Genomic DNA, 115343 nt, shown 5'->3' on the forward strand with positions numbered 1-115343 from the left:
TGTTCAAACACATGTATTGGAAACGCCCCAGCTCGGGCCCTAGGCTTCGGCTTGCAACGGCTGTTGCGAGGCGTTGATCGATGCCGCATGGGCTTCAAGAATGGCGGCCGCTATGACCTTCTGGAGCTCATACACCAGCGAACGCGAGCGCTTGCGGTCCAAATCCTGCGCCGCCTTTGCAAGATTCAATCCCTCATTGAGGACAATATGGTTAGCCCGCGTCAGCGCCCAGCTTTCAATATCGAGACCTGCCATCTGAAATCTCCGCCAAATCATTCAGCATCAACGATTTTCACGAATCACGCTACGCACCGCATTCATGCAGCAAGAAGAATCACAGTCGCAATAATTTGAAAACAGGTTTCTTGGAAGAATACCCGCTTTGAATGAAATTTATTCAAGGTGAGTCTTGCGGGATACGATGGTGTCTCCCGCAACTAGACATCGGCTGGATTAAACCCATGCTTCGCAACGAAACATCCAAGGCGATATACCGCTTGCCTAGCCGACTATTGATGGTCGCGCGGTTAGAATACCCTTTGTATCGTCGCGCCAAAAAAATGTGTGCGCCACGACATCTCAGGCCTTGGTCGACGGCGCCTTGTTCCGCTCAAGCAATGCCCTTACTGTGTGGTCGTTGATCTTGCCACTCGGGTCCTGACCGATCGATTTCTGGAAGCTCTTGATTGCTGCAACGGTCTTTGCTCCCAGTTCACCATCCGGCTGACCTGCGTCGAAGCCGTTGTTGTTGAGAATCGCCTGAATGTTACGGATCGCCTTTTTCATGTCGATGGTGGAGGTCTTGGTGGCACTGCCGTTCCATTCGTCCGGCACATCGGCACCATTCACCTTGCTGTCGAGTGGCGAGGCTTTCCACATATCGGCTTTCGCGCGCGCCTTTTCGAGCTGATCCGGCTTCATGGCGTTTGCAACTTCATCGCGCTTCTGAGAAGCATCCTTGTCGCCGCCCTTGGCCGCGATCGCAAACCACTTGTAGGATTCAGTCAGGTCCAGGGTCACGCCGTTGCCGCGGGCCCACAGGATAGCCAGGTTGAACTGGCTGTCGGTGACGCCGAGGTTCGCCGCCTGCGTGAACCACTTGGCAGCTGCCGAGTAGTCCTGCTGGCCGAGAGCGCCCGATGCGTAGAGGACGGCGAGATTGTGCATGGCACTGGCGTTGCCCTGGTTGGCGGCCCGCTCGTAATACTGTCTGGCCTTGACTATGTCGCGGTCGACGCCCGTGCCCTTCTCGTAGATGCTGCCGAGGCGATATTCGGCGGGCGCGAAGCCCTTGTCTGCGGATAGCTGATACCAGCCGACCGCCTGCTTCGGGTCGGCAGCGATCCCAGCTCGACCGTCGCTGTAACGGGCTCCGATTTCGAACAACGCCAGCGGATCTCCGGCCTTGGCGGCGTCGGCAAGCGACACTGGCTGAACGAGATCGGGAACGGTGATCGTCGGCGCGGCCACGGTCGATGCCATGCCGGCAATTGCTGGGGCACTGTCCTTCGCCACGAAGTTGGAGGAATCCTGCGGTGCGCCGGAAGGCGCCAGTGTCGATGCGCCCTCGCCGTCAAGCGGCATCGCGGTGGTGAGACGATCCGGCGCGGGGGATTCGACTGCGGCAGGAGCTTCCACAATTGGCGGCGGAGCTTGTGTCTCAGCGACTGGAGCTGCGGCTATCGCCGCAGCGACATCCCTCGGCTCGCCTACCGTCTCGCTGTCCTGCGGCAGCGGACTGCTGGCAGAATCCGTCATCGTCGCGACTTCAACCTTGGGGGCTGGCTCGCCGCTGGTCAGCGTCCGGGCGAGCGGGAAAGCCATGACAGCAAGCAACACCGCTCCGACAGCGAGGAGGATTGGACGGCGGAAGCGGGAAAAGGCGCCACCCGGCGACACGTCCCTGCTTGTCGCTTTTTTCTCGCCCTTGGCAGCCGTCGACTTGGCGCTCACTTCGGTCTCGAGCGCGGCCGCCTGAGCAGCGCGGCGGGCGGCAGCGATGTAGTCAGCGCGCTCGTTTTCCGTCGCCGCCTTCGGGTTTGCCCGGGCGGCATTCTGGCTGGCGCGGACTCGCTCCAGGATCTTCTTGACGTCAGGCGCACCTGAGCCTGGTTCGAGCGGTTCATTGGCCGCTTCCGGCGGCATAACATCGATCGGGTCGATCGAGGGCGTGGGGTCGATGACGGCGCGCTCGGGGGCTTTCGGATCGGCCTTGACCTTCCTGGCCGGGAGCAGGCGCTTGCCGAGACCCGAGAGCAGGCTGCCTTTGGAGACCGTCGCACCTGCAGCCGGCTTGGAGGCCGCTTCAATCGCGATCGCACTCGTATCGGTCGTAGCCATCGGTGGCGCGGAAAAGTCTTCGCGCGGCTCCGCGTGCATCACCGGACCGGCCGCGGGCCTTGTTCCGAAGGCGGCGAGCTTCTCCATCGTCTCGCCGCCAGCCGGCACCAGGGCATAGGGATCGACATCGAAGTCGACATCGGCTGAAGGCATTCTTGCTGCAGGGCGGGCCGTCCGACTCTCCATGTCGTCGAGGCGTTCAGCGATCTGGACGAGAGTCTCGTGCAGTGCCTGGAAGGTCCTGTGCGTCCGATCCTCGCTGCTGCGGCTGAGGTCGCCGAGATGGCGCAAATCCTCGGCGAGCGCGTTGAGCGCCGACATGTCAGCCGCTGCCGAAGCGCCACCCTGGAGACCATCATTGCGCGCGTAGGCATCCACGACGGCTTCGGCGGCCTGGCGGGCAGCCTCGATGATGTATTCATCGCTGGTCGCCATGTAGTCTTCAATGGCGCCCATGCGGCGATCGAGCTCGGCAGGCATCTCGGCCGCCAGGCGCGGCTCGCTCATCAGCGCGGACAAGTTGGCGATTTGGTCTTCGAGGTTTCGCATAGCCAGCGTGTCGGTCGCCGGAGCTGCCGCCGTCTCGTCGAGACGCGCGGCAATGTCGCTCAGCCGTCCCTCTATGCGCAAAAAGGCGTCATGATCGCTCGGCGCAGCGACCGGCTGAAGCGGCTGGAAATCCATCTCGTCGATACGACGCGCCAGATAGTCGAGCCTCTGGGCAAGTGCGTCATTGACCGACCCGCTTTCGAGCGCATCGATCTTGCGGGAAATGTCGGCGAGTGCGCCGGTCAACTCCGGTTGCGGCGCTGCGCGCTGGTTGCGCTCCAGCAGATAAGCGAGGTTCTCGAGCCGCTCGTCCAGGCGCGACGTCGTCTCCTTGTTCGCCAGTTCCTCGACGCGCATCGTCAGAGCTTCCAGGCGATCTGCAAGCCCATCAACCGGTGAAGCACGATTTGCAACGCGGTCGCCCATGAGGTCGATCTGTTCGGCAAGCGCGCTTAGCCGGTCCTCGAGGCGGTGCATCATCGCCGGGTCGCCGCTGGCCGCGGTGCGCCCTGTAGCCGCAATGGCGCGGCTTATTTCGTCGAGGCGGCTGTCCACGGCCGCGAACTGCTCGGACATGGCGCGATCATGCGGCTGGATCATGCTGCCGAACTGCTCCATGGCGGTCGCAATCGAGATCAGCTTGTCTTCCAGCGCCCGCACGGCAGGGCTCTCCCCCATGCCGCCAAGGTGGCGCTTGATGTCATCGACGCGATAGGCAAGAGCGACGAGCTCTTCCTGCAGCCCCGCGGTGTCGAGCGTGTGCAGCTGGTTCTCGAATCCGTCCCACCGGCTTTCGATGTGGCGCAGCGAATCCTCGCGCGCCAGCCCGTCCATCAGCGAGCGCAGTTCCTCGAACTCGCCGCGAAGACCTTCGGCTTCCGGCGCGGTGGAGCGAGCTGCGAGATGGTCGATGCTTTCCGCAAGCCGGCCCATGTCGGCGCGAATGTCGTCGGCAAAGTGCCGGTCCTCTGCACTTGCCTTGATCTCGCGCAGTTCACCGCGCAGCGCGTTCATCTCGCGTGTCACCCCTTCCGAGATGTCACGCTTGAGGTCCTGACGCAGGTTGACGAGCGCTTGCGCGATCTCGGTCATTGTGTCCTGCGGCTGACGGTAGGCCGGTGCTGCTGGTGCCGCAGGTTGCGGTGCTGCGGGACGCGGCGCGCGCTCGGCAACCGGTGCCGACAGAGACGGCCGGGAAACGGGCGCCGGTTCGCGCGCATAGGGCGCCGGTTCACGCACTGTCGGGCGCTCGCGGCTCGCCTCCAGCATGCGCTGGCGCTGGCGTATCTCGGCAAACGGATCAGGCCGGGCCTCGGCGGCGGCATGAGGCGAACGAGCCTCGGAGTGCGCGTCGCGCTCTGGCGTCGGGGTACGCTGTCGCGAGTCGCGGGCGCCGCTTCCCATCAACCCTTCGATCCTCGCTTCCAATCCTTCAATCGTGCGGTTCAGCGCATCGAGCGATGCCCTGTCGGAATGCCGTGGGGAATTTGATCGCGATCCGTTCATCTTCTTGCTCGCTTCGTCAGGTCAACCCTCGTCAGGGTCGATCATTGGCTTTTTCCGTCAGAGCCGCACCGGAATGCGGATCAATGAGCACCGTCCATCAGAGGATATTCAATTAGGCTTTCCTCAACCTGTACGGAGTGGCGTGCATCCCATAAAACGCGAGACTTGAAAAAAGGAACGCAGGTCGCCAATACTCAACCGTCACCTTTGACGAAACGTGGTAAACAACCCGTTAATCAACGTGAGATTTCTTTAACTTTTGATGATTTTTGGCCGATTTGCGTGCTGAAATCGGCCGCTGGGCATCCGGCCGCAACCACGGCGCGCGACGGCATGTTACGCGGATATCAGAACGTCTCCGTCCATGGCCGCAACTCGACTTCGTGCGACCAGGCACTCCGCTGTTGCAACAGGACATCGATGTAGCTCTGTGCGATCGCATCCGGGTGAAGCATCGCGTCGGGCTTGTCGGGATTTTCCGGCCGCGTCTCAGACTGGATCGCGCCGTCGATGATGAAATGCGCGACATGGATCCCCTTTGGCCCGAGTTCGCGCGCGACACTCTGGGCAAGGCCGCGAAGGGCGAACTTGCCCATGGCGAAGGGAGCCGAGTGGGCAAATCCCTTGACGCTTGCCGTGGCGCCGGTGAACAGGATCGCGCCGCGACCGCGCGGGATCATGCGCCTTGCGGCCTGCTGGCTCACCAGAAAGCCGCCGAAGGCGCTTACGGCAATAGCCTGCTCGACTTCGCGCGAGTCCAGTTCGGCAAGCGGACCGCGCACTCGACCACTGGCGTTGTAGACCACGACATCGGGTTCGCCGATGGCCTTGGTGACCTGATCGAAGAGAGCTTCGACGGAAGCCGGTTGCGCCGCATCGGCCGCAAAGGCTTTCGCGCCTGTTTCGTCGGCCAACGCCTTGAGCTTGTCTGCGTTGCGCGCCGCCAACGCGACCTGGACGCCGCGTGCCGTCAGCTGGCGTGCAAGCGAGGCGCTGATGCCAGGGCCCGTGCCCACGATGAGTGCCGTGCTATAGGGAAATTCGCTCATACCTAGTCCTCCGGATCGATGTCCCTCAAACCTATGTATTTCGATGCGGTGGAAACACCCGCAACACCAAAAAGAAATCAGCGACCATCAGGAGAGTCGACCGTACAGGAGGCTATTCTCGACAGATGGGTCAGCGTCAGGCCGGTCTGCCTGGACCAGGCTGCAAAGGCCTGCTGAATGAGATGCCGATCTTTCTTGCTGGTTCCCGACGAAGAAAGGGGGATACCGGCATGCCTGAGACACGCAAGGACGTCGCTCGTCACGATAAAGCAGTCACACCCGATCGCCCGCAGGAAGCGCTGTCCGGCTAGCCCGCCGAGCCGGCTTGCGCGTTTGGCAAGCAGATCCAGCAGCCCGACCTGGTCATCAGCGGGCCAGTCGGCGAAGAATACGCCGGCGCTGCCGGCTTCCTTTTCCAGCGAACGCACAAAGGCCGCATTGGCGCGCACCGACATGATCTTCGCGGCGTTGCGGATGATCCGGCTGTCCGACATCAGAGCATGCCAGTAATCGTCCGGCGTTATATTCAGGAGAGCCGGATCAAAGCCAGAAAATGCTTCCTCGAAGCCCGGCCATTTGTTGTCCACGACCTTCCATGCAAAGCCGCTGTAGAAGACGCGACGGGTCATTTCGGACAGGATCCGATCGTCGCTCGTCGCACGCAGCCGGTTGTAGTCGGGAAGCGGCGGCAGCAATGCGCGCAATGCTGCCGCGCCACCCTTGCGTGCCTCCGCCCGATGCCGGATCAGCTCAAAATCGATCACAGCTCAATCCCCGATGATCTCCCGGGCGGGCGCTTTGCACCCCGCCGCAAGGCTATACCCGCCGCGCCTTTATCGTGTTCATCACAAAGCTTGTCTCGATCGTGTCAACGCATTTCAGGCGGGCGATCTTTTCCTTGATGAAGCGCTCGTATTGCTCCAAGCCGGAACTCATCACCTTGAGGACATAGTCGCGCGATCCGGTCACCAGATGGCATTCGAGGACCTCGTCCCACTCGCGCACGGCGCTCTCGAACATCTGGATTTCGTCCTCATGCTGGCGGCTGAGGCGAACCGATGCCAGCGCCGTCATCGTCCAGCCGTCGACCGCGGGATCGACGAGTGCGGTATATCCCTGAATGATTTCGGCCTCTTCCAGCCGACGAAGGCGGCGAAGGCAGGCAGAAGCCGAGAGACCGACGCGCTCTGCCAGCTCGTTGTTTGGGAGGCGCGCGTCGCCCATCAACTCCTTCAAAATTCTGCGATCTGTCTCGTCTGCAATTTTCTGCGCCATATTTCTTGTTCACTCGCACTATGTTGCTTCCAACATCGCCAACGCGCGTCAAATAGCAAGAACCCTTGTGACGTTCCGGTATAATTTGCGGGCCTCGCCCGTATCCCTCGAAGCAGGAGACGACAATGACTGCGCCGCATCCCTCCAAGACCCATATCGGCAACCACGCGCTGCATCCCGAGACGCAGATGCTGAACTATGGCTACGACCCAGAGCTTTCGGAAGGTGCGGTCAAGCCGCCGGTGTTTCTGACCTCGACATTCGTCTTCAAATCCGCCGAAGACGGTCGTGACTTCTTCGACTTCGTCTCTGGTCGCCGCGAGCCGCCGGCGGGGCAAGGCGCCGGCCTCGTCTATTCGCGCTTCAATCATCCGAACAGCGAGATCGTTGAAGACCGGCTTGCCGTCTACGAGCAGACAGAAAGCTGCGTACTGTTTTCTTCCGGCATGTCGGCAATCGCCACCACGCTGCTTGCCTTCGCCCGGCCGGGTGACGCCATCCTGCACTCGCAACCGCTCTACGGCGGCACCGAAACCCTGCTCGCCAAGACTTTCCTCAATCTCGGGGTCGCTGCGGTCGGGTTTGCGGATGGCGTGAGCGAGCCGTCAGTGCAGGCGGCAGCGGAAGAGGCGATGGCAAAGGGCCGGGTCTCCGTCATCCTGATCGAGACGCCCGCGAACCCGACCAACAGTCTGGTGGACGTCGCGATGATCCGTCGGGTTGCCGACGCGATCGGCAAGAAACAGGGTCATACGCCAATCGTCGCCTGCGACAACACGCTACTCGGCCCGGTGTTTCAGCGGCCGATCCAGCACGGTGCCGACATCTCGCTCTATTCCCTGACAAAATATGTCGGCGGTCACTCCGACCTGATCGCCGGAGCTGCGCTCGGCCCCAAGGCGGTGATGAAGCCGGTCAAGGCGTTGCGCGGGGCAATCGGCACGCAGCTCGATCCCCATTCCTGCTGGATGCTCGGGCGCTCGCTCGAAACGCTGCAGATCCGCATGGAGCGGGCAAACAACAATGCCCTGGCCGTCGCCGATTTCCTCCGCGCGCATCCGAAGGTCGAGGCGATCCACTACCTGCCTTATCATGACCAGGCGTCGCCGCTTGGGCGCACCTTCGCAGCACAATGCACGGGCGCCGGATCGACCTTCTCCTTCGACATCAATGGCAGCCAGCCCGCCTCGTTCAAATTCCTGAACGCATTGCAGATTTTCAAACTGGCCGTCAGCCTCGGTGGAACAGAGTCCCTGGCCAGCCATCCGGCAACGATGACGCATTCCGGTGTGCCCGCTGATGTCCGCCAGAGGATCGGCGTTCTGGACTCGACAATACGCCTATCCATCGGGATCGAGCATCCCGATGATCTCATTGCCGACCTGACTCAGGCTTTGGATGCGGCCTGACACGTGCGGTGGCGGCTCAGGCCGCCGCCGTTTCCCGGACATCGTCAAGCAAGAAATGGACGACCACGTAGGCCGTCTTGTAATGCCGGCCACTGTCCGAAACATCATCGACAGTACCGCCATCGGCGGGATGCCAGCGATGATAGTGCGGGTTGGTGGTGATGAGCGTGATCGCCTTGCCGGTCATGTTACCATCGAGGCGGTAGCGCATTTCGGCCAATGGCCAGATGCGTTCATAGTCCTCCATCGACATGCGAACCTTGAGGGCCTTTCGGCTGATCGCCTCGCTGCGCGACCCGTCGTCGTTGTCAATCGCAGGCAGGTCGAGCGTGACCTCTTCCGCGCCGTTGAGGATGGAGTTGAACTCTTCAGGCCACTTCCGTCTCATGAAATTGCTCCTCCCAGGCTTTTTCGTCGGTTAGCCCGCGAAATCTAGCGTGTCTTGGCAGAGAAGCAAACGGGCGTGGTGGAATTTTGGCGGGAGTTTTTTATCTTTTGGTTTTGCTGACGGTATGCGACGTTGCCGCACAATTCTCTTTTGACTGCGTCCCTTCGATCACCGGACAGCACCGAAGCGCAGCATTCGAGCGTGAGCGACCGCGTTACTGTCGCCAGCGAACCGCGATATGCGTGCCCGAAGACTTACCTTCCCGACCATAGACGATCTCTGCGCCGAGCGTGGTCGCCATAGCATTGATGAGTCGCGTTCCAAGACCGGTACCTTTCGGTCCGGTCGCCCGGCTATAGCCAATACCGTCGTCTTCCACCGAAAGAACAGCGGTGCCCTCATCGTTCGAACGTAGCTCTATCCGCACGTCGCCGGCGCCTGCCGGATAGGCGTACTTCATGGCGTTGGTCACAAGCTCTATCAGGATGACTCCGAGCGCCACCGCCTTGTCGGCGGAGGTAGAAATGCCGCAGAGATTCGGTTTCAGCGAGATGCCGTTGGCGGCGGCATTGGTACTTTCAAGCTCGGCCAGGAGCGGCCCGAGATAGACGTGGAGCTGGACCTCCCCGACGTTTTCAGAGGTGTACAGGCTGCGATGGACACCGGCGATCGCAGTGATGCGGTTCTGGGTCTCGTTGAGCGCCGTTTTCGTTTCTTCACTGCTTGCGAGCTGCATCTGCATGCGGATCATCGCGGAAACCAGCGAAAGGCTATTGGCAATGCGATGATTCATTTCCGCCAGCAACAACTCCGCGCGTTCCTTGGCGGCGACCAGCTGACGGTCGGCTTCCTCTTTTTCGCTGCGCAGCCGTGCATTTTCCAGCGCCTGGTGCAGGGCACTCACCAGCAACGGGAAAAAATCGTCGGTGGCGGTTTTCACGACGTAATCCGCGGCGCCGCCCTTGAGCGCGCGGATCGCAACGTCGGCGTCGCTTGATCCGGTCACATAGAGAACGGGTGTCTGCCTGCCCAACTCGGCGATGGCCTCAAGGAAGGTCAGGCCCGTCTGATTCTCGAAATAGTGGTCGAGGACCACCGCTTCGAATGCCTCCGCTTCGAACAGTTGCAGGCCGATTGCGATCGAGGCGGCATGAACAACTTCGAAATCGCTGCGCGCAAGAACCCGCGTGGCAAGGCGGGCAAGGGCCGGATCATCATCGACATAAAGGATGCGCACAGATTTGCTCGTCAGGGAATTTGAACGACTGAGAAGAAAAGGCCGAGGTTGCGGATCGCCGTTGCAAATCCATCGTAGTCCACCGGCTTGGTGATATAGACGTTTGCCCCGAGATCATAGCATTTCTGGATCTCCCGTTCGTCGTCCGTCGTCGTCAGCACGACGACCGGAAGACGGCGGGTGTGCTCGTTGCCCTTGATCTGCGCAAGAATGTCGAGGCCGGACATGTCAGGCAGATTGAGGTCGAGCAGCACGAGAAGATATCTGTCCTTGCTGACCAACCCATCGCGGCTCGGGCCCAGCACGTAGTCAAGCGCGTTCTTACCAAGGGTGAAAGGGACGATCTCATTGTGGACGCCAGCGCGGCGTACGTTCTTTTCTATAAGACGGGCATGCCCCTCATCGTCCTCGACCATGACGATCGTGACTTCCTTGCCTGTAGCCTTCATAGTTCCATACTCCGTACAATCTTGGTGAGGTCGGACGGCAGTGTCAGAATAAAGGTACTGCCCTGCCCAAGTTCGGACTTCACCGTAATATCCCCGCCCAAATTTCGGATTAACGAGCGCACATGCGCCAGACCGATGCCTTCTCCACGCTGATCCTGGTCGCCGGCTCTGCGGAAGAGCTCGAAGACGCGTTCAAGATCCTGGGGGCCAATACCTCGGCCATTGTCCTTGACGTCGACCCTGACGCGTCCCGGACCGTCGGGATAAGCATCGATGTTCAATGTCAATGGACGGCCCTGCACCTGGTATTTTACCGCATTGTCGAAGAGATTGCCGAATATCTGTTCGAGTGAGAAGCGATCGGTGATGATGCCGCCGACGCGAACGCGGGCTTCCGCGGTTCCGTCGGTCTCCACGAGTTGGTGGTGAACATTTGCGGCTGCCGTATCGATCAGCGCCTTCAGGTCAATGCGCTCGGGCTGCAACTTGCGGCGGCCATCCCGGGAGATCTTCAGGATTGCGTTTATAAGCGAATCCATCTTTCGCGTCGATGAACGGATAAAGCCGAGCGCTTCGGGCAGGTCTTCCTCGACGGCACGCCGCGCTTCGTAGACTTCCTCTGCTGTCGGCGTCTTGCCATCGGCGAGAACATAGGCCGAAACCGCCTTCGTCGCGGTATCGAGCTCGCTGAGAAAGCCCATGATATTGACGAGCGGGGCGCGCAGGTCATGCGTGACAATGTAGGCGAACTTCTGAATCTCCTGGTTGGCGCGAATCAGATCCTGCGTACGCTCATTGACGCGCGTCTCGAGCCCGACGTTCAGGAGTTCAACTTCCTCGGTCGCCGCTGCAAGGTCGCGTACATGCTGAACGATAATCATGATCGCGCCGCCCAGCACAAGCAGGATGGCGATCGCGCCCACGATAGTGACCCACTGCAGATTGTCGGCCGCAGACAGTTGCGCCTCGACCAGCACACGCAATCTGTCATCCGTCTGCTGCAAAAAATCGCCGAGAATGGCGCGGACTGCGTCCATCAACTCTCGCCCGGCGTCGTCGCGAACGACAGCAACGGCCTCGGCCAGCTTTCCATCCTTGGTGAGCGCCACCGTCGTCGACAGCTCCTTCATCTTGCCATCGATGGCGGCATTCAAAGCGTCGAGCTGCGAAGCATAGGTCGGAAGCGGCAATACGTTATCGACCAGAGTCTTCCGACGCGTCGGCAGCTCCTCCAACGCCGTGTTGTAGGGGGCGAGATAGGCGGGATCGCTCGACAGAAGAAACCCACGCTGCCCGGTCTCAGCATCCTGAACACTGGTGAGGAGATTGACGATTGAGCTACGGACGCGCCGAAGCGAAGCCGTTTCCTCCGAGTAAGACCGATTGGTCTGCACAAGCCAGAGAGATGAGCCGACAATTCCGAACAGTATCAGGACGCCAACGGCGAGCATGAGCAGGCTGGAACGGAAGAAAGCGGCTGTAGAAGTCATAAAGCGTCCATGAAATGGGTCTGGATGACTTCTATACGCGGCTCACCCAGAAAGATAGCGCCCTCATAATCACCTCTTCAAGGTTTTGTCACTTGAACTGCGCGATCGTGGCAGCCGGCAGAGAATGCCGAACTACCGCTGCCTTAGCGATAGGCTTGCTGGAGCTTTGCCATGTGGCGCTTGACCAACCCGCGCCCGACAGCATCTGTCAAAATCCGCTCACAAATTCGCGACGCTACAAAATTGACGTTTACGCAAACGTCAATATTTTGTAAGAGACTCTCAAGTGCCGGCCTCGTCCGGCGTGCCGAATTGGAGGAATTCGAACGATGCCAGTCTACAAGGCCCCGATAAATGACACGCTCTTCGTGCTGAACGACGTGCTGGGTCTCGAGCGTTACAACAATCTGCCGGGCTTTGCGGACGCCACGCCCGACATGATCGAGGCCATTCTGTGCGAGTCGGCAAAAATCGCCGAAGAAGTCCTTTTCCCGCTAAACTACTCCGGCGACCAGGAAGGTTGCACTCGTCACGAAGATGGCTCGGTCTCCGTGCCTAAGGGCTTCAAAGAGGCCTACGACGCCTATTGTCAGGGCGGCTGGACGGGTCTTGCCGTTCCCGAGGAATTCGGTGGCCAGGGACTTCCCTACGCGCTTCACGCAGCGGTCGGGGAGTACACCTCGGCGGCCAACATGTCGCTGATGATGTATCCCGGCCTGACGCAGGGCGCGATCGCCGCTATCTTCGTGCACGGCTCGGACGCTCAAAAGCGGACCTACCTGCCTAAAATGGTCTCCGGCGAATGGTCGGGCACGATGAACCTGACCGAGCCGCATTGCGGCACCGATCTGGGCCTGCTGCGCACCAAGGCCGTGCCACAGGCCGATGGCAGCTACAAGATCTCCGGACAGAAGATTTTCATCTCCGCCGGCGAACACGGCATGACGGACAATATCGTGCATCTGGTTCTCGCCCGCATCGAGGGGGCGCCTGAGGGGACCAAGGGTATCTCGCTCTTCATCGTCCCGAAATTCATTGTCCAGGAAAATGGTTCGGTAGGCGCCCGCAATGGCGTCTCCTGTGGCGCGGTCGAACACAAGATGGGCATCCACGGCAACGCCACCTGCGTCATGAACTACGACGAAGCGACCGGCTTTCTCATCGGTGAGCAGAACAAGGGCCTCAGTGCCATGTTCGTCATGATGAACGAGGCGCGCCTAAGTGTCGGCCTGCAGGGTTTGGCGATTTCTGAAATCGCCTACCAGAATGCGGCAAACTACGCCCGCGAGCGCATTCAGGGGCGCTCGCTTTCCGGGCCGAAAGCGCCTGACAAGAAGGCCGACCCGATCATCGTGCACCCGGATATTCGTCGCTCGCTGATGACCATCCGCGCCTTCAACGAGGCTGGTCGCGCATTCCTGCTGTGGACGGCGCTGAAATCGGATATCGCCCACCGCTCGGCAGACGAGAAGGAACGGCAGACGGCAGACGACATCCTCGGTCTCGTCACTCCGATCCTCAAAGGCGTGTTGACCGACAAGGGTTTCGACCATGCCGTCATGGCCCAACAGGTGTTCGGTGGTCACGGCTATATCGAAGAACACGGTATGAGCCAGTATGTCCGCGATGCCCGCATCGCGATGATCTACGAAGGCGCCAACGGCATCCAGGCGCTCGACCTCGTCGGCCGCAAGCTCGGCCAGAACGGTGGCCGCGCGGTCATGGCGCTGTTCAAGGAGATCGGCGATTTCTGCGAGGAAAACCGCAACGACGAGCAGATGGCGTTCTTCACCAAGAACCTGAAGAAGGGCTTGAACGACGCCCAGGCTGCAACCATGTGGTTCATGCAGCATGCAATGGCAAAGCCCGACAATGCCGGTGCCGGCTCGACCGACTACATGCATCTCTTCGGCCTCGTCATTCTCGGCTATATGTGGGCGAAAATGGCGAAGGCAGCCGAGGATGGCCTTGCCGCAGGGGACACCGAGCGCGAGACTTTCTTCCGCAACAAGCTGGTAACCGCACGGTTCTTCATGGAGCGGATCATGCCCGAGACGGCGTTGCGCAAGACCCGCGTCGAGGCCGGAGCGGAAACGCTCATGACACTGGCCGCCGACGCGTTTTGATGCGCAGAATTCACCGGCATCACTGCCGCTAGGGAGACGAGAGACATGACCGAGGTTTTCATCTACGACCACGTCCGCACACCGCGCGGCCGCGGCAAGAAGGACGGCTCGCTGCACGAGGTGCCGTCGGTGCGCCTGGCCGCAAAGACGCTGGAAGCGATCCGCGACCGCAACGGGCTCGATACGGCGGAAGTCGACGACATCATTATGGGCTGCGTGGATCCCGTCATGGAAGCAGGCGCCGTGATTCCGCGTGGCGCCGCCTTCGAGGCCGGCTATTCCACCAAGGCTCCCGGCATGCAGATCTCGCGCTTCTGCGCCTCCGGCCTCGATGCGGTGAACTTCGGCGCGGCCAAGATCGCTCAGGGTGCCGATGACATTGTGATCGCCGGCGGCGTCGAGAGCATGTCGCGCGTTGGTCTAGGCATGTCCGGCGGTGCCTGGTTCATGGATCCGTCGGTCAACTTTCCCGCCTATTTCATGCCGCAGGGCGTCTCGGCCGATCTCATTGCCACCAAATACGGCTTCAGCCGCGACGACGTCGATGCCTACGCCGTCGAGAGCCAAAAGCGCGCCGCCAATTCCTGGGAGAAGGGCTACTTCAAGAACTCGGTGATCCCGATCAAGGATCAGAACGGCCTGATGATTCTTGCCCACGACGAACACATGCGGCCCGGCACCGACATGCAGGCTCTGGCGTCCCTCAATCCGTCATTCCAGATGCCGGGCGAAATGGGGGGCTTCGAAGCCGTCGGCATCCAGGCGCATCCGGAGATCGAGCGGATCAACTACGTCCACCACGCCGGCAATTCGTCCGGCATCGTCGATGGCGCCGCCGCTGTACTCCTCGGCTCCAAGGCGGGCGGCGAAAGCATGGGCCTGAAGCCCCGCGGCCGCATCAAGGCTTTCGCCAATATCGGTTCCGATCCGGCGCTGATGCTGACCGGCCCCGTCGACGTCACCGAAAAGCTGCTGAAGCGCACGGGCATGACGCTTGCCGACATCGACCTCTTCGAACTCAACGAAGCCTTCGCCGCCGTCGTACTTCGTTACATGCAGGCTTTTGGCATCCCTCACGACAAGATCAACGTCAACGGCGGCGCCATCGCCATGGGCCACCCGCTCGGCGCCACCGGCGCGATGATTTTGGGCACGGTGCTGGACGAACTGGAGCGCCGCGATCTCAACACCGCGCTGGTGACGCTCTGCATCGGCGCGGGCATGGGCACTGCAACGGTTATCGAACGGGTCTGAGGGCGCGCGATGCCGATCGACCATGACACCTGGGTCACCTTGGCCGTGCTGATCGGGTCGGTTGCCTGGCTTTGCTACATTCTTGGCGCCTTTTGACAGTTTGGGAAATTCAGGGAAGAGGAATCCCATCATGACCAACTACACCAATTTCACCGTCGAAACCGACGTAGACGGCATCGCCCTCGTCACCTGGGACATGCCCGGCAAATCCATGAACGTCATCACGACAGACGTGATGGATGAGCTCAACGCCATCATCGACCAGACAGTTGCCGATAACACCGTCAAGGGCGTTGTAATCACCTCGGGAAAGTCGAGCTTCTCGGGGGGCGCCGACCTTTCGATGATCAAGTCGATGTTTAGCTTGTATCGGGACGAGAAGGCCAGCAGCCCTGATACCGCCGCGCAGAAACTCTTCGATCTTGTCGGTCGCCTTACCGGCCTGTTTCGCAAACTCGAGACCTGTGGCAAGCCGTGGGTTTCCGCCATCAACGGCACCTGCATGGGCGGTGCGCTGGAGATGTCGCTCGCCTGCCACGGTCGCGTTGCATCGAACGCGAAGGGCGTCAAGATCGCGCTCCCCGAGGTCAAGGTCGGCATCTTTCCCGGCGCAGGTGGCACCCAGCGCGTCTCGCGCCTAGCCGATGCCCAGTCGGCCCTGCAGATGATGACCACAGGCCAGTCGCTGACGCCAGCACGCGCCAAGGCGATGAATCTCGTACATCAGGTGGTCGAGCCGGATCAGCTGATCCCCGCGGCGAAGCAGCTGATCAAGGACGGTTTGAAGCCTGTCGCGCCTTGGGACGAAAAAGGCTTCAAGGCCCCCGGCGGCGGTATATGGACGCCGGCGGCAGCCCAGCTCTGGCCGGCGGCACCGGCGATCCTGCGTCGCGAAACGGCAGGCAACTATCCGGGCGCGCTGGCGATCCTGAAGTGCGTCTACGAGGGCTTGCAGGTGCCTTTCGATACGGCTCTCAAGATAGAGCAACGCTATTTCACCGAAGTCCTGCAGACCACCGAGGCGTTCTCGATGATCCGCTCGCTCTTCGTCTCCATGCAGGAGCTCGGCAAGGGGGCTCGCCGCCCCGCCGGCATCCCGAAGACGGAATTGAAGAAGGTGGGTGTCGTCGGCGCCGGCTTCATGGGTGCCTCGATCGCCTACGTGACCGCCGCAGCCGGCATTGCCGTTACCTTGATCGACCGCGACATGGAAGCGGCCGCCAAGGGCAAGGGCGTCGGCGAGGGCCTGGTGAAAGACTCCGTCGGTAAAGGACGCCTTACGCAAGACGAAGGTGCAGCTCTGCTTTCCCGCATCACGCCATCGGCCGATTATTCCGACCTGAAGGACGCCGATCTCGTCATCGAGGCGGTCTTCGAAGACCGCGAAGTCAAGAGGGCCGTCATCGAGGCCGTCGAAGCGGTGCTGCCGGAGGGCGCGATCTTCGCCTCCAACACCTCGACGCTGCCGATCTCGGGCCTTGCCAAGAACTCCAGTCGCCCAGTCGATTTCATCGGCGTCCACTTCTTCTCGCCGGTCGAGAAGATGATGCTGACCGAAGTCATCCTCGGCAAGGAATCCGGCGACAAGGCGCTCGCTGTCGCTCTCGATTACGTCGCTGCGATCAAGAAAACGCCAATCGTTGTCAACGACACCCGTGGCTTCTTCGTCAACCGTTGCGTCTTTCGCTATATCCACGAAGCCTACGACATGCTGATCGAAGGCGTGCCGCCTGCAATGATCGAGAACGCGGCCAAGATGGCCGGCATGCCGGTCGGGCCGTTGTCGCTGAACGACGAAGTGGCGATCGATCTCAGCCAGAAGATCCTGAAGGCAACCGTAGCCGATCTCGGCGAAGCTGCCGTCGATCCGAAGCATCTGGCGCTGATCAACAGGATGGTCGATGACCTCGATCGCCGCGGCCGCAAGAACGGCAAGGGCTTCTACGACTATCCGGCAAAGCCGGCCAAGAAGTCGCTCTGGCCCGAGCTCAAGACCTTCTATCCGCAACAGAAGGCGGATGAGATCGATGTCTCCGTCCTCATACAGCGCTTCCTCGTCACCATAGCGCTCGAAGCCGCCCGCACCATGGAAGAGGGGATTGTCACCGATCCGCGCGAGGCCGACGTCGGCTCGATCCTCGGCTTCGGCTTTGCGCCCTACACCGGCGGCGTGCTGTCCTACATCGATGGCATGGGTGTGAACGCCTTTGTAGAGCTTTGCGAAAAGTTAGCGACCTCTAACGGATCGCACTTCAAGCCTACGGCCCTGCTGCAGGAAATGGCGGCGAAGGGCGAAACGTTCTACAGCCGGTTCAATCCTTATCCCGGCACCAAAGAGGCGGCATAGCGAGCTGCTTCGGCATAGATGTGCAGACAGGTCCCCAAGGCTCGCTTGGGGACCTGTCGTGTCGTACGCGCGCCATCAAAGGCAGCAACATCCGGGCACGCCCGATAGGTCCAGCTCGGCAATTGCCGGCTCACACCCAAATGGACTGACGGGGTGAAATCGAAACATGGTGCCCTACCTCTGGGAAGCTGGAATTAAAAAGCGTCGTCGCTGCGCACCTGATCGATTGGCGTGAATCTTTCTCGCAATATGCCTCACGCCACTTGATCCGGTGTTCAGCAATAATTTATGCGTTGGCGACGCAGGTCCAAATACTTCGGGGAACTATCGCATTATGGAAATCTTCACATCCGCCGGTTTGCTGGCGCTCCTGCAGGTCATCCTCATCGACCTCGTACTCGCTGGCGATAACGCGGTGGTCATCGGTCTTGCGGCAGCCGGATTGCCGACAGATCAACGACGGAAGGCGATTTTGGTCGGTATCCTTGCTGCCACCATTCTTCGCATCGCGCTTGCGAGCGTCACCGTGCAACTCCTCGATATCATCGGCCTGTTGCTCGCCGGTGGCATTCTCCTGCTCTGGGTCTGCTGGAAGATGTGGCGCGAAATGCGCAATGGCGCCGCGGATCCGGAGGGCGTTGCCAACGGGGACTCGCAAGCGCCGCGAAAGACCTTTTTCCAGGCGGCCACCCAGATTGTGATCGCCGACGTCTCGATGTCGCTCGACAACGTGCTGGCTGTGGCCGGAGCGGCGCGCGAGCACCCGACCATCCTGGTGATCGGCCTTGTGCTTTCCATCGCCATGATGGGTATTGCGGCGAACTTCATTGCGCGGTTGCTGAACCGCTACCACTGGATTGCTTATGTGGGCCTGGCGATCATCCTCTATGTCGCACTCCACATGATCTACCGCGGCGCACTGGAAGTATGGCCGCATCTCGCACCGGTCGTCGCCGGGCTCAACTGACAAATAGCAGCGCGATCAAGGTCCGTTCACCAGCTTCAGGATGAGATGGTGAACGTTGCCGCCCTCGCCCATTTCGACACCATCGAAGTCGCGGCCAAGCTGGCGCTGTTTGGCCGATAGCTCTCCGAGGCGCTTCTGCAGATCCACCCTGATCTTGCGGCACTGCGGATCGTCATCTGCCGACAAGCCGACACTAGTCGTGACGATGGAGCGAACCATGTCCTTTATCGTTTCCCCGTGCACCTTTTCATGTTTCTGAACGCCATCGATGAAAGTCTGCCAACTGGCTTTGACCGGGCCGGATAGCGGCGTGGAGGGCTTGGGCAGCATGTAGGTGATTGTAAGCTTCGGTTTTGCCAGGACGAGAACGCAGGCATTGCCCTGTGGTTCATACTTCCTCGTCCACGTCAGCTTGAACGTGGTATAGGCGATGACCCGCGTCTTTCCGCCAACCTGGGGGCCCCGTTCGCCGATCGACGCATAAAGCGAGGCACCGGAGTTGCCTGTGATGGCGTAGGTGCGAACCTCCTCGGTCGCCTGCCACTCCGCGTGCCCGGTCATCGGGGCCGAGACCAGAGCTGTCGCCAGCCAGAGAAGTCGAAAGCCTGCCGTCACGAGAATCCCCGAATGTTTGCTTCGGGTTGAGCCTAGACGCAGCACGGATGGCTTTCAATGCGCTGATGTCCCCGGCCGATCGGTCAGGGCCGCGGACCCGCAAGTGTGTCGCTTCATCGCCACAGAACTCAAAAAAAGCCTGATTATCTGGGATCGTTTGCTTATCGAGGGGCTCCGTGTCGCTTATCGAAAGCCTCTGGCAACGATTTCACCGTAGGATGCGCCATTCGAACAGGACGTTGCAACGCCTGCCCGGCGGGGGCAGTTCACAATTCGAGGTCGGCTGTGACAATCTATCTGCCTATCGCAGAATTGTCGGTGAACATCTTCATCATTCTCGGCATGGGAGCAGCCGTCGGCTTCCTATCGGGCATGTTCGGCGTCGGCGGCGGGTTTCTGATCACGCCGCTGCTGATTTTCTACAACATTCCGCCGGTTGTTGCAGTGGCCACCGGCGCAAATCAGGTCGTAGCGTCCTCGATTTCAGGCGCCATAACGCATTTCAGGCGCGGCACGCTCGACGTCAAGCTGGGCAGCGTCCTGCTTGCGGGGGGCCTCTCCGGGGCCACGTTGGGCATCTGGATATTTTCCCTTCTCAGACGTCTCGGGCAGCTCGATCTCTTTATCTCATTGATGTACGTCTTCTTCCTCGGCACCGTCGGCAGCCTGATGCTACTGGAAAGTGTCAACGCCATGCGTCGCTCGGCCAGGAATATCCCGCCGACACCGCGGCGGCCGGGCCATCACCATTGGGTCCACAAGCTGCCGCTCAAGATGCGGTTCAAGAAATCCAAGATCTTCCTGAGTATCATTCCGGTTGTCGCGCTCGGCTTCGGGATTGGCATTCTGACGTCGATAATGGGTGTTGGTGGCGGCTTCATCATGGTACCCGCAATGATCTACCTCCTGCGAATCCCCACCAACGTCGTGGTCGGGACGTCGCTCTTCCAGATCATCTTCGTGACAGCCTTTACCACGGTCGTTCAGGCAGCAACCAACTTTTCCGTCGATATCGTGCTCGCCTTCATGCTGATGATCGCCGGCGTAATTGGTGCGCAGTACGGCGTTCGCGTCGGCCAGAAGCTGCGCGGCGAACAACTGCGGGCGCTCCTCGGCCTCCTCGTGTTGGCCGTCGGCCTTCGACTGGCGGTGGCGCTGGTCGTGACACCTGCCGATATCTATTCGGTCGTCATGGGGGGCAACTGATGCGCAAGCTCCTCGTCGCCCTGCTCTTCTCCCTCCTGCTGCTGCCGAAGCTCGCGGAAGCGCAGATGATGCTGCCGGACCAAGCGACGCAGGGAACCGGTGAAAGGCTGGAGATCGGCACGTCCACCAGCGAAATCGCCATTACCTCGGACTTCCACGGCGCTGACCTGACGGTCTTCGGTGCCGTTGCCAACACCGACAGTCTGTTGTTGGCGATCGGCCAATACGATGTGATCGTCGTTCTGGAAGGGCCGCGCGAGGATGCGACTGTGCGCCGGAAAGAACGTGTCTTCGGAATCTGGATCAACACCCGCTCGATGACATTCGAAACCGTGCCGCATTCCTATTCGATGTCGAGTTCGCGCATGCTCGACGACATAACGACGCCTCTCGACCTGACGGATCAGGGAATCGGCATCGATCACATTCCGCTGACGCCGGTCGGCTTCGTCGGCAACGCCAGCAACCTCGGTGAATTCCGCCAGGCCTTCCGCAGGCTACAGGAGAAGGGCGGCCTCTACGATCGGGATCCGAGCGGCGTGCGCTTCGTCAGTTCCAATCTCTTCAAGGCGAGCCTGCGTCTGCCGGCGAACATCCCCAATGGCGTTCACACCGTACGTGCCTACCTCTTCAAGAGCGGCAAGTTCATTACCGAAAAATCCCTGCCCCTTCGTGTCATCAAGACCGGAATCGAACAGACCATCACTGATGCCGCACATGAACAGCCGATCGCCTACGGTCTTTTTTCGGTCTTCCTGGCACTTGTGACCGGCTGGGGCGCCAGCGTAGTGTTCCGCAAGGATTGACCTGGTCGCTTAGCGCGCGACAGCCTCAAGATCGCCTCGGCCAGTCACGCAAGAGTTCCTCCAGACACTCGGGACGGATCGACAGCTCTTCCGACATTCGCAAGCAACCCAAGCGCCTATGTGGGCGACGGTCGCAATCAGTTTTGAAGTAACAGTTGAACGGTCAAAGGGAGACGACCGGGATGAGAAAGCTTGTTGTATGGAACCTGATGACGCTCGATGGCTATTTCGAAGGCTCCAAGCCTTGGGATATCGAGTTCCACAATCTCGCCTGGGGACCGGAACTCGAGAAGTACGCCGAACAGTTCGGCGAGGACGGCGATCTCCTGGTCTTCGGTCGCAAGACCTATGAGGGTATGGCATCCTACTGGCCGACTGCGGAAGGCGAGGAGAAGATAAAAACCTACATGAACGGCATCGCCAAGATCGCCGTATCGCGGACGATGAAGAGTGCCGATTCGGCAGCGCCGAGCTTGCGGATTCGATGCTGAAGGAAGGCCTGGTCGATGAGATCCGTCTTTGCATCGTCCCTGTAGTCCTCGGCGGCGGCAATCCCATTTTCAAACCGGCCGACAAACAACTGCCGATGAAACTGCTCGATGTGACGAAGACGGCCAAGGGCGCAGTCATCCTTCGCTACGAACCGGCGACGATTGCCTAGCGGTTGTTTTTCGTGCGGCCGAGGCCGATGAGCATTCGGCCAAGCCCGTTGTCAATGACTGACGCCCGGCGATAGCTCGCATTCGTCTAAAAACCCCTCGTTAACATTTACGGGCTAGCAATCTCTCGGAAACGAGAGGTTTTTTGCAATGCGTGTCGGTACCCTCCTTGCCCTCGTGCTCCTGGCACTTGTTGCCGGTTGCGCCACCGCCCCTCGTCAGACCCGGGATATCTGCGCCGTGTTCGAGCAGCGCGACGGCCTGTTCACCGACTGGCAGCGCGAAGCAGTGCGAGCAGAGAAGAAATACGGCGTACCGGTGCCGATCCTGATGGCGACAATGTATACCGAGTCAGGCTTCCAGCCGAATGCACGACCGCCACGCACCAAGCTTTTCGGTTTCATTCCGTGGACACGCCCTTCGACAGCCTACGGCTATTCGCAGGCACTCGACGGCACATGGGACCATTACCAATCCGCAACCGGAAACTGGGCGGCGCGGCGCACCAATTTTGCCGACGCGATCGACTTCATCGGCTGGTACCACGCGCAGAACGGCCAGGTGACCGGCATTCAGCTGAACGACGCCTACAGCCTGTATCTTGCCTATTATTCCGGACCGAAGGGATACATGCGCGGAGATTGGCGCTCGAATGCGCAATTGCAGAAAACGGCGCAGCGCTTCTCCAACATGGCGGCGACATATGAGCAGCAGCTGCGCAAGTGCAACTGAGCACCACCCCTTGGCAAGGTGTGGTGCCGTGAGTTGCCGTCAGCGACCAATTCTCGCAAGGGCGAGGCTGGAATAGCCAGCCGGCCTGGATTTCTCGGCGGCTTTTGACCGGCGCTATCCCGCCAGATTCCCGAACCGGACCGAATAGATCCTGTCGCGGCCCAACAGATGCGCGATCAGCGACGGCTGGTCGAACAATCCCTTCATCGCCTTGTGGCGCAGATCGAGCCCACCGCTCATAACGCCGAAAGCCGGCATCAGCAGGCGGGCGCCATCGGTGGCAAAGCATGGCCGGCGAACGGATTTCTCGCGTCGCCGCACCGTGGCGGACGGGTGCAGGTGACCGGCGATCTCACCGCTCTGCAGCCCGACCTTGGGCTCATGCCGGAAGGTCAACCCGCCATGGCGCAACTCGTCGGCGCATGTGCCCGGCAGGTCGACGGTACCGTCAGGATCATGATTACCGTTGATCCAGATCCACTCGCGGCCACGCGCCATATCCGAAATAAGCGCTCTGAACGTCTCCGGCAGATGCGCCGAACCGATGCGGTCGTGGAAATTGTCGCCTAGCGAGATCACCAGTTTTGGATTGTAGCGGGCGATGACCGCCGACAGGATTGTAAGCGTCGCCAACGTATCGTAGGGCGGCAGCATCATGCCGCGGCGGGCAAAGGCCGCTCCCTTTTCCAGATGCAGATCGGAGACGACGAGGATGCCGGAATCCGGCAGGTAGAGCCCGCCGAGCGGATCGCAGACGGCCGCCGCCCCGCGCACAGACGTCTCGACGCCCGGCATGGCCGCCACTCCGTTCAGTTCCCGCGCCAGCGCCAGCCTGTTGATCACGTCGGTTCGTTCCTCGTTCTCAGGCCTTTGACGATTCTCAAGACAGCGCCTCGGCGATCAGGTCGTCGGCGGCTTCGGCCAGCACCGCGTCATGAGCCTCGCCATGCACCGGCACCTTGCCGATCTCCAGCATGACAGGCACGGCCAGCGGCGAGATATGTTCCAGCGCGCGATGGGTGATGTGCCCTTTGATTCGCCTCAGCATATCGCCAAGCCGGCCGATGTCCAAAAGACCCGTTGCCGCATCCTGCCGCGTCGCCTGCAACAGGATGTGATCAGGTTCGTGGGTCCGGAGCACGTCGTAGATCAGGTCGGACGAAACGGTCACCTGCCGTCCGCTCTTTTCCTTGCCCGGATGCCGACGCTCGATCAAGCCTGCAATCACGGCGCAATTGCGGAAGGTGCGCTTCAACAGAAAAGATTCGTCGAGCCATGTTTCCAGATCGTCGCCGAGCATGTCCTCGTCGAACAGATCGGCGAGCCTGAGACGACCGTTGCGGATCATCAGGCCCATGTCCTCGAGACCCCATACGCCCAGCGAATAGTCGGTGGCGACAAAGCCGAGCGGCTTGGCACCCGCCCGCTCCAGCCGGCGGGTGAGCAGCATGCCGAGCGTCTGGTGTGCAAGCCGGCCTTCGAAGGGATAGGCGACCATGTAGCAGCGACTACCACGCGGGAAGGTCTCGACCAACAGCTCGTCGCGCTTCGGCAGGATCGATTTCTCCTTCTGGACCGCCAGCCAATCGCGCACCTGATCCGGCAGCCGGTACCAGCGGTCGGGATCGGCGAGCATCGAACGCACCTGATCGGCAAGATAGGTGGAGAGCGGAAATTTTCCGCCGGCATAGGACGGGATCTTCGGGTCGTTGGAATAGGCTTGGCTGGCGAGCGCCTCGTTTTCGCGAATGCCCTCGAAGCGCAGCACTTTTCCGGCGAAAATGAAGGTGTCGCCGGGTGACAGCTGTTCGAAGAAATACTCTTCCATCTTGCCGAGCGTGGCGCCACCGCGACCGATACGCCCGCTCTCTCCACGCTTGACCATCTTTAAATTCAGCATCGGGCTCTCGACGATGGTGCCCAAATTTAGCCGATACTGCTGCGCCACCTGCGGATTGGAGACGCGCCAACGCCGTTCGGCGGTCTTGCGGATGCGGGCATAGCGCTCATAGGTGCGCAGCGCATAGCCGCCGGTGGCGACGAAATCGACAATACGCTCGAAGGTCTCCCAGCTGAGATCAGAATATGGTGACGCGCTAACCACCTCGTCATAGAGCTCCAGCATGTCGAAAGGTTCGGCGCAGGCCATACCGAGCACATGCTGGGCCAGCACGTCGAGTGCGCCCTTTCCGACCGGCGGCGTGTCCTGCGCGCCAATATAGTTGGCGTCAAGCGCTGCCTGGCATTCCATCACCTCGAAACGGTTGGCAGGCACCAGGATCGCCTTGGACGGCTCGTCCATCCGGTGGTTGGCGCGACCGATACGCTGGGCAAGCCGCGACGCCCCCTTGGGAGCGCCCACATGGATGACGAGATCGACATCACCCCAGTCGATGCCGAGATCGAGCGTCGAGGTGGCGACGACGGCGCGGAGCCTGTTGGCTGCCATCGCCGCCTCCACCTTGCGGCGTTGGCCGACATCGAGCGAGCCGTGATGCAGCGCGATCGGCAGATTGTCCTCGTTGATGGTCCACAGCTCCTGAAACAGCATTTCCGCCTGGCTCCGGGTGTTGACGAAGAGCAGAGTTGTCTGGTGTTCGAGCAGCTGCTTGTAGACGTCGGGGATCGCGTATTTCGCCGAATGCCCGGACCAGGGAATGCGCTCCTCGGTCGACAGGATCGAAATGTCAGGCTTGGCCCCGCCCTCGACGGTGACAATCCCGGCGTGGCGCTGCTCGCCTTCCTGCTGCGCCACCAGCCATTTCTGCAGTTCCATCGGCTCGGCGACGGTTGCCGACAGTCCGATCGTCTGCAGGTCGGGCGCCAGCCGCCGCAGCCGCGCCAGCCCCAACGACAGCATGTGTCCGCGCTTCGACGACACCAGCGAATGCAGCTCGTCGAGAACGATGTATTTCAGGTCCTTGAAGAACCGCTCGGCCTCGCGGTTGGCAAGCAGTAGCGCCACCTGCTCCGGTGTCGTCAGCAGAATGTCGGGCGGGTTCAGCTTCTGGCGCTGGCGCTTGGCGACGGGCGTATCGCCGGTGCGGTTCTCGACCGTCACGGGCAGCCCCATCTCCTCGACGGGCGTCATCAGGTTACGCTCGATATCGACAGCGAGCGCCTTTAGCGGTGAAATGTAGAGCGTGTGGATGCCGGTAAAGGCCGAGCCCGGTGGGAGCCTGCCGCGGCGAACAAGATCGGTGAGCGACGGCAGAAAGCCCGCGAGCGTCTTGCCGGCGCCGGTCGGCGCAATCAATAGCGTGCTCTCGCCTGCCTCGGCGCGGGCCAGCAGTTCCAGCTGATGCGCACGCGGCCGCCAACCCTTTTCCGCAAACCAGCGGGTGAAAGGCTGAGGCAGGACAAAACGGGCTTCGGATTCGATCTGGTCCACGGCGCTAAAGGTAGTGCACCGGCTGACGAATTAGAATGGCGCGTCTAGAGGAAGCGATGCGGGTGGAACGGGATCGGGTCGGCAAAGGTCGGGGCACCGCACATCTGCTCGGCCAGAAGCCTTCCACTGGCGGGACCGAGCGTCAGACCGTGGTGGGCATGGCCAAAGTTGAACCATAGGCCACGATGGCGTGGCGCCGGGCCGATCACCGGCCGCATATCGGGCAGGCAGGGCCGGAGGCCCAGCCAGGGCGTCTGCTCGACCGGCTCCCCAAGCGGGAACAGCTGGCGGGCGTAGTCCTCGTCGCGGCGGAGCTGGATCATGTTGGCAGGCGCATCCGGGGCGGCGAATTCAATGCCGGTTGTCAGCCTGACACCGCGCGCCATCGGCGCCAGCACATAGCCTGCTTCTTCATCGACGACGGAATGCGTGAGCGGCGGACCGTCAACTTGCCCATAGTGGCGATGATAGCCCCGTTTGATCGCGAGGGGGATCGAGTAGCCAACCTTGCGGAAGATCCGGCCCGATTGCGGACCAAGCGCCACGACGATTTCACCCGCCTCGACGATATCGCCTGTACCCGACTGCAACGACCAGCCGCTCTTCTCCTCGCGCAGTCCTGAGGCATCGGCCGTCAGGAATTTGCCCCCGCCGCGTAAAAAGAGATCCATATAGGCTCTGGTCAACGCAAGTGGGTCCGTCACTGTCTTCGGGTCGAGCCAATGCACGCCGCCCGCAATTCCGTGTGCACGATCGGCAAAGGCCGGCTCCAGCGCAAGGAAGTCCTGGCTATCGAGAACGCGCATCGACAGACCGAAAGGCGACAGGCTTTCGGCATCGGCGCGGGCGGCCGCGTATCGGCGCGGGTTCTTGTAGAAGGAAATCCAGCCCTTCTCGCGGATCAGATGAGCCGCGCCGGCGCGCTCGATCAGCCTGTCATGCTCGGACACGCTCGCCTCCACCAGCGGCAGCAGCGCACGGGTGGCTTTTTCCAGATTGGCGGGCGAGGAATGCCACCAGTATCGGGCGAGCCACGGCGCTATGCGCAGCAGGTAGGCTGGATCGTAGCGGACGTCGGCTGCGTTGTTCAGCGCGTACCTTAGCAGGGGACCGATCTGGCGCGGGAACGAATACGGAATGACTGACGAGCGCTCGATCAGGCCGGCGTTGCCGTAACTGGTGCCGCCGCCCGGTTCGCCGCGATCGGCAAGGACGACGGAGCGGCCGCGATCCTGCAAATGAAGGGCCGCGCTGACGCCGACGATGCCGGCGCCGAGAACGAGAATATCTGTTTTCATGGGAGCGCTTAATAGCCGAAAGGTGTGGAGGCACAATGCCCCCACACGGTACAAACGACGAGCCGATCAGTAGATATCGAAGGGGAAATACTTCTTGGTAATCTTCTGGTAGGTGCCGTTGGCAACCAGCGCATCAATCGCTTTGTTGAAGCGTTCCTTCAGCTCAGGCTCGCCCTGACGGATGCCGATGCCGGCCTGCGTCTCGGTTCCCGGTACATCGCCAAGCAGCGTGCAGCAATCCTTGCCGGCCTTGTTCAGCCAGTCGACCACGACGAACTTATCCGAAATGAGCGCGTCCATGCGGCCGTTCTGCAGATCGGCCACAGCCTCATCCTGCGTTGGATACATCTTCGCTTCAACGCCGCCCTTGGCATAGACATCGTTGAGGTAGTCGGCCTGCGTTGTCGATGACTGGGCGCCGACGACCTTGCCCTTCATGTCCTCGACGCTCACCCCCTTCAGCGCGCTGTCCTTGGGAACGGCTACGGCCAGCGGCGTCGTATAGTATTTGTTGGTGAAGTCGATCTGCTTCTTGCGCTCCTCGGTGATGCTCATCGAGGCGACGATCGCGTCATATTTCTTGGCCAATAGACCTGGGATTATGCCATCCCAATCCTGCGCGACGATCGTGCACTTCGCCTTCATTTCCTCGCACAACGCATTGGCCATGTCGACATCCAGACCCTTCAGGCTGCCGTCCGATTCAACGTAGTTGAAAGGAGGATAGGCGCCCTCAGTTGCGATCCGGATGGTGTCCTCGGCCGAAGCCAGATGCGTCGCTGCCAGCAGCGCGGCAGCTGCCAGGAAAATCGTTTTCTTCATTGCTGTTCCCTTTTGGAATTTGTTTTTGTCATGCACCATGACTTTAGCGAATCCTTATCGCTTCACAAGCCCGTGGCGACTTGGCTGAAAGACTATGAGTCACTGGATATTTGGTGGATGCCGGCAGAGATCGGAAACCGTGTCTTGACAAAATCTCTTATCATGGATATTTTTTATCCACGACATAGGGAGAACCATCATGAAGCTCGGCGAAGGCGTCGAACAGGCGATTCACAGCGTCTCGATGCTTGCAGGATTGTCCGAAGGCAGCGTGCTTTCAGCCGCGGCCCTGGCGGAGTTTCACGGAATCTCGACCAGCTACCTGCTGAAGCACCTGCAGGCGCTTTCAGGGGCCGGCATCCTGGACACGGTGCCTGGCCCGAAAGGTGGCTATCGGCTGGCGAAGGCGCCAAAGGATATTACCTTGCTGGACATCGTGCTCGCAGTCGAAGGTCCGGCTCCGGCTTTCCGCTGTAACGAAATACGCCAGCGCGGACCGAACCCCGCCCCTGACCGGTTCTTTGCCGAGCCCTGCAATATCGCGTCCGCAATGCTGCGGGCCGAACGCGTCTATCGCGCCGAGCTCGCCAAGACCAGCATCGCCGATATCGGAGCAGAACTTTCCGAGATCGATGACGGAACCATCGCAGCACGAAGGTGCGCCTTTCTGGATCTCCACGAACGTCGAACGGCCCGTTGAGCCACAACAAAAAGGAGACTACCCATGCAACCGCGTTTCAATTTCGCCAAGGCTTCGCCTGAATCCTACAAAGCCGTCGTCGCGCTGGAAGAATTCATCCAGGCGTCGGGCCTCGAGCGGCGCTTCATCCATCTCATCAAGCTGCGCGCATCGCAGATCAACGGCTGCGCCTATTGCGTGGACATGCACGTGAAGGAAGCCCGCCACGACGGTCTCAGCGAGCAGTGGATCAATCTGATGTGCGTCTGGCGTGAATCACCGGTCTATGACGCTCGCGAACGGGCGCTGCTTGGCTGGGTCGATGCTGTGACCAGGATTGCCGAGACCGGTGCACCGGATGGCGATTTCGAGGCGTTGAAGGCTCTCTTTAGCGAAGAGGAGATCACCAAGATCACAGTGGCGATCGGCGCAATCAACGTATGGAACCGCCTTGCCGTCGGCTTCCGCTCGCAGCATCCGATCGACAAGCCGTCGAAGGCGGCTTGACGTCAAGACCGAGGAATTGCTGTCTCCCCGCGGCGTGGGGAGACAGGCGTCAAAGTGCGATGTAGCGATCGGCCCGGTGATTGATCGCCACGAAAAGGTTCAAGACAACAGCGCCCAGAACCGAATAGAACACCACCGGCGGCGTGGTGACCAAGAAGGCCGCGGCAAGCACGCATAGGTCGATCGCCATCTGCACGAGACCCGCGCGAATACCGAAACGCTCCTGCATGTAGATGCCGAGAATGCCCACGCCTCCAAGGCTGGCGCGGTGGCGATAAAGCGCCAGCAGGCCAAAGCCGAGCAACAGGCCGCCGAGCAGCGCCGCCCATGCCGGATGAATGGTGGCGATGGTCATGACCTTTGGCTGCAAGCTGGTCAGTACCGAAGTCAGACCGATGGCGGCGAAGGTCTTCACAGTGAAGGACATGCCGAGGCGCGTCCAGGAGAGATAGAAAAACGGCAGGTTGAGCAGGAAGAACGCGAGACCGAAGTTCATGCCGAAAGCATAGTGCAGCAGGAAAGCGACACCGGCGGTGCTACCCGTGAGCAGGCCGGCGCTTGCAAGCACGTAGAGGCCGAGTGCGGCGACGAGGCTGCCGGAGAATATGCCCTGGACGTCTTCCACAGGCGTGTGGCGGGTGGCGCTCGTGTTCCAGAAGCCAAGCGCGTTGATGAACTGCGTCATGTCGCTAATCTCCGATAGCAGGCGATGTCAACGACGCCCGAGGATACTCAAGCGGGACAGAATTTGGGTGAATGATGTACCGTCTGGCACGCTTGTTACGGCGGCGCTTCTCGGGTCGATGCGCTTGATTATCAGCCGCTTCCGCGATCTTTTCAAGAAAAATATGTAAGCAATACTGACCTATTTCGCTTTCGCAAGAATCGTTCGCCTACAGTCCCTTGCGGGCAAGGAACAGAATACCGGAAATGCTATTGGCACCATCTTTGCGAATGACCGTCTTGACGACCTTGCTGATGGTTAGGCCATGACGTTCGCATAGGCTGCGAACATACGCTTCTGAATGCGCATATCGCAGCGACGGCGCAAGATGGAAGCTCTCCCCCTCGCCTGCATCCTCGACGGAAAACGCGACGTCGGCATCTGGCAAAGCCAGTGCGACGATGGCATCGAAGACCGCTTCGAGGTTGCCGAGATACATCAGCACATCGGCCGCGGTGATCAGGTTGGCGCGATGCTCCGGTCCATCGATGAACAGGCCCGTTGCATCCGGTGCAAGCGAGAGGTCAGCCTGGGCAAGGCGATCATAGACGTTCTTCTCCGCCGCCTTGGTCAGCATGTTCTGCGAGAGGTCAAAGCCTTCGAGGCGGCCGACCCGACCACGGATTTCCGGGCCGAGCAATCCGGTGCCGCAGCCGAGATCGACGGCCAGCGCATAATGTCGGTCGGTCGTGGCGATCAACGCCGCGAGCTTCTGCGGCACGGTGTAGTCGAGTTTTTCGACCAGCGACGCATCGAAACGATCTGCGTAGTCGTCGAACAGGCGTTCGACGTAGCTGCTCGGCGGTCGGTCGGGCGTGGCGATAGCCCCGAGGAGCGCGAGCTTGAGTTCGGCGCCGAAGATATCGTTCTCGCCGAGACCGCGCGTCTGCCTGTAGGCTTCTATCGCGCCCGACAGATTGCCGGCCTTCTCGCGATAGGTAGCGAGGCGATACCACCCCGCGGCCCATGCGGGCACCAGTTCCAGCGCCTGCTCCATCAGTTCGGCGGCAGCGTCGGGCTCACCACCCTCGTCGAGCATCCTGGCGTAGTCGGCGCGGCGATCGGCGATGACGTCGCCTGACGTGAGCTGGTTGGGCGGCATGTCTGAGACCTGTTGGAACGGCCCGCATTTGGCGGCGGCCACAAAAAAACTCAAGTCCTATTTCAGAGCCAAAGGCGCCAGCTCTGAAAAAGGCTTGCGAGCGACGACTCGCGCCCGTATTTCAGGGATAAACAGGAGATGGCGCATGTCCGATCAGGTGAACAAGTTTCTGGGCGATTCCCTCGGCCGCACATTGATCAAGCTTTTGGTCGTGTCGCTGATCGTCGGCTTCGTCATGGCGGTGCTCGGCTGGGCACCGCTCGACTTCGTTTATGGTGTCCGCGATTTTGTTCTGGAAGTCTGGCATCGCGGCTTCTCCGCGCTCGGCCGCGTGGGTGACTATCTGTTGCTCGGCGCCACCGTGGTCATCCCGATTTTCGTGATCATTCGTCTCTTTAGCTATCGGCGGTAACATGACCTCCATCGATCTTTCGCGCCGCAGTCTTCTGCGTTTTTCGGGTCTGGCGCTGGTTGCCGGCGTCGCCAGCTGCACCACTGCGCCGCAGCAATCCTCCATTCCGTCTAACGGCGACGACGAGACGGCAGCAGCCCTGCCGCTCGTCAACCAGTTGCGCGCGAAGAACGGCCTGCCGCCGCTCTCCATTGATCCAGCGGCAACGGCTGCTGCTCTCTATCAGGCCAAGCGCATGGCGTCCGCCGGCAAGATGAAGCATGTGATGGGTATCGCCGACGGCTTCGGCCCGCGTGTCAAGGCGAGTGGTGTTCAGCTGCCGGCAGCCGAGAATATCGCTGCCGGCCAGCAGTCGGTTCCTGCCGTCGTGACCGCCTGGATCAACTCACAGCACCACCTCGAAAACATGCTTGGCCGCTACACCGGTCTCGGTGTCGCGGTGGCCCACAATCCGGCTTCCAAAAACGTCCCGTACTGGGCAATGGTGCTTTCCAGCTGAGGCGATTCTGCCTCCCTTTTCAGAGGCAGACATGGACATACGGGGCAACGAGCACGGACTGGCATTCGATGTGACGCACCGGCTGGTGCTGTCCATCGCCATCCCCATGACACTCGGCTTCATCACCACGCCCCTGCTCGGCCTCGTCGGCACAGGTGTCGTCGGACATATGGGCCAGCCGGACGCGCTGGCGGGCCTGGCGATCGGCGCCGTGCTCTTCGATCTCATCCTCGGCAGCTTCAACTTCCTGCGCGCCTCAACGACCGGGTTGACGGCCCAAGCCTATGGGCGGCATGACCGATGTGCGCAGCAGGGCGTCTTCTGGCGGGCGCTGATTTCGGCGGTCGGCTGCGGCCTGGCGCTGCTCTGTCTTTCACCGCTGCTGCTGGGCGTGGGGCTCAAGCTGATGGGACCGGAGGCGGCCGTTGCGCAGGCGACCAGCACCTATTTCTCGATCCGCATCCTGGCTGGACCTGCGGCACTCGCCAATTATGCCATTCTCGGCTTCGTGCTCGGCCGCGGCCAGGGCACCGTCGGCCTACTGCTGCAGAGCATCATCAACGGCATCAACATCGTGCTCGCGATCTTCCTCGGTATCTGGCTGAACTGGGGTGTCGCAGGCGTCGCCTGGGGTACGATGGCCGGCGAAACAGCGGGCGCGCTGGTGGGGCTTGTTATCGTCGTGCGCGGCTTCGACCGCGCCGACCGACCGGGATGGGCGGAAATCCTCTCGCGGCACCGCTTGGCGGAACTTTTCGCACTCAACCGCGACATCCTAATCCGAACTTTCGTGCTGCTCGCCGCTTACACGCTAATGACGCGTATCGGCACAAGCTTCGGCGCCGTGACGCTGGCCGCCAATGCCGTACTGATGAATTTCTTCCTGCTGTCGGGCTACTATCTCGACGGGCTCGCCAACGCAGCAGAGCAGATCACCGGACGAGCGGTCGGCGCACGCTATCGTCCGGCCTTCGACCGCGGGCTCAAGCTGACGGCGATCTGGTCCTTCGGGCTGGCGGGCATCATCTCGGTATTGTTGCTGCTGATAGGCCCATGGCTGATCTCGGTGCTCACCACCTCACCCGAGGTCCGACAAGCGGCGGAAACCTACATGCCGTGGGCGGCAATCACCGGGCTGACCGGCGCATTGGCTTTCCTGATGGATGGCGTCTTCATCGGCGCCACATGGTCCGGCGACATGCGCAACCGGATGCTGATGTCTTTTGCGGGTTACCTGGTCGCCGTTGCCGTTTTCGTGCCGCTATTCGGCAACCACGGCCTGTGGCTGGCGATGAACAGCTTCCTGCTGTTTCGCGGCGTCTTTCTGGCGATACTGGTGAAACCGCGTGCCGATCAGACGTTTCGCGCGCTCCAATAGTCGGTCCGGCTGCCGCGTAGGTCTCGGATGGAGGAGACCTTCTCGCGGTCAAGCAGCTTCGACAGGCCACGGACGATCTCGCCAGGCAGGCCCGGACCTTCATAGACCATGCCGGAGTAGAGCTGCACGAGGTCGGCCCCTGCCTTGATCTTCTCCAATGCGGTTTCCGCCGAAGATACGCCGCCCACGCCGATAATCGGCAATGCCGGACCGACGCGCTTGCGGATTTTCGCCAGCACTGCCGTCGATTTCTCGAATAGCGGCTTGCCGGAGAGCCCCCCTGTTTCCTTAGCCTGACGCTGATCCCTCAGACCGTCGCGGGCAAGCGTGGTGTTGGAAACAATCAGCCCGTCCAGCGCATGCGACAACGCCTCGGCGGCGATGTCGTCCATCCCTTCCTCGGTGAGATCCGGGGCGACCTTCAGGAACACCGGGATTTTCCTGCCGGATTTGGCTGCCTCCTCGTCGCGTGCTGCAAGCGCTGCGGAAAGCAGGGCAGCAAGGCTCGCACGTGCCTGTAGGTCACGCAGGCCGGGCGTGTTCGGGGAAGAGATGTTGGCGGTGAAATAACGCGCCACCGAATAAAAGCGCCGGATGCCCTTCAGGTAGTCGTCGATACGATCGTCGCTATCCTTGTTGGCACCGATGTTGACGCCGATGAGGCCATTGCCCGATATCCGGGAGAGACGCGCAAAAACGGCGTCATGGCCCTCGTTGTTGAAGCCGAGACGATTGATGACGCCTTCGTCCTCGACAAGACGGAAGATGCGCGGGCGCGGGTTCCCGGATTGTGGCTTCGGCGTCACCGTGCCGATTTCCGTAAAGCCGAAGCCGATCTTCAGCAGCGCTTCCGGCACCTCCGCATTCTTGTCAAAGCCTGCCGCCATGCCCAGCGGATTGGCGAAGTCGAGGCCGGCTACTGTCTGACGTAGGCGTGGGTCGGGCGGGATCGCGCAGGCCGGCACGAACCCTGATTTCAATGCCGCGATCGACATGCCGTGCGCCGTTTCTGGGTCGAAGAGGAAAAGACCCTTGCGGGCGGCATGCTTGAAGAGGTCGATCATGGTTGTAGGTCCGGAAAGATATGGTTGCCTGCGGTGTCCAGCGGCAACGGCTTTTCCCAAAGCACGGCCGACAGCGGCAGGTCTGCGTAAAGATGCGGGAAGAGATCGCCACCGCGCGAGGGCTCGAAAACGAGCTTGTCGCCGAGCGCTGCGCCGTCGATAGCGACGAGCAGCAGACCGGCCTGGCCGGCAAAGTGCAGCGCCGCAGTCTGCCTGGCCTGGCTTGCGGTCGAGAAGTGGATGAAGCCGTCCTTGAGATCGATCGCTGCGCCGCGAAAGACACCCGTCTCGCGGGCCTCCTGCCAGAGCGTTTCCGTCACGATCTTGTAAAGCGTCGGTGTCAGGGTCATGATAGCCCTCATGAATGGCTGGTCTTTCCCGGGCTTTGCCGCAAAGAGCCGGCGATGTCCACGCCCCGACGCGAAAAATGCGACCGCCACGGATATTTCGGGAGGAAAGCATGAAAAAGATCGCACTCAGCCTGGCTGTCTTTCTGCTGCCAATCGCCGCCTATGCCGCGGAACCCGACGCGTCCCGCTTCCAGCTGGAGCGCATCGGCGATCACTTCGTGCGGCTCGACCGGCAGACGGGCGCCATGTCGCTTTGCGAGGAGAAGGACGGCTCTCTGGTCTGCCGCATGGCGGCCGATGAGCGAGCAGCCTACGAGGATGAACTCGACCGGCTGTCGCGGCGGGTAACGGCGCTTGAGAACAAGAGCATCGTCAACAAGGCACTTCCGTCCGACGCCGAGATCGACCGCTCGATCCGCATCATGGAGCGCTGGATGCGGAGCTTCATGGGGATAGTCAGGGAATTCCAGAGCGAAGACCAGCGCAATACCCTTCCGCAAAAGACATGATTTGCTATAGTCGTATCAGCATGGAGGCATGTGTTGCGGGTTTTCGCGGTGCATGAGGAGATGGTCGAACTCTTGGGAGGGAGGTTTCGATGCGGGAACAGACAATCATCATAGCCGACGATCATCCCCTTTTTCGTGATGCGTTGCGTCAGGCCGTAACCGGCATGGACGGGCATCAGGAGATCGTGGAGGCCGGCGATTTCACCGCCGCCCGAATGGCTGCCGGCAATCACCCGGACGCGGACCTGATGCTGCTCGATCTCGCCATGCCTGGCGTCAGCGGATTTTCCGGCCTTATGGCACTGCGCTCCGAATTCGTCGGCCTGCCGATCGTCATCATCTCCGCTTCCGACGACGCCACCACGATCGGCCGGGCGCTGGAGCTGGGCGCATCCGGCTTCATCTCCAAATCCTCCGGCATCGACGATATCCGCCGCAGCATCCAGGCCGTTCTGGCTGGCGACATTGCCATCCCGGCGAACTATCGCGATGGCCAGGAGCAGGATCCCGACGTTGCCCGGCTGATCCACCGGCTGCATAGCCTGACCCCGCAGCAGAGCCGGGTACTGACGATGCTGGCGGAGGGACTGCTCAACAAGCAGATCGCCTATGAGCTCGGCGTCTCCGAGGCAACGATCAAGGCCCATGTTTCCGCCATTCTGCTGAAGCTCGATGTCGACAGCCGCACGCAAGCGGTCATCCAGCTCGGCAAGATCAACGTGGCACTGGTCGCGTAGGCTTGCCGTAAAGGATTTTATTCCTCTCGTCTCTTTACTCCCGCAGCGCTTGCAGCTAGTATTTTAGCGGATTGAAAAACCCGCCATGGGCGTCCGGAATTACGAGACATGCTGTCACACGAGCAGATCTGGGGAGCGATCGATCGGCTTGCCGAACGGCATGACCTGTCGCCGTCCGGCCTTGCCCGGCGCGCAGGCCTGGATCCAACCTCGTTCAACAAGTCGAAGCGGTTGTCGGCCGACGGGCGGCTCCGCTGGCCATCGACGGAATCCATCGCCAAGGTGTTGGATGCGACCCGCTCCACCATGGAAGAATTCATGGCCTTCATGCGGCCGGCCAGCAGCTTTTCCACCCTGCCCGACGGCGCCTTTCCGCCACAGGGCAGCTCTATTCCGCTGCTGGGCTTTGCACAGGCCGGTGCCGGCGGCTTTTTTGACGACGGCGGGTTTCCGGCCGGACAGGGCTGGGACGTGGTGGAGTTTCCGGCCGCCCCGTCGCAGAAAGCCGGCGTCTATGCGCTCGAGGTGCAGGGAGAAAGCATGATGCCGCTCTATCGGGATGGCGACGTGCTGATCGTCGAACCGGGCGCACAGGTGCGCCGAAACGACCGCGTCGTCGTCAAGACGCGCGAGGGCGAGGTCATGGCCAAGGTGCTGCTGCGGCAGAGCCCGCGTTCCATCGAGCTGATGTCACTCAACCCTGAACATCCGAACCGGACGATCGAGCTTTCGGACGTAGACTGGATCGCCCGGATCATCTGGGCTAGTCAGTAGGAAAATCTTCCATGCGTGCTGCGGCAATTGTTACTGCTGTTGCGGGGGTCGGGATCGTTGCCGGTCTTGTTGCTGCAGGCGGGAAGCGGCTTGAAGTGGCGCAAACGGATGTCGAACCGACAACGTCACCTAGCGCGACGGCGCGTGAACCGGCTGTACTTCCGCAGCCGACGCCGAACCCCGAAGCCAGCATGAACGCGCGGCCGGTCGATGACGCGAGCCAGTTCTATCCCGCGGTCGTGGGTGGCAAGCCCTTGGAGCGCATCGCTGCCCCAGTATCGGCGAAACCAAAGGCGGTCGAAGACAAGGGGGTCGACCTCGCGCGTCCTATCGCGGAGAGCGCCGGGGTCGTTGCCTTTGGCGACAGGCGGTTGCTGCTTGCCGGCGTCAATCCCACACCGGCGGATCGGACGTGTACGGATACCGATGGCCGGGACTGGCCATGTGGCATGCTGGCGAAGACCAACTTCCGGCTCTTCCTCAGGCTACGGACGGTGAATTGCGATATCGATGACGCACAATGGACTGGAACGGTAACAGCCGCTTGCAAGATAGGCACCCAAGATCTCTCCCGTTGGCTCGTTGAAAACGGCTGGGCGGCCGCAACGGGCGGGTCAGAGCTTGCCGACGCCGGCGAGAACGCAAGGCAGGCACGCAAAGGTATCTATGGCGGTGATCCTCGCAACAGGACAATGACGACCGAACCGGATGTTCAATCGCCGGATGTGTCGCCCGATCCCTTGTAATGCCGCTGGCCAGTTCCTAAACTTGGAACTCGCTTCAGAGGGAATATCTAGACATGAACAAGCCGCTTTCTGCCCATGACGCATTGATCTACGTGATGGTGATGGCATCCGCCGTCGACAGCACGATGAACGACCGCGAATTGGAGCGCATCGGCCAACTGATCGGCTTCCTGCCGGTCTTTCGCGACTTTGACGACGAGAAGCTGATTTCGGTTGCTCGGGACTGTGCGTCGCTCCTGGCGGGCCCCGAAGGTCTCGACGTGGTGCTCGAGACAGTCAAGGATACGCTGCCCTCACGCCTTTACGACACGGCCTATGCATTGGCCGTCGAGGTGGCGTCGGCAGACCTCTCGGTAAAGGCGGAAGAGCTGCGCCTGCTCAGCCTGCTGCGTGACCGTCTCGGTCTCGACAAGCTGACTTGCGCCGCCATCGAGCGCAGCGCCATCGCCCGCTTCCGCAAGGGCTAGTAAAGGCCGTACGGGAAATATCGCAGGTAGATTTCCTGCAGGCGACCGCTGCGCGACAGTGCAGCAAGGGCGTGATCGAGTGCTGCGGCGAGGATATCATCCTTCTGGCGCAGCATGATGGTCATGCCCTCCCCCAGGAATTGCTCGGACAGATACGGTCCGTCGAACAGGGCGCAGCATTTTTCCGACGCCGGCGACGAGACCCAGAAGGAAAGCTGCAGCGCATCGGCGAAGGCGGCATCGACCTTGCCGGCTTTCAGCGCCGCAAGGAGTGCCTCCTTGCTGTCGAACGAAACGGCTTTCAGCCTCGGAAAATAGGCCGCAAGCATCGCCTCGTGCGCGGTGGCCTTGACGACGCCAACGGAGTGATCCGCCAGCGCGCCAGCCCCTTCACCCTTTAGCGGGATCTTCAGATTGCGAACAAAGCGGGCAGGCAGCATCAGATAGGGACGCGTGAAGGCGAACTGCTGACGCAGCTTATCGCTTACCGCAATACCCGCGATCACCGCGTCGCCCTGAGATGCGGCAAGAGCGGCATTTAGGTCAACGAAAGGTAGCGCTTGGATCTGGCATTTGTCCGCTATTTCAAGCTCGCCGCAAATTTCGCGCGCGAGATCGATGTTGAACCCTGCAAGCTTGCCGTTCTGGTCTGTGAAGTTGAATGGCGGAAAATCGATCGACGTCAAAAAGCGCAGACGCACCAAAGCCGAAAGGTCGGGCTTGGCGAGGCGCTCCCTGGCATCGAACAACAGCGGCAGAGACGGGGTCGCCTGCTGTGCGCACAGCGCGATCGGGCATAAAAATACAACCAGAGACAGCCAAAAGCTGCAAAGCCCCCTAATATTCAGGGATGCCAGTTTAAATTGCATCATTATGATCTGCCTCGGGGATTACATGCACTGCCACTCAAAGACGGTGTATCAGAGTCATGCGTATCGGGGAATATGCGCCGGGCGGGATCAAAGATCTAAGCCGGACGCCAGACAATCATTCATCTTCTCATGCGCAGCCTCCGGCTCGCGCTGCGACGGATTCTCATCAGCTTGAGGCAGACGTTTTGCTTCAACTCGGCATCAGCAAACCGACGATTGCCCGCGCGGCCCGGGCGGCGCGCAGCCATGGCACAACGATCGAAACGGAGCTTCTTGCAAACGGCCTGGTCGATGCCGACAGTTATTACGCCGCCCTTGCGCGAGGGCTAAGGCTCCCCTTCCTTTCGGCCATCGACCCCTCCCACGTTGGCGACGATACGGCGCTCGACACCCGGTTGCTGGAACCAAGCATGCTGCGGCTGAACTACATCAACAAAACCATGCACGCGCTTGTACCCGAGGCGCGGAAGATGGCAACGCTTGCCCAGGCATTCGAGAACAAACCGGGCCTGGCGGAACGAATGGTCATAACCACACCGTCCGCCGTTCGAGCCGCGGTTTGGCAGGCCGGCGCCGGACGGCGGCTCCGCGAGAGCGTAAGTACGCTTTTCGAGAGCCAAGCGCGTTTCAGCGCGCGCATTGTGCTTTCCGGCAAGCAGGGATTTCTTGCCGGCACCGGTATTTGCGCATTTGCTTTCGCCGCAACATCAAGCGCGCTTACGCTAACCATTCTGCACGTGGCAGTTTCGCTCTTCTACATGGCAGCCTTGCTGGTCCGCGCTGCAGCGGTGGTCCCTCGCCGGCGCCGGTTACCGGATCCGCTGCCATCCGGATACCTTCCGGTCTATACGGTTCTTGTGGCGCTCTACAGGGAAGCGGATGTGGCGGGCCAACTGGTGGCCGCCCTGAGCCGCCTCAACTGGCCACCATCAAGGCTCGACATCAAGCTGGTCTGCGAGGCAGACGACCATGCAACAATCGAGGCGCTCCGGGCCGAAAGACCCGGACCGCAATTCGAGATCGTCGAAGTGCCGCCGGCACACCCTCGCACAAAGCCAAAGGCACTGAATTACGCTTTGGCCGCCGCCCGTGGCGAATTCGTCGTGATCTACGATGCCGAGGACCGACCCCATCCCGACCAACTGCGTGCCGCCCATGCGCAATTCGCTGTAAGCCGCAGCGACATTGCATGCCTCCAGGCACCGCTCGTCATATCGAATGGCGGGGCCTCCTGGATCAGTGCCGTCTTTGCGCTCGAGTACGCGGCATTGTTCCGCATGCTGCTGCCCATGTTGGCGCGGTGGCGTATGCCCATGCCTCTTGGCGGAACGTCCAACCACCTGCGCGTGGCCGCACTCCGGACCTGCGGCGCCTGGGACCCGTACAACGTGACGGAGGATGCCGATCTCGGTATGCGGCTCTATAGGCTGGGCTATCGATGCGGGACCGTCGACTGTCCGACCTATGAAGAAGCTCCCGGCACCTTCAACATCTGGCTCAACCAGCGGACGCGCTGGTTCAAAGGTTGGCTTCAAACCTGGCTGGTGATGATGCGCGAGCCGTCAAAGCTCGTGCACGAAATGGGCGTCGGCCCCTTCCTGGTCTTTCAGCTGCTGATCGGTGGAATGCTTCTTTCCTCCCTCACTCATCCCTGGCTCATCATGCTTCTCGTTTCCACCGCCAGCTACTTGATGCTTGGGTTTCCCTCACCCGGAACCGGCGAACGCGCGCTGTTTGTACTGGATTGTGCAAACATGCTCGCAAGCTACGGCCTGTTTTTGCTGCTGGGCAGGATCGCAATGCTGCGCGACGAAAAGAAACGCGTCGGATGGCGATGGATCGGCATCCCGGTTTACTGGCTGATGATTTCGGTTGCGGCATGGCGCGCCATTTTTCAGCTGCCCGTAAAGCCGTTTTTCTGGGACAAGACAGCTCATCGGCCCATCCCGGTAATAGACGTCCGGCAGCGCATGTGAGGGTCACTTGAATTTTCCGGGGACAGACAGGCGATGTTAGCGCCGCATTAAGCAATATCCCATTCTATGGGCGAGACGACGCCGGTCCTTGCCGAATGCATGATGCACATGTCGAGCCTCCGAGGCATCCCTCCATGCCGTTTCCTTGCGTCATGCCACACCTCTCTTAATTGCTTCCTGAACGGCACTAACGGAGCAGGAAAGCGACTGGACATATCATGCTCAAGCACTTCAAAATCCGAACCAAGATCATTTCGGTCGTAGCGCTTCTGGGGGCCATCGCGGTCGCTGGCCTTGTCTATGTCATCAAGGAATTCCGTGGTGCCGACGCGACCTATAGCGCGTTCATAGACCACGAGGCGCTGGCGGCCATGCAGGCGTCGCGCGCCAGCGCCTCGGCCACAGCGGCGGTGCTTCAGGTGACATTGATCGCCGGTCTCAAGCCGGATACCCCCGCCTTCGACACCGCGCTTTCCACCCCGAGCAAGATGCCGCAAGCGCGCGAACGCCTTGAGCAGGCCGCGGCACTCGTTCCCAGCCGGAAGCAGGCGATCGACGAGATCCTCGTCGGCATCGAGCAGATGGAGGCTCTTTCCAGCAAGGTCATAGACCTCGCCAAGGTGAAAGACAGTGCCGGAGCCCAACTCGCCGCCAGTTCATTGAACGCGGAGTTGAACGCCGTAACACCCAAGATGATTGCAAACAACGATGCACTGATGGCGTTGCTCAATGATGGCGGCGATGCACTCTCCGTCTCGGTCAACCAGCGGATCATTCTTTGCTTCGCGCTGATCGGCCTGACCGTTCTCGGCGCGGTTGGCCTCAGCGTCTATATTGCGCAGGCCGGTATCACTGCACCCATGGCGAAGCTGCGCGAGCGGATGGTGCGACTTGCCGAGGGCGAGACAGAGAGTGCGATCGAAGGCCTGGAGCGTCGCGATGAGATCGGCCAGATGGCAAGTGCCGTCGCCACCTTCCGCGACAATGCGGTTGAACGCGTTCGGCTGGAACACGAGGCGGACAGCAACCGCACCCTGAGCGACAGCGAACGCCGTGAACGTGATGCCCAGCGGGCAACCGAAGCCGCAGATCTTTCGCGCGCCGTCAGCGCACTCGGCGCCGGATTGCAACGGCTGGCGGCAGGCGATCTGGCCTCACCGATCGACACGCCCTTCGCGGGCGATCTCGACGCGCTTCGCCAGGATTTCAACAATTCAGCCCAGCGGCTCAACGAAACGATGCTGAATGTCGGTGACAACGCCCGTGCGATCACCGCCGGGGCAGGCGAAATCCGTTCGTCGGCGGACGAGCTCTCGAAGCGCACAGAGCAGCAGGCCGCCTCCGTGGAGGAGACAGCCGCGGCCCTGGAACAGATCACCACCACGGTCCGGGACGCCGCCAAGCGGGCCGAAGAAGCGCGAACGCTCGTTGCCCGCACTCGCGGCGGCGCGGAAAAATCAGGGGAGGTGGTCCGCAAGGCCGTCAACGCGATGCAGCAGATCGAGCAATCGTCGGTCGAAATCGGCAACATCATCGGAGTCATCGACGACATCGCCTTCCAGACGAACCTGCTGGCCCTCAACGCCGGCGTTGAGGCAGCGCGGGCCGGCGAAGCCGGTAAGGGTTTTGCCGTCGTCGCCCAGGAAGTGCGTGAACTGGCGCAGCGTTCCGCCAATGCTGCGCGCGAAATCAAATCGCTGATCGGCACATCCGGGAGTCATGTCCAGACCGGCGTGACGCTTGTCGCGGAAACCGGAAGAGCGCTCGATGCAATCGTGAACGAAGTCGAGGAGATCAACCGGCACGTCCATGCAATCGCAGAAGCTGCACGCGAGCAGTCGACGGGGCTGCAGGAGATCAACACCGCCGTCAACACGATGGACCAAGGCACGCAGAAGAATGCCGCAATGGTCGAGGAGAGCACTGCCGCGAGCCACAAGCTTGCGAGCGAAGCTGCCGCGCTCAACACGCTGCTCGACCAGTTCAAGCTGACGGGCACCGGTGGGTTCACCGCCGGAGCGGCGACGGCTCCGCAGCGTCCGAGCGCCGCAGCGCGTCCCGTTTCGTATGCGGCCACCGTCCGCAAAGCGCCCGTCCGTGTGGCCACGTCGGGCGTGTCGCGTCCCGCAGCGTCGCCCGCACGCGCTCTCGGGCAACAGCTCGCCGATGCCTTCAGCGGCACGGATGCAGGAAAGGACGCCGATTGGACCGAGTTCTGATATCAGCGTGACCAAATGCGAATAGGGCGGCTCTGGGCCGCCCTTTTTGATTGCTGCATCGCTCTTCCGCCATCAATCGAACAGTTCGACAAGGCCTCTCGGCGCCGTGGAACTCAAACAAAGCCGATCGGAATCTCTCCGATTTCGCGGCCGCGACCGTAGTCCCGTTCATATGAAGAGCGATCATCGTCCCGCTTGTAGGCGGCGACCGCCATTTCGGGTGCATGGTAACCATCCGCGTAGGTACCGGTGTCGCCGTAATCCCGGATCTCGCGCTTCGCCGTGAAAATCTTCAAAAGCATTCTGGCACTCCTCCTGATCATGCCGACAACGACCAACAGTCGCCTGCGTTCCCGTGATATCGGAGAATAGTTAAAAATTAACCATGTTTATTAGAATTTTGTCAAGTATCAGCACGGAGTCTGCGACCGAGCTTCAGAGTTCGCACCGGCGACGGTCATCGGGATGGGGCAATCATCCATGTCGGGGCGACGGTACGACTAGGACAGATGATCTGGCTCCTTCTGGTCGATGACAACTATTCCTTGCCGGAATGCCTCGTCCTTGGTTGCCTGGATCGCCTGACGGATATGGTATACAGCGAGGTCAAAGTCCGGCCCCTCCCGCAAGGCGATTTGCCGGGCGGCACTCAAGGCAAAAACTAATTGCGCAACATTGGTCTCGTCCACGGGGCGTTTCCCTAGCAAGCCAGGAAGCCTAGAGCCCCATCAAACTCGCGGCAACGCTGACAATTGGGGGCTTCGATATTGGATCGACACCAGCGTGATAGTAGGAATGTACTATGGCACTCGTAGCGAATGACAATGAAACTTGATTGGTCGTGGACCGCCGCCCGTCCCAAGCCGAAGCACGCATTAAATACTCAAGCGAAACGCCATTGAAGTGGCCGCCACACCGACCGTGATCATCGAAATTTCTGGAGCGGGTGAAGGGAATCGAACCCTCGTATTCAGCTTGGGAAGCTGCTGCTCTACCATTGAGCTACACCCGCGCAAGATGGAGACTTCCAACAGAAGGCCCTCCCTGTCAAGCGGCCAAGCGATCGGATCAGAGGCGGAAGTGCTTCGAGAGCTTAAGGCCCTGCGCCTGGTAGTTTGAGCCCAGCCCCGAGCCGTAGAGGCTCGACGGCTGTTCGCGCATGTGTTCGTAGACCAAGCGACCGACGATCTGGCCGTCTTCGAGGATAAACGGAACTTCGTGACTACGCACTTCCAGCACCGCACGACTGCCGCGACCGCCGGAAGGCGCATGGCCAAAGCCCGGGTCGAAGAAACCGGCGTAGTGAACGCGAAACTCACCAACGAGCGGATCGAAGGGCGTCATCTCGGCGGCGTAGTGCGGCGGCACATGGACGGCTTCGCGCGAGACGAGAATGTAGAATTCGTCGGGATCGAGGATGAGCTCGTTGCGCCCACGACTATAGAGAGGCTCCCAGAAATCGTAGATGTCGTGCTGCGCCTTCTTGTCGACGTCCACCACGGCCGTATGGTGCTTGCCGCGGTAGCCGATCAGGCCATCCTTGTCACCGGCAAGGTCGATCGACAGCGCGATGCCGCCGCCCGACACATTCGGCTGCTTGCTGGCGACCAGCGTTTCAGCGTCGTGCAGCGCCAGCAGTTCAGGCTCGCTAAGCAGTGCCTGCCCGACTCGAAACCGGATCTGCGACAGCCGCGATCCGCGACGAACGACGATCGGGAACGTACGCGGGCTTATTTCGAGATAGAGCGGTCCGGAATAGCCTGCCGGGATCTTGTCGAATTCCTGCGCGTAGTCAGTGATGACGCGGGTGAATATATCGAGGCGTCCGGTCGAGCTTTTCGGGTTGGCAGAAGCCGACATCCCGGCCGGCAGGTCCAATCGCTCCATCAGCGGCACGATGTATACGCAGCCGGTTTCAAGCACGGCACCTTCCGACAGATCGATGACGTGCAGGCTGAGGCGATCCAGCTTGTCGGCAACCAAGTGCGACGGCCCCGGCATGAAGCTTGCGCGGACACGAAAGGCCTTGGCGCCGAGGCGCAGATCGAGGCTCGCCGGCTGGACCTGATCGCGATCAAGCTCGCGCTCGGAAATGAGACGCCCCGCCTCGAACAGCGCGGCGATCGCGGTGTCTGCCAGAATTCCAGTATCGCGAGCCATCATGCCCCATCCATAATTTGCCGCAGACAAAACCAAACTCGGGGAATTGACGCAAGCTTTGAACGGCAGTATTGCAATTTTATCCCGTGGTGATTTGGCCGGTCGGCTTGCAGCCACGTTAAACAAGTGGCTAAAAGGACCGGGTGCAAACCGGTCTGCTTTTCGCGACCGGTTTTTTTGTTGTTTGAAAGTGGTGATGGCATGAGCAAGACTTGGCGCCCGGCAACCCAACTCGTTCACAGCGGCACGCTCCGCTCGCAATATGGCGAGACCTCCGAGGCAATCTACCTCACGCAGGGCTTCGTCTACGAGACGGCGGAAGCCGCCGAGGCGCGTTTCAAGGGTGAATCGGAAGGCTATATCTACGCCCGCTACGGCAGCCCCACCAACGATATGTTCGAGAAGCGCATGTGCGCGCTGGAGGGTGCGGAGGAGGCCCGTGCGACCGCGTCCGGCATGGCGGCCGTCACCGCGGCCATTCTCTGCCAAGTCAAGGCGGGCGACCACATCGTCGCTGCGCGTGCGCTGTTCGGCTCCTGCCGATGGGTTGTGGAGACGCTCGCACCCAAGTACGGCATCGAATGCACTCTGGTCGATGGGCGCTATCTCGAAAACTGGGAGAAGGCAATCCAGCCCAACACCAAGGTCTTCTTCCTGGAGAGCCCGACCAACCCGACGCTGGAAGTGGTCGACATTGCAGGCGTTGCCAAGCTCGCCAACCAGATCGGCGCCAAGGTCGTGGTGGACAACGTCTTTGCCACGCCGATCTTTCAGCAGCCGTTGGAGCTAGGTGCTCATATCGTCGTCTACTCGGCAACGAAGCACATCGATGGCCAGGGGCGCAGCCTCGGTGGCGTAATCCTGTCCGACAAGGAATGGGTGACTGAACATCTGCAGGATTATTATCGCCACACTGGCCCGGCGATGTCGCCGTTTACGGCCTGGACGCTTCTGAAGGGGCTTGAGACGCTGCCGCTGCGCGTCAGCCAGCAAACCGCAAATGCCGCCAAGATAGCGGATTTCCTGGCTGACCAGAAGCAGGTCGCCAAGGTCATCTATCCCGGCCGCAAGGACCATCCGCAGGCCGATATCGTCGCCAGGCAGATGAAGGGCGGTTCGACGCTGGTTGCGATCGAGCTGAAGGGCGGAAAGGAAGCGGCGTTCGCGTTGCAGAATGCGCTCGACATCGTCAAGATTTCCAACAATCTCGGCGATGCCAAAAGCCTTATCACGCATCCCGCGACAACCACCCACAAGAACCTCACGGACGAAGCCCGGGCAGAGCTTGGCATTTCCCCAGGCACGGTTCGCCTGTCGGCCGGGATCGAGGATACCGACGACCTGATCGAAGACTTCGCGCAGGCACTCTCCAAGGTGATTGCTTAAGAAGGTCAAGCCGGTCGGATCTCGTCAGAAATCCGACCGGCGCCATGCGCCTAGCCGACCATCGTCTTCGGGTCGTCTCGGGTCCAAAATTAGGCTTAATACGCGAAACCTGCCGCCATTACTTGGATTTAACAGAGGATCCTCTCTCCGTTTGTTGACGGATGATGCCTCTTATAAGATACCAGTAACGTATTCTGACTAAGGTGCAGGCATGTATCGCGCCCTCACACGAGACATTGAAGTCGTCGTCGAACCCTTTTATCTGGAGGAGCAATCCGATCCGGAGGACGACCGCTATGTCTGGGGCTACCGGATCGTCATCAGCAACAAGTCGAGTACAACCGTGCGCCTCGTGAACCGTTACTGGAACATCACCGATCAGAACGGCATCGTCGACGAGGTTACGGGGGCGGGTGTCGTCGGCGAGCAGCCGCGGCTCAGCCCGGGCGACACCTACGAGTATTCCTCCGGTTGCCCGCTGGACACGCCATCCGGCCTTATGTTCGGCCACTATCAGATGGAAACGGACGAAGGCGAACTTTTCGACGTGGAAATACCCGCCTTCTCCCTGGATTCTCCGGGGCTGCTCAGGATCCTGAACTGATCTCCGCGGCCTGGGAGATTTCCTCGGCCGCAAATCGGTAAGTCGTCGAGCAGAATTCGCAGGTGACGGCGATCTGTCCGTCCTCCTGGCTGGCGTCGATCTCCTCGGCCGAAAATCCCTTCAGGACCCCCTTGATCTTCTCCCGCGAGCACGAACAGCGATCGAAAACCGCGCGGGGTTCATATACCCGCACACCGCGCTCATGAAACAAACGGAAGAGGAGCCGCTCGGTTCCCACCAGCGGATCAGTCAATTCGTCGGCGTCGATCGTCTCGACCAGCGAGCGGGCTTCCGACCACGCATCGTCCTCGTTGTGCCGACGCGGGCTCGTGTCGCCGTCACCGCCGTGCAGGTCGGCTGGACGCATGCGCTCGGGTGCTTCAGGCAGGAACTGGGCGACAAGACCGCCCGCGCGCCAGCGATGGCGCGGCTTTCCGGCCTCGTCACGATCAAAAAGTTCGGCTGCGGCCAAACGCACACGCGTCGGAATCTGTTCGGATTGACGGAAATATGTGCCGGCTATGTCCTCGAGCGTTGCGCCATCGAGAGCGACTATCCCCTGATACGGTTGACTAAACTTGCCCTGATCGATGGTAAACGCAAGCATGCCGCTGCCAAGCAGCTGTTCCGGCTCGGTTTCGCCGGCCGCTATCGCCTTCTCCAGCAGGGACTGATCGAAGCGTGCATAGGCTCGCACATTCTCCGGCGTCGAGAAATCGGCGACGAGCAGGTCCACGGGACCGTCGCCCTTGGTCTGAACGGTGAACTTGCCATCGAATTTCAACGAGGTGCCGAGCAGAACCGTCAGAACGACGACTTCGGCGAGCAACCGGGCGACGGGTGCGGGATAGTTGTGGCGCTCGAGAATTGTGTCCAGCATCGGCCCGAGCTGAACGGCACGACCGCGAACATCCAGGCCTTCGACCTGAAACGGAACGACATGATCGTCGCCGGCGAAATCGAACTCGCCGAGAGCGGTTGCAGTCTCTGCCATGGTTTTCTCCTAGTAGTCAGAGCGGCAGACAAGAGTGCCCATCCGCCTGCGCGGCCACCGGCCCTTCCGGCCGAATGTGGCGTCCATTATGGTTCAGATCGCGCCCAGGCACCAAGCAAGAATCGACTTCTGCGCATGAAGACGGTTTTCCGCCTCATCGAAGACCACGGATTGCGGGCCGTCGATCACTTCGTCCGTGACTTCCTCACCACGATGGGCAGGCAGGCAATGCATGAACAATGCATCCTTGCCGGCCTGTGCCATCAAAGCCGAATTGACCTGATAAGGCTGGAAAACGTTGTGACCCCGAGCCCGATGTTCCTGATTCATGGAGACCCAGGTATCGGTCACCACGCAATCGACGCCGCTGACCGCCCGGTCTGCATCGTGACCAAGCATGATTTCGGCGCCCTCATTGCGGGCCCAGTTCAGATAGTGATCCTTCGGCTCGGAACCAAGAGGCACAGCCATGTTCATGCGATAGCCAAACCGGGCGGATCCCTCGATCAACGAGTGCAGCACGTTGTTGCCGTCGCCCGTCCAGGCAACCGTCTTGCCCTTGATCGGCCCGCGATGCTCTTCGAAGGTCATGATATCAGCCATGATCTGGCACGGATGCGTGTCGTCCGTCAGCGCATTGATGACCGGAACGGTCGCATGCTCGGCAAGCTCCAGCAGGCGCGAGTGTTCCGTCGTGCGGATCATGATCGCATCGACGTAGCGCGACAGCACTTTCGCCGTATCGCCGATCGTCTCGGCGCGACCGAGCTGCATCTCGGTGCCCGAGAGAAACAGTGTCTCGCCGCCCAGCTGGCGCATGCCGACGTCGAAGGAGACGCGCGTGCGGGTGGATGGCTTTTCGAAGATCATCGCCAGCATCTTGCCGGCGAGCGGCTTATCGCCCTGGCCGGCCTTGAAAGCCTGCTTGCGGGCAAGCGCATCGTTCATGATCACCCGCAGGTCCGATGAAGTTACCGCAGAGAGATCGAGAAAATGTTTGGGGGAAGCCATGTGTCTTAACCTATCACGCCCGGCACTCGGCCGGGTACCTTTCCGTTCAAGCCGTCTTCTTGATCTTGGATGCGCGCACGCTCTCGGCGGCGCGCTCCAGTCGGGCGAGGCCTTCGCGGGCTTCGTCTGCCGTAACGACCAGGGGCGGAAGGAGACGGATCACGTTGTCTCCGGCCGGAATAGCCAACAGATGAGCCGCCCGCATCGCCTGCAGCAATTCAACGGCAGGCACGGCCGCTTTGACACCGAGCATCAGGCCTTCGCCGCGGACATCCTCGATGACATCCGGGAAGCGATCCTTCAACGAAGCCAGCCCTTGGCGGAAGACCAGGGAAACGTCACGAATGTGCTGCAGGAACCCATCCTCTAGAACGACGTCGAGCACGGCATTGCCGACCGCCATGGCAAGCGGATTACCGCCATAGGTCGACCCGTGCGTGCCGGCCTTCATGCCCGACGCCGCTTCAGCCGTGGCAAGGCAGGCACCAAGCGGGAAGCCACCGCCGATCCCCTTGGCGACTGCCATGATATCGGGCGCAATGCCCGACCACTCGTGGGCGAAGAGCTTGCCGGTGCGGCCGATGCCGCTCTGCACTTCGTCGAGGATCAGCAACAGGCCCTTCTCGTCACGTAGCTGGCGCAGCGCCTTCATGAATTCGTTGCTGGCAGGACGAATACCGCCCTCGCCCTGTACGGGCTCGATCAGAATGGCAGCCGTTTGGTCCGTGACCGCGGCGCGAACGGCATCGAGATCACCAAACGGGACCTGATCGAAGCCAGGAGCCTTGGGACCGAACCCCTCGAGATACTTTTCCTGCCCGCCCGCTGCGATTGTCGCCAGCGTACGGCCATGGAACGCACCCTCGAACGTGATGATGTGAAACCGCTTGGGATGACCCTTGGAATACTGGTAGCGCCGCGCGGTCTTGATCGCGCATTCCAGGGCTTCTGCGCCCGAGTTGGTGAAGAACACCTTGTCCGCGAAGGTTGCGCTGGTCAAACGCCTGGCGAACACCTCCTGTCCCGGAATCTCATAGATGTTGGACAGGTGCCAGACCTTGTCCGCCTGCTCCTTCAGCGCGCCTACGACATGCGCGTGGCCGTGGCCGACGGAGGTCACCGCAACGCCTGCACCAAAATCAAGATATCGTTCGCCGGTTTCGGTGATCAGCCACACGCCCTCTCCTCGCTCGAACCGCAAAGGGGCACGAGAGTAGGTGTCGTAAAGCGCGGCTTCAGCCATGGCGCGATCTCCTGTATCTAGCTATCAGCAACCGGACTCCGGCTAAAAAGCAGGTCCGAAAAATTAAAAATGCCGCCTTTCGGCGGCAGGCAGCACTATTTACTTTTCGCACTGCAATGTCAACAAAACTGAGGTTTTTCCGCATGCGTCAAGCTGCCATTGGCGGCGGCCGGGCCTATCAACAATTAATGTTGCAGAAATGACTCTCCCGTCCAGCAAGTTGGGGAAAACCTCGAATTCGATTCGCCGGGATTCAACCGACTCTTGTCACGGAGTCAGCCTCACACTAGGTTAAAACTCAATTACTAGACTGCATGCGGCGGAACTAGTCACCACAATCGAGCGAGCGTTTCTTGCTTCGGATGCGTCCGGGGCAACGGTGAAGGATTCTGCCTACACCAACGCAAATAAGGCGGAGACAGGGGCATGAACTGGACAGACGAGCGCGTTGAAAAACTCAAGAAGCTTTGGTCCGAGGGCCTCAGCGCCAGCCAGATCGCAGCACAACTTGGCGGCGTAAGCCGGAACGCCGTTATCGGCAAGGTGCACCGTTTGTGCCTGCCAGGCCGGGCCAAAGCCGGCGGGACATCCAGCGCGACAAGAACGCCTAAGCGCACGACGACTGCGCCGCGCGCTCCCAACTATGCATCTAGGATCACCACCCGCACCGTAACCCGCCAGCAGGGCGCGACGATGCTGAAGGAAGAGATCGAAGTCGGTGCGATCGAGGAAGTCAGGTTCCGTCCCGCTTCGAACGTTGTCGTTCCGATCTCGCGCCGCCTCGGCCTCACGGAACTAACCGAGCGCACCTGCAAGTGGCCGGTTGGCGATCCGCTGACCGATGACTTTCACTTCTGCGGTTGCGAATCCCCGGATTCCTCACCCTATTGCACCTATCACCAGCGCATGGCCTACCAGCCGGTGAACGAACGTCGCAAGGCCGCCAACCGGGTCGCATGAACCGGAAAGCCGGATAAGAAACAGAAACGGGCCCAGTGGCCCGTTTTTTTAATTGATAAGTTCTTGAAATTATTGGGATTCCATTAAATTCCAGCGCTGCGAAATGGTCAAGCTTCGGGCGATACAGCATGGCTAGCGGAAAAACGTTTTGCGATCGGAAACCGGAACGCGAGCGCCCCGAGGCACGACGCCAGCCGCCCGCCCTTCTGGCCGATAGGAAGGGTAACGTCGACCGTCTTGCAGATCAATTCGGCTTTACGTCAAAATCGCACGGTAAAGCGTGTTCCCGTGCCAACTTCGGACTTCACAATAAGGCGTGCGCGATGGCGCGTCAGGATATGCTTGACGATTGCAAGACCGAGGCCAGTCCCTTTTTTCGAGCGGCTGTCTTCGATGCTGACCCGATAAAACCGCTCCGTCAGACGCGGCACATGCTCGGCAGGGATTCCTGGTCCCTGGTCAACGATAGTGACCTCGACCGGCTGGCCCTGATTATTGCGCAGAAAGACATCGACAGTCTTGCCTTCCTGTCCGTATTTGCAGGCATTTTCCATCAGATTCTCAAACACTTGCACGAGTTCGTCGCGGTCTCCGAGAACCTCTGCCTTGCCATCCGGGAGGTGTAGCGCAATTTCGACGCCGACGTCGTTGGCGAGCGGCATCAGGGAATCCTTTACGTGACCGAGCAATGGAACGAGATCGACCTTCTCGTCCGGCGCGATGTGCGACTTCAGCTCCAGACGCGACAGGGAAAGCAGATCGTCCACAAGGCGGCTCATGCGCGTGGCCTGATCCAGCATGATCCCCAGAAAGCGCTCCTGTGCCCTAGGGTCGTTTTTTGCCGGCCCCTGTATCGTCTCAATAAACCCGCGCAGGGACGCCAGCGGCGTTCGCAGTTCGTGGCTTGCATTGGCGACAAAATCCGAGCGCATGCGGTCGATACGCCGCACTTCGGAAATATCGCGAAAAGAGAGAACGAAAAAGCGCTCGCTCGTCGGCTGGCCGTCGCCGAGATCCACAGGCGCACTGCGAACGATATAGACACGCTCGGAAGGTAGGCGTTCGGAATGCTCTATCTGGTTTGGCGCGTTCGTAGCAATCGTCTCTCGCATCATGTCCAGAATGCCCGGCGAGCGTAGCCGGGCGGATATGTGCGCGCCGATCGTCATTTCACCAAAGGCTTTTTCCGCTGCCCGGTTCTGATAGAGCACCGACGCGTCTCCGGAGAGCACCATTACAGGGATATCGAGAGCGGCGAGCGTTGCGGAAACCTCCGGCAAGAGGCTGCGAGCGGCCTCGACATCTTCACCGACCGGCTCAAGCGGCACCTCGTTGGCCACCGGGGTCGCATGCCATAGTGCGGTGATGATCAGTGCTACCCAAAGGCCCAGCACGGCCCATCCGTTCACGCCAGCAGCCAGGGCGATCAATGCAATCAGCAGGCTCATCAGCAGTACCGGGCGCTCCTGCCGAATGCGAGCGATCAGGCTTCGTGTCCATGGCATTTCGTATTCCAACCGCCCCGTTGCGACGTCGATTCGTACTTTCCGACTTCAAACTCTGCCTGATACCTGCAATTCATGACAGAAGTTTTCGACAGCGGCCAACAATCGAGACACGCGTGAGGAAACGCACAGCATTTTTTTGACCAGCAACCGATTTGATTTTCAACGAGAAATATGGTCGCCTGCTGCGAACGAAGCCCGAAGGGAGAAGCCATGGCCGATGAAGTCGAAAGCAGAGCCGTCGAACTGGACATTCGCGGCAAAAAACGTGTCTTCGACGTCGATGATCCGGTCCTGCCGGACTGGATAGACGAAGCCGCGCTTCAGTCCGGCGACTTCCCATACAACAAGAAGCTCAAGGAAGACGAATACCTCGAGCAGTTGCAGAAGTTGCAGATAGAGCTGGTCAAGGTTCAGTTCTGGCTGCAGGCAACCGGCAAGCGCGTCATGGCACTCTTCGAGGGTCGTGATGCCGCAGGCAAGGGAGGGGCGATTTCCTCTTCATCGGCCCATATGAATCCCCGCCTCTCTCGTGTTGTCGCGCTAACGAAGCCGACGGATCGTGAGGCTGGCCAGTGGTATTTCCAGCGCTACATCGCCCAGTTTCCGACGGCCGGCGAATTCGTTCTCTTCGATCGCTCCTGGTACAACCGCGCCGGCGTCGAGCCCGTCATGGGATTTTGTACGCCAAAGCAGTACGCGGATTTTCTCGTGCAGGCGCCACAGATCGAGAAAGTCATCGCGCACGAAGGCATATTTTTCTTCAAGTTCTACCTGGATATCGGCCGGGAAATGCAGCTTAAGCGATTCCATGACCGGAGGCACGATCCACTGAAAGTCTGGAAGCTGTCCTCGATGGACATTGCCGCGCTGACAAAGTGGGGTGACTACAGCGAGAAGCGTGATCGGATGCTCAAGGAAACGCACACTGAGTATGCCCCGTGGACGGTGATCCACGCCAACGACAAGCGGCGCGCGCGGCTCAACCTGGTTCGCCATATGTTGAAGACGCTCGACTATGACGCCAAGGACAAAGACGCGATCGGCAAACTCGACGACAAGATAATCGGTTCGGGACCGGGTTTCCTGAAATAGCCTATTGCCCCGGCAGGACGCGCACTGCGTAGAGGTTGACGCCCCGCGCCTTGCCGTCCACGTCGCTGTTGATCAACAGGCTACCCGGAGAGGTCGGCGCCAGCGAGCGGTCGAAGCGCACCTGAAGCAGAACATCGGACTTCTGTCGCGTGACATCGAAGCGATGGCGCGCGCAGTCCCCGAGCGATTGGAAATCGCACTCGACGGTGATCTGCGTCGGCTCGTCCGAAGTCGACTGCAACGTGATTGCGATCGTCGACGACTTGCCGGCCAGCTGCGTCAGCACATCGGCTGGAACCACGATCCCGACGTTACCGTCGCTGCCGTTGCTTTGGGAAATCAAACGCACCGCGGGCCCGTCGCTTTCTGCGACATTCTCAGTTCGGGCCTGAGCGCCCGTCTTTATCTTGTCGGTGTCGGACGGCTTGAATATCTCTATCCAGTCCGCGGAGAAGGAGTTCTGCGGATCGATGGTCACGGGGGAGGCACCGCCGGACGACGCCTCTCCGGTGTTGTCATCGTCGGCACCATCAAAGTCCTCCGGCTGCGTGCTCGCTGGGGGATTGGCCACACTGGTGTCGCGCTCGGCAGCGGTCATCAGCAGGCCCGAGGTGTAAACCCACCATGCCCCCATCCCGACGAAGGCGAGAAGCACGCACCACACCAGAAGCCGGGAAAAGAACTTGCGCGGCTTGCGACGGCCAGCGGCCCGCTCCGGCCGGAAATCCATATTGGCGGGCCGTCTTTCCTCCGCGACGGCTTCAGATGCCAGCGGCGGCGCGGCGCCGAGATGGTCACCGCTACCGGCATGCACGCCCGCAAGACTGGACTCGTCGTCAAAGCGCGGATCCTCCACGGCATGCCCGCGGGTCTCGCCACCAACCGCCATGCTCGCCGTATTGTCGGTCACGGAATGAACGATCGGCTTCGGCACCTCTACGACCGGTGGCACCGGCACCTCCGGGGGACCTTGTCGCGGATGCATACGCTCGCGCTCCTCCGCCTCGATCATGTGAATGGTCGTCTCAAGCCTGTGGCGATGAAAAGAGACCGCCTCGCCGTCAGTGATGTCCTGTTTGCGAAGCCCCGCCTCCAGCGCCTGGCGCGCGGATTGGTAAATCTTGGCTCGGACCTCGGGATTGTCGCGATCGGCATTGTCGAGTGCCGTTCTGATGGCCGTTTCTAATCCGCTCACGTCCGGTCCTTCACTCTGAGACAGGGCATCATGCTTGACACTTCATTAAATCCGGTACCCGCTGACGCTTCAAACCGCAACCCTCAGACGGCCTGAGCTCCGAATCCGGCAGGGGATAAGGGTCGGGCGCCCCAAACAACCTCAAGCCTTGATGACAATAGCCGATATTTTCGGAATCGATAGGCCGGCCTTTTCCTGCCGACAAGCATCTGCTATCAAATTGACGTTTTCGTAAACGTCAATTATTTGGTGTCCCATGGCCCTGCCCCCGATCCTGACGCAGAATCTTCGATTGCCGGTCGTCGCCTCGCCACTCTTCATCGTCTCGCACCCTGCCCTGACGCTCGCTCAATGCAGGGCGGGCATCGTCGGCAGCTTTCCGGCGCTAAACGCGCGGCCGGAGAGCCAACTGGATGAATGGCTGGCGATGATGACAGAGGATCTTGCCGCTCATGACAGGACGCATCCGGAACGACTGGCAGCCCCTTTTGCCGTCAACCAGATCGTCCACATGTCGAACAAGCGGCTGGAACACGATCTAGGGCTCTGCGTGAAATACCGGGTGCCAATCGTGATTTCGTCGCTCGGCGCCGTTCCCGAAGTCAATGCAGCGGTGCATTCCTATGGAGGGATCGTGCTCCACGACGTCGTCAACAACCGTCATGCGAATTCCGCCATCCGCAAGGGGGCAGATGGCCTGATCGCCGTTGCGGCGGGCGCCGGCGGACATGCCGGCACCCTTTCACCCTTTGCGCTGATCCAGGAAATACGCGAATGGTTCGATGGCCCCCTGCTGCTTGCGGGCGCCATCGCCAATGGCGGCGCCATCCTAGCCGCTCAAGCGATGGGGGCGGACATGGCCTATATCGGCACGCCCTTCATCGCCACGGAGGAGGCTCGCGCATCGGACGCGTACAAGCAGGCAATCGTCCAGGGCGCAGCCAGTGACATCGTCTACTCCAACTACTTCACCGGCGTGCACGGCAATTATCTGAGGCCGTCGGTCAAGGCGGCCGGCCTTAATCCGGACGACCTGCCGGTCGCTGACCCTTCGAAGATGGATTTCGAACAGGCCGTCGGCGGCGCCAAGGCCTGGAAGGATATCTGGGGCAGCGGCCAGGGTATCGGCGCCATCAAGTCGATCGAACGCGTCGGAGCGCTTGTCGATCGACTTGAAGACGAATACCGGGCGGCCCGCGCGCGGCTGTCGCTCTAAGTCCATCCATGGCTCCTCCGCAAGCAGCTGCTTTTTTGCGGAAGACCGAACTGGACGCTTGAAATCTCCAATCAATGGCTGTATCAGCGCCGTGCAAGTCGCGGCCAGCATGTTTGTGTCGCGGAAATTGCCGCTTTAGCTCAGTCGGTAGAGCACGTCATTCGTAATGACGGGGTCAGGTGTTCGAGTCACCTAAGCGGCACCATTCTTCTCCTTAAAATACAGTCACCCAGAATATCCGCCATTTCTGCTCTTCGGCTTTAGCTTGGGCCGCCACGGCTGCTCACTAACGACGGCAGTAGTAGTTAAATGGCTGGGTCTCGCACATCCAAGAGTTTACATCCACGCCGACGCTCTTTGCGGCTATCAGGAACTCCTGATATTTGAGCATCAGGTATTCATAAATGACGGATCCTGCGCTTATGCCCGCCTCCGCTATTTGCCGCGCGATGTCACGAACTGCAGCACCGGCAGCCTCCCCGAGATCGAGGGCTTCGGTCGTGATACTATCCACAATCACCTGAACATTCTGTCGAATCTGGTCGCGCAGGCGCGCGAACGAATCGAATCCATTGCGGACCATCGCGTTGGCAGAGCGTTCCGCAGACTGCATCGCGATCGCGAGGTTGAGCCTAAGAGTTTCAACCGCGATAAACATGTCTTCAAGTCGATCCGGATTGGAAAGGGTTTGCCGGATAGTCTCGGTGGTCACGCTTGGCAATTCCTGAGCGCGAGAAGGGAGCCCAGCGAGCAGTGCAGAACCACTCACCGTCAGCAGAAGTAAACTTCTCCTATCCATTTCTACCCCCTTGTGAAAACGCTCCCAATAGCCTTCCCGACTCGGCTCAGTCCCAAAAGTGTGGCAATGACAAAAGAAATGACCGAGGCCGCCAAGGAATTAAACTGCCAGACAGCATTGAACTGAGATTTGTCGACCTCCTGGCACCAGTTAGCTTCGGTCAACAAGTTTCTGACGGTCAGCGCTACAACGCCCTTAGCACTAAATCCGAAGAACAAGGATGCCAGTGCCGCCATGGCCCCGATGGACAGGAAGATGGCGACTAACCAGGTCCTCCAAGTTTTGTTTTCCTCCTTGAGCACCTGGGCCAGCACTAAGGTCGATATTCCAAGGAATGCTATGCCAGCAAGCCACAGGTCATTTATTTGTCCGGTGGAAATATCTGCCCACTTCAACAGAATTTCTTTCTGCGCCTCTAGTGGCACAGGTGGCGTCATGTTGTCGGCAGCCGCGCAAGTCATCCTCGTGCCTCCCCCCTCAACGATACAAGCACAACAAGTCCGAGTAAACCTATGATTGATACATCAAAGGTAGTAAATCGGGCACGATGGGGATGTCCGGCCCGGAGACATAGGTAAAAGATCGTTCCAGAGACAGGGGTGACAATCTCGTGCCGTCGGAATAGCGACACTGCCGATCATGCCGTTTGCTTGCACCCTGATTGCCACGCTCATCCGACTGAGTTGCGCTAAAGCGCGCAGTGATCTCCGGCTGCATCCCGTTTGAAAAGGCCCTCCACCTCGAGTTTTCCGAAGCGCGATGGCAGCGTTTGTATCAGTCGGCCTGAACCTCAGTATGATTTCTCCAGGCATGCAGTGAGCTATTATTCTTCGACAATCCGCGCGTCGTTGGGTGCGGATAACGCCTAAAGGAGAATGCTATGTCGTTCAGAAAAGCCGCAACCACGGGATTGATCGCTGCAACCCTGGCAATCGCGTCCATTGTCGCCTCCACGCCTGCGATGGCCCACGGCGGTGGAGGTCATGGAGGAGGCGGCCATGGAGGAGGTTTCGGCGGAGGTTTTGGCCGTGGAATTGGTGGTGAACACTTCGGTGGCAATGACCGCGGGAATTTCGCGATGCACAACGATGGTTTCGCCGAAAACACAACTCACAGCTTCGGCCGATTGAACCATCGGGGATTCCACCGCTTCCGCGACAATGGATGGGATACCTGCTATCCAGACTGGTGGCAGGAACGCCACGTCGACACCTTCCAGAACGAATGCTACTGATCGGCTCCTCTGACGCAGGGCGCTTGGCCAAAGATACGCCGCCGTTTCGGGCGGCGTTTTTTGAGTGGCCTCAGGAACGCAGCGTTCAGGCAGAAACCGAACCGCATCGAACACCCTTGCAATCGAAGCGTTCCTTGCTCCATCGCCAGATGCCGCTTGTGCCACGGCACAGCAGCCGGGAAAGCGGCGCGAGGCGGGCATTCGCGTCGATGTATCGATGCGCTAACCTTGGCTTTCAACAGCTGCTGCCGCACGCAGAGGTACAGCGCATTAGTCCCGCCGAGATTTGATGCGCTGACGCATGGCTCCTTCCGGCCGTTGAAACAAACGGGTTCTCCAAGCGTTTTCAGTGTATGAAGAATTGGAGCAGACCGATGAAAAAGCTTCTATTGGCCACCGCAATCGCAGCGGCGACATTACTCAGCGCCGTACAGGCTTCCGCCCAGGGTATATACTTTGAGTTCGGTGATAGCCCCCGCTACTACGACGACTCTCCTCGTCTCTATCGCGCACCGCCGCGCTACTATCGCGATCGCTACGAGGGCTCGCGCTACGAGAGGCAGCGTTGTTGGAAGGAGCCTTATCAGGTTCGCAGCCACAACCATGAAATAACCAAGTACAGGACTGTGTGCCGTGACTAGCGTCGCGGCTGGATGCCTCCCAGAAGGCGAGCATAAACCGTGACCGGGCAAATCTCAGCCCCAATCATTGAAACGGCCCGCTTCTCGGTGCCAACGAGCAGGCGGGACGCTTGTGTCCTTTAGGCTAAATTCGCCGCAAGCAGAATGAAAAATGAGCGTCCGGCTCCAATGTCAAGTACTCGAAGCGCCATCCGCACTCCACGCAAAACTTGTTGACGGCTTCGACGACCCCGTAGACGACCGGCTTGACGGTATTTCCCGTACAGAAATCGTGGCCGGCGATGCGTCCGTCCGTTTTCACTTTCCGGTCGGCCAGCACCAGCTCTTGCCACGTCAAGGCAAAGGAGTGATCTGTGTCGATGTAAACCCAGTCGAAGACATTATCGTCGAATTGGGCCAACATATCGATCGAGGTGCCCTGCCGGACGACAACGCTCCCATCGGCTATCTCCGACTTGAATCTTTCGTTGATCACACCGATACCGCTTGAATAACGTCCCATATCCCAGGGATCGATGAGGTAGAGTCGTTCAGGCTCGTTTCGTGCCAAGATATCGGCGGTAAACGCGCCTTCTGCGACACCCAACTCGGCCACGATTCCATGCTTCGGCAGATGATCGAGAAGCTTGCCACGATCAGGAAGCAGCCGCGCCTGCGCCGTGTGGATATCGTCCAAAGCTGTCCGGGGTGTGGCTTTCCGAAGGGCGAGGCGTTGTTCTGGCGTTGTCATTCTTGCTCCGAATTGTTCGCTGATTGTCTATAACGAATGCCAGCCGTCGGGAAGAGCCGCCTCGGGCGCCAAAATGTTCTGAAACGTGAAAAAGATGCTTGCGGTCGTTTACCAATGTCGGTAGAGACGCTGCATGTTCGATGCACACAGCATCGAGGGCGATTAGCTCAGTTGGTAGAGCGCCTCGTTTACACCGAGGATGTCGGGAGTTCGAGTCTCTCATCGCCCACCATTCTTTTTCCTTTGAAATTATGGTCTTACGCGGGTGCCTCGGCACTCGGGAAATTCAGCGTTCGTTATGCTGAATTGGGTCAACCTCGCTCTTCGCTTGCGAAGCTTGTCCACCCGACATTGACACGACGTTATCGAACTGCCGCGTCCCCGGTGCCGCCGCCTGCGATCGTGGCCACGATAAGTTTCACATCGCTCCAGAAACCTGCCGTCTGGACATAAAGGCCATCGGCTTCCGCGAGCTCCTCCGGCGTCGACATATCGATACCCCTAAGCTGAGCCAGCCCGGTAATTCCGGGTCTGACGGAAAAAACGTCGCGTGCTCGCCGGGCCGCCAATACCTTCACCTGCGTTGGCAGGCAAGGCCGAGGGCCGACCAAGCTCATATCGCCTTTCAGGACATTCAAAAGCTGTGGAATTTCGTCGAGCTTGTAGGCGCGCAGTGTTCTGCCAATCGGCGTTATCCACGACGGCGCTGCGTCATGGGAGCCGACGTCAGGCGTTCCGGCTACCATCGTGCGGAACTTGATGCAGATGAAAGGAACCTCATTGCGCCCCACGCGCTCTTGCAGGAAAAACGCGCGTCCAGGCGATGTCCTTCGTATCAGCACCGCGAGCACAACGAACGCCGGGGACAGGATGATCAAACCGGCGGCTGCGGCACAAACGTCGAACAGTCTCTTAAGTCCGTTGTCAATCCGTCGCGCTTTTGGCTGTTGCGTGGTCTCGTTGGTGTGCATGCGTTGCCTCAAATTGAACGCCGGATAGCATCTGGCGTTTGAAACGGCGGTGTCCATCCCAACAGCCTGCGGGTCTCGGAAGCATCCACCTCCAAACTGTCAAGAACCCTGCCGGCCAGGTCTCCCTTGCCGGTCAAATTCGCTATGCCTCTCAAAACGCCTGCAGGACACGGCAGCAACCGGACGGATTTTCCGGTAGCCTGTGCAATCAGGCGAATAAGCTCCGGCGTCGCCAACGCCGCTTCGTCCGCCGGCATCAAGACGTTGCCCGCTGCAGCCGGGTGAAGCGCGGCGGATACGAGCAAATCGGCCAAGTTTTCGACATACAGGATCGATCTGCGATTATCGATGGATGCAAACGGCAGCGGCATTCCGCTTTTCACTAGCCTGACAAGCGCATCGAAGCTTCCCGCCACCCCGCGACCGTAGACGAGCGGCGGCCGAACAATCACCACCTCCATGCCCGACGTCGCCGATATCTCGGCGAGGCGCTGTTCCGCCTCGAACTTGGAGGCGGCATAGGCGGTCTTCGGGGACACTGGAGCATTTGCCGAGAACGGTTGACCCGGTGCCGTTTGTTCGCCGTTGACCTTGATGGTGCTGACAAATACAAACCGCTTCACTCCTCTTGTCGCGGCCTGCCTCGCAAGGTTGACAGTTCCGTCGACGTTTACGGCGGTGAATTCCGCCGCATCGGAAACAGGGCGCTCGACGACGTTCTGGTTTCGTGCCGCCAGGTGAACGATAACATCCACATCGACCAGCGCCTCATTCCAATCAGTACTGCCACTGATGTCGCCGACAGCGAGGTGCCCGGCCATGCTCAATCGGCTGACAGCCCTGAACGGCAGATTGCGGCGTTGCAACAACGGCTGCAGATGTCGCCCGACAAAACCTGTCGTGCCGGTCACAAGCAACATAGTCTCACTCCAGCGGGAGGGAAGCGGTCGGAACATGCCACCGTCAATTGGGGCGCTCTTGGCGGATTGAGACAAAGTCAACCACTTTCCCGAAGGGACGATACCCCTCCACCAGCTCGCCGAGCACATTTCGCAAGCCAACCGCGTCGCCGTCATCCGCCAGAACGTTCAGTCGATCCAGTGCCGGGGCTAGTATCTCCCAGTTCATGAACCGCTCCCTCGCCCGCAGCACCTTCGGTTGCTCAGTCGGTTCGGGGTTGTCGCCAATCAGCGTTTCCTCGTAGAGCTTCTCACCCGGTCGGAGACCTGTTGTTACGATGCTGATGTCTCCAGATGGATTTTGCTCGTCTCTGACGGTGAGACCGGATAGCTCGACCATGCGGCGCGCCAGATCCATCACCTTCACAGGCTCGCCCATGTCGAGGACGAATACATCTCCACCCTCGCCCATCGCCCCGGCCTGGATGACCAACCTTGCGGCCTCCGGCACAGTCATGAAAAACCGCGTTATATCGGGGTGGGTCAACGTGATCGGTCCGCCGTGGCTTATCTGTTGACGAAACAGAGGCACAACCGATCCCGATGATCCGAGGACATTCCCGAAACGAACCATCGCAAGCATCGTTTTGGCGCCATCGTCCGCCAACGCCTGAAGGGTCATTTCCGCGAGACGCTTCGTTGCTCCCATCACGTTGGTCGGTCTGACCGCCTTGTCGGTACTGACCAAGATAAAGCTGCCGACACCTGCGGCGATCGCCGCCTTCGCGACCGTAAGGGTGCCGAATACGTTGGTCTTTACGCCTGCGACCGGATTCTGCTCGACGAGGGGGACGTGCTTGTAGGCAGCCGCATGATAAACAGTATCGGGTCGCCACGTTTGCAGTATTCTCGTGATCAGAAGGTCATCGCACACATCCACCAGCAGCGGAACGATCGAAAAATCAACGTGGTCGCGGCCGCACAGCTCATTCTCAAGCGAATAAAGCCCGTATTCGCTTTGATCCAGAAGCAGAAGCATCGAGGGCTTCAGGTCCGCGAGGCAACGGCAGAGTTCGCTGCCGATGGAACCAGCGGCACCTGTGACGAGAACCACCTTGCCGCGAACGTTTCTTTCCAACAGCGCTTGGTTCGGCTCGACCGGAGACCTACCCAGTAAATCTTCCAGATCCAATTCCTGCAGATCGGCCAACTGGGGCTGTCCAACGGCAAGCGCATTCAAATCGGGAACGGTGCGGACAGCGACACGCACACCGCGCAGCGTCTCGAGAATCTGATTTCGGCGTGTGCGATCGATTTCCGGCAGGGCCAAAAGAACTGTCCGCACATTCAGCCGCGCACTCAAATCAACGATATTGCCCGGGTCATAGACCTTGATCCCGCCAATCAAGCTTCCATGCAAGCTCTTGTCGTCGTCGAGGTAGCCAACGATCCTGAAGTCGGCGCTATGACTCGACGCACCGCTGAACTGCCGACCCTGGAAGCCTGCGCCGTAGACCAGGATGTTCTTCTCAGCACTCCGCCTCAGTATCCGGTTATAGGCTTCATACAGAAAATACCTCGTCGTAAACCGTGAAAGCCCTATCGCAAGAAGCAGCAAAAGTGGCTGAAGTACCCCCACGGTGCGAGGTATCCCGGGAATGCTTACGGCCGTGAAAACGGCCATGAACGCCAGCCCGTAGATACTTACGGCTTTGATCACGGTAATGGATGCCGACCAGCCAACAAACCTGAAAATCGCTCGATATAGTCCCATTGAAATGAAAATGGGTAAAGCGATGCCTAGCGAAACCGGGATCGTGAGCAGTTGAACTCCGGAGAGAGCTACCCAGTCATTGAGCCGGAAGCAAAATGCTAGCCAAATGGACAGTACGCACAAACAGGTGTCGACCAGCAGAGCCAGGGCACGTTTGGTCGGCCTCGGCAGGTCCAAAATCTGCTGGACATACTTGTGCGCAATCATGTTGCACTCTGCCTGTTATCGGACGCCGGATCCGAACTGAGGCGACCGCCGCCTATAGGCGCCATAGCGTTCTGCCTCATGGAGCAAGCGAAGCAAACGGCTGCAAAAAGCAACGCGAAGGACTCACCGAGAGCAAGCCTGTTGTTGGAATTGCTCAATATGGTGAAGCCAAAATACACCGCGAACGTTAGATAACAGCAGAACGCACTCCTGCTGACGATGCCTGCCGCAGCAGCCCGATGGACACGCCAGATCGAAACCGCGACGATGGTGCCAAAAACGATCAGACCGAAGAAACCGTATCGAACCAGAATTTCGAGGTAGCCGTTGTGAAGAAGCGTATAGGGAACGGAAGCATACGAAGTGCTACGCCAAATCGTTAGCCAGGCGTTGCCACTTCCGAATATTGGCGCAACAGCGATGACGTCCAGAGCATTGGACCAGAGCTGCAGCCGCTCATTCAATGACAGCGGTGTCGATGCGGACGAAATTGCCTCACGCGCAACGACAGCCGCCTGTGCGCCGCCATCGACCCTGCCAATCAGACCGATGACCGAATCAAATGTCGCTGCTCCGAACCGTTCAATATTGTCGCGAACAAGATAGATCGCGCCGCCCAAAAGCACCAGTCCGCTAACGACAGCCACCTGCAGTCCTTTTCGGCGCAGATACAAAGTCGCCATAGCCATCAGCGCGAGCGCCGGCATCAATGCGAACCAAACGCCCTTGGACTTGGAGCCAAAGATATTCAACAGGGCAAGGCAAATCACTGCGATTGCGATCGACAGGGCGATTGCCTTGAACCGCGCCGATCGACCAACCTCCCACTGATGCAGCGCCCAGTAATAAGCGCCGATGAAAATGAAGCCGCAGCCAGCGGCACCGTGGATGGAGTTGTGGTGAAAAAGCGGCGTGATGCGCTCCCCCGAAGCAACTATGGAGAACGGTGTTGATACGAGAAGCAGCAAAAGGGCTACCGAGAAAAACCCAAGCAACACCGTGCTGGCAACGCGCCAGCTCATGTTAAGCGCGATACCCATAAAGGGGAAGAAAAGCGGAAAGGCGTAGAGCCACTCAGACGCACCCCTCTCACCCGTTGTCGCGAGATCGAAAACGAACCTGGAGAGGGCAACTCCCCCCCAACCCATGCACAGAAGTGCCAGCCAATCCCGGGATACCGCGCCAAGCGGATTGGCACTGAAGAGGAACACACTAACGATCAAGATAATTGTTGCATATCGATAGGCGTCACTCTCGATCAGTGTGACAGACAACATTGTCAGCCACAGAAGCCCCGCTACGAACTGCAGCGCCACTTCCCTACTCCACACCGATGTCGAGAACATCTTCATGAAAGTGCATATTGTATGCGACGCGCATACTCGAAAATGCGGACAAGATGTGTGCGCATTTTCTTGATCCCTCTTTTTTTAACAGCGCGATACTCCGCCCTGCTGGCTATCTGGCTACTCAGGGCCCTCTCCGACAGGCTCACGACATTTTCTCGTACGGTGAAAATGTTCAAGCCAGTCTTCCATCCGCGTTCGAGCGTGACATCGTAGGGAAACTCTATTTGCTGGATCCGGCTGAGCAGCTTGCGTGCACCGTGGCGGGTTACCAGATAACAGGCGGCAGAACCTTGCGGCCCATGCAGACAGCGCCCGACAGCATCACCATAGGGTGTCACGGCCACACCTCTGAAAAATCTGGACCGGTGGTTGAGCAGCTTCACAAGATCGGCCGATGGAACAGCCGCCAGAATCGCAGACGCCCTGCTTGTAAGATTTTCGACCAGTTCCACGTCATCTTCCATGATGATCGCACTGTCGTAGCCACTTTCGAGAAACGTCTCCAAAGCCTTGATATGGGCAAGATAGCAGCCGTATTCGCCTGGCAGGATCGGACGACCGTTTCGACAGATAAATCGCCTCTCGTTGAAAGCCGAGCGTTGGCCTGAAGCTATCTTCCCTCCGTCGATTCCCGCTATGCGATCAATCCGCATTCCAACCCGTTCCGCCTGAGAAGCAATGGCCGCCCATCGGTCCCGCGATCGATCCAAGTTTATTACAAACGCGCCGACCATGCCTAACACTTTTTGCATCACCTCAAAAACGCAACCGAATGCGCCTGTCCACTCGTCTAACTAACGGCTGTGCGTCTTTGGCAAGTGGCTGCTGGCCTGACGCGGATGCCTGAATGCTCATGGTTTACGTGGAGATTGCGCGATACGCAATATTTCAGCGTGTCTTTCAACACCAATCAACAACCGATGGTCGCCATATCCAAACTCACATTATCCGTTACTGTTGCGATTGCAGCTAAGCCTCAGCTCCACATCAGTGCCGACCTGCTGGTCAGAGCGTGGTGATTTGTGAAAATTATAGCGCTTCCTCGACGTCAGTCTAACGCTATTTTCGTCTCCACGATCAACCCGCCACGCAGTTCGAGCAGGCCAAATAGATCTCGGCGTCGTTTACTTCGTTTTAAGTGCGCCGATACAATACTATTCCATAAATTGCCTGCCGCATGTGCATGATGCACCACGGAGCTCCAGTCGTTTCTGTCCCTTTGCTTTCCGAAAGGCACCACAGCCGCTCGTCGGAAACTACGCGTCATGGCAATGAGTGAGGTCCAAACAAAACGCAAGACGATGTGTTCATCGTCGACAGCGAAACAAAGTCATGTGGAGAGCATTCGATGCAGCCTACCGGAAACACCGTACATCTGGCATTGCGTGTGGCAACGGTAATGCAGCAGTTGGGCATCGAGGGCCTGCCACGGAATTATGAGCTCGTCTTCGAGGCCATGACCGGCAACAGTCCGGATCTCGCGCGGGAGCTCAAATCGCTCGGTGCGACCAAGTCTCAAAAGGTACTGGATGGGATTGGTCGCCGGTATCTGCCTCACCACTATGAAGGTGGCTTGCTTGAAGCCCGCTCCGGCCAAGTCCAGCAAGAACTGCAGAGCATCCTTAGCTTGCTGGACGAAGAAAAAACCGCGCTGACACGCTACGGAACCGTGATCAGTCAGGCGGCACGGGTATTTGATTCGAATGAATTGCCCGACAGTTCCGCACTCAAGCAATCCCTGAAATTCGTGAGCTCCGCAACACATGATCGCGAAGCCCAAAGCGCGATGCTCGCCTCAAAAGTTGTCGAGAAATCCCAGAAGCTGGAACAGGTGCAGCGCGAGGCAGAGGCAGCCAACGCCGCCAGATTCGTCGACCCGATCACCGGGCTGGGAAACCGCCGAGTTTTCAACAAGGAAATGGCGAAAATCTACGAACGATCCGGCCTGCCCGATCTGTGTGGGATTGCCTTTGCAGAACTCGACACGTTCGAGGTCATTGCCGGGGTTCCCAACCTGGTCGAGCCTGTGTTGAAGAAGGCCGGTGAATTGATCCAATCGCTGTTTGGTAAGGACGATCTGGCTTGCAGATTCGATCGAGGCCGGTTTGGCTTCGTGTTTCGAACCGCGGACGAAACAGAGATCATGAGGCTTGTCGATCGTCTCCGCGATCGACTGAAGGGGGTGTCCGTCGCGCATCCGGTAACCGGAAAACAAGCGGCCGTGCTGACTTTGTCTGTCGGATTATGCATGTCGAAGCAGGCACGGACAGCAGACGCCTTGATGGCATTCTCCGAACAAGCGCTCGGCATGGCCAAGGCATCCGGCGGAGACAACGTCTCCATCCACGGCGCGACCAATGTTTCGCAGGTACCCAAGGACTGGCTGATCTATAGATAAATCCCGCAGAGAGGTTCACGGTGGGAGCCTTCCAACAAAACAACGTACTTGTGCCGCTGTAGGCTGGCCTCGCTACAGCGAAAAGAACCGTGCCAACGGAAAGATGGGCAAGCCCGGTGATTGATTTTTTTCTGCTTATGCCTCAACCTAGAATTCCAAGCTGACAGGGGCTGGGGGGTTGCCTGTGGCGAGGGAGAACGACTTTTGCAATATGCTGTGCTCCGTGATTCAGATGTTTGCATAATTGCTCCAACACTTTGCCAAGCGGAAATCGAGCGCCGTTTCTTTGCCTCGGCAAGGCGTGATGGTTGCGTAACCATTGTTGCCATCGCGGATGATGAAGAGGCCACGGCGCGTCTCCTGCTGCAACTCGCCTTGCGAAATCCGCGTAGCCAGGCGTGAACACTTGCTGAAATGTTGACCTTGAGCCCGGGCGATCCGTGGACAGCTGTGTGCGATGCCGACTCGGATTCACGAAGGCCTCGGCACCTTTGCATCCTGTCAAAGGCGACTCGTTTTCACGAGCGTGCGCAGGCGAAGCCACGTCACCGACCTATCACTTTCGGCTGGCAAGCTTTAGAAGCCAGCACGAGCATTGCGAAGCCCCGAACGGTCACCCGCAAATCGAGCTCCTGAGAAATGCGGTGCGCCAGCGCTCAATTGGATCGCGCCGCGTTATTGGCATCCGATGGCGGCCACATCCAACGCGTGTCTAGCTCCGCCCACACCTAAGTATGGTTATGAAGGGGGCGGGAAAAGGATAATTTTCAGCCATTGCGGCATCTTTCCAGCTGGACCGAACAGCCGAGCGCTAACTTCATGAAAATCATTGAATCCCGGGCAATCCAGGCTTGGTCAACCAGGAGCAGGAGCCATCATGAACGTCATCAACCATCCTGCTAGCCCGACGGCGGAAACCGCCCTGCCAGCAGGTGACGGCAGCAATGCTCAGGCACCAACAACGCCCGCACCGGTGAAGCGCAAGCCCAAATGGCGAATGCTGGTGCTCGGTACGGTCGCGATCGCGGCGCTGGGTGCGGCGGCCTATGGTGGCTGGAAATATTGGACGGTGTGGCAATTCGAGCAATCGACGGACGATGCATATGTTCAGGCCGACGTGGTCGCGATAGCGCCACAGGTGGCGGGCTATATCCAGACCCTTCACGTCAACGACAATCAGCCAGTCAAAGCGGGTGACATTCTCGCTACGATTGATCCGCGCGACTTTCAGGCGGCGGTCGATCAGGCAAAGGCGGATGTCGCACAGGCCGAAGCGGACATAGTCAGTATTGCTGCCCAGCTTAGTGAACAAAAAGCACTGATCGACGAGGCGCAAGCGACGATCAATACCGACCAGGCATCGGAGGTGTTCGCTGAACAGAACAACCAGCGCTTTTCGACCCTGTCGAAAACGGGATCTGCAACAGTGGAAGAGGCACAACAGGCGGCGTCGCAGGCCGAATCGGCAAAGGCCGTGGTGGTCAAGGACAAGGCGGCGCTGGTCGCCACGCAGAAGCAGATCGATACGCTCGACGCACAGCAGTCAGAAGCCAAGGCAACGCTCGACCATAATCGTGCTGCGCTGGCGCAGGCAGAACTCAACCTTGGATACACGGTGCTCCGGGCGCCCGTCGACGGCGTGGTCGGCGCGCGGACGGTTCGGGTTGGCCTCTATGCCCAACCCGGTCAACTGCTTCTGGCGGTGGTGCCGCTCCAGGCGGCCTATGTCGTCGCCAACTACAAGGAGACCCAACTCGCCGACGTCAGGCCCGGTCAGCCGGTCGGGATCGCCGTGGACACATTCTCAGGCGTTACCGTGCGCGGTGTCGTCAACAGCCTTGCCCCGGCAAGCGGCCAGGAGTTCGCCCTGCTGCCGCCGGACAATGCGACTGGCAACTTCACCAAGATCGTGCAGCGGGTTCCCGTGAAGATCACTATCGACAAGTCGGATCCGCTCGCGGGTCGCCTGCTTCCAGGCATGTCCGTGACGACGACGATAGAGGTCGGACCAGTCGCTGAAACCACCCCTCCCGCGAACAAAAGCAAGTAGTTATCGGAAGGTCAACGGCGATGACGGGCATCGAAGCGGCTGGCGGAGAGCGCGAAGCAGGCGCCAGCATCCGCACATGGATCGCGGTCGGCGGCTGCATGGTAGGCGCCCTGATCGCCGTCCTCGACATTCAGATCACCAATTCCTCGCTTCCGCAGATCGAAGGCGGGATCGGTACCGGTACCGACAACGGCACCTGGATCTCGACCGCCTATCTGATCGGCGAAATCATCATGATCCCGCTGACGGACTATCTTAGCCGCGTCTTCACCTTCCGTCGCGCCCTGCTTGGCAACCTCGGCTTGTTTCTGTTCTTTTCCATTTGCTGCGCCTTTGCCACGAACCTCACGGAAATGATCATGTTCCGTGGATTGCAGGGCTTCACCGGCGGGGTAATGATCCCGATGGCCTTCACGCGCGTGTTGACCACCATCCCACTCCGCCAACAACCGATGGGGCTGGCGGCTTTTGCGCTGACAGCGACATTCGGGCCAGCGATCGGGCCGACCATCGGCGGTTATCTGACCGAAAACTATGGGTGGCAGTACATCTTCTTCATCAACCTCATTCCCGGGGCGTTGATGTTTGGGCTGCTCTATCCGACGCTGGAACGATCCAAGATGAACCTCTCATTGCTGCGGGACGGCGACTGGTTCGGTATCGCATTCATGGCGGTCGGCTTGGCATCGCTGCAGACGGTGCTCGATGAAGGCAACAAGGACGACTGGTTCGGCTCACCCTACATCGTCCACCTGGCGGTCCTGGCAGCGATCACATTGACCATTTTCATCATCATCGAGCTGATCGTCGAGAAACCGGCTGTCCAACTACGGCTGCTCGCTCGCCGAAATTTTGGATTGGGTACGCTCGCCAACGTCATTGTCGGTTTCGCCCTGTACGGCTCCGTTTACGTGCTGCCTGCGTATCTGAACGGAGTTCAGGGCTACAACGCCGAGCAAACCGGCTTGGTGCTGGCCTGGGCCGGCCTGCCGCAGCTTCTGATAATCCCATTCGTACCATTGCTGCAAAAGCACTTCGATCGGCGTGCCATCGTCTCGGTGGGTCTGGCGATCTTCGCAGCGAGCTGCTTCCTGAACACGCATTTGAGCTTCGACGACGGCGGCGACCAGTTCATGATGACCAACATCGTGCGGGCAATCGGTCAGGCCGTCGTCATAGCACCGCTGATCGGTATCGCGACAATCGGCATCCCCAGGGAGCAATCGGGAGCGGCATCCGGCCTGTTCAACATGATGCGAAGCCTCGGTGGCGCTGTGGGAACGGCGACCCTGGCGACGATCATCACCAAACGTGAACAGTTCCATTCCAACATCATCGGCCAGTCGGTCACGCCCTATGGGAACAGTGTCGGGCAGTTTCTGACGGAAATGCAGCAGTACTTTCTGGCGCATGGCGCCGGTGATATCCCGCATGCGCATCATCAGGCCGAGATCCTGCTTGGCAATCTTGTTCAGCAGCAATCCTTCGTCATGGCGTTTTCCGACACCTTCTATGTCCTCGGAGTGCTGCTGTCGCTCGCGGTCGTCGTAGTCCTCATGACGCGCGGGCCTTCATCGACTTAGGGCCGTCGGATGTTGCCAAGTGCGAGGCATGTCCGGATCATGCCGATAGCGAAGTGTCACTACGTGGGTGAACCCAAGCATTCGGCAGGAAGGAGCCGACACTCAGGTTCATGCCTTCACAAATCGATAGGCGTTACCGTCGCGCTCGGCATAGCCAACCCCCGGATAGCTCCAGTGATAGCCAAGCAGCTTCAGCTTTTCGCTAGCGGCGCGATCGAGCAGGGCCGCCCTGTTCTTCAGGGCAACATCTGGTTCGGTGTCGAAGCCGAAGTGCCATGCCGGATGCTCAAAAAAGATGACGTCATTTGTGCAGGCGTCAGCGGTGATCAGCAAATTGCCATCCCCGGCAAGCTCGATTGAAACATGGCCCGGCGTGTGACCTCGCGTTTCGACAACTTGCATGCCGGCAACAATCTCGTCACCGGGCTTCACCAACGTCAGTCGATCCTTGACAGCGAACAGATCGCGCTGGGCGCCTCGGGCAAAGGCGTGAAGCGCGGCCGGCATATGCGCCTCGTAGTCCTTGTCTGTCCAGAAGTTCCATTCCGCCTCACTCACATAATACTGCGCGTTCGGGTAAAGCAGCTTGCCCTCTGCCGTCGTCGTCGCGCCGGAGTGGTCGGGATGGGCATGCGTGAAGACAATCTTGGTGATGCTTTCCGGTTCGACCGCAAGGGTCTTCAGATTCTGGGCGAGCCTACCGGCGGTTGGCTGAAAATGCGGGCCTGAGCCATTATCGATCAGAATGAGATCGCTGCCGTGACGAATTAACGGAATGTTCGCCTGAACCGGCGCGCCTTCGGCATTGCCGCCGAGGCGGGCCAGGATTCCGGTTCGTTCCTCCGGCGAGGCGTCGGGAAGAAGGACCTCCGCCGGAAGCGTGATGAAGCCATCGCTGACGACCGTGATGTCGAAGGCCCCATGCGCGAGGCGATGAACGTCGGCGGCAAACACACTCCGCGGTAGAAGCAATGCCGCCGCCGTCATTATCGAGCCCACAAGCATTTCACGGCGATTTGGGGAGAGTTTGTCATCAGCTTTAGAAGGCATCCGCGAATCTCCCTGGAACTGACGGGCGTTTGCCGGCTTCCGCCATGCACGCCGAATAACCTACGTCGCCCTCAATATAATTTTAAAGCGAACTATGTTTTTTTCCAGCGTCTAGTGGTTGTCTGCAGGCTCCGATCCTTGCATCAAATTCCACTTTTGCATGGACCGAGCATTGATAACACCCTGAACCGCTCCAATTGCACGTCCGAGACAGACACGCTCAACACCGATCTCCAGACTTTTCCAGCTCGCACTCCCGGGCCCGGCTTGCTTGATCCAAAGATCGCCAAAGCGTGCTGCAGCACAGGTATCCCTTGTCCACGGAAGCCGTAGGCTCATTCAGGAGGCTGATATGAAAATTCCGGTTATTCGATACCATACCGCAAAGATCGACGGCGTGAATGTCTTTTATCGTGAGGCCGGACCGGCTGACGGGCCGATAGTCGTTCTGCTGCATGGCTTTCCGACTTCATCGCATATGTTCAGAAACCTCATTCCACTCCTGGCCGATCGTTATCACGTTATCGCGCCAGATTATCCGGGCTTTGGCGAAAGCGATGCACCTGATCACACGAGGTTTGCCTATACGTTTGGAAATTACGCGGACATTGTCGACGCCTTGTTAAACCATTTGGATGCCAAGCGGTACGCGATGTACGTCATGGACTACGGTGCTCCGGTCGGCTACCGCCTTGCCCTCAAGCATCCCGATCGCGTCACCGCCCTGATCGTGCAGAACGGAAATGCCTACGAGGAGGGATTGAAGGAATTCTGGGATCCCATCAAGGCTTACTGGGCTGAGAACACGCCCGCCCGCCGTGAAGCCCTGGCCGGTCTCGTTTCTCTCGAAACGACGAAGTTCCAGTATCTGGATGGCATGAGCGATGCCGCCCGGATTGATCCGGACAACTGGGTCCACGACCAGGCCTTGCTCGACCGCCCCGGCAACAAAGATATCCAACTCGATCTCTTCCACGACTACGGCACCAATGTTCCGCTGTACCCAAAATTCCAGGCGTTTTTCCGCGAGCGCAAGCCGCCGACACTGATCGTCTGGGGAAAGAACGACAAGATCTTCCCGGCCGATGGCGCGGCCCCTTATTTGCGCGACCTGCCGAACGCGGAGATGCACATGCTCGACTCCGGGCACTTTGCTCTCGAAGACAAGCTCGATGAGATGGCTCCGCTCATCCACGATTTCCTTGATCGAAATCTAGGCCGGACCTAGCATCGCCAAGTGCTGCTTGTCGGAGGCCGAGACTAGATTTCGGCCATCTCGTAGTCATGCAGGCTGCCCCTTCGGGCCGTCGCGACAAGTCTCGGATCTAGGCTCAACTGACCAGGAGGACGGCATGAATTCGTCAATGCACCACTACAATCTTTCGAGACGCGGCTTCTGCTTTTGCTGCCTTGGTGGCGCTGCGTTTGCGGCAACTGGGGCCTGGTTGACGCCTGCCGAAGTCTTTGCGGCGGCTGGCAACGTGGTGGATGTGATACGAGATGCAGCTGCCAAGGCGTCGATCACCACAGAAAAGCTTCGCGGGGGTGTCAGTGCGCTTTCCGGGTCAGGCGGCAACATCGCCGTGCTGGCTGGCGGCGACGGCAAGCTTCTGATCGACGCCGGCATCACAGCCACGCGACCTCGAATCGAAGAGGCTCTGGTCGCCCTGGGACCGCAACCGATTACCCATCTGATCAACACGCATTGGCATTTCGACCATACGGATGGCAATGAATGGCTGAATTCTGACGGCGCCGTGATCATGGCCCACCCCAACACGCTCACCCACCTGGCCTCGGCACAGCGCGTCCAGGACTGGGATTTTACGTTCCCGGCATCACCGAAGGGTGCCTTGCCGACGTCGCTCATGTCCGGTGATGCGCAGACGCTGAAATTGAACAATCAAACGATTGCGTTGAAATACTACGGACCCGCCCATACCGACAGCGATATCTCCGTCTTTTTCCAGGAGGCGAATGTGCTTCACACTGGCGACACCTTCTGGAATGGAGTGTACCCGTTCATAGACTATTCCACGGGCGGCAACATAGACGGTACGATCATGGCAGCGGAGGCCAATATCGCTACCGCCGCAGGTGACACCATTGTCATCCCCGGCCACGGCGCAGTGGGGAACAAGGAACAGCTCGTCGCCTTCCGAGACATGCTCGTTGGGATCCGCGAGAATGTGGCCAAGCTCAAGAAAGAAGGGCGCTCCGTGGACGAGGCGATCGATGCGAAACCGACCGCAAAATGGGATCCTGTCTGGGGGAAATTCGTCGTGACGCCAGCTTTCTTTACGCGGCTCGTCTACGAAGGCGTTTAGCGCAGTCTATGGCCCGCAAACACCAAGACGACGGCAACCGGTTCTGGCTTTGATCCACATATCACAGCGAACCGGTCATCCGCTGCGCGACAAGTGCCAGTTCGACGCGGTTCTTGGCATTCATCTTCCGAAGAAGCTTGGAGACGTGGAACTTCACATTGCGGACACTGGTGCCGACCAGGTCGGCGATCGCCTGATTGCCCATGCCGCGGGCAACACATAGCAACACCTGTCGCTCTTTCGACGATAAATCGGGAGGCGAGTTGGCGTTTTCCGCCGGGACGGCCCGCATTGTCGCGAACAGCCGGGAGCCGAGGGTCGGCGCAAGATAGCTGTTGCCGCGTTGCACGGTCGTGAGGGCGTCAAGCAACTCGCCCGCAGCGACGCCTTTCAGGATGTAACCGGCGGCCCCCGCCTCGAGCGCTTCGAGAACCTGGCTGTCATCTTCCGACACAGTCAGCATCACGATCCTGACGTCCGGCCATCGCGCGTGAATTTCCCGGGCTGCTTCAATTCCGCCACCCGGCATGGAAATATCCAAAATCGCGACTGCCGGTCGGTGGCGTTCAGCGAGGTCGATGGCGTCCTGTTTCGATGCTCCTTCCGCGACCACCCGCAAATTCGTGCTCAACGCAATCGTCTGAAGCACCCCCATCCGGAAGAGCGCGTGATCGTCAACAACGATGACAGAGGCGGGCTGCACCATCTACGCCGTCTCCCGCAACTCGAACAGCATCGTCAGCCTGGTTCCATTTCCGGCAGCCGCGGCAATTTGCAGGCTGCCACCAAGACTTTCGATGCGTTGGCGCAAGCCATAGATCCCCATTCCTCCGCCGACCTGGCGGGCTGGCGCGGTGAACCCCTTTGGTGGCCCCTTGTCTGAAACCACCACTTCCAGATGCGCAGTGCTCATCTCATACCGAACCGCCTGGCAGTTGCCGCCCGCATGCCGGTAGGCATTGCTCAGGCCCTCCTGCACAAAGCGAAAAAGACAGATTTTCAACGCCGCCGGGATTTCCCTATCATCAGCATTTGTCACGAAAGCGACCTCGGTTCCCGATCGGGTCTCATGCAGCTTGATGGCACGCTCGATGATGCGGCCCGGCATCAGATGCTCGATTTCCGGCAGGATCAAGGATCGCGCAATTGCCCGGATCTCCGCCGAGGCGCCATCAAGCGAATCCTCAAGCATGGCGAGCGGCGTCTTGCGACCGGCCGCTGTCTTCGCCTGGCGGACCTGCTCGACCTGCAGCCTCGCAAAGCCGAGAAGCTGAGCCGGCCCGTCATGGAGATCTGCCCCGACGCCCCGCATCAGCTTTTCGTTGCGCTCCGCCAGTTCCATCGAGGCTTGCCGCGCGATATTCTGCAGTTCCATCAACTTGCGGGAAGCAGCTTCCGCCTCCTCGGCGCGCTGTCGCAATGCCTGTCGCTGCTCTTCGATCGTATTGCTGGCCCGGCGAACGATTGCGAAGAGACACAGTAGTATCGCACTGGAGCCGATTGCTACCGTGGCCCAGCTAGCAAGCCTCACTTGTATGAGATCCCGATCGAAAATCGACAGGTCTTCCTGAATTTCCGCAACCGCGATGATCTGACCGGAGAGGTTGTCGCGCAACGGACTGTAGATCTCGAGATAACTCGTCTGAAAGTTACGAGCGACATGCTCGCCGGCGCTCAGATCGGCCACCAATAGCGAGACTTCGCCGGAAAGGGCATTCCTGACACCGACCGGCAGTTCGAAAGTGCGACCGATCAGGTCCTGCGACAGCGAATAGATGATCTGTCCGTCCGGTTTCCATATTTCGACGTGGGGGAAGCGATCGCGCAACGCCGGATCCGTGAAGAGACCGTTGAGCCTGGCGATATCGTTCGCCGACAACGAATGTCCCGACATCAGCCCCTGGACCAGCGGCTCCGTCATGCTCTGAACGAAAATCGCCGCAGCGTCGGCTTTGCTTCGGATCGCATTCTGCGCAACGATCCGCGATACAGCGTAGCCCGATATCACTGTGGCGAAAAGAATGAGGGCGCCGCTGGCAAACAGAAACTGGATCGATGGCGACCGCGTTCGCATCCAGGTCAGCAATTGCGCAATCACCTGCCCCTCACACTCCGATTCCATCCCCGCATCGAAGGATCGACCTTCAAGACCCAACGCGCCGCAAAGGCGTTGCAGAACAATCTTGCCAAGTAACTCCCAGACCCTCCCAGCAAAGTCTGCACCGCACGCCACAGCCTCACACCGTATGACATTATGCTTAAAGAACCTTGGTGCAACACATACTTTCGAGCGTCTTGGGTGCGAAGGCGCGACGCGTCCGAGGACGGTGAGAAGGCCCTTCCTCTCGTCGGGTTTCCCGAAATATAGCCAATTGACGTAGTCCGGGCGGGCGAATAGAAAACCAGACATCGCTTCGCGTCGGCACCTGCCTGCCCAGCCGACCTGCCGAAACCGACGGCATGCCGCGGAGCATCCGGAGACTATTTCATGCCCAACACAGCTCAGCGCTCTAACCGTGCGCTTGTCGTTGCAACGATCATGCTTGCCACCTTCATGGTTGCAATCGAGGCTACGATCGTCGCCACGGCAATGCCAAAGATCGTCGGGCAACTGGGCGGCTTTACGTACTACAGTTGGGTGTTCTCGGCGTTTCTCCTCGCCCAATCGACGACGACCGTTATCTACGGCAAACTGTCGGATATCTTCGGTCGCAAGCCGATTCTGATTGTCGGGATCGCGGTCTTCCTGTGTGGATCTCTCCTTTGCGGTCTGGCTTGGTCGATGACCTCGCTGATCCTTTTCCGTCTCCTTCAGGGACTTGGCGCGGGTGCGATTCAGCCCGTGACGATGACAATCATCGGCGATCTCTTCACGCTTCAGGAACGCGGTCGGGTACAAGGTATCATGGCGACCGTCTGGGCAACCTCGGCGGTTGTCGGACCACTCGCCGGCGGCGTCATTGTCGACAGCGTTTCCTGGGCGTGGATTTTCTGGATCAATCTGCCCATCGGCGTCTTGTCGATCGCAGCGTTCCTGGTGTTCCTCAAGGAATCTGTGGCACACAAGCAGGCCAAGATCGACTACGCGGGCGCGATCCTTTTCTCGATCACGATCACCGCATTGCTTGTCATCCTGACCGAAGCAGCGGATGCGAGTGCTGGTATCCTGCTATTGCTTGGCGCTGTCTTCCTCGTTGCCGGCACGCTTTTTCTCCGGCAGGAGCGACGCGTGGCGGAGCCGATCATTTCGATCGCACTGTGGAGCCGCCGACTGGTCGCAACGAGCAATGCCGCGACATTGCTTGCGGGGATGGCGCTGATCGGTCTTTCGACCGTACTGCCGATGTACGTGCAGGGCGTCCTCGGGCGGTCATCGATCGTCGCGGGCTTCACGCTGACGATGCTGGTCGTCGGATGGCCGCTGGCCGTCATGCTCTCCAGCCGTTTCTTCAAAGCCTTCGGAATCCGTCGCACCCTCAGGGTGGGGAGCCTGATGTTTCCCTTCGGTGCGAGCTTCCTCTTGTTTCTGACACCAGACAGCCATCCGGCACTCGCCGGTGCCGGGTCGTTCTTCATGGGCTTCGGCATGGGACTGATCAGCCTGACGAGCATCGCGCTGGTGCAGGATAGTGTCGAATGGTCAATGCGCGGCAGTGCCACTGCCTCGATCATTTTCGCCCGCAGTCTTGGCAACACGCTTGGCGCGACGGTACTCGGTGCTATCCTCAATGCCGGGATCACCCACTATGCGGTCGGCGAAGCAGCAAGCTCGCTGCACGAAGTGCTCAACCAACCCACGGGCCTTTCGGAGTTGGCTGCGGATCCCGCAATCCGTGCCGTCTTCGATGCGTCGCTTCACTGGACGTTCTGGGGCGTGGCCGTGGTGGCCGTGCTCACGTTCCTCGCAGCCTGGCTCATTCCGGTCGGGCATGCGCATGACCGTGCATCGACGTCGTCAGTCCCGAGCGAAGCCTCGCACTAAATTGAAAACCGCACCCGTAAGTGGGATTTCACTTTCCGTCGGCAGGCGCGGCCCTTGGTAGCGGACTGAGTTCTTCGATCACCGCCGGGATCGATTGCAGCAGGGTCTGCCGAGCCGACCGCAGGTGTAGACGGCAGGAGAAGTCGATTGCCGCCTGATCGCGCGATTCCAGTGCGGCGATGTAGTCGAGGTGTTCGTGAATGGCGCGTTCGTTGCGCTCGCGGGCGAAAGCCTTGTTCCACTGGTAGTGATAGTGGAAGATGATGGCGATGGCATCGTAAAAGTCGGCAATGAAACGGTTTTTCGCAGCGCCGTGGATCAGCAGGTGGAACCGCTCGTCAAGCGCCGAAAAATCCTTGTAGCGCGTGTCGAGATCCCTCAGCATCGCCTGGTGTTGTGCCTTGATTTCGGCGAGCGCGCTCCAGGCGTCGTGACCGGCCGGAAGCTTGCCGAACTCCGCTGCCGAATGCAGCTCGAACATCTCGCGCACGTCGGCGAGTTCAAGCGCAAAATCGCGGGTGAAGCCCTTCAGAATCCAGTGGCTGTTCGGTCGCTTCTCGATCAGGCCGAAACGCGAAAACCGGATGAGAAACTCGCGCACGCTGGTAGTGCCGGTTCCGATCTCGCGCGCAAGCTCCAGCTCGTTGATCTGCATGCCGGGCGCGGCGTCATCCGACAGAATTCGTTGCATGAAGCTGCGCTCGATGATGTCGTGCAGCGAGCTGGTCTCCTCGGAGGGGAAAAGCTCATCTTCCGCAGGCTCTCTCAGCACGATCTTCTGGCGCTTGTTCCAGCTGATAATCCCCTCGTCGCTGAGCCGCGCAAGGATCGCTCGCGCGGTGCTCCGGCTGATCCCGAGTTGCGCCGCTATCTCCGGCTCCGAGGGCAAGGTGGCATCTATGCGCAACGCCACCGCATAGCGGTTGTACGCTTCCTTGAAGACTGTATTCTGCCTCGCCATGCCCCGCCCTCATGCTTCGGCGACCCCGATCGACCGCCCTTAAACAGAGGTCTCCGGTAGGTCGGAAGCTTTATCCATCGACGATCCTTATCTTATTTTGGATCGTGTGCGGCTGTTTGCCTCCCTCGTCCACAGGATCAACAATCCCGTTGACTTGAAAATGTTTATTGTAGATAAAAAACAAAATCAATGCGCATTCGCCGAAGCAGCGAGTGTTTCCCTAGGGAGAAAATTGTTGAAGAAAGACCCTTGGATCATCCTGTCGACCGGCGACAACGTTGCGGTCGCAACGGCTGCGATCGCAGCCGGCGAGACGGTCGCGGGTATCCAGACCCGCGAGAAGATCGACCCCGGCCACAAGATCGCGCTGGCCGACATCGCGCTTGGCCAGCCGGTCGTGAAGTACGGCCAGGCGATCGGACGCACAACGGCAGAGGTCAAGGCTGGCGATCACATTCACAGCCACAATCTGCATTTTGAGAATGACCGCCTCGCGGCGACCGCGAATTCGGCGCCGGAAGAGGCAAGCGCGAAAGACCGAACGCGCACTTTCATGGGCTATCGTCGCGCTGATGGGCGTGCTGCGACGCGTAACTACATCGGCATCATCGCCAGCGTGAACTGTTCCACCACGGTCTGCCGTGCGATCGCCGAGACGGCAAACCGCACCCTTCTGCCGCATTATGAAGGCATCGACGGCTTCGTGCCGATCGTACACGACCAGGGGTGCGGGATGAGTTCGACCGGCGACGGCATGGCGGTGCTGCACCGGACCCTTGCCGGTTATACGAGGCACGTGAACTTCGGTGGCGTGCTGATGATCGGGCTCGGCTGCGAGGTCAACCAGTTGACGCTCTATGGCCAGAGCGGGGCCGGAAGCTCCAAGCGCCACTTCAATATCCAGGACGCGGGCGGATCGCGTCGCGCCGTCGAACGCGCGATGGGAATGCTCAAGGAAATCGCCGACGATGTCGGCAGGGAGCGGCGCGTGGCGCTGCCGATCAGCGAGATCATCATCGGCCTGCAATGCGGCGGCTCCGATGGTTTCTCCGGTATCACCGCCAATCCAGCGCTCGGCGTTGCAGCGGACCTCCTGGCCGCGGCCGGCGGAACGGCTATCCTTTCGGAGACCTCGGAAATCTATGGCGCCGAGCACCTTCTGCGCAGCCGAGCCGTCAGCGACGAGGTTGCGAAGAAACTCGACGACAAGATCGCCTGGTGGGAAAAATACGTGGCACTGCATGGCGCCTCGCTCGACAACAACCCCTCGCCCGGCAACAAGCGGGGCGGGTTGACGACCATTCTCGAAAAGTCGCTCGGCGCCGTCGCCAAGGGCGGACGCTCGCCGCTGACCGCCGTCTATGGCTATGCCGAGCGGGTGACCGCGCCCGGTCTGGTTTTCATGGATACGCCAGGCTACGACCCGGTCTCGGCGACGGGGCAGGTCGCCGGTGGCGCCAACATGATCGCCTTCACGACCGGCCGCGGCAGCTGTTTCGGCTGTCGCCCTGCACCGTCAATCAAGCTGTCGAGCAATTCGGCGCTCTATGCCTCGATGGAAGAAGACATGGATATCGATTGCGGCACGATTGCCACCGGCGATGCGACGATCAGCGCCAAGGGGCGTGAGATCTTCGACCTGATCATCGACACCGCATCGGGCAAGAAGACCAAGAGCGAGGAATTCGGATACGGCGACAACGAATTCGTGCCGTGGCATCTCGGGGCAACGCTCTAGAACAGAAATCTGTCAAGTCTTCTGAGGAGGAATGATGAAGACGAGGAGACTCGGCAAGACCGATCTGTCGGTGACCGAAGTGAGCTTCGGCGCCGCAGCTCTCGGCGGCCTCTACCGCGCCTGCCCACGGGAGCAGGCGATGGAAACGCTGGGCGCCGCGTGGGACGCCGGCATTCGCTATTTCGATGTCGCGCCGTGGTACGGGCTTGGTCTTGCAGAGCGCCGGGTTGGCGACTTTCTGCGCGACAAGCCGGACACGGAATGGGTCCTGTCCACCAAAGTTGGCCGGTTGCTGCGCCCTGTGCCAACCGGCACGGTGCCTGATTACAGCTATGTCGAACCGCTCTCCTTCGATGCCGACTACGACTATTCCTATGACGGCATCATGCGCTCGGTCGAATTCAGCTACGCCCGTCTCGGGCTGAACCGCATCGACATCATCTATGTCCACGACATCGGCGGCTATACACACGGGGCAGCGAAAAACGCCGTCTACCTGCGGCAGTTCCTCGACGGTGGCATCAAAGCGCTGGAAGAACTGAAATCCGCTGGTGCGATCAAAGCCTTCGGGCTTGGCGTCAACGAGGTGCCGGTCTGCCTCGATGTCATGCGCAATGGCACTATCGACTGCATTCTCATGGCCGGGCGCTACACGCTGCTCGACCGTTCCGCGGTCGCCGAGTTGCTCCCACTCTGCCGGCGGAAGGGTACATCACTTGTCGTTGGCGGCGTCTTCAATTCGGGCATCCTGGCCACCGGCGCCGTGCCGGGTTCGAATTTCGACTATCTGCCGGCCACCGACGACGTTCTTGCCAAGGTCGCCGGCATGGAGGCGATTGCCAGCAACTACGGCGTACCGCTTGCCGCGCCTGCCTTGCAGTTTCCGCTGCGCGATCCGCTTGTCTCGTCTGTGCTAATCGGCACGGCGAAGGCGTCGAGCCTGCAGCGCAACATGCAACTCTTCGAGCCCCCGTTGTCCGAAACGAGCTTTCCGGAATTCGATAATTTCACGCTCGTGGCGCCGCCGCTGGGCGACGAAGCAGTACGCGTCTGAGGAACTGAAAAATGCTTAAAGGAATTCATCCCGTTCTTAATCCCGACCTGCTTCGCGCCATCGCCAGAATGGGTCACGGGGACGAAATCGTCATTGCCGACGCCAACTTCCCTTCAAGCACGATGGGACCGGACGTGATCCGCGCCGACGGGGTCAGCGCCACCGATATGGCCGAGGCGATCCTGACCCATATGCCGCTCGACACGTTCGTGCCGGAGACGGCCTGGCGCATGGAAGTCGTGGGGAACCCGTCGGCCGTGCCGGACGTATGTGTCGAGTTCCAGACCATTGTCGCGAAACGCGCCGGCGACTTCAAGGTCATGCCGGTCGAACGCTTCGCCTTCTACGAGCGGACACGCAAGGCGGCGTACATCGTCGCAACCACCGAATTTCGCCTTTACGGCAACCTTATTCTGAAGAAAGGCGTCGTCCATCCGCACGAAGTCTTCCGAGGCTGATCCCAAGCACTTCCCAAAATGGAATAAACGTTCCGTATTGACAAATATTCGGAACCAATGTTTCATATCGCAGGTTGGCGCTGCCTTGAAGTCGACTTGGAGACGGAGCTCCAAGAGAGGAAATGCGTGAGGAAAGTGCCGATCAAATCGGAAATCCGGGGTGGACTTGCAATTCGCGGCGGCCTCGGCTAGCGTCCAACCGTAAATGTTTTTTATCGATAAAAATCTCCCGCTAGCGTTCGGCGGGAGATTCCCTGGAGGAGAACGCACCTGAGAGGAGAACATACATGCGCATGAAATCCGTTCTTTCCCGTCGAGCCTTTACGGCTCTTGCGGGCGCTGCCGTGATCGCAACCGCGATGCCGATGCCGTCTTTTGCGGCCGACGTCACGATCCCGATCATCGTCAAGGACACGACATCCTTCTACTGGCAGATCGTTCTTGCCGGCGCCCGCAAGGCCGGCCAGGATCTCGGCGTCAACGTGCCGGAACTCGGCGCGCAGGCCGAAACCGACGTCAACGGACAGATCAGCATTCTTGAAAATGCCGTCGCCGGCAAGCCGGCCGCGATCGTCATCTCGCCGACCGAGTTCAAGGCACTTGGCAAGCCGGTCGATGAAGCTGCAAAGTCCGTGCCGATCATCGGTATCGATTCCGGCGCTGACTCGAAGGCCTTCAAGTCGTTCCTGACGACCGACAACGTCCAGGGCGGCCGCATCGCTGCTGATGGCCTTGCCGCTGCGATCAAGGAAATGACCGGCAAGGAAGAGGGCGATGTCGTCATCATCACCAACACACCCGGCGCCGGCTCGCTCGAGCAGCGCCGCGAGGGCTTCCTCGACCAGGTCAAGACCAAGTATCCGGGCCTGAAGGTTATTGCCGACAAGTATGCTGACGGCCAGGCAACGACGGGTCTCAACATCATGACCGACCTCATCACTGCCAACCCGAACATCGTTGGCGTGTTTGCGTCCAACCTGATCATGGCACAGGGCGTCGGACAGGCGATCGCCGAAAACAAGCTCGGCGACAAGGTCAAGGTCATCGGCTTCGACAGCGATGACAAGACCGTTGGCTTCCTCAAGGATGGCGCCCTTGCCGGCCTCGTCGTGCAGGATCCCTACCGTATGGGCTATGACGGCGTGAAGACTGCACTTGCCGTGTCTAAGGGCGAGAAGGTCGAAGCCAACGTCGACACCGGTGCAAATCTGGTGACGAAGGCCAACATGGCCGATCCGAAGATCGACGCACTTCTGAACCCGAAGATCAAGTAATCTTCTACCGGGGCCGCGCGAGAGAAATCCCGCGCGGCCTTTTCTTCGCCTATGGTATCGTCTGCCCGAGGAAGCGTGGATGACTGGTGGGGAAACAGGAATTCGCGAGGAGGAGAAGACGCCATGAGCCTGGAAGAGATCAGTCATCGCCACGATGACAGCGCGACGCTGAAAGAGGCAAACCGCATTCCGGCGGGGTCACCCATCCTCGAACTCAAGGGACTGCAGAAGAATTACGGCTACGTTCAGGCGCTGAAACCGGCGACGATCACGTTTCTGGCCGGTGAAATTCACGCGATCGTCGGCGAAAACGGCGCCGGCAAATCAACGCTGATCAAGCTTCTTACGGGTGTCATAACCAGGACGGCCGGCGAGATTTTGTGGTGCGGCCACTCCGTTGCATTGGCAACGCCGAACGAGGCGATTGCGCGCGGTATCAACGCGGTCCATCAGGAAGTGGTGCTGTGCCCTCATCTGACCGTCGCCGCCAATATGTTTCTCGGCGATGAGGTCAACAACTTCGGACTGATGCGCAAGAAGCAGATGGTGAAGATGGCCCAGGCCGTCCTCGACGATCTGGGCTTCGGGCTGCCGGCCGCCGCGCTGCTGAGCGAGTTGACGATCGGACAACAGCAACTCGTCGCGACCGCCCGGGCAGCGATGCGCGGCACCCAGTTTCTGATTTTCGACGAGCCGACCGCCTACCTCACGCGACAGGAATCGGCACAGCTCTTCAAGCTGATCCGACGGCTTCAGAGCGAAGGCGTCACCATCGTCTACATCAGCCACCGCATGGAAGAGGTCTTCGAGCTTGCGGACCGCGTGTCCGTGCTTCGTGACGGCACCCATGTCGGCACGCGCCTGATCGGCGAGACCAACGACAACGAGTTGATCGCACTGATGATCAACCGCACCATCGAGCAGATTTACCACAAGGAAGAGATTGCTATCGGCGAGACGATCGTCGATGTCCGCGGGCTTTCCGGCCCCGGCTTCCAGGATGTGTCGCTTTCGGTCAAAGCCGGTCAGATCGTCGGTCTTTACGGCCTGATCGGCGCCGGCCGCAGCGAATTCGCACTCGGGCTTTACGGCCGTGAGAAGACCACGGCAGGCGAAATCCACTGGATGGGAAACAAGGTCAACATCAAGAACGAACGCACGGCAATGGAGCTTGGGATCGCGCTTGCGCCTGAAAGCCGCCGCGACCAGGGGCTATGCCTCAACCTTCCGATCGGCCTGAACATCAACCTGCCTGTCTTCCAGCGACTGAGCAGGGGGCCGGTGATCAGCCTGGGCGAGGAGGCAAAGAATGCCGACCAGCAGATTCGCGACCTCAGCATCAAGACACCGAGCCGGCGCGTGCTGGTTTCAGCCATGTCGGGCGGCAACCAGCAGAAGGTGGTCATCGGGAAATGGCTGAGCCACGGCGCCCGCCTGTTCATCTTCGACGAGCCGACGGTCGGGGTCGATGTCGGCACCAAAGCTGAAATTTACCGGCTCTTCGCCAAGCTTCTGAAATCGGGCGCGGGCATCATCCTGATCTCGTCCTATCTGCCCGAGGTCTATGAACTGGCCGACGAACTGCATGTCTTCCGGAGCGGCAGGCTGGTGGCGAGCCATGACTTCCATGCCGCGCCACACGAACAAGTCCTCAGCGAAGCAATCGGCGTCTGAGCGGAAGAATAAGAGGGAGAGAGAAATGACCGTAACCCCCACAGAGATCGCTGCTCCGAAGCAACGCCGCAAAGTGAACATCCTCTTCGGGCTCACCCTGATCGGGCTGCTGATCGGGCTCTGGGTCGCGCTTGGTCTTGTTACTACCAGCTTCTGGACGCCGCTCAACATCAGCAACCTGTTGCGCCAGGGATCGATGACGGCGATCCTCGCACTCGGCGAGACCTTCGTCATCATCACCGCCGGCATCGATCTTTCGGTCGGCGCCATCGTCGGCTTTGCCGGCGTCATTGTCGCGTGGTTGCTGCAAGCCGGTTTCCCGGTATGGGCCGCTATCCTGCTGACGCTCGCCTTCGGCGTCGCGATCGGCGCCTTTCACGGCTTCGGCATCGTGCATATGGGACTGCCGCCATTCATCATCACGCTCGCGTCCCTGACGGCGTTGCGCGGTTTCGGTCTGCTAATCACCAACGGATCGTCGATCAACATCACTAACGAGGCATTCGCCAACTTCTCGCGCGCCGATTTTCTTGGAATACCAAGTCTGTTCTGGATGGTGATCCTGGTCGCGATCCCCTCGTATATCCTGCTGCATCTCAGCCGCTGGGGGCGCTATCTGTTCGCGGTCGGCTCGAACAGCGAAGCAGCGCGCCTTTCGGGTGTCCGGGTCAGCGCGATCATTTACATGGCCTACATCCTCTCGGCTACCTTCGCCGCCTTCGTCGGCATCCTGCTTGCCTCGCGCATTGCCATCGGCAACGCCACGCAGGCGGACGGCTGGGAACTGCAGGCAATCGCGTCATCGGTCATCGGCGGCACAAGCCTGTTCGGCGCAGTCGGATCGGTCCACGGCCCCCTGATCGGCGCCTTCATTCTGGCGACCATCAACAACGGCGCGAACCTGCTCAACGTCAATTCCTTCTGGCAACGCATCATCACTGGCCTGCTGATCATCGTGATCGTCTACTTCGACCAGTTGCGCCGCCGCCGCAGTTCATAAAGCGAGCGACAGGACAGGAGCCGCCCCCCGGGGAACCGGCATCCTCAATTTGAAGAAGGCAATTCCGTCATGAAAGCAGTCCTCTGCCAAGAGCCGGGCGTCCTCGACCTCGTCGAGCGCCCCTCGCCCGGCGCGCCTGAAGCAGGCTGGGTCCGGCTCGCCGTAAGCCATGTCGGTATCTGCGGCACGGACTACCATATCTTCGAAGGCAAGCATCCGTTCCTCGAATACCCGCGCGTCATGGGTCATGAGATATCGGCAACGCTTCTGGAGGCCGGTGCCGGCGTGGCGCTGGCAGCGGGCACACCGGTCATTGTCAATCCTTACCTTTCGTGCGGCGCCTGCGTTGCCTGCCGACAGGATAAACCGAATTGCTGCACCAACATCAAGGTTCTGGGCGTCCATACCGATGGTGCATTCTGCGAGGAGATCGTGGTCCCGGCAGGCAATCTCTATGTCGCGAAAGGCGTGAGTCTCGAGGCTGCGGCAACCACCGAGTTCCTGGCGATCGGGGCGCACGCCGTTCGCCGTTCGATGGCACCGTCCGGATCGCGCTCGCTCGTCATCGGCGCGGGACCGATCGGACTGGGGGCCGCGATTTTCTCACGGATTGCGGGCCACGAGGTGACATTGCTCGATACCAGCACCGAGCGCCTGCAGATGGCGGCCGAGCGTTTCGGCTTTTCGTCCGGCATCGTTGCGAATGACGGCGCGGCTGATGCGATAAGGGCCAGCACCGACGGCGATGGCTTCGATGTCGTCTTCGACGCCACCGGCTACGGCCCCTCGATTGAAAAGGCGTTCAGCTTTGTCGCCCACGGCGGCGCATTGGTTCTGGTCAGCGTCGTCAAAGATGACATCCGCTTTTCCGATCCCGAGTTTCACAAGCGCGAGATGATGGTGATCGGCAGCCGTAACGCGACGCGTGTCGACTTCGAACACGTCGCGGACTCGATTGCCAGAGGCCTCGTGCCGGTGGAAAAACTCATCACCCACCGCACGACACTTGTCGATGCACCCCACGACCTCGCCCGCTGGGCGCACGAGAAGAGCGGACTGATCAAAGCGGTTATCAAGATTGGCGCCTAGAAGGCGTCGATCGCCTGCCGCATCCGGCGAACGACGTCCGCGTCTGTCATGTTGAATGTCGCTGCTTCGAACCCGAAGGCAACTGCGCGCGGATCGAGGCTTGCAGCGGGCGTACTGCAGGACGCGTGTACTTCGGCCGCGCCAGTGGCGCGGAGGACCTCGGCCACGTTGGCGGGTCGAACCCCGCTACCCGGCATGATCGAAATGCGACCGGCCGCCTTCCTCGAAAGACGTGCGAGGATGTCGAGACCGTCGATCGCTTTCGGAACGCAGCCGGAGGTGAGAATGCGCTCGCAGCCAAGTTCGACCGCCTGCTCCAGCGCGGCGTCCGCGTCCGGCACTAGGTCGAACGCACGGTGCAGGGTCGATCCGAGCCCTGCCGCATGAGACTTCAAACGGTGGATCAAAGGCAGGTCCAGCGTCCCATCCGCCCGGTTTGCTCCAATGACGACCCCGGCGAGACCGAAGGCACGTACGGCGTCGATATCGGCCATCATGGCCGCCTCGTCCGCTGCATCGAACACGAAGGCCCCGGCGTGTGGGCGGATCATTGCATAGACAGGAATGGGAGCAGCGGCGGCGGCCTTCATGAGGCCGGCGACCGGCGTCAGGCCGCCGAGTTCCAGAGCCGCACACAGTTCGATACGGCTCGCGCCACCTTCGATTGCGGCTGCCAGGCCCTGTCGGCTGTCCACGCATACTTCCAGCAAAATCGTCACGCTCGAATCTCCCTCGTCCGCCGATGCTCTTTAAGCGAAGGCGGCCGTTTGCGCGACCGGTTCGGCAACAATTTTAGCGACGGCCGCGATAATCATGGCGCTGGCCTCCGCCGAGGCTTTTCTATGGTTGAAGGCGACGTGGTAGGACAGCGGGATATGTTCGTCGAGTTCGACGATGCGCACCTTGTCCGCTATCGGCATGGCGCTGGCGCGACCAAGGAACGAGACATAGCCGTGGTTGGCGACGAGATCCACGATGACCGGCAAGGAATCGGCGGCCGTTATGTCCTGGTTGCGGAAACGGCGCTTGCTGCGCTCATGACCGAGCGCCATCGCAGCATGGCCAAGCCCAGTTCGGGAGCTTGGTGTGCAGATCGCGTGGCTCTCGACCAGTTCGCCTACCGAGCGCTCGCTACCATGCGGCGGCGCAATTGCCACCATGTCCGTGCGCAGAAGCTCGCGATGCTGGAACCGATCAAGCCCGAAAACAGAATCCAAGATCGCCACGTCAATGCGGCCGGATTTCAACGCCTCCCGCAGGTCATCCGCCGTCATCAACACGAGTGAGATGGTGTTCTTGTTGCGGCTGGCGTTCCACTCCGAAACCAGCGTTCCCATGCAACGGGCGACCCAGCTCTCCGATCCGGTTGGAATGATCGAGCCGATCCTCAACGAGCGTACCGTACGCTGGTAGCGTTCGTCCGCCGAAGACTTCAGATCGTTCCAGGCCTGGCTGATGGTCGAAAAGATGGCATAGGCACGCCGCCCCTCCTCCGTCAGCGACGAACCATGAGCCTGACGCTCGAAGAGCCGCTTGCCAGACATCTTTTCCAGCGTGGCAATCTGCAGCGAGAGTTGCGGCTGGCCGAGCTTCAGCCGCCGGGCGGCGCGGTTGATGCTGCCTTGATCGGATACCTCCAGAAAGCGTTCCATGGTAGCGATCTTGATCGCGAGACGGGAACTCTGACCGCTTCCGATCCAACCGGCCAGTTCCTCCGCCGATCGCACGATCGGGCAAAGACCCTCTCGCACCTTGGCGCTGGCAAGCAGTGTCGAGAGTTCGCCGGAGCTGCGTTCCGTCAGCTTGATTGCCAGCTCGGTTTCGAGGTGGCGCACGGCTGTTGAAACGGTGGAGGCCGCCAGCGATAGCTCGCGGGCTGTCGCGCGTATCGAACCCGATGACAACACATGACTGGCGACGACCAATGAGCCTAGCTGCAAGCGCGTTCTCCGTAACAAGCTGAAAACGGAACGATATGATGTGTTCGTGAAAAAAGATATCCCTGCGATAAAACAGGAGGGCTATCGTCCTTTCCAAGAATAAAACCGGACGCGGCGCAAGAACCGCAAATAGCACCGGATATCCGTGGAAACACGCAAGGGAACAAAAACAAATCGCGGCAGCGATCGAAAACGGAATGCGATTGCGCGCAACTATTTGCATTCGCAGCCATAATCACGCCGCTAGTGCAAAACTGGAGGGGACTGCATCGATTTTTCGAGCGCGCACGCTATTTCCAAAACGCACGTATTTCCTGGGTGACGGCAGCAGCTCTGTCTTCGCTGGCAATTTTATACGTGGGAGGCTCGCCGCCAGAGCTTTCCGCGAGATTTAACGGTGTAAATCAAGGGGACATTCCATGCTGAAGAAAATCGCACTTGCCGTCACGCTCTCTGCCTTTTCGGCAGGCGCGGTTGCGGCCGCCGACGTCGTCGTCTCGTCGAAGATCGATACGGAGGGCACGCTGCTCGGTAACGTCATCGCGCTGGCGCTGAACGCAAACGGCATCAAGACGCAGGATCGGATCGCACTCGGCGCGACGCCCGTCGTGCGCAAGGCGATCACCGCAGGCGAAATCGACATCTACCCCGAATACACGGGCAATGCCGGTTTCTTCTTCAACAAGCCTGACGATGCTGCCTGGAAGAACCTGCAGCAGGGCTATGACATGGCCAAGAAGCTGGACTACGACGCCAACAAGATAGTCTGGTTGACGCCGTCGCCTGCCAACAACACATGGGCGATCGCCGTACGCAACGACGTCGCGGCGCCAAACAGCTTGAAGACGATGTCGGATTTCGGCAAGTGGGTTGCCGGCGGCGGTGCCGCCAAGCTCGTGGCTTCCGCAGAGTTCGTCAATTCAGCAGGTGCGCTGCCCGCCTTCCAGACGACCTACGGCTTCACGCTGAAGCCGGACCAGCAGATCGTGCTGTCCGGCGGTGACACCGCCGCCACCATCAAGGCCGCCGCCGACCAGACGAACGGCGCCAACACCGCCATGGTCTACGGCACTGACGGTGCCATCGAAGCTGCCGAATTGACGGTTCTCGAAGACGACAAGAGCGTGCAGCAGGTCTATGCGCCGACCCCGATCATCCGCGAGGAGGTATTGAAGGCAAATCCCAAGATCGAGGAAGTACTTGCCCCGATCTTCAAGGGCCTGACCGCAGACGACCTGCGCAGGCTGAACGGCAAGATCCAGGTTGACGGCGAGCCGGCAAAGGCCGTTGCCGAAGGCTATCTGAAGGAAAAGGGCTTCCTGAAGTAATCTCGTCGCCCGATGCTCCGCCTCGCAGCGAGGCGGAGCACTTTTTTCCGGACAGGGATGGATTGATGGAAGAAACTTTAGCGGTCCGCAAACTGGACCGGCTCGGCGTGGTTCTGGTTGCCGCCGCTGCAATCGCCACGGCGCTTCTGCCCTTCATCTACGTGAAGGCCAACCGCATTGCGGCCGGCAAACCGCTGCTGCTAACCCACCTCTTGGGCCAGCCTTCAGTCCTCGTCCTGACGCTCCTTCTCGTCGCCACCGCCTTCGCGGTCCTTTACCTGCAGAACCCTTTTACCAGGCTGGTCATTGCAACGCTCTGCTTCGCCGCCCTGCTCGCCGCCATTGGTTTCGTCGCGACGGCCTTCACGCCGGTAAACAGTACTGTAGCCCGCATGACCCCGGGCGCGGGATTCTGGGTTCTGTTTGCCGTCATCGGCCTTGTCGTCTCCGACGCGCTGGTGAAGATCAAACTGACACCGTGGATGCGCATCGCGAGCCTTGCCGCGTATACGGCCCTTTCGGGCCTCTTCCTGTCCTCCGGTCTGCTCGACAGCCTCTCGATCATGAAGGAGTTCGCCACGCGGTCCGATCAATTCTGGACCGAGGCGCTTGCGCACCTGCTGCTTGCATTTGGTTCACTGCTGATCGCCGTCGTCATCGGCCTGCCGCTCGGCATCCTCTGCTTCTGGGTACCGAAGCTGCGCGCTTCCGTGCTGCAGGGCCTGAGCCTGATCCAGACGATTCCGAGCCTTGCCCTCTTCGGTATCCTGATGCTGCCGCTCGGCTACATTGCAACGCATGTCCCTGCCGCCGCCGCTCTCGGCATTCGCGGCATCGGCGCGGCACCGGCGCTGATCGCATTGGTCCTCTATTCGCTGCTGCCGATCGTCGCCAATACCGTCGTCGGCCTGCAGGGCGTCGATCCCTCCGTACGCGACGCCGCGGCCGGCATGGGGCTGACACGCCGGCAAATCCTCACCGGCATCGACCTGCCGCTCGCCTTTCCGGTCATCCTCACCGGCATCCGCATCGTGCTCGTGCAGTCGATCGGGCTGGTGACGGTCGCCGCGCTCATCGGGGGCGGCGGGTTCGGCATCTTCATCTTCCAGGGCCTTGGCCAGACCGCCATGGACCTTGTGCTGCTCGGCGCCGTGCCGACCGTCTTCTTCGCCTTTTCCTCGGCCGTCATCCTCGATGCGGTCATCGACAGCATACGGGGAACCGCAGCATGAGCATGATCGAGATCCGCAACGTCACCAAGCGCTACGGCGCAGCGACCGTCGTCGACGATGTGTCGATGAGCGTCGAAAAAGGTTCGATCACCGCGATCGTCGGCACGTCGGGGTCCGGCAAATCGACCCTGATGCGGATGATCAACCGGCTGGTACCGATCACCGAGGGGCAAATCTTCGTCAACGGTCATGACGTCATGACCGTGCCGGTCACCGATTTGCGGCGCAAGATCGGCTATGCCATCCAGGGCCACGGACTATTCCCGCACCGGACGGTGGCGCAGAACATCGCGACCGTGCCGCAGCTTCTCGGCTGGGAGACGGCGGCGATCGACAACCGCGTCGAGGAACTGCTTGGCCTCTTCAACCTCGACCATGCCACCTTCGCCGGCAAATATCCGCACGAGCTTTCCGGCGGCCAGCAGCAGCGCGTCGGCGTAGCGCGGGCTCTAGCCGCCGAACCGGAATTACTGCTGATGGACGAACCCTTCGGCGCACTCGACCCCGTCATCCGCGGAAAGGCGCAGGACGATCTCCTGGCGATCCAGAAGCAGTTCGGCACCACCGTCCTGCTGGTCACCCACGACATGGACGAGGCCTTTCATCTTGGCAACCAGATCGCGGTGATGAGCGCCGGCAAACTGCTGCAATGCTCGACACCGGAAAAGATCCTGACGGAACCGGCCGACCCCTTCGTGCAGCAATTGACCGGCACTTCCGACCGGGCGCTGAAGCTGATGTCGCTGCTGCCGCTTTCCGGAAGCATGGCCCCCGCAAAGGCTGGCCTCTCCCATGTCTTGCCACAATCGCTCAGCCTTCGCGATGCGCTGGCCGAGATGATCTGGCAGGGCGCCGAGGAGGCGGCCGTCCAGGATGCCGAAAAAGTACCGGTGGGTTCAATCTCGATGACACGACTGCTCGAGTTGGGTCGCAAGGCATGAGACTGATCGTCGCCAACCTGTTTCGCGTTACGGCGCTGATCGTGCTGCTGATCCTGCTGTTCAAGACGGAATGGCTGTCGTTCCTGTTCGTGCCGCTGACAAGCAACGGCGCACCGGCTGTCTATACACAAAACAGCCTGCCGCTGCTGGCCGCCGCCCATCTCTATCTTGTTGCGATCTCGATCGTCGGCAGCGCTATCCTCGCCATCCTCGGCGGCATATTCGTCACCCGGAAAAGCGGCGAGGATTTCCTGCCGCTGTCGCGGGCAATCGCCAATGCCGGCCAGACCTTTCCTCCCGTTGCGGTGCTGGCACTGGCCGTTCCCGCTACCGGTTTCGGCGCCGCGCCGACGCTGATCGCGCTCTTTCTCTACGGGCTGCTACCGATCTTCGAGAACACGGTGGCGGGTCTCCACCAGGTTTCGCCATCGGTGCTCGACGCTGCCGACGGCATGGGCATGGACACGAGGCAGCGGCTGTTCCGCGTGGAACTGCCGCTTGCCATGCCGCTCATACTTGAGGGCCTGAAGGTCGCGACAGTCATCAATATCGGCACTGCGACGATCGGCTCGACGGTTGCAGCCAAGGGGCTCGGCGAGGTGATCATCGCCGGCTTGATCTCCGATAATACCGCCTTCATCCTCCAGGGAGGCCTGATCGTCGGGCTGATGGCGGTGCTGATCTACGATGCAATGGGGCTCGTCGAAAGCGCAATCACGCGAAGAATGGGCTTGCGCCAGGCGTGATGCTGCGGCTACCAAGGCTGCCGTGATATCGGCAATGGGAGGCAGCCTTGGCCAAGATGATCCACTCCATGATCCGCGTTCTCGACGAGGCACGCTCGGTCGAGTTCTACGGCAAGGTGTTCGGGCTAGAGATTGCTGACCGCATCGAATTCGAGACATTCACGCTGATCTATCTTAGCAACCGGGAAACCGGCTTCGAGCTGGAACTGACGGTCAATCAGGGCCGGGTCGAGCCCTATAGTCTCGGCGACGGCCACGGTCACCTTGCCGTCTCGGTGGACGAGGTCGCCGTCGAGCACAAGCGGCTGGCGGAAGCCGGCCTCAACCCCGGCAAGCTCGTCGAGCTCAACCGCGACGGCAAACTGCTGGCGCTGTTTTTCTTCATCAGCGACCCGGACGGCTACAAGATCGAAGTCCTGCAGCGCCACGGCCGCTACCTCTAAGAGCACATCATGATCGAAAAGACCGAACTGAACCGCGGCTGGACACTCTCCTGCAACGTTGCAGGAAAACCTGACCTGCCTGCCACGATTCCGGCCAGCGTGCCTGGCTGCGTGCATCTCGACCTGCTGGCAAGCCGGCTGATCCCTGATCCCTATATCGACGTCAACGAGATCACCAATGACTGGATCGGCCGTGAAGACTGGACCTATCATTGCAGCTTCGAGGCCGAGCCTGATGAGGCCAAGGTGCAGGAACTGGTCTTCGAGGGGCTCGATACGATCGCGACGATCGTCCTCAACGGCGAGGAAATCGGCCGGACCTTCAACATGCACCGGACCTACCGATTCGACGTTTCAGCGCTGCTGAGAAATGGCGGCAACGAGCTCAGTGTCACCTTCCGCTCCGCCTACGCCTATGGCGAGGAGATGGAAGCGCACTATGGCTACCGCCCGAACAACTACCCGGGGCCGGGCAACCTGATGCGCAAGATGGCGTGCAATTTCGGCTGGGACTGGGGTCCGACGCTGGTGACCTCAGGCATATGGAAGCCCGTGCGGCTGGAGAGCTGGAACCGGGCGCGGCTAGCGGAAACGCGGGTATCGGCGACGCTTGCCGGCGGCGACGGGCTGGTGACGATCGTTGCGCAATTGGCGCGCGCGGATGCGGCGGTGGCGTATACACTCACGGCCGAGATCGGCGGCGTTCGACAGAGCATCGAGGTTGCCGCGGGCATGGACGAAGCCAGCTTCGAGGTGCGCGTGCCCTCGCCGCAGATCTGGTGGCCGCATCATCTCGGCGCGCAGCCGCTCTATCCGCTGCGTCTCGAAATGCGAGATAGCGTAAGCAACGATTTACTCGACGAATATTCGAGAGAGATCGGCTTCCGGTCGGTCAGGCTCGACACCTCGGCCGACGAGCACGGTTCGGCCTTCACCTTCGTCATCAACGATGTGCCGCTTTTCCTCTGTGGCGCCAACTGGATTCCCGACGATTGCTTTCCGTCGCGAGTGACGGCAGAGCGCTATGCCTCGCGCATCGATGAGGCAAAGGCGGCCAATATCAACCTGCTGCGCGTCTGGGGCGGCGGCATATTCGAGCGGGACGAATTCTACGAGGCCTGCGACCGCGCTGGTATGCTGGTCTGGCAGGATTTTCTCTTTGCCTGTGCCTCCTACCCGGAGGAGGAGCCGCTGCGCAGCGAGGTCGAGGCGGAGGTGCGCGACAATGTCGTGCGTCTGATGCCGCATGCCTCGCTGATCGTCTGGAACGGCAACAACGAGAATATCTGGGGCTTCGACGAATGGGGTTGGCGGCCGATCATCAAGGATGGCACCAGCTGGGGGCTTGGCTACTATCTCGACGTGCTGCCGAAGCTCTGCGCCGAACTCGACCCGGATCGACCCTATTATCCGGGCAGCCCCTATTCCGGCACGATGGAGATCGAACCAAACGCCGATGCGCATGGCTGCAAGCATATCTGGGACGTCTGGAACGATGTCGGCTACGAGGTCTATCGCAACTATATCCCGCGCTTCTGCTCCGAATTCGGCTGGCAGGCGCCGCCGAACTGGGCGACGCTGGAGGAAAGCGTGCATGACGCGCCGCTGACGCCGGTCTCCAACGGCGTGTTCCATCACCAGAAGGCGACGCAAGGCAACGACAAGCTGATCCGGGGCCTTGCCGGACATCTGCCCGAGCCGCAGACGATGGACGACTGGCATTTCGCCACGCAGCTCAACCAGGCGCGCGCCATCCGCTTTGCTGTCGAGCACATGCGTTCGCATCGCAATATCTGCAAGGGTGCCGTCGTCTGGCAGTTCAACGACTGCTGGCCGGTCACCTCCTGGGCGGCGCTGGATTCGGCCGGACGGCGCAAGCCACTCTGGTATGCCATGCAGAAAGCCTTCGACCCTCGCCTCCTGACTATCCAGCCGCGCGCGGCCGGTCTGGCGGCTGTTGCGGTCAACGAGCGGACGCTGTTCTGGCGGGCGAAGATCAGCGGCAAACGCATGCGCCTCGACGGCACGGTGTTGGCCCAATTCGAATTCTGGCGGCTGCTCTGCGACCGCTTCGAGGCCGAGGAATTTCCGCTGCCGAAGGATATCGCCACGGCTGATGCGGCAAGCGACGAGGTGATCGTCGTCGACATGCTCGACCGGCGCGCCTTCCACTATTTCGTCGAGGATATCGAGCTAAGGTTGCCGGCACCGCGTCTTGCCGTGGAGGTGAGCCGCAGCGCCGATGGTTGCGATGTCCGGGTGACGGCCGAAAGCTTCCTGAAGGACCTCTGCCTGATGGCGGACCGTCTCGATCCGGCGGCAGCTGTCGATTCGATGCTTGTAACGCTTCTGCCGGGCGAGAGCCATGTCTTCAAGGTGAAGACGGCGCAGGCCATCTCATATAAAGACATTACCGTCGGCAAAATACTGCGATCCGCCAACGATCTGGTTCAAACGGCCTGAACGGGCCCCGTCGACGACGGGGCCCGTTCAGCTCCTCGTGCCGCGCTGCGCAGCCAACGGGCGCTTGCGGCGTGGCGGATAGCGCATGATCATAAAGTCATGCGCCAACGGACGACGTTACATCCAGTAAGGTGGCACGCCGTAGTAGTCGTAGACCCGGCGGCCATTGTCATTATACCAGCTGTCGTCATCGTCCGAATAGCTCGGCGCACCGTCGATCTGCTCCTTGGTTAGGTCGATACGGTAACCATCCAGTTGTGTATCGTAGGTCAGCTTCTCCCAAGGCAGCGGATAATGATCGTGACCGATGCCGAGGAAGCCACCGAAACTCAGTACTGCATAGGCCACACGGCCGTCGTGCTTTCCGAGAATCAGTCGTTCGATCGAGCCGATATGGCCGCCGTCTGAACCATACACACGGGTGCCCTCAACCCGGTCGCTAGCAATCAGCGTTGGCGTATCCTTGACATTAGGGTCGCGGCGGTTGTTGTCAGCGTCCTGATGCAGCATCTGCACCTCCTCTTTTGGGTTCCTCGTGGTTGATTCCACTCCTGAAGAACGCCGCGCCTTACTCAAAGTTCCCACATCGGCGACGCTGTTGGAGATCGCTCATATTGACGTTTACGTCAAAGTTATTATAGCTCTAATCTCGGCTTGAACCATTCAAGCAATGACATAAGCTGCCGGCTCGGGAGATGGAGGATCGACCGATCGGCTTGCCGGTTAGACGGGCTGCAGCGGACAGGGAGAGAGATACCATGAACAGCATTTCCGGCCATCCAAGTGCTGCGAAACCGGAAAAGCCGTGGCTTGCCGCCTACCCGGATGTCGTTCCGGCCGAGCTTCCGCCAATGGAGCACGAATCGTTGGCGGAACTGCTGGAAAAATCCTGCGCGCGCTATGCCGACCGAATAGCCTTTTCCAGCATGGGCAAATCCCTGACCTATCGCGAGCTGGAGAACCTTACCCGAAAGATCGCCGCCTGGCTGCAAAGTACTGGTCTTGAGAAGGGCGATCGCGTCGCCGTCATGATGCCAAATGTCTTGCAGACCCCGATTGCTGTCTACGGCATCCTGAGGGCCGGCCTGGTGGTGGTCAACGTCAATCCGTTGTACACACCACGCGAACTCGAACACCAGTTGGCCGATTCCGGTGCCAAGGCGATTTTCGTGCTCGAGAATTTTGCCCGCACAGTCGAACAGGTTCTTGCGAAGACGGATGTGCGGCATGTCGTCGTCACCTCTCTCGGCGAGATGCTGGGCGCCAAGGGACTGATCGTCAATCTGATCGTCCGCAAGGTGAAGAAGCTCGTCCCGTCCTGGTCGATCCCAAAGCACAAGACCTTCCGGCAGATCCTGGCCGAGGGTTCAGGCAAGGCGCTGAAGCCTAGCGGCCTGAAAAGCAGCGATATCGCGTTTCTCCAATATACCGGCGGCACGACGGGGGTCGCCAAGGGCGCCATCCTCACGCACAGCAACCTTCTGTGCAACAAGATGCAGCTGCAGCTCTGGCTGAAATCCGCCTTCGACAGCAAGAAGCAGCCGGACGTTCTGAATTTCCTGTGCGCGCTGCCGCTCTATCATATCTTCGCGCTGACGGTGAATTCGCTGATGGGCATGTCTCTTGGCGCACACAATGTCCTCATCGCCAATCCGCGCGACATCCCCGCGCTGGTCAGGGAATTCTCCAAGTCGAACGTGCATATTTTTCCAGGCCTCAACACACTGTTCAACGCGCTGATGAACAATGCAGAATTCGCCAAGCTCGACTTTTCGTCGCTGGTGATGTCGCTGGGCGGCGGCATGGCGGTACAGCGGCCAGTGGCTGAACGTTGGCTGAAGATGACCGGCTCCCACATCACCGAGGGGTACGGGCTGTCCGAGACATCCCCCGTGGCAACGGCCAACCGCTTTGATTCCCCCGAGTTCACCGGTTCCATCGGTTTGCCGATTCCATCGACCGAGCTCGACATCCGCGACGAGGACGGCAATTCGCTGTCGCTCGGCGAGGTCGGCGAGATCTGCATCCGCGGGCCGCAGGTCATGGCCGGGTACTGGCAAAAACCGGAGGATACTGCCCGCGCGATGACCCCGGACGGCTACTTCCGCACCGGCGACATGGGTTTCATGGACGGGCGCGGTTATACAAAGATCGTCGACCGCAAGAAGGACATGATCATCGTTTCCGGTTTCAACGTCTATCCGAACGAAATCGAGGAGGTCGCGGCCATGCATCCGGGCATTCTCGAAGCGGCAGCAATTGGTATCGCCGACCAGCATTCCGGCGAGGCCGTGAAACTTTTCGTAGTCCGCAAGGATCTGGCGCTGACCGAGGCTGACGTAAAAAGCCACTGCGCCGCGAACCTGACGAACTACAAGCGCCCGCGCTTCATCGAATTCCGCACCGAATTGCCGAAATCACCGGTCGGCAAGATCTTGCGCAAGGATCTGCGCAGCTGATTCTTGAAGGTTGCGTGAAATCTCGAGCCATCCGCCGCCGCGGGTGGCTTTTTTGCGTTGTGAACGGTCGCCGAACTTGATTTGCGCCCTACAAAGCGAATAGTTTCCGCGACCCTCTCGCCCTGCAAAGGAGCCTCCCATGAATGCCATCGTCGAACAACTGAAGAGCACAGCGGCTGCCACCAAGGCCACCGACATCCGCGCTGCATTTGGCGCCGATCCGCAGCGCTTCTCCCGCTTTACCGTGTCGCTCGACGACCTGTTGATGGACTATTCCAAGACCGCCGTAAACGACGAGATCCTGGCATTGCTGGTCAAGCTCGCTGAAACCGGCGGCGTCGAAGCCAAGCGCGACGAGATGTTTTCGGGCAAGGCGATCAATTTCACCGAGAACCGCGCCGTCCTGCATACCGCCCTTCGCAACCGCTCCAACACGCCCGTTCTGGTTGACGGCAAGGATGTGATGCCCGAGGTCAACAGCGTGCTGGCCGCCATGGGCAAGTTTGCCGAAGGCGTTCGCTCCGGCGCGTTGAAGGGTGCCACCGGCAAACGGATTACCGACGTCGTCAATATCGGCATCGGCGGCTCGGACCTCGGCCCGGTCATGGCGACGCTGGCGCTCGCGCCCTTCCATGACGGCCCGCGCGCGCATTTCGTCTCCAACATCGACGGCGCTCACATTGCCGACACGCTGAAGCTGGTTCAACCGGAATCGACCCTGTTTATCGTGGCATCGAAGACCTTCACGACGATCGAGACGATGACAAACGCGCAGACCGCGCGCAAATTCATCGCCACGGCGCTTGGCGAGGCTGCGGTGCAGCACCATTTCGCAGCCGTATCAACGGCGCTAGAAAAGGTTGCCGCGTTCGGCATCGAGAGTGACCGTGTCTTCGGCTTCTGGGATTGGGTCGGCGGGCGCTATTCGATCTGGTCCGCAATCGGGCTGCCTTTAATGATTGCCGTTGGGCCGAAGAATTTCGGCGAATTCCTCGATGGCGCGCATGCCGTCGATAACCACTTCCGTAAGACACCGATTACCAAGAACCTCCCGATGCTACTCGGCTTGATCGGCTTCTATCATCGCAATGTGCTCGGCTATGCCACCCGCGCGATCCTTCCATACGACCAGCGCCTTTCGCGCTTCCCGGCCTATCTTCAGCAGCTCGACATGGAATCAAACGGCAAGGGCGTGACGATCGACGGTACGCCTGTCGAAGGAAACTCCGGCCCCGTCGTCTGGGGTGAGCCCGGCACGAACGGTCAGCACGCCTTTTACCAGCTGATACATCAGGGCACGAGCATCGTTCCGGCAGAGTTCATGATTGCGGCCAACGCCTTCGAACCCGATCTGGTTCACCAGCACCAGCTGCTGATGGCCAACGTCATTGCCCAGTCGGAAGCGCTGATGAAGGGCCGCACCTTCGCGGAGGCCAAGAAGCAGCTGACCGACAAGGGCATGGACGACAGACAAGCCGACTTTATCGCACCGCACCGGGTCTTCACCGGCAACCGGCCATCGATCACCTTCGTCTATGACAAGCTGACGCCTTACGCGCTTGGACGCCTGATCGCCCTTTACGAGCATCGCGTCTTCGTCGAGGGTGTGCTTTTCCGTATCAACTCCTTCGATCAGTGGGGGGTCGAGCTTGGAAAGGAACTGGCGACGGGATTGCTGCCCGTTATCGAAGGCAAGGAAAGCGCTGCGGGCCACGACTCATCAACGCAGGGTCTTGTTGCGGCCTTGGCAAGCCTCGCCCGTTAAGAGGCAAGACGAAAGCAAGCTCCCGCAGCCGCGGGAGCTTGGAGAACGGTGATGCAGACATTGCGTCCCTGTTCCAGTGATCCCCCTCCAATTGCTAGTGGCCATTGGAGGTGTTGCTCGGATGGACGAGGGCGCGTTTAACGCGTCAGTGGCTGCGCAACCGTGCCTCTCAGTATTTCGACGGCACGTAGAGCTCCGGAGGCAGGACCTTCCGCTCGTAGTCCGGATTGAACACGCGCTCCGGAAGAGCGATATCCTCATGCGGGACGTCCTCGTAGGGGAACTGTTTCAGCAAATGATCGATGCAGTTCAGGCGGGCACGCTTCTTGTCGTTGCCCTCGACGATATGCCACGGCGCCTCCGGAATGTTCGTGCGCGCAAAGGTCTCCTCCTTCGCCTTCGTATAGTTTTCCCAGCGGACGCGCGACTCCAGATCCATCGGCGAAAGCTTCCACTGTTTCAGCGGATCGTGAATGCGCACGAGGAAGCGCAACTGCTGCTCTTCGTCGGTGATGGAGAACCAGTATTTAACAAGACGGATGCCAGAGCGTACGAGCATCCGCTCGAACTCGGGAACGTCGTGGAAAAACTGCGAAACCTGGTCTTCGCTCGCAAATCCCATAACCCGCTCGACGCCGGACCTGTTGTACCAGGACCTGTCGAACAGCACGATCTCGCCCCCCGCCGGCAGATGCGGCACATAACGCTGAAAATACCATTGCGACTTCTCGCGGTCGGAGGGTGCAGGCAATGCGACCACGCGGGCGACGCGCGGATTGAGCCTCTGGGTGATCCGCTTGATCACCCCTCCCTTGCCGGCTGAATCGCGGCCCTCGAAAATCACGACGACCTTTTCCTTGTGGTAGGTCACCCAGTCCTGAAGCCGGATCAGCTCGGCCTGGAGGCTGAGCAGCGCGCGGAAATAATCGATGCGGGGCATCGCGGCCGGATGCGCCTTGCGATAGATTTTCCGGATTTCGTCCGAAAGAGCCGGCTCCGACAACTCGAGCTCGTAGTCCTCATCCAGGGTGTCGGCCAGTTCAGCTTCAAGCCAATCGGACGGAGGTGCGCCGTGTATGATAGTCATCTCGTCTCCCTTTTGCGCCCCGCGAGGCAAATAGCCCGGGCGTGTTGGCCCGCATAGTTATAGCTGCCTTCCGAATTAAGCCCAGAGCATGAAGCTCTCGTGACACTGCCGAAGGTCAAGAGCATCTGGAATTTCGCGGTATTTCTTCTTCCAATGACGCCGTTGCATCCAAGCTTCCATTTGGCCAAGTATAGCAGCGGCGCAGGGCTTTCCCTACGATGTCGAAATGCGGTGTCGCCAATCGTCATTCTCCGAATGGCTTTCGAGAGGATCGGATGAACGTGACAGACGACGAACTTGTGAAATTCGATGCGCACGGTGCAGCACCTTTGCCTCAGACCGGAAGGGAAGGCTTCGTCGAAAATGCGGGCGGGCGGATCTGGCACGCGACCTATGGATCCGGGCCGGCGGTGATCCTGCTGCATGGCGGGCTCGGCAATAGCGGAAACTGGGGGCATCAAATCGCCGCACTGGTGGCATCGGGCTGGCAGGTGGTGGTCATTGACTGCCGCGGGCATGGCCGCAGTACGCGCGATGAGCAACCGTTCAGCTACGAGCTCATGGCCTCGGACGTACTTGCAGTCATGGACCAGCTGGAGATCGAGAGGGCTGCGCTTATCGGCTGGAGCGATGGTGCCTGTACGGCGCTCATCCTCGCCGACCAGCAGCCGCACCGGGTCTCCGGCGTCTTCTTCTTCGCCTGCTGCATGGATCCGAGCGGCACGAAACCATTCGTTGCAACGCCGGTCATCGACCGTTGCTTCAGCCGCCACAGGAAGGACTATGCCGCGCTGTCGGCAACGCCCGATCAGTTCGACGCCTTTGTTGAAGATGTAAGCCGGATGATGGCGACGGAGCCCAATTATTCGGCGAACGATCTTGAGGGCATCAAGGTGCCGGTCGCCGTGGTTCTAGGGGACGGAGACGAGTTCATCAAGCGGGAGCATATCGACTACATCGCAGGTGCGATACCAGATGCGCGGCTGATCATCCTGCCCGGGGTCAGTCACTTTGCGCCGCTGCAGCGACCCGAGCACTTCAATCGCGAAGTGCTCGGATTTCTCGATAGGATATCCTGAACCTCAGAGGCCGATTTCACGCGCCCACGGCGGGTTGGCACCCGCGCGGGAAACAGTGACGGCAGCTGCCTTGGCACCCAGCGAAAGCGCGTTCTGCAGCGCCGTTTCGTCGAGGGAGGCAACCTGTGCCTTGGTCAGCAGGTTGTCCATCTTCAGCGACGCGAGCACGCCGGCATCGAAGGTGTCGCCGGCACCCACAGTATCGACCACGGTGACGCGCTGGCTGGGAACCGTGACCTTTCGATCCCTGGTATAGCCGGATGCCCCCTCGGCACCCTTGGTGATGACGACCAGCTTCGCGCCATGCTGCAGCCAGTAGGCGGCCAGATCGTCATGGCTGCCCTCCAAACCGAACCAGTCCAGATCCTCATCGGAGAATTTCAGAATGTCGGACTTGGACGCCATGCGCTTGATGCGCGCCATGTGGGCCTCCTTGTTCTTGATGAAGCCGGGGCGGATGTTCGGATCCAGCGAGATGACGCGTTTGTCGGCTTCGCGGTCGAGCAGGGCCTCGTAGGTTTCGCCGCAGGGACTTGGAATAAGACTGATCGCGCCGAAATGAAGGGCCTCGCAATCGTCACCAAGCGTCGGCAGATCATCCGTGGTAATCATACGGCCGGCGGTGCCCTCGTCGTAGAAGGCATAGGTCGCCTGGCCGTTGACCAGCTTGACGAAGGCAACCGTCGAAGGACGTGGCGTAATGGCACAAAGGCTGAAATCGACGTTGCTGGCAACCAGCGTCTCACGCAGTATTTCGCCCATCATGTCATCGGCAATGCCGGTGAAGAAGGCGGTAGGCACACCAAGCCGACCGAGCGCGATCGCCGTGTTGAAGATCGCACCCCCGGCATAGGGCGCAAAGCCCTTTTCTCCGAGAGTCGTCTCCCGCGGCAGCATGTCGATCAACGCTTCGCCACAGCACAAAATCATGTCCGTCTCCCAACGCATCGCTATTTTCGATAGGCAAATCGATTAGATAATTTCGTGGCAAAAAGCAAAGTGCCACGTCTCTCATACGGGCTTTAAAGTGACGAGACGCCGCCGTTGCGGCCGGACCAGGCGAGAGGTGCGTCGAGGAAGGCCTCTACTTCACTCAGTGTCTTCTCGTCGAAAAGCTTCTGCGCCTTGGCAACCGCCAGAACGTCCCGCCAAGTGGCGATGTAGTGGAGTTTGACCTTGCCGTCGGCAAAACGCAGCGCACCCTCGTCAAATATGCCGTAGTAAAAGAGCGCGATACCATGATCAACGACGCCGCCGGCAGCGCGAATCGCATCGATGAACTTGAACATGCTGCCGCCGGCCGTCGTCAGGTCCTCGATGACGAGAACCCGCGACCCCTCTGGCATGTTGCCCTCGATCTGCGCGTTGCGACCGTGCCCCTTCGGCTGCTTGCGGACATAGATCATCGGCAAGCTGAGGCGATCGGCAAGGAGTGCGGCAAAGGGAATGCCCGCGGTTTCGCCTCCGGCGATACAGTCGAACTGCTCGAAACCTGCGTCACGCAGCACGACACTGGCAGCGAAGTCCATCACCGTCGAGCGGATGCGGGGGAAGGAGAGCAGCTTGCGGCAATCGATGTAGACCGGGCTCGCCATGCCGGAAGCAAACTTGTAAGGCTGCGCGGCATTGAAATGAACCGCCTTGATCTCCCAGAGCATTTTAGCCACCAGTTCTGCCATGACGGTACGGTCGGTGAATGTTGTCTGGATCATCGTTCTCTCCTTCGGCCAAATTTATCGGCCAATAGCAGCAACCGCAGCAAGTTTCCACAACGGCAAGCAACTTGCGACGACGGAACGACCACTAGCCGACCCGGTCAGACCGGGAAGACGGAGGCGAGGCGATCCGCCTGCCTGGAATGCCCCAATACTTTCAGCTATTTGCGCTTGCTTAGCGGCACAGCAGCGATATCGTGGCGCGCATGGAACACGTCGAAGTTTTCCGCCGTCTCGGTGTTGCGCTTGCCATCGGTCTGCTCGTCGGCGTCGAACGAGGCTGGACGGAACGCGACGTGCGGGCAGGCGGGCGAACCGCTGGCGTCCGCACCTTCGGACTCACCGGCTTTCTCGGCGGCGTCGTCGGCACGCTGCAGTCGATGACAGGTCCGCTTTTGCCGGCCACAATCGCCGCCTTGCTCGGCCTCGTCTACATTGCGGGCAAATGGCAGGAAGCGATCGAGGACAAGGACTACGGCATCACCACGATCGTTGCCGCGCTCGCGGTGTTCGCACTTGGTGTGCTGGCAGCTGTCGGCGATCTCGTAACCGCCGGTGCCGGCGCGGTGGCAATGACGGTGGTTCTTGCAGCGCGCACCAGCCTGCATGGCTTTCTGGAGGGACTGACCTGGGTCGAGCTTCGTTCTGCGCTGGTGCTGCTTGCCATGACCATCATCGCACTGCCGCTGCTGCCCGACAAGGCTCTCGACCCATGGGGAGCGCTCAACCCCTATCTGCTGTGGCTCCTGACGATCACTATCGCGGCCCTGTCCTTTGCTGGATATGTGGCCATCCGCCTGATGGGTGTGAGCCGCGGCGTGCTGCTCGCGGGTGCTGCTGGCGGGCTCGTCTCTTCCACTGCATTGACACTCTCCTTCGCCCGCTATTCGATCGAAGCGCCGCAGGGCGCTCGGCATCTGGCGGCGGGCGCTGCCATTGCCGGAGCCCTTTCCCTGACACGCGTCCTGGTCATTGCCAGCGCCTTCTCGTTCACGATGTTCGCACCGCTTGCTTCCGCACTGGTCCCGGCGATCATCGGCTTGCTCGCCGTCGGGCTGCTTGCGGTCTGGCATTCCAAAACTGCGACGCAAGCGCCTGAAATCAGGCTGAAAAACCCGTTCGAGCTGCGGACCGTCATCTCCTTTGCCCTGTTGCTCGGCATCGTCAGCCTCGTGTCGAAGATGGCTATCGGCTACATCGGACCTTCCGCGCTCTTCGTCGTGGCGGCGATTTCAGGCATCGTCGACGTCGATGCGATCACGCTCTCGACCGCACGTCTCGCTAACGCTGTAATCGACGTGAAGACGGCGACAGATGTCATCCTGATCGCCGTCACGGTCAACATGATGACGAAGGCGGCGCTCGCCTTTACCGCCGGCCGTCGGGAATATGCCACGGCGCTTGCCGGGGCATCCGCCGTGGCGGTCGCACTTGGAGCCATTGGCCTGGTCGCAATGCGCAGCTTCCTGCCGGCCTAAGCCAGCTTAGACCAAGTCGCAGCTTGGCCCGGCTGCGAACAGGCCTACGACAGTCGGCAGACATCGGCGGGCAGCATCCGCTGATATAGCGCGATTGTGGCCCGTCCAGCCGCATCGTCCAGAGAATTAGCATAGCGGACCGCTGCGGCGAGAAGCTGCATGGTGAGCCTTGCAATAGCCAGGAGCTCGTCCTTGCCACGTGTCGGCTCCAGCCGTCCGAGAACGGAAAACAGCGCCTGGGCATGAAACTCCATGTCGCCGGCATCGATCTCCTGCAGCATCCGGTCAGCCTGGGTGGCGATCCAGATATCTCGCATCACGGGCTCCTGGCGGAAAAAATCGTAGTACTCGTCAGCGATATTGCAGAGCGCCTGCCGCAGCGTCCCCGCATCCGTCACCTTCGCGAGCTCGGACTCAACGCATTCCCTGCCCTGTTCATTGAAGCGCTCGGCGAGCGTGCGAACAATCGCGCTCTTGTCCGGAAAATACTGGTAAAGCGCACCAAAGGACAATTCAGCCTTTTCAACGATCTCACTCATCTTCAGCGCATCGCTTCCGTTTTTCTCGATGAGCTCGGCGGCAACGGAAAGGATCTTCTCGAAACGATCTCGCCCACGCTGCTGCTGCGGAATTCGACGCGCTTCCGATCGTCCTTTGCGCGGTTCGACGACCTGCTCAGCCATTCCATCCTCCAAATTTCAGTTGACGAACAAAATAAGAGAGTTTATCACATTTTGCAAATAGGAGACTTTCTCTTGTTTTGGAGGAGAACGGATATGCAGAATCGCGAAATCGTTTTGGTCGGCGGCGCAGGAAAGACCGGAAGCCGGGTGGCGGCACGACTTAGGGAGCGCGGCATCAACCACCGCTTCGCGTCACGATCCAGCGTTCCAAAATTCGATTGGGAGGACCGAGCGACATGGCCGGGCGCGCTCGCGGGAGCCACCAGCGCCTATGTGACTTTTCAGCCCGACGTCGCCGTTGCATGGGCCGCGGATGCCATCCGCACTATCGCCGGCGCAGCCCTCGAATGCGGCCTGCAGCATATCGTCCTGTTGTCCGGTCGCGGAGAGGAAGGCGCACAGCGCAGCGAGGAGGCTCTGAAGGCATCGGGCATCGGCTACACGATCCTGCGCGCCTCGTGGTCCTGCCAGAATTTCAGTGAAGGGATTTTTGCAGGTTCAATCGCCACGGGACAGCTTGCCTTGCCTGTCGGCGAGATGAGGGAACCGTTCGTCGACGCCGACGATATCGCAGATGCAGCAGTCGCCGCGCTCGTCGATCCGCGCCACGTCGGGAAGACCTATGAGCTTACAGGTGCCCACTCGATCACATTCCGGGAAGCGGTGGGGGAGATCGCCAGAGCCTGCGGTAGACCGATCGCCTATCGGGAAATATCGATGGCAGAGTTCAAGGTGGATCTCTCCTCGGCGGGTGTGCCCGACGAAAGCATAGCTTTTCTCGAACAGCTGTTCGGTCAGACTCTCGATGGTCGCAACTCGAATCCCACAGAAGGCGTCGCAGAGATACTTGGCCGACCGGCAAGAGCCTTCAGCTTCTATGCAGACGAAGCGGCCGCAGCTGGTGCCTGGAGGACATGACGATGGCGACCATGCTCACCATCGCACTCACAGCCGCAGCAATCGGCAGCGGCCTGGTTGCCGGCATCTTCTTTGCCTTTTCCACCTTCGTCATGTCGGCCCTATCCCGTCTTCCGACCGAGCAGGGAATTGCGGCGATGAACTCGATCAACGTGACGATCGTACGGTCGCCTTTCATGCTGCTTTTCATTCCAACGGCGATTCTCTGCGTCGGGATCGCCACGCTTGCCGTTCTGAACTGGCGCGCGCCCGCCAGCGTGTGGCTACTGGCGGGCGCAGCAAGCTATGTTTTCGGATCCTTCATCCCGACCATCGCCTTCAACGTGCCACTCAACGACGCGCTTGCAAGAGCAAGCGGAAACGGTGCCGACGCAGCGGCGCTGTGGGCGGTGTATGTGAAGGATTGGACATGGTGGAACCACGTCAGGACGGCGGGCTCGCTTCTCGCATCCGTCGCTTTCGTCCGAGCCCTTATCGTTGGCTGACGATTGGTGGGGGAGACGCATCGCCCCGCCAACACGATCACGTTCGCTCGCAGAAGGTCAGGCGATTGTTGAACGGGTCGATGACTTCCATCTCCAGCCCCCAAGGCGCTTCCCGGACACCCGGCTTCATGTATCGATACTGCTTCGCGGCAAGCTCGGCCTGGAACGCGCGGACACCGGTTACGGGCACGAAAGCCCGGGCGCCGGGGCTGGCATCGCCCGAGTGCTCACTGAGGTGCAGCAGCAGTCCGCTGCGTGAGACCTGGCAATAGAGCGGGAATTGGTCGCCGAAGCGATGCTCCCAATCCAACGCAAAGCCGAGAAAGCCGCAGTAGAATTCCTTCGTCTTGTCTACGTCGAAGATGCGGAAGATCGGGATCGGCGGCTGAATGGCAATCGCGGATGGGATCGCTGCGTGCGCCTCATCAAGCTTTGAAGACAGGATGTTCCATTGATCGAAGCCGAACTGGCGGGCCACGATCTCCAGGGTTTCGCTGTGGGTGAGAGAAATATCGCGGCTTGCAAGAACCTGTCGCAGGGCCTTGGCCATAAGTTTGGCATCGCGAAAATCGCGCATGATGAATTCCTTCCGTTGGCGGCAAACAGGACGATCAGTGCCCGCGTCTGCTGACCCGTTCGCCATCAATCGCCAAACGGCAAGGGATGTGAAGGATGTATCTGGATGCATTCACCATTGCGCTTTCGCGCCGCGGGGCGGCTGGCCGCATCCGGCCACTTGAGACAGTATAAGCAGACACACTCCTGATCAAGAGCCCGTACGGATGCTCTCTGACCTCACGGAATGCAGGTGGCTGGCAAGCTCAACCCGATTGCGGCCGGCGCGCTTGGCGGCATACAGCGCCTTGTCGGCAGCGTTGAGCATGGTATCGAAAGCCATTGGTGTGGAGAGCCCCGACGCGACTCCGACGCTGACGGTGCATTTCGTGACGCCTTCGTCGATATAAATCTCTCGGCCTTCAAACGCCTTGCGGATGCGCTCTGCCACTATTTCGGCACGACCGGGCATGATTTCATTCAGGACCATGGCGAACTCCTCTCCACCAAGGCGCGCGGCGACATCGCCTTTTCTGCAATGCGCGGACAGCTCTGCGGCGAAGACCTTCAACACACGGTCACCCGCCGAGTGCCCGAAGGTGTCGTTGATCGCTTTGAAATGATCGAGATCGAACACGATCACAGCCGTAGCGGGCCCCATCATGCCTTTTGCGTGGCGATCAAATAGCGCGCGACGATTCACCAGGCCGGTCAGCGGGTCGGTGATTGCTTCCAGCCGGTGGAGCGACGCCTGTCTCCATTGATGAATCGCCAACGAGAGTGCGCCGATGCCTGTCATGCTGGCGATGCAGACGGCAAGGCTTATGTCTTCCGCCCAATTGCTCGGTGCAGCGCCCAGCACCATCTTCCCATTGGAGACCAGAACCGCGGCGCATAGGACGAATGAAAACGCGGTCACCGCATAGAGTGCCGCAATCCCTTTCAGCGGTGCCGGCGCCTCGGACCGAGCAAGCCAATACTGATAGGAAGTCGCAAATAACAGGGTCGCTATAGCCCCGTTGTCGGCGATAAATGCCAAGCCATCATAACCGGCGACCAGCGGGGGAATGGAGAGCGCCATGGCAACACATGCGAAAGCTGCGATTCTGACGCGCGGGAGCCGTCCCGTACGAAATTGGTAGCTTGCCCCCCACACCGTCGCGAAGCCGGAATGAAAGAGCACGAAGGCGGCAACACCGAGCCATTTCGCAGGATTGTCCACGTAGAGCCCGTAGGCGACGATACCGCTGACAATAAGGGCAAGACCCAGGGTGCAGCTCAACAGGAATGTCTCGGTGCGTCGTGCGAGCCAGCTGCCGAGCAGCGTCACCGCCAAGCAGGTTGCCGAGACGGCTAGCGCCATCAACAGGGAATTGTAGTCAAGCGTCATTCCAAACCCGCGGCATCTGCCGCCCCTCGTTAGACAGAAGCCTAAGGCGTCCGCAATGACGAATGTCTTACCTATTCCGTTAAAAAATCATGCATTTAGACCGCGGATCGCGACAGGCATAACAATGCACGCTAGTCCGGCACAAAATCGGCAGTAAAAATCGCGTGATGCCGGGCTATTTTCTAGCGCTGTACATCCCAGTGCAGCGGAAACATCGGATCGAAAACAGTTACGGACCCGGCGCCAGTATCCACCCTCACCGGGAATTCCACGGCTTTTTCCCGTCGAACGAGGGTTATTCTATCCTCGTTGACCGGCAGGCCATACCATCCCGGTCCGTTGAGCGATGCAAAGGCCTCGAGCTTTTCGAGCGCGCTATCCTGCTCGAAGACGTGCGCGAGGCAGCTCATCGTGTTGACCGAAGTGTAGATGCCAGCGCAACCGCAGGCACATTCCTTAAGCGGATCGACATGCGGGGCGGAATCGGTGCCGAGGAAGAAGCGGGCGTCGCCGCTGGTCGCTGCGGCGCGCAGCGCGAGGCGATGGTTCTCGCGCTTGGCGACCGGCAGGCAGTAGTAGTGCGGGCGGATGCCGCCGACGAGGATCACGTTGCGGTTGATGATCAGGTGATGCGTGGTGATCGAACCGGCGAGATTGGCATTCGCAGACTTAATGTAGTCGATGCCGTCCTTCGTCGTGACGTGCTCCATCGTCACCTTGAGCTCAGGAAGGCGCTTGCGCAGCGGATCGAGCACTGTTTCGATGAAGACGGCTTCGCGATCGAAAATGTCGACATCGGGGGTCGTCACTTCGCCATGGACACAGAGCGGCAGGCCGATCCTTGCCATGCGCTCCAGCACCGGCATGGCTTTGTCGATATCACTGACACCGCCGTGCGAGTTGGTGGTGGCGCCGGCGGGGTAGAGCTTGACGGCGGTAATCAGTCCGCTCTTCTTCCCGGCCTCGACATCATCTGCATCGGTGTGTTCGGTCAGATAGAGGGTCATCAGCGGCTGGAAGCTGTCACCTTTCGGCAGCGCCGCCAGAATACGGCCCCGGTAGGCCTCGGCATCGGCAGTCGTAACCACCGGTGGCACTAGGTTCGGCATGATGATCGCACGGGCGAAGTCCCGGCTGGTGTCGCCGATCACGCCTTCCAGCATCGCCCCATCACGCAGATGTAGATGCCAGTCGTCAGGACGGCGGATGGTGAGTGATTGCATGACGGGCCTCCGAAGCGATATGTCAGCGCCTCGATACCATCAACGCCTGTAGGGAAACAACCGCTAAGCGATCTCCAGCGTCACATCGGCATGGCGGCGGTTTGCGAGAATCAGCCGGCCATTCGGCAGGTCGTTTTCATAGACCTTGGCGCTCGCCTCCGCCTCGCTCAGATTGTAGCCGCGCCAGCGCGCCCAGAGACGCTCTTCCAGCACCTCGATCGGCGGCGCGAGCATGATGTTGTAATCGAACACACCATCGAGTTCCGCCCATTTGCCCTGGGTAAAGAGCAGGTAGTTTCCCTCGACGATGATGAAGCGATGATCCGGCGAGACAACGCGGGCCGACGCGATGGCCAGTTCGCGCGAGCGGTCGAAGACCGGTATCAGGACTTCCTGGTCCGCGCAGCCGACGGCACGGATGATATCGAGGAACCCGCGCACGTCGAATGTTTCCGGAATGCCCTTGCGGGCCAGCTGGCCCCTGGCGATCAGGATTGCATTGTCCATGTGAAAGCCGTCCATCGGCAGGACTTCGGCGCTCTCGCCTCTTGCCCGCAGGGCATCGGCGAGATTGTCGGCCATAGTCGACTTGCCGGCGCCGGGCGGGCCGGCGATGGCGACCATGAAACGCTTCACGTCGCCGGCGCGGTCCATCACCTCGCCGGCAATCTCCTTGATCGTGGGACTCATGCGACAACCGGCTCCGTCGGCACCGACTTGGCGCCGGTCATGAACGCCACGGCATCGGACATGGTGTATTCCTTGGGATCGATCACCGTCAGACGGCGTCCGAGGCGATGGATGTGAATACGGTCCGCGACTTCGAAGACGTGCGGCATGTTGTGCGAGATCAGCACGATCGGAATGCCGCGCGAGCGCACGTCGAGGATCAGTTCCAGAACCTTGCGGCTCTCCTTGACGCCGAGCGCTGCGGTCGGCTCGTCGAGAATAATGACCTTGGAACCGAAGGCAGCCGCGCGCGCCACCGCCACGCCCTGGCGCTGGCCGCCCGAGAGCGTTTCGACTGCCTGATTGATGTTCTGGATGGTCATCAGACCGAGTTCGGAAAGCTTGTCGCGGGCCCTCTTTTCCATCGCCGGACGATCGAGCATGCGGAACCACTGCCCAAGCGGGCCCGGCTTCCGGATTTCGCGGCCGAGAAACATGTTGTCGGCGATCGACAGCGCGGGCGACAAGGCCAGATTCTGATAGACCGTCTCGATACCGGCTTCGCGCGCCTCAAGCGGCGACTTGAACTGCACCGTGCGTCCTTCGAGCTTGATTTCGCCCTCGTCGATACTGATCGCGCCGGAGATGGCCTTGATCAGCGAAGACTTGCCCGCACCATTGTCGCCGATCACCGCCAGGATCTCACCGGGATAGAGATCGAAGTCCGCGTGGTCGAGAGCGATCACGCGTCCATAACGCTTGATCAGACCGCGGGCAGTCAGGATGGGTTCTACAGCCATGATTACACCGAAACCTTTCTGATCCACTGATCGATCGCGACGGCGGCGATGATGAGCACGCCCGTCAGCAGGACTTTCCACTGGGGATCGGCGCCCAGCATGTTGAGTCCCATGGACACGACGCCGACGATCATTGCGCCGAACAGCGTCCCCAGAATTGAGCCACGACCCCCGAAAAGCGAGATGCCGCCGATCACCGTTGCCGTGATTGCCTGCAGATTGTAATCGGTCACGGCAGAGGATGGCGACACCGATCCGTTGCGGCCGATTGAAACCCACGCCGCAAGCCCGGCGATCACACCGGAGACGGCGTAGACAGTCAGAAGCACCTTCTTGGTCTGGATGCCAGACAGCTTGGCCGCCTCGGGATCATCACCCACAGCATAGACGTGGCGACCCCAGGCGGTGTGATTGAGAACGTACCAGAGCGCCAGCACTAGCAGCACCATCGCGATAACGCCGAGTGTCAATACCGCGTTGCCGAGCCGAAAGCTGATCGCGAAGAAATGCAGCAACGGAGCCTGTGCGTCGACGTCCGCATCGCGAATGGTCTCGTTGGCCGAATAGATGAAATTCGTCGCCATGACGATATTCCAGGTACCCAGTGTCACGATGAAGGGCGGCAGCCGCATGTAGGCAACGAGCCAACCGTTGAGCAAGCCGCAAAGCCCACCGACGACTAGTCCTGCAAGCACCGCAACCGGCGTCGGAAAGCCATAGGTAACCGCGACGTTGCCCATGATGACCGCGGAGATCACCATGATGACGCCAATCGAAAGATCGATACCGGCGGTCAGGATAACCAGCGTCTGCGCTGCGCCAAGAATACCGACAATGGCGATCTGCTGCAGAATGAGGGTCAGCGTGTAGGAGGAGAAAAACCGTCCGCCGATCGCCAGACCGAAGATGATAATCGCAAGCACCAGCACGATCAGCGGCACAGCCGCCGGCGTAGAGTGCAAGAAATGCTGCGCGCGCTTCAAAAGCGACACGTCCTGATGTTCGAATGACGCGACATTCTTGTCGCTGCCATCAAGAACTCGTTCGAAGTCCTGTGCGCCGGTCATTATTTCCTCCCCGCTCTCGCGCTGATCCGCCTGCGGAGGCCGCTCCGAGATCGCTCCGGTCTTTCCTACGCCGGCTTTTTCGGAAACAGCCTTTCGTGTGTCGAAGTCGGCCGGGGACCAAGCCCCGGCCGACGTTACCATTAAATTGCGGAGCTTAGCCCCAGCACTTGTCGGTGCCTTGCTTGATGTCGATCGACTCGACGCCGGACACTGGCTTGCCGGTGACAAGCGAAACGCCGGTGTCGAAGAACGACTTGCCTTCGGTCGGCTTCGGCTTCTCGCCGCTGTCGGCGAACTTCTTGATCGCCTCGACGCCGAGTGCGGCCATCATCAGCGGATACTGCTGCGAGGTCGCGCCAATGACACCTTCCTCGACCGCCTTGACGCCCGGGCAACCACCGTCAACCGATACGATCAGCACGTTCTTTTCCATGCCAACAGCCTTCAGCGCCTGGTAAGCGCCAACAGCGGCCGGCTCGTTGATCGTGTGGATGACGTTGATGCCTGGATCCTTCTGGAGAAGGTTTTCCATGGCCTTGCGACCGCCTTCTTCATTGCCGTTGGTGACATCGTGGCCGACAATGCGGGCATCATCCTCGTCGCCGATCTTGTTCGGGTCCTTGGGGTCGATGCCGAAGCCGATCATGAAGCCCTGGTCGCGCAGAACGTCGACGGTCGGCTGCGATGGCGTCAGGTCGAGGAAGCCGATCTTGGCGTCCTTGGCCTTGTCGCCCAGCGTCGCGGCAGCCCATTGGCCGATCAGCTTACCGGCGAGCAGGTTGTCGGTGGCAAAGGTTGCATCGGCAGCATCAGCCGGATCCAGCGGCGTATCGAGAGCGATAACCAGCAGCCCGGCGTCACGTGCCTTCTTGACCGACGAGACGATGCCCTTTGTGTCGGATGCCGCGATCAGGATGCCTTTCGCGCCGTCGGCGATGCAGCTTTCGATCGCAGCAACCTGGCTTTCGCTGTCGCCGTCGATCTTACCGGCATAGGACTTGAGGGTGACGCCGAGCTTCTTTGCCTCGACAGTCGCGCCTTCCTTCATCTTGACGAAAAACGGATTGGTGTCGGTCTTGGTGATAAGGCAGGCGGAAACATCCGCAGCCATTGCCGGAGCCGAAAAGGCGACACCGAGGGCGAGCGCGCCTAGCGCGGCGGAAAGCACTGATTTCTTCATTTACTCCTCCCAGAGTTTTCACGGGCCCGCCCCATGGCTGAGCCGGAATTGACTGACACGAAGCCGCTTTCGGGTATTGCCGGTGGCCTCCTCCAAGCCGCCTCGTGTCTCTAACGCGGCAATTAAGAGGGAAACAAAATCGGTTGTCAATAAATA

At 60.1% G+C, this 115343-nt stretch carries 104 protein-coding genes, 3 tRNA genes, 1 pseudogene and 1 riboswitch; of the genes and pseudogenes, 54 read left to right on the forward strand and 54 right to left on the reverse strand.

Features of this window, described 5'->3' with window-relative positions:
* Positions 1-39: 39 nt before the first annotated feature.
* The 5 genes from ASC90_RS00280 to ASC90_RS00300 form a co-directional block, all read right to left on the reverse strand.
* Positions 40-255, reverse strand: coding sequence for a hypothetical protein (locus ASC90_RS00280; RefSeq protein WP_056534111.1), 216 nt, complete (start codon positions 253-255; stop codon positions 40-42).
* 324 nt (positions 256-579) lie between these two features.
* Positions 580-4395: a peptidoglycan-binding protein gene (locus ASC90_RS00285; RefSeq protein WP_056534114.1), complete on the reverse strand. Its 3816-nt coding sequence runs from the start codon at positions 4393-4395 to the stop codon at positions 580-582.
* 347 nt (positions 4396-4742) lie between these two features.
* Positions 4743-5444 carry an SDR family NAD(P)-dependent oxidoreductase gene (locus tag ASC90_RS00290; protein ID WP_056534117.1) on the reverse strand — a complete coding sequence of 234 codons (702 nt, stop codon included), beginning with the start codon at positions 5442-5444 and terminating at the stop codon, positions 4743-4745.
* A 77-nt stretch (positions 5445-5521) separates the two neighbouring features.
* Entirely contained in the window at positions 5522-6208 is a 687-nt protein-coding gene (locus tag ASC90_RS00295; RefSeq protein ID WP_056534120.1) for a DNA-3-methyladenine glycosylase I, read from the reverse strand.
* A gap of 52 nt (positions 6209-6260) precedes the next feature.
* Positions 6261-6719, reverse strand: a complete 459-nt coding sequence (locus tag ASC90_RS00300) for an Lrp/AsnC family transcriptional regulator (RefSeq protein ID WP_056534123.1) — start codon at positions 6717-6719, stop codon at positions 6261-6263.
* Positions 6720-6844: 125 nt separating this feature from the next.
* Between ASC90_RS00300 and ASC90_RS00305 the strand changes: the two genes are divergently transcribed.
* Positions 6845-8128 (forward strand): cystathionine gamma-synthase family protein, encoded by a 1284-nt coding sequence (locus ASC90_RS00305; RefSeq protein WP_056534126.1) that lies wholly within the window; start codon positions 6845-6847, stop codon positions 8126-8128.
* Between the two features lie 16 nt (positions 8129-8144).
* Here the strand turns inward: ASC90_RS00305 and ASC90_RS00310 are convergent, their stop codons facing one another.
* From ASC90_RS00310 to ASC90_RS00325, 4 genes are all read right to left on the reverse strand, one after another.
* A complete protein-coding gene (locus ASC90_RS00310) occupies positions 8145-8516 on the reverse strand; it encodes a hypothetical protein (protein WP_056534129.1) in 372 nt (123 codons plus the stop codon).
* A gap of 214 nt (positions 8517-8730) precedes the next feature.
* Positions 8731-9753: a histidine kinase dimerization/phosphoacceptor domain -containing protein gene (locus tag ASC90_RS00315; protein ID WP_056534132.1), complete on the reverse strand. Its 1023-nt coding sequence runs from the start codon at positions 9751-9753 to the stop codon at positions 8731-8733.
* Between the two features lie 11 nt (positions 9754-9764).
* On the reverse strand, positions 9765-10202 hold the full coding sequence (locus ASC90_RS00320; protein ID WP_056534135.1) for a response regulator: 438 nt from the start codon (positions 10200-10202) through the stop codon (positions 9765-9767).
* The gene (locus ASC90_RS00325) at positions 10199-11692 is read right to left on the reverse strand and encodes a CHASE3 domain-containing protein (RefSeq protein ID WP_156392811.1); all 1494 of its coding nucleotides are present in this window, start codon (positions 11690-11692) and stop codon (positions 10199-10201) included. The genes ASC90_RS00320 and ASC90_RS00325 overlap by 4 nt, the downstream gene beginning before the upstream one ends.
* Positions 11693-12021: 329 nt before the next feature.
* Between ASC90_RS00325 and ASC90_RS00335 the strand changes: the two genes are divergently transcribed.
* The 4 genes from ASC90_RS00335 to ASC90_RS00350 all read left to right on the forward strand — a co-directional run bounded on the left by ASC90_RS00335 (position 12022) and on the right by ASC90_RS00350 (position 18386).
* The gene (locus tag ASC90_RS00335) at positions 12022-13818 is read left to right on the forward strand and encodes an acyl-CoA dehydrogenase C-terminal domain-containing protein (protein ID WP_056534141.1); all 1797 of its coding nucleotides are present in this window, start codon (positions 12022-12024) and stop codon (positions 13816-13818) included.
* Between the two features lie 45 nt (positions 13819-13863).
* A complete protein-coding gene (locus ASC90_RS00340; protein ID WP_056534144.1) occupies positions 13864-15072 on the forward strand; it encodes an acetyl-CoA C-acetyltransferase in 1209 nt (402 codons plus the stop codon).
* A gap of 130 nt (positions 15073-15202) precedes the next feature.
* Entirely contained in the window at positions 15203-17419 is a 2217-nt protein-coding gene (locus ASC90_RS00345) for a 3-hydroxyacyl-CoA dehydrogenase NAD-binding domain-containing protein (RefSeq protein WP_056534147.1), read from the forward strand.
* A 334-nt stretch (positions 17420-17753) separates the two neighbouring features.
* Positions 17754-18386: a TerC family protein gene (locus ASC90_RS00350; RefSeq protein ID WP_056534150.1), complete on the forward strand. Its 633-nt coding sequence runs from the start codon at positions 17754-17756 to the stop codon at positions 18384-18386.
* Positions 18387-18401: 15 nt separating this feature from the next.
* On the opposite strand, the gene ASC90_RS00355 is transcribed toward ASC90_RS00350, so the two are convergent.
* Positions 18402-18947 carry a DUF922 domain-containing protein gene (locus ASC90_RS00355; protein WP_156392820.1) on the reverse strand — a complete coding sequence of 182 codons (546 nt, stop codon included), beginning with the start codon at positions 18945-18947 and terminating at the stop codon, positions 18402-18404.
* A gap of 339 nt (positions 18948-19286) precedes the next feature.
* Here ASC90_RS00355 and ASC90_RS00360 point away from each other — a divergent pair, with 339 nt between their 5' ends.
* From ASC90_RS00360 to ASC90_RS00375, 4 genes and pseudogenes are all read left to right on the forward strand, one after another.
* The gene (locus ASC90_RS00360) at positions 19287-20207 is read left to right on the forward strand and encodes a sulfite exporter TauE/SafE family protein (RefSeq protein ID WP_056534153.1); all 921 of its coding nucleotides are present in this window, start codon (positions 19287-19289) and stop codon (positions 20205-20207) included.
* Positions 20207-21013 carry a TIGR02186 family protein gene (locus tag ASC90_RS00365; RefSeq protein ID WP_056534156.1) on the forward strand — a complete coding sequence of 269 codons (807 nt, stop codon included), beginning with the start codon at positions 20207-20209 and terminating at the stop codon, positions 21011-21013. The genes ASC90_RS00360 and ASC90_RS00365 overlap by 1 nt, the downstream gene beginning before the upstream one ends.
* A 182-nt stretch (positions 21014-21195) precedes the next feature.
* Positions 21196-21674 (forward strand): annotated as a pseudogene (locus ASC90_RS00370) (dihydrofolate reductase family protein).
* Positions 21675-21822: 148 nt separating this feature from the next.
* Entirely contained in the window at positions 21823-22404 is a 582-nt protein-coding gene (locus tag ASC90_RS00375; protein WP_056534159.1) for a transglycosylase SLT domain-containing protein, read from the forward strand.
* Positions 22405-22518: 114 nt separating this feature from the next.
* Here ASC90_RS00375 and pdeM read toward each other — a convergent pair whose 3' ends face one another.
* From pdeM to ASC90_RS00395, 4 genes are all read right to left on the reverse strand, one after another.
* Entirely contained in the window at positions 22519-23247 is a 729-nt protein-coding gene (pdeM, locus tag ASC90_RS00380; RefSeq protein WP_200950825.1) for a ligase-associated DNA damage response endonuclease PdeM, read from the reverse strand.
* A gap of 37 nt (positions 23248-23284) precedes the next feature.
* Positions 23285-25795, reverse strand: a complete 2511-nt coding sequence (locus ASC90_RS00385) for a ligase-associated DNA damage response DEXH box helicase (protein ID WP_056534162.1) — start codon at positions 25793-25795, stop codon at positions 23285-23287.
* A 44-nt stretch (positions 25796-25839) separates the two neighbouring features.
* Entirely contained in the window at positions 25840-27093 is a 1254-nt protein-coding gene (locus tag ASC90_RS00390; RefSeq protein ID WP_056534165.1) for an FAD-dependent oxidoreductase, read from the reverse strand.
* 66 nt (positions 27094-27159) lie between these two features.
* Positions 27160-27915, reverse strand: a complete 756-nt coding sequence (locus tag ASC90_RS00395) for an ABC transporter substrate-binding protein (protein ID WP_056534168.1) — start codon at positions 27913-27915, stop codon at positions 27160-27162.
* Positions 27916-28114: 199 nt separating this feature from the next.
* Here ASC90_RS00395 and ASC90_RS00400 point away from each other — a divergent pair, with 199 nt between their 5' ends.
* Positions 28115-28615, forward strand: a complete 501-nt coding sequence (locus ASC90_RS00400) for an Rrf2 family transcriptional regulator (RefSeq protein ID WP_056534171.1) — start codon at positions 28115-28117, stop codon at positions 28613-28615.
* Between the two features lie 24 nt (positions 28616-28639).
* A complete protein-coding gene (locus ASC90_RS00405; protein WP_056534174.1) occupies positions 28640-29101 on the forward strand; it encodes a carboxymuconolactone decarboxylase family protein in 462 nt (153 codons plus the stop codon).
* A 49-nt stretch (positions 29102-29150) separates the two neighbouring features.
* On the opposite strand, the gene ASC90_RS00410 is transcribed toward ASC90_RS00405, so the two are convergent.
* Both ASC90_RS00410 and ASC90_RS00415 read right to left on the reverse strand, forming a co-directional pair.
* On the reverse strand, positions 29151-29786 hold the full coding sequence (locus ASC90_RS00410) for a YitT family protein (RefSeq protein ID WP_056534177.1): 636 nt from the start codon (positions 29784-29786) through the stop codon (positions 29151-29153).
* A gap of 208 nt (positions 29787-29994) precedes the next feature.
* On the reverse strand, positions 29995-30927 hold the full coding sequence (locus ASC90_RS00415) for a methyltransferase domain-containing protein (RefSeq protein WP_056535179.1): 933 nt from the start codon (positions 30925-30927) through the stop codon (positions 29995-29997).
* A 145-nt stretch (positions 30928-31072) separates the two neighbouring features.
* On the opposite strand from ASC90_RS00415, the gene ASC90_RS00420 reads away from it, so the two are divergent.
* From ASC90_RS00420 to ASC90_RS00430, 3 genes are read left to right on the forward strand one after another with little or no spacing between them, the layout of a single operon-like run.
* Positions 31073-31339, forward strand: a complete 267-nt coding sequence (locus tag ASC90_RS00420; protein WP_056534179.1) for a DUF6460 domain-containing protein — start codon at positions 31073-31075, stop codon at positions 31337-31339.
* A gap of 1 nt (position 31340) precedes the next feature.
* Complete coding sequence (locus ASC90_RS00425) at positions 31341-31838, forward strand: CAP domain-containing protein (RefSeq protein WP_056534182.1); 498 nt, start codon at positions 31341-31343, stop codon at positions 31836-31838.
* A gap of 31 nt (positions 31839-31869) precedes the next feature.
* Positions 31870-33216 (forward strand): MATE family efflux transporter, encoded by a 1347-nt coding sequence (locus ASC90_RS00430; RefSeq protein ID WP_056534185.1) that lies wholly within the window; start codon positions 31870-31872, stop codon positions 33214-33216.
* On the opposite strand, the gene ASC90_RS00435 is transcribed toward ASC90_RS00430, so the two are convergent.
* Together ASC90_RS00435 and ASC90_RS00440 are read right to left on the reverse strand one after the other, a co-directional pair.
* Positions 33192-34280 (reverse strand): quinone-dependent dihydroorotate dehydrogenase, encoded by a 1089-nt coding sequence (locus ASC90_RS00435; protein ID WP_056534187.1) that lies wholly within the window; start codon positions 34278-34280, stop codon positions 33192-33194. The two genes, ASC90_RS00430 and ASC90_RS00435, sit on opposite strands and share 25 nt — an antisense overlap.
* Positions 34277-34630, reverse strand: a complete 354-nt coding sequence (locus ASC90_RS00440) for a DUF952 domain-containing protein (protein ID WP_056534190.1) — start codon at positions 34628-34630, stop codon at positions 34277-34279. The genes ASC90_RS00435 and ASC90_RS00440 overlap by 4 nt, the downstream gene beginning before the upstream one ends.
* 110 nt (positions 34631-34740) lie before the next feature.
* Between ASC90_RS00440 and ASC90_RS00445 the strand changes: the two genes are divergently transcribed.
* The 5 genes from ASC90_RS00445 (at position 34741) to ASC90_RS00465 (ending at position 37863) form a co-directional block, all read left to right on the forward strand.
* Positions 34741-35139: a hypothetical protein gene (locus ASC90_RS00445; RefSeq protein WP_056534193.1), complete on the forward strand. Its 399-nt coding sequence runs from the start codon at positions 34741-34743 to the stop codon at positions 35137-35139.
* Between the two features lie 89 nt (positions 35140-35228).
* Positions 35229-35876, forward strand: a complete 648-nt coding sequence (locus ASC90_RS00450; protein WP_056534195.1) for a response regulator transcription factor — start codon at positions 35229-35231, stop codon at positions 35874-35876.
* Positions 35877-35984: 108 nt separating this feature from the next.
* On the forward strand, positions 35985-36650 hold the full coding sequence (locus ASC90_RS00455) for a helix-turn-helix transcriptional regulator (protein ID WP_056534197.1): 666 nt from the start codon (positions 35985-35987) through the stop codon (positions 36648-36650).
* 11 nt (positions 36651-36661) lie between these two features.
* Positions 36662-37396 (forward strand): thermonuclease family protein, encoded by a 735-nt coding sequence (locus tag ASC90_RS00460; RefSeq protein WP_056534201.1) that lies wholly within the window; start codon positions 36662-36664, stop codon positions 37394-37396.
* Between the two features lie 53 nt (positions 37397-37449).
* Complete coding sequence (locus tag ASC90_RS00465) at positions 37450-37863, forward strand: tellurite resistance TerB family protein (RefSeq protein ID WP_056534203.1); 414 nt, start codon at positions 37450-37452, stop codon at positions 37861-37863.
* On the opposite strand, the gene ASC90_RS00470 is transcribed toward ASC90_RS00465, so the two are convergent.
* Entirely contained in the window at positions 37860-38735 is an 876-nt protein-coding gene (locus tag ASC90_RS00470; protein WP_056534205.1) for a transporter substrate-binding domain-containing protein, read from the reverse strand. The genes ASC90_RS00465 and ASC90_RS00470 overlap by 4 nt on opposite strands.
* A 185-nt stretch (positions 38736-38920) precedes the next feature.
* Between ASC90_RS00470 and ASC90_RS00475 the strand changes: the two genes are divergently transcribed.
* Both ASC90_RS00475 and ASC90_RS00480 read left to right on the forward strand, forming a co-directional pair.
* Positions 38921-40711 (forward strand): glycosyltransferase family 2 protein, encoded by a 1791-nt coding sequence (locus ASC90_RS00475; protein WP_244480267.1) that lies wholly within the window; start codon positions 38921-38923, stop codon positions 40709-40711.
* 218 nt (positions 40712-40929) lie between these two features.
* Complete coding sequence (locus tag ASC90_RS00480; protein WP_056534209.1) at positions 40930-42930, forward strand: methyl-accepting chemotaxis protein; 2001 nt, start codon at positions 40930-40932, stop codon at positions 42928-42930.
* 113 nt (positions 42931-43043) lie between these two features.
* On the opposite strand, the gene ASC90_RS00485 is transcribed toward ASC90_RS00480, so the two are convergent.
* The 4 genes from ASC90_RS00485 to ASC90_RS00500 all read right to left on the reverse strand — a co-directional run bounded on the left by ASC90_RS00485 (position 43044) and on the right by ASC90_RS00500 (position 45093).
* Positions 43044-43232 (reverse strand): hypothetical protein, encoded by a 189-nt coding sequence (locus tag ASC90_RS00485; protein WP_056534211.1) that lies wholly within the window; start codon positions 43230-43232, stop codon positions 43044-43046.
* Positions 43233-43430: 198 nt separating this feature from the next.
* Entirely contained in the window at positions 43431-43619 is a 189-nt protein-coding gene (locus ASC90_RS00490) for a hypothetical protein (protein ID WP_056534213.1), read from the reverse strand.
* A 249-nt stretch (positions 43620-43868) separates the two neighbouring features.
* Positions 43869-43942, reverse strand: a tRNA-Gly gene (locus tag ASC90_RS00495).
* Between the two features lie 56 nt (positions 43943-43998).
* On the reverse strand, positions 43999-45093 hold the full coding sequence (locus ASC90_RS00500) for a 2'-deoxycytidine 5'-triphosphate deaminase (RefSeq protein ID WP_056534215.1): 1095 nt from the start codon (positions 45091-45093) through the stop codon (positions 43999-44001).
* A 73-nt stretch (positions 45094-45166) separates the two neighbouring features.
* A riboswitch (SAM riboswitch) is annotated at positions 45167-45245 on the forward strand.
* Positions 45246-45291: 46 nt separating this feature from the next.
* Here ASC90_RS00500 and ASC90_RS00505 point away from each other — a divergent pair.
* The gene (locus ASC90_RS00505; RefSeq protein ID WP_056534217.1) at positions 45292-46476 is read left to right on the forward strand and encodes an O-succinylhomoserine sulfhydrylase; all 1185 of its coding nucleotides are present in this window, start codon (positions 45292-45294) and stop codon (positions 46474-46476) included.
* Positions 46477-46687: 211 nt separating this feature from the next.
* Positions 46688-47080: a Co2+/Mg2+ efflux protein ApaG gene (apaG, locus tag ASC90_RS00510; RefSeq protein WP_056534219.1), complete on the forward strand. Its 393-nt coding sequence runs from the start codon at positions 46688-46690 to the stop codon at positions 47078-47080.
* On the opposite strand, the gene ASC90_RS00515 is transcribed toward apaG, so the two are convergent.
* The 3 genes from ASC90_RS00515 to ASC90_RS00525 all read right to left on the reverse strand — a co-directional run bounded on the left by ASC90_RS00515 (position 47064) and on the right by ASC90_RS00525 (position 50328).
* Complete coding sequence (locus ASC90_RS00515; RefSeq protein ID WP_056534221.1) at positions 47064-48074, reverse strand: Hsp33 family molecular chaperone; 1011 nt, start codon at positions 48072-48074, stop codon at positions 47064-47066. The two genes, apaG and ASC90_RS00515, sit on opposite strands and share 17 nt — an antisense overlap.
* A 93-nt stretch (positions 48075-48167) precedes the next feature.
* On the reverse strand, positions 48168-49085 hold the full coding sequence (argF, locus tag ASC90_RS00520; protein ID WP_056534223.1) for an ornithine carbamoyltransferase: 918 nt from the start codon (positions 49083-49085) through the stop codon (positions 48168-48170).
* Between the two features lie 46 nt (positions 49086-49131).
* Positions 49132-50328 carry an aspartate aminotransferase family protein gene (locus ASC90_RS00525; protein ID WP_056534225.1) on the reverse strand — a complete coding sequence of 399 codons (1197 nt, stop codon included), beginning with the start codon at positions 50326-50328 and terminating at the stop codon, positions 49132-49134.
* Between the two features lie 426 nt (positions 50329-50754).
* Here ASC90_RS00525 and ASC90_RS00530 point away from each other — a divergent pair, with 426 nt between their 5' ends.
* Positions 50755-51288 (forward strand): GcrA family cell cycle regulator, encoded by a 534-nt coding sequence (locus tag ASC90_RS00530; RefSeq protein WP_056534227.1) that lies wholly within the window; start codon positions 50755-50757, stop codon positions 51286-51288.
* 260 nt (positions 51289-51548) lie between these two features.
* Here the strand turns inward: ASC90_RS00530 and phoR are convergent, their stop codons facing one another.
* A complete protein-coding gene (gene phoR / locus ASC90_RS00535) occupies positions 51549-52772 on the reverse strand; it encodes a phosphate regulon sensor histidine kinase PhoR (RefSeq protein WP_056535180.1) in 1224 nt (407 codons plus the stop codon).
* Positions 52773-53006: 234 nt separating this feature from the next.
* Here phoR and ppk2 (ASC90_RS00540) point away from each other — a divergent pair, with 234 nt between their 5' ends.
* Positions 53007-53888: a polyphosphate kinase 2 gene (ppk2, locus tag ASC90_RS00540; protein ID WP_056534229.1), complete on the forward strand. Its 882-nt coding sequence runs from the start codon at positions 53007-53009 to the stop codon at positions 53886-53888.
* A gap of 1 nt (position 53889) precedes the next feature.
* On the opposite strand, the gene ASC90_RS00545 is transcribed toward ppk2 (ASC90_RS00540), so the two are convergent.
* A complete protein-coding gene (locus ASC90_RS00545) occupies positions 53890-55083 on the reverse strand; it encodes a hypothetical protein (protein ID WP_056534230.1) in 1194 nt (397 codons plus the stop codon).
* Positions 55084-55339: 256 nt separating this feature from the next.
* On the opposite strand from ASC90_RS00545, the gene ASC90_RS00550 reads away from it, so the two are divergent.
* A complete protein-coding gene (locus ASC90_RS00550; protein ID WP_056534232.1) occupies positions 55340-56299 on the forward strand; it encodes a nitronate monooxygenase family protein in 960 nt (319 codons plus the stop codon).
* Positions 56300-56428: 129 nt separating this feature from the next.
* A tRNA-Thr gene (locus ASC90_RS00555) sits at positions 56429-56504 on the forward strand.
* 81 nt (positions 56505-56585) lie between these two features.
* On the opposite strand, the gene ASC90_RS00560 is transcribed toward ASC90_RS00555, so the two are convergent.
* On the reverse strand, positions 56586-57098 hold the full coding sequence (locus ASC90_RS00560; protein WP_056534234.1) for a hypothetical protein: 513 nt from the start codon (positions 57096-57098) through the stop codon (positions 56586-56588).
* Between the two features lie 2 nt (positions 57099-57100).
* On the reverse strand, positions 57101-57559 hold the full coding sequence (locus tag ASC90_RS00565; protein ID WP_056534236.1) for a hypothetical protein: 459 nt from the start codon (positions 57557-57559) through the stop codon (positions 57101-57103).
* A gap of 419 nt (positions 57560-57978) precedes the next feature.
* On the opposite strand from ASC90_RS00565, the gene ASC90_RS00570 reads away from it, so the two are divergent.
* Entirely contained in the window at positions 57979-58332 is a 354-nt protein-coding gene (locus tag ASC90_RS00570) for a hypothetical protein (protein ID WP_056534238.1), read from the forward strand.
* Positions 58333-59097: 765 nt separating this feature from the next.
* Here ASC90_RS00570 and ASC90_RS00580 read toward each other — a convergent pair.
* The gene (locus ASC90_RS00580) at positions 59098-59703 is read right to left on the reverse strand and encodes a class I SAM-dependent methyltransferase (protein WP_056534242.1); all 606 of its coding nucleotides are present in this window, start codon (positions 59701-59703) and stop codon (positions 59098-59100) included.
* 156 nt (positions 59704-59859) lie between these two features.
* On the opposite strand from ASC90_RS00580, the gene ASC90_RS00585 reads away from it, so the two are divergent.
* Positions 59860-59935: transfer RNA gene (locus ASC90_RS00585), tRNA-Val, on the forward strand.
* A gap of 130 nt (positions 59936-60065) precedes the next feature.
* On the opposite strand, the gene ASC90_RS00590 is transcribed toward ASC90_RS00585, so the two are convergent.
* From ASC90_RS00590 to ASC90_RS00610, 5 genes are read right to left on the reverse strand one after another with little or no spacing between them, the layout of a single operon-like run.
* On the reverse strand, positions 60066-60674 hold the full coding sequence (locus tag ASC90_RS00590) for a sugar transferase (protein WP_056534244.1): 609 nt from the start codon (positions 60672-60674) through the stop codon (positions 60066-60068).
* Positions 60675-60682: 8 nt separating this feature from the next.
* On the reverse strand, positions 60683-61594 hold the full coding sequence (locus ASC90_RS00595; protein WP_056534246.1) for an NAD-dependent epimerase/dehydratase family protein: 912 nt from the start codon (positions 61592-61594) through the stop codon (positions 60683-60685).
* Between the two features lie 43 nt (positions 61595-61637).
* Complete coding sequence (locus tag ASC90_RS00600) at positions 61638-63554, reverse strand: nucleoside-diphosphate sugar epimerase/dehydratase (RefSeq protein ID WP_056534249.1); 1917 nt, start codon at positions 63552-63554, stop codon at positions 61638-61640.
* Positions 63551-64870 (reverse strand): O-antigen ligase family protein, encoded by a 1320-nt coding sequence (locus ASC90_RS00605; RefSeq protein WP_056534251.1) that lies wholly within the window; start codon positions 64868-64870, stop codon positions 63551-63553. Before ASC90_RS00605 ends, ASC90_RS00600 begins: the two co-directional genes overlap by 4 nt.
* Positions 64871-64902: 32 nt before the next feature.
* Positions 64903-65637: a glycosyltransferase family 25 protein gene (locus ASC90_RS00610; RefSeq protein ID WP_244480268.1), complete on the reverse strand. Its 735-nt coding sequence runs from the start codon at positions 65635-65637 to the stop codon at positions 64903-64905.
* A gap of 569 nt (positions 65638-66206) precedes the next feature.
* Here ASC90_RS00610 and ASC90_RS00615 point away from each other — a divergent pair.
* From ASC90_RS00615 to ASC90_RS00625, 3 genes are all read left to right on the forward strand, one after another.
* Positions 66207-67301: a GGDEF domain-containing protein gene (locus tag ASC90_RS00615; RefSeq protein ID WP_244480269.1), complete on the forward strand. Its 1095-nt coding sequence runs from the start codon at positions 66207-66209 to the stop codon at positions 67299-67301.
* A gap of 877 nt (positions 67302-68178) precedes the next feature.
* A complete protein-coding gene (locus ASC90_RS00620) occupies positions 68179-69351 on the forward strand; it encodes an HlyD family secretion protein (RefSeq protein ID WP_056534256.1) in 1173 nt (390 codons plus the stop codon).
* 20 nt (positions 69352-69371) lie between these two features.
* Entirely contained in the window at positions 69372-70934 is a 1563-nt protein-coding gene (locus tag ASC90_RS00625; protein WP_056534258.1) for a DHA2 family efflux MFS transporter permease subunit, read from the forward strand.
* 108 nt (positions 70935-71042) lie between these two features.
* On the opposite strand, the gene ASC90_RS00630 is transcribed toward ASC90_RS00625, so the two are convergent.
* Entirely contained in the window at positions 71043-71921 is an 879-nt protein-coding gene (locus tag ASC90_RS00630) for an MBL fold metallo-hydrolase (protein ID WP_056534261.1), read from the reverse strand.
* Positions 71922-72336: 415 nt separating this feature from the next.
* On the opposite strand from ASC90_RS00630, the gene ASC90_RS00635 reads away from it, so the two are divergent.
* Both ASC90_RS00635 and ASC90_RS00640 read left to right on the forward strand, forming a co-directional pair.
* The gene (locus tag ASC90_RS00635) at positions 72337-73212 is read left to right on the forward strand and encodes an alpha/beta hydrolase (protein WP_082519768.1); all 876 of its coding nucleotides are present in this window, start codon (positions 72337-72339) and stop codon (positions 73210-73212) included.
* Between the two features lie 124 nt (positions 73213-73336).
* Complete coding sequence (locus ASC90_RS00640) at positions 73337-74311, forward strand: MBL fold metallo-hydrolase (RefSeq protein ID WP_056534265.1); 975 nt, start codon at positions 73337-73339, stop codon at positions 74309-74311.
* Positions 74312-74372: 61 nt separating this feature from the next.
* On the opposite strand, the gene ASC90_RS00645 is transcribed toward ASC90_RS00640, so the two are convergent.
* Both ASC90_RS00645 and ASC90_RS00650 read right to left on the reverse strand, forming a co-directional pair.
* A complete protein-coding gene (locus ASC90_RS00645) occupies positions 74373-75017 on the reverse strand; it encodes a response regulator transcription factor (RefSeq protein WP_056534266.1) in 645 nt (214 codons plus the stop codon).
* Complete coding sequence (locus tag ASC90_RS00650) at positions 75018-76433, reverse strand: ATP-binding protein (RefSeq protein WP_244480270.1); 1416 nt, start codon at positions 76431-76433, stop codon at positions 75018-75020.
* 366 nt (positions 76434-76799) lie between these two features.
* Here ASC90_RS00650 and ASC90_RS00655 point away from each other — a divergent pair, with 366 nt between their 5' ends.
* On the forward strand, positions 76800-78293 hold the full coding sequence (locus ASC90_RS00655) for an MDR family MFS transporter (RefSeq protein ID WP_056534268.1): 1494 nt from the start codon (positions 76800-76802) through the stop codon (positions 78291-78293).
* Positions 78294-78321: 28 nt separating this feature from the next.
* Here the strand turns inward: ASC90_RS00655 and ASC90_RS00660 are convergent, their stop codons facing one another.
* A complete protein-coding gene (locus tag ASC90_RS00660; protein WP_056534270.1) occupies positions 78322-79254 on the reverse strand; it encodes a GntR family transcriptional regulator in 933 nt (310 codons plus the stop codon).
* A 235-nt stretch (positions 79255-79489) separates the two neighbouring features.
* Between ASC90_RS00660 and ASC90_RS00665 the strand changes: the two genes are divergently transcribed.
* The 7 genes from ASC90_RS00665 (at position 79490) to ASC90_RS00695 (ending at position 87541) form a co-directional block, all read left to right on the forward strand.
* Positions 79490-80992, forward strand: a complete 1503-nt coding sequence (locus ASC90_RS00665; protein WP_056534272.1) for an altronate dehydratase family protein — start codon at positions 79490-79492, stop codon at positions 80990-80992.
* 34 nt (positions 80993-81026) lie between these two features.
* Positions 81027-82046 carry an aldo/keto reductase gene (locus ASC90_RS00670; protein ID WP_056535183.1) on the forward strand — a complete coding sequence of 340 codons (1020 nt, stop codon included), beginning with the start codon at positions 81027-81029 and terminating at the stop codon, positions 82044-82046.
* 11 nt (positions 82047-82057) lie between these two features.
* Complete coding sequence (locus ASC90_RS00675) at positions 82058-82504, forward strand: RbsD/FucU domain-containing protein (RefSeq protein ID WP_056534274.1); 447 nt, start codon at positions 82058-82060, stop codon at positions 82502-82504.
* 287 nt (positions 82505-82791) lie between these two features.
* Entirely contained in the window at positions 82792-83778 is a 987-nt protein-coding gene (locus ASC90_RS00680; protein WP_056534275.1) for an ABC transporter substrate-binding protein, read from the forward strand.
* A 123-nt stretch (positions 83779-83901) separates the two neighbouring features.
* Complete coding sequence (locus ASC90_RS00685) at positions 83902-85452, forward strand: sugar ABC transporter ATP-binding protein (protein WP_056534277.1); 1551 nt, start codon at positions 83902-83904, stop codon at positions 85450-85452.
* Positions 85453-85477: 25 nt separating this feature from the next.
* Positions 85478-86452 carry an ABC transporter permease gene (locus ASC90_RS00690; protein ID WP_056534279.1) on the forward strand — a complete coding sequence of 325 codons (975 nt, stop codon included), beginning with the start codon at positions 85478-85480 and terminating at the stop codon, positions 86450-86452.
* 69 nt (positions 86453-86521) lie between these two features.
* The gene (locus tag ASC90_RS00695; RefSeq protein ID WP_056534281.1) at positions 86522-87541 is read left to right on the forward strand and encodes a zinc-binding alcohol dehydrogenase family protein; all 1020 of its coding nucleotides are present in this window, start codon (positions 86522-86524) and stop codon (positions 87539-87541) included.
* Here ASC90_RS00695 and ASC90_RS00700 read toward each other — a convergent pair.
* Together ASC90_RS00700 and ASC90_RS00705 are read right to left on the reverse strand one after the other, a co-directional pair.
* Complete coding sequence (locus ASC90_RS00700) at positions 87538-88260, reverse strand: copper homeostasis protein CutC (protein ID WP_056534283.1); 723 nt, start codon at positions 88258-88260, stop codon at positions 87538-87540. The two genes, ASC90_RS00695 and ASC90_RS00700, sit on opposite strands and share 4 nt — an antisense overlap.
* Before the next feature lie 30 nt (positions 88261-88290).
* Positions 88291-89481 (reverse strand): LysR family transcriptional regulator, encoded by a 1191-nt coding sequence (locus ASC90_RS00705; protein WP_056534284.1) that lies wholly within the window; start codon positions 89479-89481, stop codon positions 88291-88293.
* 419 nt (positions 89482-89900) lie between these two features.
* On the opposite strand from ASC90_RS00705, the gene ASC90_RS00710 reads away from it, so the two are divergent.
* From ASC90_RS00710 to ASC90_RS00735, 6 genes are all read left to right on the forward strand, one after another.
* Positions 89901-90809, forward strand: a complete 909-nt coding sequence (locus ASC90_RS00710) for an ABC transporter substrate-binding protein (RefSeq protein ID WP_056534285.1) — start codon at positions 89901-89903, stop codon at positions 90807-90809.
* Between the two features lie 65 nt (positions 90810-90874).
* A complete protein-coding gene (locus ASC90_RS00715; RefSeq protein ID WP_056534286.1) occupies positions 90875-92041 on the forward strand; it encodes an ABC transporter permease in 1167 nt (388 codons plus the stop codon).
* The gene (locus tag ASC90_RS00720) at positions 92038-92982 is read left to right on the forward strand and encodes an ABC transporter ATP-binding protein (protein ID WP_056534287.1); all 945 of its coding nucleotides are present in this window, start codon (positions 92038-92040) and stop codon (positions 92980-92982) included. Before ASC90_RS00715 ends, ASC90_RS00720 begins: the two co-directional genes overlap by 4 nt.
* Positions 92979-93728 carry an ABC transporter permease gene (locus ASC90_RS00725; protein ID WP_056534289.1) on the forward strand — a complete coding sequence of 250 codons (750 nt, stop codon included), beginning with the start codon at positions 92979-92981 and terminating at the stop codon, positions 93726-93728. Before ASC90_RS00720 ends, ASC90_RS00725 begins: the two co-directional genes overlap by 4 nt.
* A 47-nt stretch (positions 93729-93775) precedes the next feature.
* On the forward strand, positions 93776-94171 hold the full coding sequence (locus tag ASC90_RS00730; RefSeq protein WP_056534291.1) for a VOC family protein: 396 nt from the start codon (positions 93776-93778) through the stop codon (positions 94169-94171).
* 9 nt (positions 94172-94180) lie between these two features.
* Positions 94181-96634, forward strand: a complete 2454-nt coding sequence (locus tag ASC90_RS00735; RefSeq protein ID WP_056534293.1) for a glycoside hydrolase family 2 protein — start codon at positions 94181-94183, stop codon at positions 96632-96634.
* A gap of 117 nt (positions 96635-96751) precedes the next feature.
* Here the strand turns inward: ASC90_RS00735 and ASC90_RS00740 are convergent, their stop codons facing one another.
* Positions 96752-97144, reverse strand: a complete 393-nt coding sequence (locus tag ASC90_RS00740; RefSeq protein WP_056534296.1) for a PRC-barrel domain-containing protein — start codon at positions 97142-97144, stop codon at positions 96752-96754.
* Between the two features lie 248 nt (positions 97145-97392).
* Between ASC90_RS00740 and ASC90_RS00745 the strand changes: the two genes are divergently transcribed.
* Together ASC90_RS00745 and pgi are read left to right on the forward strand one after the other, a co-directional pair.
* On the forward strand, positions 97393-99093 hold the full coding sequence (locus ASC90_RS00745; RefSeq protein WP_056534299.1) for a long-chain fatty acid--CoA ligase: 1701 nt from the start codon (positions 97393-97395) through the stop codon (positions 99091-99093).
* 139 nt (positions 99094-99232) lie between these two features.
* Complete coding sequence (gene pgi, locus ASC90_RS00750; RefSeq protein WP_056534301.1) at positions 99233-100858, forward strand: glucose-6-phosphate isomerase; 1626 nt, start codon at positions 99233-99235, stop codon at positions 100856-100858.
* A 169-nt stretch (positions 100859-101027) separates the two neighbouring features.
* Here pgi and ppk2 (ASC90_RS00755) read toward each other — a convergent pair whose 3' ends face one another.
* Positions 101028-101945, reverse strand: a complete 918-nt coding sequence (ppk2, locus tag ASC90_RS00755) for a polyphosphate kinase 2 (RefSeq protein WP_056534303.1) — start codon at positions 101943-101945, stop codon at positions 101028-101030.
* Between the two features lie 275 nt (positions 101946-102220).
* Here ppk2 (ASC90_RS00755) and ASC90_RS00760 point away from each other — a divergent pair, with 275 nt between their 5' ends.
* Positions 102221-103024: an alpha/beta hydrolase gene (locus ASC90_RS00760; RefSeq protein WP_056534305.1), complete on the forward strand. Its 804-nt coding sequence runs from the start codon at positions 102221-102223 to the stop codon at positions 103022-103024.
* Between the two features lie 3 nt (positions 103025-103027).
* Here the strand turns inward: ASC90_RS00760 and ASC90_RS00765 are convergent, their stop codons facing one another.
* Together ASC90_RS00765 and ASC90_RS00770 are read right to left on the reverse strand one after the other, a co-directional pair.
* Complete coding sequence (locus tag ASC90_RS00765) at positions 103028-103954, reverse strand: carbohydrate kinase (protein WP_056535184.1); 927 nt, start codon at positions 103952-103954, stop codon at positions 103028-103030.
* Between the two features lie 92 nt (positions 103955-104046).
* Positions 104047-104736 (reverse strand): orotate phosphoribosyltransferase, encoded by a 690-nt coding sequence (locus tag ASC90_RS00770; RefSeq protein ID WP_056534307.1) that lies wholly within the window; start codon positions 104734-104736, stop codon positions 104047-104049.
* Positions 104737-104945: 209 nt separating this feature from the next.
* On the opposite strand from ASC90_RS00770, the gene ASC90_RS00775 reads away from it, so the two are divergent.
* Complete coding sequence (locus tag ASC90_RS00775) at positions 104946-106217, forward strand: MgtC/SapB family protein (RefSeq protein ID WP_056534309.1); 1272 nt, start codon at positions 104946-104948, stop codon at positions 106215-106217.
* Between the two features lie 44 nt (positions 106218-106261).
* Here the strand turns inward: ASC90_RS00775 and ASC90_RS00780 are convergent, their stop codons facing one another.
* On the reverse strand, positions 106262-106900 hold the full coding sequence (locus ASC90_RS00780) for a TetR/AcrR family transcriptional regulator (RefSeq protein WP_056534311.1): 639 nt from the start codon (positions 106898-106900) through the stop codon (positions 106262-106264).
* Positions 106901-106993: 93 nt separating this feature from the next.
* On the opposite strand from ASC90_RS00780, the gene ASC90_RS00785 reads away from it, so the two are divergent.
* Both ASC90_RS00785 and ASC90_RS00790 read left to right on the forward strand, forming a co-directional pair.
* Entirely contained in the window at positions 106994-107818 is an 825-nt protein-coding gene (locus ASC90_RS00785; RefSeq protein WP_056534314.1) for an NmrA family transcriptional regulator, read from the forward strand.
* A 2-nt stretch (positions 107819-107820) separates the two neighbouring features.
* Entirely contained in the window at positions 107821-108303 is a 483-nt protein-coding gene (locus ASC90_RS00790) for an anthrone oxygenase family protein (RefSeq protein ID WP_056534316.1), read from the forward strand.
* A gap of 37 nt (positions 108304-108340) precedes the next feature.
* Here ASC90_RS00790 and ASC90_RS00795 read toward each other — a convergent pair whose 3' ends face one another.
* The 7 genes from ASC90_RS00795 to ASC90_RS00825 form a co-directional block, all read right to left on the reverse strand.
* On the reverse strand, positions 108341-108880 hold the full coding sequence (locus ASC90_RS00795) for a glyoxalase superfamily protein (RefSeq protein WP_056534318.1): 540 nt from the start codon (positions 108878-108880) through the stop codon (positions 108341-108343).
* 189 nt (positions 108881-109069) lie between these two features.
* Positions 109070-110248, reverse strand: coding sequence for a GGDEF domain-containing protein (locus tag ASC90_RS00800; RefSeq protein ID WP_056534320.1), 1179 nt, complete (start codon positions 110246-110248; stop codon positions 109070-109072).
* A gap of 182 nt (positions 110249-110430) precedes the next feature.
* The gene (pyrC, locus tag ASC90_RS00805) at positions 110431-111471 is read right to left on the reverse strand and encodes a dihydroorotase (protein ID WP_056534322.1); all 1041 of its coding nucleotides are present in this window, start codon (positions 111469-111471) and stop codon (positions 110431-110433) included.
* Between the two features lie 63 nt (positions 111472-111534).
* Positions 111535-112161 (reverse strand): nucleoside triphosphate hydrolase, encoded by a 627-nt coding sequence (locus tag ASC90_RS00810; RefSeq protein WP_056534324.1) that lies wholly within the window; start codon positions 112159-112161, stop codon positions 111535-111537.
* A complete protein-coding gene (locus ASC90_RS00815; RefSeq protein WP_056534326.1) occupies positions 112158-112940 on the reverse strand; it encodes an ATP-binding cassette domain-containing protein in 783 nt (260 codons plus the stop codon). The genes ASC90_RS00810 and ASC90_RS00815 overlap by 4 nt, the downstream gene beginning before the upstream one ends.
* Before the next feature lie 2 nt (positions 112941-112942).
* Positions 112943-114007 (reverse strand): ABC transporter permease, encoded by a 1065-nt coding sequence (locus ASC90_RS00820; RefSeq protein ID WP_056535186.1) that lies wholly within the window; start codon positions 114005-114007, stop codon positions 112943-112945.
* A 154-nt stretch (positions 114008-114161) separates the two neighbouring features.
* Positions 114162-115187: a sugar ABC transporter substrate-binding protein gene (locus ASC90_RS00825; RefSeq protein ID WP_056534328.1), complete on the reverse strand. Its 1026-nt coding sequence runs from the start codon at positions 115185-115187 to the stop codon at positions 114162-114164.
* Positions 115188-115343: the final 156 nt, after the last annotated feature.

The sequence above is a fragment of the Rhizobium sp. Root1220 genome (assembly GCF_001426265.1).
Taxonomy (GTDB): domain Bacteria; phylum Pseudomonadota; class Alphaproteobacteria; order Rhizobiales; family Rhizobiaceae; genus Rhizobium.

Coding starts and splice junctions, on each gene's coding strand:
- ASC90_RS00560 (WP_056534234.1), bottom strand. CDS start 57,098: ATGGATAGGAGAAGTTTACTTCTGCTGACGGTGAGTGGTTCTGCACTG.
- ASC90_RS00770 (WP_056534307.1), bottom strand. CDS start 104,736: ATGATCCAGACAACATTCACCGACCGTACCGTCATGGCAGAACTGGTG.
- ASC90_RS00405 (WP_056534174.1), top strand. CDS start 28,640: ATGCAACCGCGTTTCAATTTCGCCAAGGCTTCGCCTGAATCCTACAAA.
- ASC90_RS00620 (WP_056534256.1), top strand. CDS start 68,179: ATGAACGTCATCAACCATCCTGCTAGCCCGACGGCGGAAACCGCCCTG.
- ASC90_RS00810 (WP_056534324.1), bottom strand. CDS start 112,161: ATGAGTCCCACGATCAAGGAGATTGCCGGCGAGGTGATGGACCGCGCC.
- ASC90_RS00335 (WP_056534141.1), top strand. CDS start 12,022: ATGCCAGTCTACAAGGCCCCGATAAATGACACGCTCTTCGTGCTGAAC.
- ASC90_RS00310 (WP_056534129.1), bottom strand. CDS start 8,516: ATGAGACGGAAGTGGCCTGAAGAGTTCAACTCCATCCTCAACGGCGCG.
- ASC90_RS00825 (WP_056534328.1), bottom strand. CDS start 115,187: ATGAAGAAATCAGTGCTTTCCGCCGCGCTAGGCGCGCTCGCCCTCGGT.
- ASC90_RS00760 (WP_056534305.1), top strand. CDS start 102,221: ATGAACGTGACAGACGACGAACTTGTGAAATTCGATGCGCACGGTGCA.
- ASC90_RS00735 (WP_056534293.1), top strand. CDS start 94,181: ATGATCGAAAAGACCGAACTGAACCGCGGCTGGACACTCTCCTGCAAC.
- ASC90_RS00430 (WP_056534185.1), top strand. CDS start 31,870: ATGGACATACGGGGCAACGAGCACGGACTGGCATTCGATGTGACGCAC.
- ASC90_RS00660 (WP_056534270.1), bottom strand. CDS start 79,254: ATGGCGAGGCAGAATACAGTCTTCAAGGAAGCGTACAACCGCTATGCG.
- apaG (WP_056534219.1), top strand. CDS start 46,688: ATGTATCGCGCCCTCACACGAGACATTGAAGTCGTCGTCGAACCCTTT.
- ASC90_RS00345 (WP_056534147.1), top strand. CDS start 15,203: ATGACCAACTACACCAATTTCACCGTCGAAACCGACGTAGACGGCATC.
- ASC90_RS00440 (WP_056534190.1), bottom strand. CDS start 34,630: ATGACCCTGACACCGACGCTTTACAAGATCGTGACGGAAACGCTCTGG.
- ASC90_RS00695 (WP_056534281.1), top strand. CDS start 86,522: ATGAAAGCAGTCCTCTGCCAAGAGCCGGGCGTCCTCGACCTCGTCGAG.
- pyrC (WP_056534322.1), bottom strand. CDS start 111,471: ATGCAATCACTCACCATCCGCCGTCCTGACGACTGGCATCTACATCTG.
- ASC90_RS00610 (WP_244480268.1), bottom strand. CDS start 65,637: ATGGTCGGCGCGTTTGTAATAAACTTGGATCGATCGCGGGACCGATGG.
- ASC90_RS00670 (WP_056535183.1), top strand. CDS start 81,027: ATGAAGACGAGGAGACTCGGCAAGACCGATCTGTCGGTGACCGAAGTG.
- ASC90_RS00785 (WP_056534314.1), top strand. CDS start 106,994: ATGCAGAATCGCGAAATCGTTTTGGTCGGCGGCGCAGGAAAGACCGGA.
- ASC90_RS00595 (WP_056534246.1), bottom strand. CDS start 61,594: ATGTTGCTTGTGACCGGCACGACAGGTTTTGTCGGGCGACATCTGCAG.
- ASC90_RS00780 (WP_056534311.1), bottom strand. CDS start 106,900: ATGGCTGAGCAGGTCGTCGAACCGCGCAAAGGACGATCGGAAGCGCGT.
- ASC90_RS00655 (WP_056534268.1), top strand. CDS start 76,800: ATGCCCAACACAGCTCAGCGCTCTAACCGTGCGCTTGTCGTTGCAACG.
- ppk2 (WP_056534303.1), bottom strand. CDS start 101,945: ATGACTATCATACACGGCGCACCTCCGTCCGATTGGCTTGAAGCTGAA.
- pgi (WP_056534301.1), top strand. CDS start 99,233: ATGAATGCCATCGTCGAACAACTGAAGAGCACAGCGGCTGCCACCAAG.
- ASC90_RS00820 (WP_056535186.1), bottom strand. CDS start 114,007: ATGACCGGCGCACAGGACTTCGAACGAGTTCTTGATGGCAGCGACAAG.
- ASC90_RS00625 (WP_056534258.1), top strand. CDS start 69,372: ATGACGGGCATCGAAGCGGCTGGCGGAGAGCGCGAAGCAGGCGCCAGC.
- ASC90_RS00340 (WP_056534144.1), top strand. CDS start 13,864: ATGACCGAGGTTTTCATCTACGACCACGTCCGCACACCGCGCGGCCGC.
- ASC90_RS00630 (WP_056534261.1), bottom strand. CDS start 71,921: ATGACGGCGGCGGCATTGCTTCTACCGCGGAGTGTGTTTGCCGCCGAC.
- ASC90_RS00685 (WP_056534277.1), top strand. CDS start 83,902: ATGAGCCTGGAAGAGATCAGTCATCGCCACGATGACAGCGCGACGCTG.
- ASC90_RS00550 (WP_056534232.1), top strand. CDS start 55,340: ATGGCCCTGCCCCCGATCCTGACGCAGAATCTTCGATTGCCGGTCGTC.
- ASC90_RS00320 (WP_056534135.1), bottom strand. CDS start 10,202: ATGAAGGCTACAGGCAAGGAAGTCACGATCGTCATGGTCGAGGACGAT.
- ASC90_RS00720 (WP_056534287.1), top strand. CDS start 92,038: ATGAGCATGATCGAGATCCGCAACGTCACCAAGCGCTACGGCGCAGCG.
- ASC90_RS00305 (WP_056534126.1), top strand. CDS start 6,845: ATGACTGCGCCGCATCCCTCCAAGACCCATATCGGCAACCACGCGCTG.
- ASC90_RS00715 (WP_056534286.1), top strand. CDS start 90,875: ATGGAAGAAACTTTAGCGGTCCGCAAACTGGACCGGCTCGGCGTGGTT.
- ASC90_RS00455 (WP_056534197.1), top strand. CDS start 35,985: ATGCTGTCACACGAGCAGATCTGGGGAGCGATCGATCGGCTTGCCGAA.
- ASC90_RS00565 (WP_056534236.1), bottom strand. CDS start 57,559: ATGACTTGCGCGGCTGCCGACAACATGACGCCACCTGTGCCACTAGAG.
- ASC90_RS00460 (WP_056534201.1), top strand. CDS start 36,662: ATGCGTGCTGCGGCAATTGTTACTGCTGTTGCGGGGGTCGGGATCGTT.
- ASC90_RS00485 (WP_056534211.1), bottom strand. CDS start 43,232: ATGCTTTTGAAGATTTTCACGGCGAAGCGCGAGATCCGGGATTACGGC.
- argF (WP_056534223.1), bottom strand. CDS start 49,085: ATGGCTTCCCCCAAACATTTTCTCGATCTCTCTGCGGTAACTTCATCG.
- ASC90_RS00445 (WP_056534193.1), top strand. CDS start 34,741: ATGAAAAAGATCGCACTCAGCCTGGCTGTCTTTCTGCTGCCAATCGCC.
- ASC90_RS00400 (WP_056534171.1), top strand. CDS start 28,115: ATGAAGCTCGGCGAAGGCGTCGAACAGGCGATTCACAGCGTCTCGATG.
- ASC90_RS00570 (WP_056534238.1), top strand. CDS start 57,979: ATGTCGTTCAGAAAAGCCGCAACCACGGGATTGATCGCTGCAACCCTG.
- ASC90_RS00515 (WP_056534221.1), bottom strand. CDS start 48,074: ATGGCAGAGACTGCAACCGCTCTCGGCGAGTTCGATTTCGCCGGCGAC.
- ASC90_RS00375 (WP_056534159.1), top strand. CDS start 21,823: ATGCGTGTCGGTACCCTCCTTGCCCTCGTGCTCCTGGCACTTGTTGCC.
- ASC90_RS00635 (WP_082519768.1), top strand. CDS start 72,337: ATGAAAATTCCGGTTATTCGATACCATACCGCAAAGATCGACGGCGTG.
- ASC90_RS00425 (WP_056534182.1), top strand. CDS start 31,341: ATGACCTCCATCGATCTTTCGCGCCGCAGTCTTCTGCGTTTTTCGGGT.
- ASC90_RS00525 (WP_056534225.1), bottom strand. CDS start 50,328: ATGGCTGAAGCCGCGCTTTACGACACCTACTCTCGTGCCCCTTTGCGG.
- ASC90_RS00765 (WP_056535184.1), bottom strand. CDS start 103,954: ATGATTTTGTGCTGTGGCGAAGCGTTGATCGACATGCTGCCGCGGGAG.
- ASC90_RS00590 (WP_056534244.1), bottom strand. CDS start 60,674: ATGCACACCAACGAGACCACGCAACAGCCAAAAGCGCGACGGATTGAC.
- ASC90_RS00395 (WP_056534168.1), bottom strand. CDS start 27,915: ATGAAGAAAACGATTTTCCTGGCAGCTGCCGCGCTGCTGGCAGCGACG.
- ASC90_RS00800 (WP_056534320.1), bottom strand. CDS start 110,248: ATGACGCTTGACTACAATTCCCTGTTGATGGCGCTAGCCGTCTCGGCA.
- ASC90_RS00465 (WP_056534203.1), top strand. CDS start 37,450: ATGAACAAGCCGCTTTCTGCCCATGACGCATTGATCTACGTGATGGTG.
- ASC90_RS00795 (WP_056534318.1), bottom strand. CDS start 108,880: ATGCGCGATTTTCGCGATGCCAAACTTATGGCCAAGGCCCTGCGACAG.
- ASC90_RS00355 (WP_156392820.1), bottom strand. CDS start 18,947: ATGACCGGGCACGCGGAGTGGCAGGCGACCGAGGAGGTTCGCACCTAC.
- ASC90_RS00600 (WP_056534249.1), bottom strand. CDS start 63,554: ATGATTGCGCACAAGTATGTCCAGCAGATTTTGGACCTGCCGAGGCCG.
- ASC90_RS00815 (WP_056534326.1), bottom strand. CDS start 112,940: ATGGCTGTAGAACCCATCCTGACTGCCCGCGGTCTGATCAAGCGTTAT.
- ASC90_RS00410 (WP_056534177.1), bottom strand. CDS start 29,786: ATGACGCAGTTCATCAACGCGCTTGGCTTCTGGAACACGAGCGCCACC.
- ASC90_RS00675 (WP_056534274.1), top strand. CDS start 82,058: ATGCTTAAAGGAATTCATCCCGTTCTTAATCCCGACCTGCTTCGCGCC.
- ASC90_RS00450 (WP_056534195.1), top strand. CDS start 35,229: ATGCGGGAACAGACAATCATCATAGCCGACGATCATCCCCTTTTTCGT.
- ASC90_RS00285 (WP_056534114.1), bottom strand. CDS start 4,395: ATGAACGGATCGCGATCAAATTCCCCACGGCATTCCGACAGGGCATCG.
- ASC90_RS00390 (WP_056534165.1), bottom strand. CDS start 27,093: ATGAAAACAGATATTCTCGTTCTCGGCGCCGGCATCGTCGGCGTCAGC.
- ASC90_RS00300 (WP_056534123.1), bottom strand. CDS start 6,719: ATGGCGCAGAAAATTGCAGACGAGACAGATCGCAGAATTTTGAAGGAG.
- ASC90_RS00740 (WP_056534296.1), bottom strand. CDS start 97,144: ATGCTGCATCAGGACGCTGACAACAACCGCCGCGACCCTAATGTCAAG.
- ASC90_RS00290 (WP_056534117.1), bottom strand. CDS start 5,444: ATGAGCGAATTTCCCTATAGCACGGCACTCATCGTGGGCACGGGCCCT.
- ASC90_RS00435 (WP_056534187.1), bottom strand. CDS start 34,280: ATGATCGACCTCTTCAAGCATGCCGCCCGCAAGGGTCTTTTCCTCTTC.
- ASC90_RS00500 (WP_056534215.1), bottom strand. CDS start 45,093: ATGATGGCTCGCGATACTGGAATTCTGGCAGACACCGCGATCGCCGCG.
- ASC90_RS00645 (WP_056534266.1), bottom strand. CDS start 75,017: ATGGTGCAGCCCGCCTCTGTCATCGTTGTTGACGATCACGCGCTCTTC.
- ASC90_RS00580 (WP_056534242.1), bottom strand. CDS start 59,703: ATGACAACGCCAGAACAACGCCTCGCCCTTCGGAAAGCCACACCCCGG.
- ASC90_RS00470 (WP_056534205.1), bottom strand. CDS start 38,735: ATGATGCAATTTAAACTGGCATCCCTGAATATTAGGGGGCTTTGCAGC.
- ASC90_RS00420 (WP_056534179.1), top strand. CDS start 31,073: ATGTCCGATCAGGTGAACAAGTTTCTGGGCGATTCCCTCGGCCGCACA.
- ASC90_RS00650 (WP_244480270.1), bottom strand. CDS start 76,433: ATGGAATCGGAGTGTGAGGGGCAGGTGATTGCGCAATTGCTGACCTGG.
- ASC90_RS00680 (WP_056534275.1), top strand. CDS start 82,792: ATGCGCATGAAATCCGTTCTTTCCCGTCGAGCCTTTACGGCTCTTGCG.
- ASC90_RS00775 (WP_056534309.1), top strand. CDS start 104,946: ATGGAACACGTCGAAGTTTTCCGCCGTCTCGGTGTTGCGCTTGCCATC.
- ASC90_RS00415 (WP_056535179.1), bottom strand. CDS start 30,927: ATGCCGCCCAACCAGCTCACGTCAGGCGACGTCATCGCCGATCGCCGC.
- ASC90_RS00325 (WP_156392811.1), bottom strand. CDS start 11,692: ATGACTTCTACAGCCGCTTTCTTCCGTTCCAGCCTGCTCATGCTCGCC.
- ASC90_RS00280 (WP_056534111.1), bottom strand. CDS start 255: ATGGCAGGTCTCGATATTGAAAGCTGGGCGCTGACGCGGGCTAACCAT.
- ASC90_RS00350 (WP_056534150.1), top strand. CDS start 17,754: ATGGAAATCTTCACATCCGCCGGTTTGCTGGCGCTCCTGCAGGTCATC.
- ASC90_RS00690 (WP_056534279.1), top strand. CDS start 85,478: ATGACCGTAACCCCCACAGAGATCGCTGCTCCGAAGCAACGCCGCAAA.
- ASC90_RS00710 (WP_056534285.1), top strand. CDS start 89,901: ATGCTGAAGAAAATCGCACTTGCCGTCACGCTCTCTGCCTTTTCGGCA.
- ASC90_RS00745 (WP_056534299.1), top strand. CDS start 97,393: ATGAACAGCATTTCCGGCCATCCAAGTGCTGCGAAACCGGAAAAGCCG.
- ppk2 (WP_056534229.1), top strand. CDS start 53,007: ATGGCCGATGAAGTCGAAAGCAGAGCCGTCGAACTGGACATTCGCGGC.
- ASC90_RS00365 (WP_056534156.1), top strand. CDS start 20,207: ATGCGCAAGCTCCTCGTCGCCCTGCTCTTCTCCCTCCTGCTGCTGCCG.
- ASC90_RS00480 (WP_056534209.1), top strand. CDS start 40,930: ATGCTCAAGCACTTCAAAATCCGAACCAAGATCATTTCGGTCGTAGCG.
- ASC90_RS00790 (WP_056534316.1), top strand. CDS start 107,821: ATGGCGACCATGCTCACCATCGCACTCACAGCCGCAGCAATCGGCAGC.
- ASC90_RS00530 (WP_056534227.1), top strand. CDS start 50,755: ATGAACTGGACAGACGAGCGCGTTGAAAAACTCAAGAAGCTTTGGTCC.
- ASC90_RS00640 (WP_056534265.1), top strand. CDS start 73,337: ATGAATTCGTCAATGCACCACTACAATCTTTCGAGACGCGGCTTCTGC.
- ASC90_RS00725 (WP_056534289.1), top strand. CDS start 92,979: ATGAGACTGATCGTCGCCAACCTGTTTCGCGTTACGGCGCTGATCGTG.
- ASC90_RS00505 (WP_056534217.1), top strand. CDS start 45,292: ATGAGCAAGACTTGGCGCCCGGCAACCCAACTCGTTCACAGCGGCACG.